The sequence below is a fragment of the Nitrososphaera sp. genome (assembly GCA_039938515.1).
Taxonomy (GTDB): Archaea; Thermoproteota; Nitrososphaeria; order Nitrososphaerales; family Nitrososphaeraceae; genus Nitrososphaera.
In genome coordinates, this window is the sequence record JBDUUL010000001.1 from 55,632 (window position 1) to 168,170 (window position 112,539).

The 112,539-nt window shown below is 49.5% G+C and carries 128 protein-coding genes and 4 tRNA genes (1 of these 132 cut by a window edge); 61 read left to right on the top strand and 71 right to left on the bottom strand.

The window, feature by feature from the left end:
- Nucleotides 1-392 precede the first annotated feature (392 nt).
- The 5 genes from ABI361_00330 to ABI361_00350 are packed head-to-tail and all read right to left on the bottom strand — an operon-like array spanning nt 393 to nt 1,684.
- Nucleotides 393-755, bottom strand: a complete 363-nt coding sequence (locus ABI361_00330; GenBank protein MEO9319098.1) for a hypothetical protein — start codon at nt 753-755, stop codon at nt 393-395.
- On the bottom strand, nt 752-961 hold the full coding sequence (locus ABI361_00335) for a hypothetical protein (GenBank protein ID MEO9319099.1): 210 nt from the start codon (nt 959-961) through the stop codon (nt 752-754). The genes ABI361_00330 and ABI361_00335 overlap by 4 nt, the downstream gene beginning before the upstream one ends.
- A gap of 2 nt (nt 962-963) precedes the next feature.
- A complete protein-coding gene (locus ABI361_00340) occupies nt 964-1,269 on the bottom strand; it encodes a hypothetical protein (GenBank protein MEO9319100.1) in 306 nt (101 codons plus the stop codon).
- On the bottom strand, nt 1,266-1,475 hold the full coding sequence (locus ABI361_00345) for a hypothetical protein (GenBank protein ID MEO9319101.1): 210 nt from the start codon (nt 1,473-1,475) through the stop codon (nt 1,266-1,268). Before ABI361_00345 ends, ABI361_00340 begins: the two co-directional genes overlap by 4 nt.
- Nucleotides 1,475-1,684 carry a hypothetical protein gene (locus tag ABI361_00350; GenBank protein MEO9319102.1) on the bottom strand — a complete coding sequence of 70 codons (210 nt, stop codon included), beginning with the start codon at nt 1,682-1,684 and terminating at the stop codon, nt 1,475-1,477. Before ABI361_00350 ends, ABI361_00345 begins: the two co-directional genes overlap by 1 nt.
- A 491-nt stretch (nt 1,685-2,175) precedes the next feature.
- On the opposite strand from ABI361_00350, the gene ABI361_00355 reads away from it, so the two are divergent.
- Nucleotides 2,176-3,138, top strand: coding sequence for a Shedu anti-phage system protein SduA domain-containing protein (locus tag ABI361_00355; protein MEO9319103.1), 963 nt, complete (start codon nt 2,176-2,178; stop codon nt 3,136-3,138).
- Nucleotides 3,139-3,416: 278 nt separating this feature from the next.
- Here the strand turns inward: ABI361_00355 and ABI361_00360 are convergent, their stop codons facing one another.
- The 12 genes from ABI361_00360 to ABI361_00415 form a co-directional block, all read right to left on the bottom strand.
- A complete protein-coding gene (locus ABI361_00360) occupies nt 3,417-3,899 on the bottom strand; it encodes a hypothetical protein (GenBank protein MEO9319104.1) in 483 nt (160 codons plus the stop codon).
- A gap of 260 nt (nt 3,900-4,159) precedes the next feature.
- Nucleotides 4,160-4,528, bottom strand: a complete 369-nt coding sequence (locus tag ABI361_00365) for a hypothetical protein (protein MEO9319105.1) — start codon at nt 4,526-4,528, stop codon at nt 4,160-4,162.
- A 34-nt stretch (nt 4,529-4,562) separates the two neighbouring features.
- Nucleotides 4,563-6,050 carry a hypothetical protein gene (locus tag ABI361_00370; protein MEO9319106.1) on the bottom strand — a complete coding sequence of 496 codons (1,488 nt, stop codon included), beginning with the start codon at nt 6,048-6,050 and terminating at the stop codon, nt 4,563-4,565.
- A 6-nt stretch (nt 6,051-6,056) separates the two neighbouring features.
- On the bottom strand, nt 6,057-6,443 hold the full coding sequence (locus ABI361_00375; GenBank protein MEO9319107.1) for a hypothetical protein: 387 nt from the start codon (nt 6,441-6,443) through the stop codon (nt 6,057-6,059).
- Nucleotides 6,443-6,622 (bottom strand): hypothetical protein, encoded by a 180-nt coding sequence (locus ABI361_00380; GenBank protein ID MEO9319108.1) that lies wholly within the window; start codon nt 6,620-6,622, stop codon nt 6,443-6,445. Before ABI361_00380 ends, ABI361_00375 begins: the two co-directional genes overlap by 1 nt.
- Before the next feature lie 59 nt (nt 6,623-6,681).
- Nucleotides 6,682-7,368 (bottom strand): hypothetical protein, encoded by a 687-nt coding sequence (locus tag ABI361_00385; GenBank protein ID MEO9319109.1) that lies wholly within the window; start codon nt 7,366-7,368, stop codon nt 6,682-6,684.
- On the bottom strand, nt 7,368-8,285 hold the full coding sequence (locus ABI361_00390; GenBank protein ID MEO9319110.1) for a hypothetical protein: 918 nt from the start codon (nt 8,283-8,285) through the stop codon (nt 7,368-7,370). The genes ABI361_00385 and ABI361_00390 overlap by 1 nt, the downstream gene beginning before the upstream one ends.
- A 56-nt stretch (nt 8,286-8,341) precedes the next feature.
- Complete coding sequence (locus ABI361_00395; GenBank protein MEO9319111.1) at nt 8,342-8,863, bottom strand: hypothetical protein; 522 nt, start codon at nt 8,861-8,863, stop codon at nt 8,342-8,344.
- A 76-nt stretch (nt 8,864-8,939) separates the two neighbouring features.
- Nucleotides 8,940-9,389, bottom strand: coding sequence for a hypothetical protein (locus ABI361_00400; protein MEO9319112.1), 450 nt, complete (start codon nt 9,387-9,389; stop codon nt 8,940-8,942).
- A 407-nt stretch (nt 9,390-9,796) separates the two neighbouring features.
- Nucleotides 9,797-11,131 (bottom strand): phage/plasmid primase, P4 family, encoded by a 1,335-nt coding sequence (locus tag ABI361_00405; GenBank protein ID MEO9319113.1) that lies wholly within the window; start codon nt 11,129-11,131, stop codon nt 9,797-9,799.
- Complete coding sequence (locus ABI361_00410; GenBank protein MEO9319114.1) at nt 11,128-11,466, bottom strand: hypothetical protein; 339 nt, start codon at nt 11,464-11,466, stop codon at nt 11,128-11,130. Before ABI361_00410 ends, ABI361_00405 begins: the two co-directional genes overlap by 4 nt.
- Complete coding sequence (locus ABI361_00415; GenBank protein MEO9319115.1) at nt 11,463-11,699, bottom strand: hypothetical protein; 237 nt, start codon at nt 11,697-11,699, stop codon at nt 11,463-11,465. The genes ABI361_00410 and ABI361_00415 overlap by 4 nt, the downstream gene beginning before the upstream one ends.
- A 338-nt stretch (nt 11,700-12,037) precedes the next feature.
- Between ABI361_00415 and ABI361_00420 the strand changes: the two genes are divergently transcribed.
- Nucleotides 12,038-12,973 carry a helix-turn-helix domain-containing protein gene (locus ABI361_00420; protein ID MEO9319116.1) on the top strand — a complete coding sequence of 312 codons (936 nt, stop codon included), beginning with the start codon at nt 12,038-12,040 and terminating at the stop codon, nt 12,971-12,973.
- Here the strand turns inward: ABI361_00420 and ABI361_00425 are convergent.
- Nucleotides 12,946-14,229, bottom strand: coding sequence for a tyrosine-type recombinase/integrase (locus tag ABI361_00425; GenBank protein ID MEO9319117.1), 1,284 nt, complete (start codon nt 14,227-14,229; stop codon nt 12,946-12,948). The two genes, ABI361_00420 and ABI361_00425, sit on opposite strands and share 28 nt — an antisense overlap.
- A 169-nt stretch (nt 14,230-14,398) precedes the next feature.
- Here ABI361_00425 and ABI361_00430 point away from each other — a divergent pair, with 169 nt between their 5' ends.
- Both ABI361_00430 and ABI361_00435 read left to right on the top strand, forming a co-directional pair.
- Nucleotides 14,399-14,692: a hypothetical protein gene (locus ABI361_00430; GenBank protein ID MEO9319118.1), complete on the top strand. Its 294-nt coding sequence runs from the start codon at nt 14,399-14,401 to the stop codon at nt 14,690-14,692.
- Between the two features lie 55 nt (nt 14,693-14,747).
- Nucleotides 14,748-15,080, top strand: coding sequence for an iron-sulfur cluster assembly protein (locus tag ABI361_00435; GenBank protein ID MEO9319119.1), 333 nt, complete (start codon nt 14,748-14,750; stop codon nt 15,078-15,080).
- Between the two features lie 15 nt (nt 15,081-15,095).
- Here ABI361_00435 and ABI361_00440 read toward each other — a convergent pair whose 3' ends face one another.
- The 5 genes from ABI361_00440 to ABI361_00460 all read right to left on the bottom strand — a co-directional run bounded on the left by ABI361_00440 (nt 15,096) and on the right by ABI361_00460 (nt 18,846).
- Entirely contained in the window at nt 15,096-15,962 is an 867-nt protein-coding gene (locus ABI361_00440; GenBank protein MEO9319120.1) for a succinate dehydrogenase iron-sulfur subunit, read from the bottom strand.
- Nucleotides 15,963-15,964: 2 nt separating this feature from the next.
- The gene (locus ABI361_00445; protein MEO9319121.1) at nt 15,965-16,312 is read right to left on the bottom strand and encodes a succinate dehydrogenase; all 348 of its coding nucleotides are present in this window, start codon (nt 16,310-16,312) and stop codon (nt 15,965-15,967) included.
- Between the two features lie 3 nt (nt 16,313-16,315).
- The gene (locus ABI361_00450) at nt 16,316-16,759 is read right to left on the bottom strand and encodes a succinate dehydrogenase (protein MEO9319122.1); all 444 of its coding nucleotides are present in this window, start codon (nt 16,757-16,759) and stop codon (nt 16,316-16,318) included.
- Nucleotides 16,760-16,763: 4 nt separating this feature from the next.
- Nucleotides 16,764-18,479, bottom strand: a complete 1,716-nt coding sequence (locus ABI361_00455; protein MEO9319123.1) for a succinate dehydrogenase/fumarate reductase flavoprotein subunit — start codon at nt 18,477-18,479, stop codon at nt 16,764-16,766.
- Between the two features lie 139 nt (nt 18,480-18,618).
- Nucleotides 18,619-18,846, bottom strand: coding sequence for a hypothetical protein (locus ABI361_00460; protein ID MEO9319124.1), 228 nt, complete (start codon nt 18,844-18,846; stop codon nt 18,619-18,621).
- A gap of 696 nt (nt 18,847-19,542) precedes the next feature.
- On the opposite strand from ABI361_00460, the gene ABI361_00465 reads away from it, so the two are divergent.
- From ABI361_00465 to ABI361_00475, 3 genes are all read left to right on the top strand, one after another.
- Nucleotides 19,543-19,923, top strand: coding sequence for a hypothetical protein (locus ABI361_00465; GenBank protein ID MEO9319125.1), 381 nt, complete (start codon nt 19,543-19,545; stop codon nt 19,921-19,923).
- 180 nt (nt 19,924-20,103) lie between these two features.
- Nucleotides 20,104-20,292: a hypothetical protein gene (locus ABI361_00470; protein MEO9319126.1), complete on the top strand. Its 189-nt coding sequence runs from the start codon at nt 20,104-20,106 to the stop codon at nt 20,290-20,292.
- 81 nt (nt 20,293-20,373) lie between these two features.
- Complete coding sequence (locus tag ABI361_00475; protein ID MEO9319127.1) at nt 20,374-20,655, top strand: hypothetical protein; 282 nt, start codon at nt 20,374-20,376, stop codon at nt 20,653-20,655.
- On the opposite strand, the gene hisS is transcribed toward ABI361_00475, so the two are convergent.
- Nucleotides 20,652-21,941, bottom strand: coding sequence for a histidine--tRNA ligase (hisS, locus tag ABI361_00480; protein MEO9319128.1), 1,290 nt, complete (start codon nt 21,939-21,941; stop codon nt 20,652-20,654). The genes ABI361_00475 and hisS overlap by 4 nt on opposite strands.
- Before the next feature lie 101 nt (nt 21,942-22,042).
- Here hisS and ABI361_00485 point away from each other — a divergent pair, with 101 nt between their 5' ends.
- The 5 genes from ABI361_00485 (at nt 22,043) to ABI361_00505 (ending at nt 24,520) form a co-directional block, all read left to right on the top strand.
- Complete coding sequence (locus ABI361_00485; GenBank protein ID MEO9319129.1) at nt 22,043-22,450, top strand: archease; 408 nt, start codon at nt 22,043-22,045, stop codon at nt 22,448-22,450.
- A gap of 77 nt (nt 22,451-22,527) precedes the next feature.
- Complete coding sequence (gene dps, locus ABI361_00490; GenBank protein ID MEO9319130.1) at nt 22,528-23,118, top strand: DNA protection during starvation protein; 591 nt, start codon at nt 22,528-22,530, stop codon at nt 23,116-23,118.
- Nucleotides 23,119-23,219: 101 nt separating this feature from the next.
- Nucleotides 23,220-23,588 (top strand): Rieske 2Fe-2S domain-containing protein, encoded by a 369-nt coding sequence (locus ABI361_00495; GenBank protein ID MEO9319131.1) that lies wholly within the window; start codon nt 23,220-23,222, stop codon nt 23,586-23,588.
- 30 nt (nt 23,589-23,618) lie between these two features.
- Nucleotides 23,619-23,891 carry a hypothetical protein gene (locus ABI361_00500; GenBank protein ID MEO9319132.1) on the top strand — a complete coding sequence of 91 codons (273 nt, stop codon included), beginning with the start codon at nt 23,619-23,621 and terminating at the stop codon, nt 23,889-23,891.
- A 479-nt stretch (nt 23,892-24,370) separates the two neighbouring features.
- On the top strand, nt 24,371-24,520 hold the full coding sequence (locus ABI361_00505) for a hypothetical protein (protein MEO9319133.1): 150 nt from the start codon (nt 24,371-24,373) through the stop codon (nt 24,518-24,520).
- A 220-nt stretch (nt 24,521-24,740) separates the two neighbouring features.
- Here the strand turns inward: ABI361_00505 and ABI361_00510 are convergent, their stop codons facing one another.
- From ABI361_00510 to ABI361_00530, 5 genes are all read right to left on the bottom strand, one after another.
- Entirely contained in the window at nt 24,741-25,145 is a 405-nt protein-coding gene (locus ABI361_00510; GenBank protein MEO9319134.1) for a carboxymuconolactone decarboxylase family protein, read from the bottom strand.
- A 756-nt stretch (nt 25,146-25,901) separates the two neighbouring features.
- Nucleotides 25,902-26,933 (bottom strand): flap endonuclease-1, encoded by a 1,032-nt coding sequence (gene fen / locus ABI361_00515; protein MEO9319135.1) that lies wholly within the window; start codon nt 26,931-26,933, stop codon nt 25,902-25,904.
- Between the two features lie 41 nt (nt 26,934-26,974).
- Nucleotides 26,975-27,712 (bottom strand): hypothetical protein, encoded by a 738-nt coding sequence (locus tag ABI361_00520; protein MEO9319136.1) that lies wholly within the window; start codon nt 27,710-27,712, stop codon nt 26,975-26,977.
- Nucleotides 27,713-27,783: 71 nt separating this feature from the next.
- On the bottom strand, nt 27,784-28,119 hold the full coding sequence (locus ABI361_00525) for a hypothetical protein (protein MEO9319137.1): 336 nt from the start codon (nt 28,117-28,119) through the stop codon (nt 27,784-27,786).
- 6 nt (nt 28,120-28,125) lie between these two features.
- A complete protein-coding gene (locus ABI361_00530; protein ID MEO9319138.1) occupies nt 28,126-28,410 on the bottom strand; it encodes a hypothetical protein in 285 nt (94 codons plus the stop codon).
- Nucleotides 28,411-28,530: 120 nt separating this feature from the next.
- On the opposite strand from ABI361_00530, the gene ABI361_00535 reads away from it, so the two are divergent.
- Nucleotides 28,531-28,761: a hypothetical protein gene (locus tag ABI361_00535; protein ID MEO9319139.1), complete on the top strand. Its 231-nt coding sequence runs from the start codon at nt 28,531-28,533 to the stop codon at nt 28,759-28,761.
- On the opposite strand, the gene ABI361_00540 is transcribed toward ABI361_00535, so the two are convergent.
- The gene (locus ABI361_00540) at nt 28,758-29,141 is read right to left on the bottom strand and encodes a Mov34/MPN/PAD-1 family protein (GenBank protein ID MEO9319140.1); all 384 of its coding nucleotides are present in this window, start codon (nt 29,139-29,141) and stop codon (nt 28,758-28,760) included. The two genes, ABI361_00535 and ABI361_00540, sit on opposite strands and share 4 nt — an antisense overlap.
- Before the next feature lie 228 nt (nt 29,142-29,369).
- Between ABI361_00540 and ABI361_00545 the strand changes: the two genes are divergently transcribed.
- On the top strand, nt 29,370-29,654 hold the full coding sequence (locus ABI361_00545) for a PqqD family protein (GenBank protein ID MEO9319141.1): 285 nt from the start codon (nt 29,370-29,372) through the stop codon (nt 29,652-29,654).
- A gap of 7 nt (nt 29,655-29,661) precedes the next feature.
- On the opposite strand, the gene ABI361_00550 is transcribed toward ABI361_00545, so the two are convergent.
- Nucleotides 29,662-30,105, bottom strand: coding sequence for a hypothetical protein (locus ABI361_00550; protein ID MEO9319142.1), 444 nt, complete (start codon nt 30,103-30,105; stop codon nt 29,662-29,664).
- A gap of 89 nt (nt 30,106-30,194) precedes the next feature.
- Here ABI361_00550 and ABI361_00555 point away from each other — a divergent pair.
- A tRNA-Ser gene (locus ABI361_00555) sits at nt 30,195-30,319 on the top strand.
- A gap of 136 nt (nt 30,320-30,455) precedes the next feature.
- Here ABI361_00555 and trxB read toward each other — a convergent pair.
- From trxB to ABI361_00580, 5 genes are all read right to left on the bottom strand, one after another.
- Nucleotides 30,456-31,418 (bottom strand): thioredoxin-disulfide reductase, encoded by a 963-nt coding sequence (trxB, locus tag ABI361_00560; protein ID MEO9319143.1) that lies wholly within the window; start codon nt 31,416-31,418, stop codon nt 30,456-30,458.
- A gap of 131 nt (nt 31,419-31,549) precedes the next feature.
- Entirely contained in the window at nt 31,550-32,308 is a 759-nt protein-coding gene (locus tag ABI361_00565; GenBank protein MEO9319144.1) for a DUF6775 family putative metallopeptidase, read from the bottom strand.
- Between the two features lie 71 nt (nt 32,309-32,379).
- A complete protein-coding gene (locus ABI361_00570; protein ID MEO9319145.1) occupies nt 32,380-33,192 on the bottom strand; it encodes a sulfide-dependent adenosine diphosphate thiazole synthase in 813 nt (270 codons plus the stop codon).
- A 49-nt stretch (nt 33,193-33,241) separates the two neighbouring features.
- Nucleotides 33,242-34,258, bottom strand: a complete 1,017-nt coding sequence (locus ABI361_00575) for a hypothetical protein (GenBank protein MEO9319146.1) — start codon at nt 34,256-34,258, stop codon at nt 33,242-33,244.
- Nucleotides 34,259-34,352: 94 nt separating this feature from the next.
- The gene (locus tag ABI361_00580; GenBank protein ID MEO9319147.1) at nt 34,353-35,480 is read right to left on the bottom strand and encodes a tetratricopeptide repeat protein; all 1,128 of its coding nucleotides are present in this window, start codon (nt 35,478-35,480) and stop codon (nt 34,353-34,355) included.
- A 96-nt stretch (nt 35,481-35,576) separates the two neighbouring features.
- On the opposite strand from ABI361_00580, the gene ABI361_00585 reads away from it, so the two are divergent.
- The 8 genes from ABI361_00585 (at nt 35,577) to ABI361_00620 (ending at nt 44,711) form a co-directional block, all read left to right on the top strand.
- Nucleotides 35,577-35,891, top strand: a complete 315-nt coding sequence (locus ABI361_00585; GenBank protein MEO9319148.1) for a hypothetical protein — start codon at nt 35,577-35,579, stop codon at nt 35,889-35,891.
- Nucleotides 35,892-35,973: 82 nt separating this feature from the next.
- Nucleotides 35,974-38,508: a hypothetical protein gene (locus ABI361_00590; protein ID MEO9319149.1), complete on the top strand. Its 2,535-nt coding sequence runs from the start codon at nt 35,974-35,976 to the stop codon at nt 38,506-38,508.
- 108 nt (nt 38,509-38,616) lie between these two features.
- Nucleotides 38,617-39,408, top strand: coding sequence for an isopentenyl phosphate kinase (locus ABI361_00595; GenBank protein ID MEO9319150.1), 792 nt, complete (start codon nt 38,617-38,619; stop codon nt 39,406-39,408).
- A 48-nt stretch (nt 39,409-39,456) separates the two neighbouring features.
- Nucleotides 39,457-40,512, top strand: a complete 1,056-nt coding sequence (gene fni, locus ABI361_00600; GenBank protein ID MEO9319151.1) for a type 2 isopentenyl-diphosphate Delta-isomerase — start codon at nt 39,457-39,459, stop codon at nt 40,510-40,512.
- Complete coding sequence (locus tag ABI361_00605) at nt 40,509-41,516, top strand: polyprenyl synthetase family protein (protein MEO9319152.1); 1,008 nt, start codon at nt 40,509-40,511, stop codon at nt 41,514-41,516. The genes fni and ABI361_00605 overlap by 4 nt, the downstream gene beginning before the upstream one ends.
- 5 nt (nt 41,517-41,521) lie before the next feature.
- Nucleotides 41,522-43,264 carry a glutamate--tRNA ligase gene (locus tag ABI361_00610; GenBank protein MEO9319153.1) on the top strand — a complete coding sequence of 581 codons (1,743 nt, stop codon included), beginning with the start codon at nt 41,522-41,524 and terminating at the stop codon, nt 43,262-43,264.
- 32 nt (nt 43,265-43,296) lie between these two features.
- On the top strand, nt 43,297-44,166 hold the full coding sequence (locus ABI361_00615) for a fumarylacetoacetate hydrolase family protein (protein MEO9319154.1): 870 nt from the start codon (nt 43,297-43,299) through the stop codon (nt 44,164-44,166).
- Between the two features lie 38 nt (nt 44,167-44,204).
- Nucleotides 44,205-44,711 carry a hypothetical protein gene (locus ABI361_00620; GenBank protein MEO9319155.1) on the top strand — a complete coding sequence of 169 codons (507 nt, stop codon included), beginning with the start codon at nt 44,205-44,207 and terminating at the stop codon, nt 44,709-44,711.
- Here ABI361_00620 and ABI361_00625 read toward each other — a convergent pair.
- Nucleotides 44,698-45,009: a hypothetical protein gene (locus ABI361_00625; protein ID MEO9319156.1), complete on the bottom strand. Its 312-nt coding sequence runs from the start codon at nt 45,007-45,009 to the stop codon at nt 44,698-44,700. The genes ABI361_00620 and ABI361_00625 overlap by 14 nt on opposite strands.
- 127 nt (nt 45,010-45,136) lie before the next feature.
- Here ABI361_00625 and ABI361_00630 point away from each other — a divergent pair, with 127 nt between their 5' ends.
- The 4 genes from ABI361_00630 (at nt 45,137) to ABI361_00645 (ending at nt 47,201) form a co-directional block, all read left to right on the top strand.
- The gene (locus tag ABI361_00630) at nt 45,137-45,352 is read left to right on the top strand and encodes a hypothetical protein (protein MEO9319157.1); all 216 of its coding nucleotides are present in this window, start codon (nt 45,137-45,139) and stop codon (nt 45,350-45,352) included.
- A 160-nt stretch (nt 45,353-45,512) separates the two neighbouring features.
- Nucleotides 45,513-45,761: a hypothetical protein gene (locus tag ABI361_00635; GenBank protein MEO9319158.1), complete on the top strand. Its 249-nt coding sequence runs from the start codon at nt 45,513-45,515 to the stop codon at nt 45,759-45,761.
- 187 nt (nt 45,762-45,948) lie between these two features.
- Nucleotides 45,949-46,791: a ferredoxin--NADP reductase gene (locus ABI361_00640; protein MEO9319159.1), complete on the top strand. Its 843-nt coding sequence runs from the start codon at nt 45,949-45,951 to the stop codon at nt 46,789-46,791.
- A 74-nt stretch (nt 46,792-46,865) separates the two neighbouring features.
- The gene (locus tag ABI361_00645; protein MEO9319160.1) at nt 46,866-47,201 is read left to right on the top strand and encodes a hypothetical protein; all 336 of its coding nucleotides are present in this window, start codon (nt 46,866-46,868) and stop codon (nt 47,199-47,201) included.
- Here the strand turns inward: ABI361_00645 and ABI361_00650 are convergent, their stop codons facing one another.
- A complete protein-coding gene (locus ABI361_00650) occupies nt 47,202-48,734 on the bottom strand; it encodes a radical SAM protein (GenBank protein ID MEO9319161.1) in 1,533 nt (510 codons plus the stop codon).
- A gap of 124 nt (nt 48,735-48,858) precedes the next feature.
- Nucleotides 48,859-49,278: an NUDIX domain-containing protein gene (locus ABI361_00655; protein ID MEO9319162.1), complete on the bottom strand. Its 420-nt coding sequence runs from the start codon at nt 49,276-49,278 to the stop codon at nt 48,859-48,861.
- A gap of 97 nt (nt 49,279-49,375) precedes the next feature.
- Here ABI361_00655 and ABI361_00660 point away from each other — a divergent pair.
- Nucleotides 49,376-49,449, top strand: a tRNA-Ala gene (locus tag ABI361_00660).
- A 367-nt stretch (nt 49,450-49,816) separates the two neighbouring features.
- Here ABI361_00660 and ABI361_00665 read toward each other — a convergent pair.
- The 4 genes from ABI361_00665 to ABI361_00680 form a co-directional block, all read right to left on the bottom strand.
- Entirely contained in the window at nt 49,817-50,281 is a 465-nt protein-coding gene (locus ABI361_00665; GenBank protein MEO9319163.1) for a response regulator, read from the bottom strand.
- Nucleotides 50,282-50,619: 338 nt separating this feature from the next.
- Nucleotides 50,620-51,123 (bottom strand): hypothetical protein, encoded by a 504-nt coding sequence (locus tag ABI361_00670; protein MEO9319164.1) that lies wholly within the window; start codon nt 51,121-51,123, stop codon nt 50,620-50,622.
- Nucleotides 51,120-51,719: a hypothetical protein gene (locus tag ABI361_00675; GenBank protein MEO9319165.1), complete on the bottom strand. Its 600-nt coding sequence runs from the start codon at nt 51,717-51,719 to the stop codon at nt 51,120-51,122. The genes ABI361_00670 and ABI361_00675 overlap by 4 nt, the downstream gene beginning before the upstream one ends.
- A gap of 131 nt (nt 51,720-51,850) precedes the next feature.
- The gene (locus ABI361_00680; GenBank protein MEO9319166.1) at nt 51,851-52,525 is read right to left on the bottom strand and encodes a class I SAM-dependent methyltransferase; all 675 of its coding nucleotides are present in this window, start codon (nt 52,523-52,525) and stop codon (nt 51,851-51,853) included.
- A 90-nt stretch (nt 52,526-52,615) separates the two neighbouring features.
- Here ABI361_00680 and ABI361_00685 point away from each other — a divergent pair, with 90 nt between their 5' ends.
- Nucleotides 52,616-53,326 (top strand): hypothetical protein, encoded by a 711-nt coding sequence (locus tag ABI361_00685; protein MEO9319167.1) that lies wholly within the window; start codon nt 52,616-52,618, stop codon nt 53,324-53,326.
- Here the strand turns inward: ABI361_00685 and ABI361_00690 are convergent.
- Nucleotides 53,323-53,718: a hypothetical protein gene (locus ABI361_00690; protein MEO9319168.1), complete on the bottom strand. Its 396-nt coding sequence runs from the start codon at nt 53,716-53,718 to the stop codon at nt 53,323-53,325. The two genes, ABI361_00685 and ABI361_00690, sit on opposite strands and share 4 nt — an antisense overlap.
- A gap of 159 nt (nt 53,719-53,877) precedes the next feature.
- Here ABI361_00690 and ABI361_00695 point away from each other — a divergent pair, with 159 nt between their 5' ends.
- From ABI361_00695 to ABI361_00710, 4 genes are all read left to right on the top strand, one after another.
- Entirely contained in the window at nt 53,878-54,888 is a 1,011-nt protein-coding gene (locus tag ABI361_00695) for a hypothetical protein (GenBank protein ID MEO9319169.1), read from the top strand.
- A gap of 125 nt (nt 54,889-55,013) precedes the next feature.
- Nucleotides 55,014-55,208: a hypothetical protein gene (locus ABI361_00700; GenBank protein MEO9319170.1), complete on the top strand. Its 195-nt coding sequence runs from the start codon at nt 55,014-55,016 to the stop codon at nt 55,206-55,208.
- A 245-nt stretch (nt 55,209-55,453) separates the two neighbouring features.
- Nucleotides 55,454-56,599, top strand: coding sequence for a DUF1512 domain-containing protein (locus ABI361_00705; GenBank protein ID MEO9319171.1), 1,146 nt, complete (start codon nt 55,454-55,456; stop codon nt 56,597-56,599).
- Nucleotides 56,600-56,619: 20 nt separating this feature from the next.
- Nucleotides 56,620-56,826 carry a hypothetical protein gene (locus ABI361_00710; protein ID MEO9319172.1) on the top strand — a complete coding sequence of 69 codons (207 nt, stop codon included), beginning with the start codon at nt 56,620-56,622 and terminating at the stop codon, nt 56,824-56,826.
- On the opposite strand, the gene map is transcribed toward ABI361_00710, so the two are convergent.
- Entirely contained in the window at nt 56,820-57,737 is a 918-nt protein-coding gene (gene map, locus ABI361_00715) for a type II methionyl aminopeptidase (GenBank protein ID MEO9319173.1), read from the bottom strand. The two genes, ABI361_00710 and map, sit on opposite strands and share 7 nt — an antisense overlap.
- Nucleotides 57,738-57,943: 206 nt before the next feature.
- Between map and ABI361_00720 the strand changes: the two genes are divergently transcribed.
- Nucleotides 57,944-58,114: a hypothetical protein gene (locus ABI361_00720; protein MEO9319174.1), complete on the top strand. Its 171-nt coding sequence runs from the start codon at nt 57,944-57,946 to the stop codon at nt 58,112-58,114.
- Nucleotides 58,115-58,138: 24 nt separating this feature from the next.
- Here the strand turns inward: ABI361_00720 and ABI361_00725 are convergent, their stop codons facing one another.
- Entirely contained in the window at nt 58,139-58,843 is a 705-nt protein-coding gene (locus ABI361_00725) for a hypothetical protein (GenBank protein ID MEO9319175.1), read from the bottom strand.
- Between the two features lie 80 nt (nt 58,844-58,923).
- Here ABI361_00725 and ABI361_00730 point away from each other — a divergent pair, with 80 nt between their 5' ends.
- Complete coding sequence (locus tag ABI361_00730) at nt 58,924-60,753, top strand: PINc/VapC family ATPase (GenBank protein ID MEO9319176.1); 1,830 nt, start codon at nt 58,924-58,926, stop codon at nt 60,751-60,753.
- 7 nt (nt 60,754-60,760) lie between these two features.
- Nucleotides 60,761-61,606, top strand: a complete 846-nt coding sequence (locus tag ABI361_00735; GenBank protein MEO9319177.1) for a sulfurtransferase — start codon at nt 60,761-60,763, stop codon at nt 61,604-61,606.
- Between the two features lie 307 nt (nt 61,607-61,913).
- Here the strand turns inward: ABI361_00735 and ABI361_00740 are convergent, their stop codons facing one another.
- The 4 genes from ABI361_00740 to ABI361_00755 are packed head-to-tail and all read right to left on the bottom strand — an operon-like array spanning nt 61,914 to nt 64,706.
- On the bottom strand, nt 61,914-62,855 hold the full coding sequence (locus ABI361_00740; protein MEO9319178.1) for an SIS domain-containing protein: 942 nt from the start codon (nt 62,853-62,855) through the stop codon (nt 61,914-61,916).
- 36 nt (nt 62,856-62,891) lie between these two features.
- Entirely contained in the window at nt 62,892-63,152 is a 261-nt protein-coding gene (locus ABI361_00745; GenBank protein ID MEO9319179.1) for an Lrp/AsnC ligand binding domain-containing protein, read from the bottom strand.
- Nucleotides 63,153-63,200: 48 nt separating this feature from the next.
- Nucleotides 63,201-64,178 (bottom strand): class I SAM-dependent methyltransferase, encoded by a 978-nt coding sequence (locus tag ABI361_00750; protein MEO9319180.1) that lies wholly within the window; start codon nt 64,176-64,178, stop codon nt 63,201-63,203.
- 39 nt (nt 64,179-64,217) lie between these two features.
- Entirely contained in the window at nt 64,218-64,706 is a 489-nt protein-coding gene (locus tag ABI361_00755; GenBank protein MEO9319181.1) for a hypothetical protein, read from the bottom strand.
- 108 nt (nt 64,707-64,814) lie between these two features.
- Here ABI361_00755 and ABI361_00760 point away from each other — a divergent pair, with 108 nt between their 5' ends.
- From ABI361_00760 to ABI361_00785, 6 genes are all read left to right on the top strand, one after another.
- A complete protein-coding gene (locus tag ABI361_00760) occupies nt 64,815-65,141 on the top strand; it encodes a DNA-binding protein (GenBank protein ID MEO9319182.1) in 327 nt (108 codons plus the stop codon).
- Between the two features lie 92 nt (nt 65,142-65,233).
- The gene (locus ABI361_00765) at nt 65,234-65,851 is read left to right on the top strand and encodes a hypothetical protein (GenBank protein ID MEO9319183.1); all 618 of its coding nucleotides are present in this window, start codon (nt 65,234-65,236) and stop codon (nt 65,849-65,851) included.
- Nucleotides 65,852-65,905: 54 nt separating this feature from the next.
- Entirely contained in the window at nt 65,906-66,823 is a 918-nt protein-coding gene (locus tag ABI361_00770; protein MEO9319184.1) for a branched-chain amino acid transaminase, read from the top strand.
- Nucleotides 66,817-67,782 carry a Gfo/Idh/MocA family oxidoreductase gene (locus ABI361_00775; protein MEO9319185.1) on the top strand — a complete coding sequence of 322 codons (966 nt, stop codon included), beginning with the start codon at nt 66,817-66,819 and terminating at the stop codon, nt 67,780-67,782. Before ABI361_00770 ends, ABI361_00775 begins: the two co-directional genes overlap by 7 nt.
- A gap of 6 nt (nt 67,783-67,788) precedes the next feature.
- Nucleotides 67,789-68,058 (top strand): Trm112 family protein, encoded by a 270-nt coding sequence (locus ABI361_00780; GenBank protein MEO9319186.1) that lies wholly within the window; start codon nt 67,789-67,791, stop codon nt 68,056-68,058.
- Nucleotides 68,059-68,622: an acyltransferase gene (locus ABI361_00785; GenBank protein ID MEO9319187.1), complete on the top strand. Its 564-nt coding sequence runs from the start codon at nt 68,059-68,061 to the stop codon at nt 68,620-68,622. It abuts the gene before it with no gap.
- Here the strand turns inward: ABI361_00785 and ABI361_00790 are convergent.
- The 3 genes from ABI361_00790 to ABI361_00800 form a co-directional block, all read right to left on the bottom strand.
- Nucleotides 68,619-69,683 (bottom strand): D-glycerate dehydrogenase, encoded by a 1,065-nt coding sequence (locus ABI361_00790; GenBank protein MEO9319188.1) that lies wholly within the window; start codon nt 69,681-69,683, stop codon nt 68,619-68,621. The two genes, ABI361_00785 and ABI361_00790, sit on opposite strands and share 4 nt — an antisense overlap.
- 115 nt (nt 69,684-69,798) lie before the next feature.
- Nucleotides 69,799-69,895, bottom strand: a tRNA-Gln gene (locus ABI361_00795).
- Nucleotides 69,896-69,953: 58 nt separating this feature from the next.
- Nucleotides 69,954-71,096: a DUF354 domain-containing protein gene (locus ABI361_00800; GenBank protein ID MEO9319189.1), complete on the bottom strand. Its 1,143-nt coding sequence runs from the start codon at nt 71,094-71,096 to the stop codon at nt 69,954-69,956.
- 24 nt (nt 71,097-71,120) lie between these two features.
- Between ABI361_00800 and ABI361_00805 the strand changes: the two genes are divergently transcribed.
- Both ABI361_00805 and cutA read left to right on the top strand, forming a co-directional pair.
- Nucleotides 71,121-72,338, top strand: a complete 1,218-nt coding sequence (locus tag ABI361_00805; GenBank protein MEO9319190.1) for a hypothetical protein — start codon at nt 71,121-71,123, stop codon at nt 72,336-72,338.
- On the top strand, nt 72,317-72,730 hold the full coding sequence (cutA, locus tag ABI361_00810; GenBank protein MEO9319191.1) for a divalent-cation tolerance protein CutA: 414 nt from the start codon (nt 72,317-72,319) through the stop codon (nt 72,728-72,730). Before ABI361_00805 ends, cutA begins: the two co-directional genes overlap by 22 nt.
- Here the strand turns inward: cutA and ABI361_00815 are convergent.
- The 4 genes from ABI361_00815 to ABI361_00830 all read right to left on the bottom strand — a co-directional run bounded on the left by ABI361_00815 (nt 72,686) and on the right by ABI361_00830 (nt 75,727).
- Nucleotides 72,686-73,756 (bottom strand): mRNA surveillance protein Pelota, encoded by a 1,071-nt coding sequence (locus ABI361_00815; GenBank protein MEO9319192.1) that lies wholly within the window; start codon nt 73,754-73,756, stop codon nt 72,686-72,688. The genes cutA and ABI361_00815 overlap by 45 nt on opposite strands.
- The gene (locus tag ABI361_00820) at nt 73,753-74,217 is read right to left on the bottom strand and encodes a hypothetical protein (GenBank protein MEO9319193.1); all 465 of its coding nucleotides are present in this window, start codon (nt 74,215-74,217) and stop codon (nt 73,753-73,755) included. The genes ABI361_00815 and ABI361_00820 overlap by 4 nt, the downstream gene beginning before the upstream one ends.
- Nucleotides 74,218-74,376: 159 nt before the next feature.
- The gene (locus tag ABI361_00825) at nt 74,377-74,760 is read right to left on the bottom strand and encodes a metal-dependent transcriptional regulator (protein MEO9319194.1); all 384 of its coding nucleotides are present in this window, start codon (nt 74,758-74,760) and stop codon (nt 74,377-74,379) included.
- A 145-nt stretch (nt 74,761-74,905) separates the two neighbouring features.
- Complete coding sequence (locus tag ABI361_00830; protein MEO9319195.1) at nt 74,906-75,727, bottom strand: helix-turn-helix domain-containing protein; 822 nt, start codon at nt 75,725-75,727, stop codon at nt 74,906-74,908.
- Between the two features lie 171 nt (nt 75,728-75,898).
- On the opposite strand from ABI361_00830, the gene tes reads away from it, so the two are divergent.
- Together tes and ABI361_00840 are read left to right on the top strand one after the other, a co-directional pair.
- Complete coding sequence (gene tes, locus ABI361_00835; protein ID MEO9319196.1) at nt 75,899-77,602, top strand: tetraether lipid synthase Tes; 1,704 nt, start codon at nt 75,899-75,901, stop codon at nt 77,600-77,602.
- 127 nt (nt 77,603-77,729) lie between these two features.
- The gene (locus ABI361_00840; GenBank protein MEO9319197.1) at nt 77,730-79,175 is read left to right on the top strand and encodes a hypothetical protein; all 1,446 of its coding nucleotides are present in this window, start codon (nt 77,730-77,732) and stop codon (nt 79,173-79,175) included.
- Here ABI361_00840 and psmB read toward each other — a convergent pair.
- On the bottom strand, nt 79,172-79,801 hold the full coding sequence (gene psmB / locus ABI361_00845) for an archaeal proteasome endopeptidase complex subunit beta (protein MEO9319198.1): 630 nt from the start codon (nt 79,799-79,801) through the stop codon (nt 79,172-79,174). The two genes, ABI361_00840 and psmB, sit on opposite strands and share 4 nt — an antisense overlap.
- A 127-nt stretch (nt 79,802-79,928) precedes the next feature.
- On the opposite strand from psmB, the gene leuC reads away from it, so the two are divergent.
- From leuC to ABI361_00865, 4 genes are read left to right on the top strand one after another with little or no spacing between them, the layout of a single operon-like run.
- The gene (gene leuC / locus ABI361_00850; protein ID MEO9319199.1) at nt 79,929-81,350 is read left to right on the top strand and encodes a 3-isopropylmalate dehydratase large subunit; all 1,422 of its coding nucleotides are present in this window, start codon (nt 79,929-79,931) and stop codon (nt 81,348-81,350) included.
- Between the two features lies 1 nt (nt 81,351).
- A complete protein-coding gene (leuD, locus tag ABI361_00855; protein MEO9319200.1) occupies nt 81,352-81,951 on the top strand; it encodes a 3-isopropylmalate dehydratase small subunit in 600 nt (199 codons plus the stop codon).
- A gap of 52 nt (nt 81,952-82,003) precedes the next feature.
- A complete protein-coding gene (locus ABI361_00860; protein MEO9319201.1) occupies nt 82,004-83,380 on the top strand; it encodes a hypothetical protein in 1,377 nt (458 codons plus the stop codon).
- The gene (locus ABI361_00865; GenBank protein ID MEO9319202.1) at nt 83,377-83,757 is read left to right on the top strand and encodes a hypothetical protein; all 381 of its coding nucleotides are present in this window, start codon (nt 83,377-83,379) and stop codon (nt 83,755-83,757) included. Before ABI361_00860 ends, ABI361_00865 begins: the two co-directional genes overlap by 4 nt.
- Here ABI361_00865 and ABI361_00870 read toward each other — a convergent pair.
- The 5 genes from ABI361_00870 to ABI361_00890 all read right to left on the bottom strand — a co-directional run bounded on the left by ABI361_00870 (nt 83,743) and on the right by ABI361_00890 (nt 86,769).
- A complete protein-coding gene (locus tag ABI361_00870) occupies nt 83,743-84,324 on the bottom strand; it encodes a hypothetical protein (GenBank protein ID MEO9319203.1) in 582 nt (193 codons plus the stop codon). The two genes, ABI361_00865 and ABI361_00870, sit on opposite strands and share 15 nt — an antisense overlap.
- Before the next feature lie 785 nt (nt 84,325-85,109).
- A tRNA-Pro gene (locus ABI361_00875) sits at nt 85,110-85,183 on the bottom strand.
- A 91-nt stretch (nt 85,184-85,274) separates the two neighbouring features.
- Entirely contained in the window at nt 85,275-85,544 is a 270-nt protein-coding gene (locus ABI361_00880; GenBank protein MEO9319204.1) for a hypothetical protein, read from the bottom strand.
- Nucleotides 85,545-85,624: 80 nt separating this feature from the next.
- Nucleotides 85,625-86,440 carry a hypothetical protein gene (locus ABI361_00885; protein MEO9319205.1) on the bottom strand — a complete coding sequence of 272 codons (816 nt, stop codon included), beginning with the start codon at nt 86,438-86,440 and terminating at the stop codon, nt 85,625-85,627.
- On the bottom strand, nt 86,437-86,769 hold the full coding sequence (locus tag ABI361_00890; protein MEO9319206.1) for a hypothetical protein: 333 nt from the start codon (nt 86,767-86,769) through the stop codon (nt 86,437-86,439). The genes ABI361_00885 and ABI361_00890 overlap by 4 nt, the downstream gene beginning before the upstream one ends.
- 252 nt (nt 86,770-87,021) lie before the next feature.
- Between ABI361_00890 and ABI361_00895 the strand changes: the two genes are divergently transcribed.
- Complete coding sequence (locus ABI361_00895; protein ID MEO9319207.1) at nt 87,022-88,110, top strand: PAS domain-containing sensor histidine kinase; 1,089 nt, start codon at nt 87,022-87,024, stop codon at nt 88,108-88,110.
- A gap of 21 nt (nt 88,111-88,131) precedes the next feature.
- On the opposite strand, the gene ABI361_00900 is transcribed toward ABI361_00895, so the two are convergent.
- Nucleotides 88,132-88,659, bottom strand: a complete 528-nt coding sequence (locus ABI361_00900) for a response regulator (protein ID MEO9319208.1) — start codon at nt 88,657-88,659, stop codon at nt 88,132-88,134.
- A gap of 142 nt (nt 88,660-88,801) precedes the next feature.
- On the opposite strand from ABI361_00900, the gene ABI361_00905 reads away from it, so the two are divergent.
- A complete protein-coding gene (locus ABI361_00905) occupies nt 88,802-89,071 on the top strand; it encodes a hypothetical protein (GenBank protein MEO9319209.1) in 270 nt (89 codons plus the stop codon).
- Between the two features lie 10 nt (nt 89,072-89,081).
- On the opposite strand, the gene ABI361_00910 is transcribed toward ABI361_00905, so the two are convergent.
- The 3 genes from ABI361_00910 to ABI361_00920 form a co-directional block, all read right to left on the bottom strand.
- On the bottom strand, nt 89,082-90,020 hold the full coding sequence (locus ABI361_00910) for a hypothetical protein (GenBank protein MEO9319210.1): 939 nt from the start codon (nt 90,018-90,020) through the stop codon (nt 89,082-89,084).
- A gap of 253 nt (nt 90,021-90,273) precedes the next feature.
- Nucleotides 90,274-91,134 carry a helix-turn-helix domain-containing protein gene (locus ABI361_00915; protein ID MEO9319211.1) on the bottom strand — a complete coding sequence of 287 codons (861 nt, stop codon included), beginning with the start codon at nt 91,132-91,134 and terminating at the stop codon, nt 90,274-90,276.
- Nucleotides 91,135-91,736: 602 nt separating this feature from the next.
- The gene (locus tag ABI361_00920; protein ID MEO9319212.1) at nt 91,737-92,132 is read right to left on the bottom strand and encodes a hypothetical protein; all 396 of its coding nucleotides are present in this window, start codon (nt 92,130-92,132) and stop codon (nt 91,737-91,739) included.
- A 216-nt stretch (nt 92,133-92,348) separates the two neighbouring features.
- On the opposite strand from ABI361_00920, the gene ABI361_00925 reads away from it, so the two are divergent.
- The 5 genes from ABI361_00925 (at nt 92,349) to ABI361_00945 (ending at nt 103,143) form a co-directional block, all read left to right on the top strand.
- The gene (locus ABI361_00925) at nt 92,349-92,543 is read left to right on the top strand and encodes a hypothetical protein (protein MEO9319213.1); all 195 of its coding nucleotides are present in this window, start codon (nt 92,349-92,351) and stop codon (nt 92,541-92,543) included.
- Nucleotides 92,544-92,934: 391 nt separating this feature from the next.
- A complete protein-coding gene (locus ABI361_00930; GenBank protein MEO9319214.1) occupies nt 92,935-93,162 on the top strand; it encodes a hypothetical protein in 228 nt (75 codons plus the stop codon).
- Between the two features lie 243 nt (nt 93,163-93,405).
- Complete coding sequence (locus ABI361_00935; GenBank protein MEO9319215.1) at nt 93,406-97,758, top strand: hypothetical protein; 4,353 nt, start codon at nt 93,406-93,408, stop codon at nt 97,756-97,758.
- Nucleotides 97,755-98,903, top strand: coding sequence for a YncE family protein (locus ABI361_00940; GenBank protein ID MEO9319216.1), 1,149 nt, complete (start codon nt 97,755-97,757; stop codon nt 98,901-98,903). Before ABI361_00935 ends, ABI361_00940 begins: the two co-directional genes overlap by 4 nt.
- Nucleotides 98,904-99,888: 985 nt before the next feature.
- Nucleotides 99,889-103,143: a hypothetical protein gene (locus ABI361_00945; GenBank protein MEO9319217.1), complete on the top strand. Its 3,255-nt coding sequence runs from the start codon at nt 99,889-99,891 to the stop codon at nt 103,141-103,143.
- A gap of 109 nt (nt 103,144-103,252) precedes the next feature.
- On the opposite strand, the gene ABI361_00950 is transcribed toward ABI361_00945, so the two are convergent.
- Complete coding sequence (locus ABI361_00950; protein MEO9319218.1) at nt 103,253-104,761, bottom strand: CAP domain-containing protein; 1,509 nt, start codon at nt 104,759-104,761, stop codon at nt 103,253-103,255.
- 255 nt (nt 104,762-105,016) lie between these two features.
- Between ABI361_00950 and ABI361_00955 the strand changes: the two genes are divergently transcribed.
- Entirely contained in the window at nt 105,017-105,613 is a 597-nt protein-coding gene (locus ABI361_00955) for a restriction endonuclease (GenBank protein ID MEO9319219.1), read from the top strand.
- Nucleotides 105,614-105,628: 15 nt separating this feature from the next.
- Here ABI361_00955 and ABI361_00960 read toward each other — a convergent pair whose 3' ends face one another.
- Nucleotides 105,629-106,336 (bottom strand): hypothetical protein, encoded by a 708-nt coding sequence (locus ABI361_00960; protein ID MEO9319220.1) that lies wholly within the window; start codon nt 106,334-106,336, stop codon nt 105,629-105,631.
- Nucleotides 106,337-106,577: 241 nt separating this feature from the next.
- Here ABI361_00960 and ABI361_00965 point away from each other — a divergent pair, with 241 nt between their 5' ends.
- The 3 genes from ABI361_00965 to ABI361_00975 all read left to right on the top strand — a co-directional run bounded on the left by ABI361_00965 (nt 106,578) and on the right by ABI361_00975 (nt 109,350).
- Nucleotides 106,578-107,957, top strand: coding sequence for a CAP domain-containing protein (locus ABI361_00965; GenBank protein MEO9319221.1), 1,380 nt, complete (start codon nt 106,578-106,580; stop codon nt 107,955-107,957).
- Nucleotides 107,958-108,121: 164 nt separating this feature from the next.
- Entirely contained in the window at nt 108,122-108,802 is a 681-nt protein-coding gene (locus tag ABI361_00970; protein MEO9319222.1) for a uracil-DNA glycosylase family protein, read from the top strand.
- A gap of 404 nt (nt 108,803-109,206) precedes the next feature.
- On the top strand, nt 109,207-109,350 hold the full coding sequence (locus ABI361_00975) for a hypothetical protein (GenBank protein MEO9319223.1): 144 nt from the start codon (nt 109,207-109,209) through the stop codon (nt 109,348-109,350).
- Between the two features lie 42 nt (nt 109,351-109,392).
- On the opposite strand, the gene ABI361_00980 is transcribed toward ABI361_00975, so the two are convergent.
- Together ABI361_00980 and ABI361_00985 are read right to left on the bottom strand one after the other, a co-directional pair.
- The gene (locus ABI361_00980) at nt 109,393-111,339 is read right to left on the bottom strand and encodes a plastocyanin/azurin family copper-binding protein (GenBank protein MEO9319224.1); all 1,947 of its coding nucleotides are present in this window, start codon (nt 111,337-111,339) and stop codon (nt 109,393-109,395) included.
- Nucleotides 111,340-111,560: 221 nt separating this feature from the next.
- Nucleotides 111,561-112,539: the 3' portion of a plastocyanin/azurin family copper-binding protein gene (locus ABI361_00985; GenBank protein MEO9319225.1), read on the bottom strand. The gene runs 2,174 nt beyond the window's last position; only the last 979 of its 3,153 coding nucleotides appear in the window; its start codon lies beyond the right edge, outside the window — the gene reads right to left on this strand; the stop codon is at nt 111,561-111,563.

Sequence of the window (112,539 nt, forward strand, 5' to 3'; positions counted from 1 at the left end):
ACTGTGCCCCTGCTTCTTTTAATCGAAAAGGCGGGCACGTGGTCCTGAATTACAGGAGTCGGACCCCTTATGGCAAGTTACCATGCCATTGGACCGTTACCCGCCTTTTGTCGTGTCGAAACTCTCCACTAACAGCGAGAATGCGGCTATGAAGAGCAGCAACACTACCGCCTTCTTGGTATTTCTGAGCTATCGTATAGTACTCTGTTGGCGCTTTATCATGACTGAATAATTTGCAATCGAGCCACGCCGGAGCATCTGATTGCAGCAAGGGCACCTGTTAGATTTAGGCAGCCAGAAACACTCGCACCTTGAGCAGTAGGCAAAGCCGCGGCTGTAAGTGCCGCCGCGGATGCCTTCTCTAGAGCATAGATTGCAGCAGGTCATTTCTCCTAGACTCTGAAATCAAAGTTAGCCTCGCCAAAGCCGCGCTGTGTATGCCTGCATGCAGGATGTACATGCCATGATCCTGTTATGGAACCGTTGCTGAACGGTACAAGCGTACCTTCCTTGCCAAGGCACACCATGCACATTTTCGAACCCTTCGTGCCCTTTGGCGGCCAGTTGAGCTTTGCCATCGCTTCAGCAAACGGCTCGTCTCTGGGCGAAAAGATGGTTTCAAGGTCGCATCTTAGCATTGACAGAAGCGATTCCGTAGCATACGTGCCAACGTCCTGCTTGTTGTGCTGTGCCAGGTGCTTTAGGACTTCGTACTGGCCGCTTGTCAGCTCGATAAATGCAACAATGCGCTTCATTCCTTCTTGCCCTCTTCGAGCTTGGCCAGCAATTCTTTGCGCTCGGTGTGTCCGTACTTGAAGGTAAGGTCAATGTTTGACTCCAGGCATGAAATGACATCGCCCTGCACATACTCGGAATGGTCCATGCATTCCACCTGGCAGATGCGATTCATGACTTCAAACTGTGCATCTGTCAGCTCTATCATGGCGATTATGCGCTTCAAGGTCAATCCTCTCCCAGCTCGCAGGCGTGGATGTTGTGGCCCTCAATCATTGATTTTGCCAGCAGCTCGCCAAGCCTCTTGTTGTCGACCTTGAGCCAGTACCTTGCTACTTCCTTCATGCAAAACGTGACGTACTGAGAGAAGTCCTCAAAGTCAAGCTCCCTTGCCATCTGCTCATGGAACGCGTGAAGTCTTGAAGGCAGTACAAGGCCGTTTTTCAGGTGTGCCCGTACGACCATTGGGATATAATCCGGCTTGCCTAATTCGAACTCAAAGCCAGGTTTGCCGAGGACCTCTTTTTCAGTCAAGCTGCAGCGCCTCCCTTGCTTTCAATCGGTGCTACAGTCAGACCTTGACTTTCCAGCTCCTTTGCTATCCTGTCGTAGAGCTCGACTGATTCTTTCAGGGCTGTCTCTTTGTCGTTAGAATAGACATGGACCGTATGCCTCGCGCCTTTGGCGGACCTCTCTATCTTCACCGAATACTGGAATAGCGGAGCCTGCTCGTCGGACACTATAGCTCAACTCCATACTTGGCCCACAGCTCAGGGTCGGCGCCGGCGTCTTCGAACTTGTACGTTCGAAAGCAGACTGCCAGTGCTGTCCAGTCGACCCATACCTGCTCGCATCTTTTCTGATAGTACTGTCCTGAAAGGAAGGTCTCCATCTCGGCGGCTGTCCGAAATTCTCGTATGTTGATGTTGCTTTTTGCAAAGGATGACATTTGCATGGTGTATTGTTGTAATGTTGTAGGTTATAAGTCTTGTTGTAGTGTTGTCAATACAACAAGCTATAAAGACAAGATTTTATAAATCGTCGCTATGTCAGAGCTCGATGCCATGCCAGACGATCTTGTTCAAACTTCTTTGAGGATGCCTAAGGAGCTCTTGAAAGACTTGAAGCGGATTGCTCTCGATAGTGATAAGTCCCTCCAAGACCTTATAGTCGAGTGTCTTTCTGACTTTGTGAAAAAGAAGTCTAAATAGAAGATTTAGAACCACTGTTTTCGGGGCTTGAAAGGAGATTTTGGTCACATCTAGTCATTCGGCAGAATTTGCACCAAAATTCAAGCTGTTCCTTGAAACTTATCTCGAGAAGATTGCGAATCTATGTACACAAGTGCCGAGTGATATCAGGGAACAGGTATTGCCCGAGTACATGCGGATTGTCATGGGGCGAAAATACAAGAGCTTCATTTATCCTGACAGGTTTGACATGTTAGGATTTGAAATTATCCGACCTCTGACGTACAAATCCGAGATAAAAATAGAGCCGATGTTATGGAAGGTCGAGCAAAAGATCTTTGGATTCTATGATATCGACAATCTTCAAAATCACTGGGTTATTTTGGAGGCCATTCTAGATGCGACTTTCACGAATGTTACCTTCGTAGGACCGCCGCCTTCTGGACCGGTGCAAATCCAATTTAGCAGTGCACGATTTACAGATTGTAAGGTCCGCTGGAACGCCTCATCTTCAAATCCGTTCTTCAAAGAAATCCCGTTTGCTTGGGTCATTCATTATTCAATCATTCGCTTTGCCAATCCAATTCTGCATGCGGAAAATGACTTTTACTATGCGCTTTTGCGTGCATTCGGAAAACAGGTCATGCGAGATGAAGGACGAGATATACTATCAGGCGTCACCAAGGATTCCTTGGCAAAGTTCTATCAAAAACTGCTTAAACAGATAGAATCAGAATATTCACAGAAAATTCAACTCACAACAACCGACGAAGAGGTCTTCCAAACTATGCTAAACAAATACTCGTTTATCTTGGAACCATCAGCCCGGTCAATAGAAATCAAACTAGGATTAACCGGTGGCACTCAAAAAACTGATTATGTCATAACCATGCAGGATGAAAGCATAGTATTCGTGGAACTTGAACGACCGCATGATAAGCTTTTCGTAGATGGTCAACCATCCGCACGGTTGAAGCATGCGCGAGACAGTCAAGTCGCACAATGGAAACGACTTATTCCAAAAATGGAGAGATTTAAGGGCAAACAAGTTCGGTTCTTAATTGTAATAGGGCTGGCATCTAGACTCAGCGCTGAGGAAAAAAGACTGCTGGAAGAGGCAAACAGACTGAGCTCTGATACTAAAATTGTGACATACGATATGTTACTCGACAACATTGGCAAAATGCAGTTGAAACTCAACCAGCTATTCTAATTAGCTCTAGTCGTTGGCTCTGACGAGATAGTCTTTAACATTCGAGTCGTTCAGGGCAAGGAAATACGTGTGAGGTTCTGCAATGCCTGCGGCTCGTTTGACAGGCTTTAGACACCAAGAAAAAGCATTAGAATCTCGAGCTTTACGCCTTTTAATGTGCCAGAACTGATAAATTTCAAGCAAGGTGACCTATTCTTTGAGCCCAGGCTTTCCCACATTTCGAGAAGGGAGAAAAAAAATGGGAGAAATTCTCACCCTTCATTCCGGCCGATGAGTGCCTACAGAATTTCCCCGCCCGAACCGCCAGTCTGTCCTCCACCTTGTGATCCACAATTCAAATTTACGCTGAGATTTCCGATTTGTGGTGCTGTCGTTGAATTTGGAGCGATAACTACGTTAACAGTGGTCGGGCAGGTACCTCCGCCAGGCCCTCCTCCATTTCCACCCCCCTTTCCGCCGCCCTTTCCACCATCTCCTCCTTCAATTATGCCATCAACAACTTTCTTAGCTAACGCCCACAATTTTGCGAAATCAAAGCCGTCGAAAATAGATTCGGCGATACCACTCACAGTGATAGTGGTCAGTCCGCCGCGTGGCCCTACTATTCTCTTAATGACGGCATTTTCACGATCGGTTCTAATGACTGCAAGAACTTCGCCCGACGTAGTCACGAATGGTTTTGAGATTGAGATAACCGAGCCTATTTCCGCCGATTCGAACTGGATTCTGTTTACGGTTTTTTCTACAAGTGATGTTTCCATCAAATACTGTTGCTTTGAGAAATAATTAAGAAATCTCCAAATTCTTGATATAATAGTGATGTCAGTTTGTCTGTCCGCTAAATCGAATAACTTCTCGTTCAGATGGTGCTCTCTTTTTTCAACGATACCTAGACGTGGTCTTCAGATAGCAGGCTCCCTATCGCGTTCTGTGCCATCCTGCAGCGCAGTTTTTCCCGGTTTTTGTTGCTAGCTCGCGCCCGTAGTCTGCGCGCTTGACTGCGTGCTGTACAGCGTGCGTGCTATCTCGGTGAAACATATGTGTCGTCGTCAGTCAGTGAAAAATTAATGATAGCATGCACCAACGAGTGATACTCTGTTAACTTCATATCATCGATTTCTTCCTGTGTCAATCTCATACACCTCCTAAGTATGAGGGTCCCGAGAGCATCCGTCTCATTGTTGATTTTGTTCATTCTCTCTAGGATTTCATCCATTTGTGTTTTGTTTAAAAGGGGGTCTTCTTGCGCTAGCTTGGCATGCGTATGCTTGAGATTTGACCACTCGGCTATCTTTGACTTCATGTTCAGGGCCTCTTCCTTATCCAATTTCTCGTAGAGTGGCAACGACTTGTTGCGGTGTTCATTATTGATGAACCAAGGCCCGTTCAAACCTCGTCGAGAAAAATAAATCAGACCGTCCTATTTATCCCAACAGTCCAGTAAAGCCCCGTTTGCGTGCCTCGTTCTTCATGTGCGCATCAACCGCGTTCATTAGTGCCTGTGTAGTCCAGATGCTACCTGATACCTGGAAGTAGTAGTTATGAACTGCTCCCCCTCCTCCACGCCGTGTTTGTGCCACTGTGGAAATATCAACAGCCTCGCCCGCATGAGCCTGGAATATCGTATCTCGCCCGAGAACGCCTGAAAAACCCGTTGCTGCCGAGATAAGCGGTATAGACGGGATCGGAATTGTCACATGGGCAAAGTCCTTCAGGCCAAGTACCGCGCCCGGACCGGCATTAATGGAATCAATAATGCCATTTACACCATCAATCATGCGATTGATAAAGTCCTCCATGCCTTTCACAATGGCCTGAATAGCAGTATTGGCAACCTTTGCCATGTTATTCCAAAAGTCCGTAAATCCTTTGTGTATGTCATCCCAGATTGGCGCTATCGCCTGTTTGATCCAGACAAATGCATCGTAGATTTGCTTGCGAAATACCAGAATTGCAACTGTGGCGACTGCTATCGCTGTACCAATCAATGCAATTTTTGCAATCTCGGGAAACTCTAATGCAATGCCTGTACCGATTAATGCAACTCCACCAATCGCTTTCAGCTTGTCGGTCAAGTCGTCAGACTTGCCAATCATTGCATCAATGCCGCCCGTTCCAAGCAATGCCGCACCTCCGGCAATGGCAGCCATTCCGCCGAGTGCTTTAGCCGTAGATCCTCCGCCAAGGCTTTCAAAGCCCTTGACTATTGTACCAAAGAAGCCGCCGATCTTTGCAACAGCAGTACCATCGGTGAAAATGGAGAATGCCGTTTTTAGTTTGCCGCCTAAAGTTGAAGCATCGGTTCCAAGGTTTGACAGAGTTGTTAGGACGTCGCCTCCGTTCTTTTTCCATGTGGCATAAGCGGTGTAAATCTTGACTGCTTCACCAATCACTATCACGCTACTCGCGGCTGCAGTTGCAGCTGTTGAGATTATCTGAGTCTGTTGGTCTTTGATTGCCTGAGTTATCTGATTCTCGATATCACGCTCTTTTGTTTTATCAAGTGGTACTGCTTCGGGATTGTTCTTGGCGTCTAGCAGTTCCTGCTTTTTGGCTTCGACAAGCTTTTCCCGCAATTGAGCGACTTTGTCAGACTGGCCCATCATGACCAGGTTGGCTAGGTTGATGGCATTTACGACTGCCAGAGTTGCCCTAGCTGCACTGCCAAACGTCTGCATCGCATTTGTAAGGTTCAAGAGCGCTGGATGCTGAGCAAGCATTATCTGAGTATTGGCTCGATGTTCATTGACTAAAAGCCGGGCATCGCGGGCAGTCGAGCGAGTAGTCTCCGCGTTTTGAAGTTGAGCTGTGGAAACTCCGAGCATTGCCGCACGTACGTCTAAGAGCGACTGCTTTGTCTCGTCTGCGCCTTCCTCTCGGATGCGTATTCCAACGTTGGCAGTAGTTGACATTTCCGGCTATTGAGCGCCTTGCTCAAACTGCTCTTGCGTTATCTGGTTTGTTATTCCCTGAGCTCCAGGCCCGCGAAAGATGTAAAACTGCGTTGCCTTGGTGAAATGCTTTCTTAACTTGTCAAGGTTGGCCTTGGTAAACTCGTGCTCTGCGGTTGTGGGCCACTTTCTAGAGTTTCCTACTTCGCTTAGATAGGTGCTGATAGCCCTGCCTGAGCTGAGGCTGCTGTGGCGCATCTCGTTCCACTGTATGTACTGCTTGTTGTTTTCTTCATACCGGTAGATGGCCTCAATCTGCCTTGTTACAGGCGCTCTCTTTACGCGCCTGTCTTCAAACTCTTCCAAAGGCATGTGCAGCGGAGCTTCTTCGTCAGGGTCTGCGAACTGGACCATTACTGATGGAACGCTCCTTCTATGTTCTCGACCTTGCCGCTAGGCCATCTTACAGACATTTTCGATGTTGCCCGCATGATAGAATCCTGCGCGTTTTTGGCCTGATTCTTGGTGTCATTCTGGAACAGGTTGTACGTGTTGTTACTGATTGCGACGTTCTTTTTGTCCTGGCTAGACATTCTAGCGCTACTGCACGCGGCAGATAGTTAAGATAGACCTAAAACCGGTTTTAGGTTTTCTAGTCGCTCTTTTGGCCGGGATAGTACACAGCTGAGCCTAGCGTTATGGTGCGGTTTGGAATGTCGCTTGCGGGAATGCCAAAGCGATAATTGCCCTCGTCGTATGCGTCGTACTTTCTCGAATAGACCATGCCAACGTTTCGGTTGCCGCGCATTGTGAACTTTAGGCATCCATGTACCGACAATTCCCAGGCTATGGCAAGGTCGTTATGCTTGCCTGCAGGATGGTCAAAGGACGTCTTGCCTGTTTTTGTTACGACAATCTGCTCCTGCTTTAGCTGCTGTACAAGCTCCATGACATAGCGGCCCGCGGTCGGGTCTGATATCTTGGACGGATTGGGGAACTTGTAGCCCTGCTTTATGACAGATAAGCCATCTTCCTTTAACATCGTCTTGCTGGCCGTAGTGAATTGTACGAGCTCAACCTTGGACTTGCCGTATACCTTTAGCAGCAGGTCCGAGAACGTCCTTTCATTCGAATAGTCAATGACGATGTAGTAAGGCGGATAGCGTCGAAACATGTCATTGACGATATAGTCATAGAGCCGGTCAAATGACGTATGGTTCAGCTGGTTTAGTGCCTTGAGCTTTGGTACCTTGGATTCTCCCTCTGGCAGCTGGTGCACCACAATGCCAAAATAGTCTGATTTGCTTGCAGGGTCGAGGCCGTAGACATACCTAGCCATTAGAGGGTAACCTCGGTTGTGTCTTCTGTATCGTATTCAAAGAGATCACTGTCATACCAGGCATTGCCTGAACTTGTAAAGTCGCATTCATAGTAATGCGCGTACAGCGGGCCTAGCCTGGCCTTTTCATTAGCAAGAAATTCCCTGCTGATTATGCCATGCTTGACGCCTTCAGACGCGGGAATCATGAACAGTTTGAACTGGCCTGTCTTTGGCTCTCCGGAGTAGGATTGAGCCATCTCGTAAATAGGTCCGAAGGCAGGGCCCGGAATTGTCTCGATAATCATCGTTCCGTTAGTGTTTGCAAGCCTTGTTATGGCTACATTCAAGGATTCTGAATAATCGCCGATTGTGGCTGTAATGTCTGAAACGTGTATGTGCTTGATGTTCGGCCACGACTCGAGCGAGCCTGAATTGTCAGCACCTAACGCAATTATTCGACTGGGAGAGCTCTCGTCTTCCGGATTTCTAATGTAGATAACTGCTGTCTTGGTCTTTTCATCGCGCATTATCGACCGTATAGAGTCGGAATCGTCAAGTTCAGCAGGCTTGTCTATTAGCCATTTTGCATATTTCTTTGACCGGAGAATCATCCTTCTAAGATTGCGAAGGTGCTCTTTTGCAAGGTCTTTAGTCTGTGATATGACCAAAGTGTCAAAGCCTCGCGTACTCATTGGATGGCTCGAAGGCAGTACTGCGAGCTGGAAATCCATTAGCAAGGTTGACGTTGTTAGCCCTATCTTATGAGACTTGATTACAAGGATTCTCTTGTACTTGAATAGAGCGTGCCATGTCTCATACTGGAATGGAGCCAGGCTGAGGACTGGCTTTCTTGTTTCGGGATGCCTGAGATAGCCAAAGTCTCGATAGAATGCTTCAGGCTCTAGCGGGATATTGTCGTTTAGCTGTATGGACATACTAGCGTCTAAATCCGATAATGCCTGTGAAATGCCGCGTCCTAAAGCCGAAGGCATCAGTGACCGACTCCTGAAGCGTCGGCAACTGCAGGATTGCCTTGTTCATCAGAGCCTGGAGAGGACGTCTCTCCGCTCTTTTCCGACGGCGATTCAGTTGTTTGATGTAGAAGTTGCTCCTTTAATCTGCCTACTGTTTTAAGCACCTTTGATATCAACGACGGGTCGCCCAATACTGCCTGCTTCTTCATAATAGCGTCTGAAACAACGCCAAGCGCCTGGATGCGGATTCTTGGATCATGCTTATCGCTCAGGGCAAAGGACCATGCTTCTCGGATAACAGCATCAAGTCCGACGATTGACTTTTCATGCTCCAGCGGAAGGACGTTTTCAATATAACCGGCTATTCCCTCCTTGGCACGTCGCCTCAGATGCTTGAAATCTTTGCTGATTGTCGACTTGTCCAGCTTTAGGAACTGTGCTATCTCGTTTTGGTTAAGACCTTTGGATGATAGCTCGATTTCCTTGTTATACCGCCATTCTATCAGCTCGCGTCTGGTCTGTTTCCCTGATTCGCTCAAATGTTGACAATCTCCGAGTTCAGGCATTGAGACAGTTGATTTTTACTACCTAGTCCTCTGCCTTGAAAGGCTGCTTTCAAATGTACATCGCCTTTCTGCTTGGCTGCAGCTTCGGGTTAGCGTCCTGTGTACCTGCCTCTTCATGAATATCTGAAGGCTTTGGGCTGGCTGATGCCTGAGTTTCTATTTTTTCAGCTGCTATGCTAGCCAGCAGTTTCAAGGACGCTGCAATCTGCTCCAGCTCGGGCCTGCCAAGTTGCAGAAGGCTAGACTTTGAAGGTGTCTTGAGCTTGGAAACCATCTTTAGAATGTCGGATATCAGGTTTGTCGCCTCGAGATCCGATATTGCGGCCTGCAGCTGCTCAATCTGGACGTCTTTTTCTTTCAACAGTCTGTCATACTTTGCCGTAAGCTCTTGCAGCTGCTTTAGTTTCGCGTCCAGGTCTGAAATCTGAGTCTCGGTTTCTTGTGCCTTGGGCTCTTCTGTGCTAGCTGTGAAACGCTTTCCCGCCTTCTTTCTTACCAAGTCTTTTGCCTCCCGTACTGATAAACAGCATGTCCTTGATGGTAGTGAGTGCGAGCAACTTGCCAAGAGCCTTTGCCCTGAAAGACAGCGCCGCATGAACAATAATACAATGCAGCTAGTGCCCGCTTGGTGTTGCGCTTGGCGTTTATTTGCTCTCGGTTCTTGTAATAGTGTCTGATTGACCATTGCCTCTGCTTCAGGGTTTTTGCGTCTGGGAGGCTATCGACATGATCTATCGGAAGTAATACGCTCAATCCTGAAATCTCCTTTTGAATCGACAGCCGGCGCACCTGCATTCCGTAAATGTTTGAACTAGATGTTGCTGGCAGCTATGGTAACCATGGTAATCCCAAGATGTGCTTTCACTCGTTACCGGGGTTACCAGGGTTGAAATGCTAAACTGCATTCTACAAAAGCACCCCATTGGATTCTCTAGCGTCTGCCTTGAGCTTGATGCCGACATAGTATGTGTCCCGCTGCTTGTTTTTCATCCGCCGTTCGTTGATTATTCCAAATTCATGTAGGCTGCTTCCGAACGTGTTTAATGGCAGCTTCCTTAACCTGTGTTTCTCGCAATATTCCGCATAAGCCGTGTAGATTCTATCTGTGGTGGAAATGCAATCTCTGTCGTTTAGGTCAATTATGCATTCATCATCGACAAACCGCTTGACATGATTGGCCCTGTATTGGTACTCCTGCCGTATCTTCTCGACCGACTCTTCTGGAAACTTGCCTACCTTTCGGAGTAGTTTCCATCCTGCAAGTGCCAAATTCAGAAGACCTGACAGCTCTTCCTCGGATGTCAGTTCTGCCAATAGGTTTGTTTTGACATCGAAAGTCCGGTCAAATGGTAGTACTACCAGCCTTCGATAGTAGGCATAACCATCCTGAGTATCGGGTGGATTGTTTGCAGCAAAGACCATCTTTGCAAAGTTGCTAAACTGGAAACGCTCGCCGTACTTCTTCTGCGCTGACATTATATCGCCAGATGTCAGCATCTTGAACGGCCCCGTTTCCGGCAGCCTGTCGCTTTTCAGGTCTGCAAAGACATTGACGTATTTGTTATGGAGTTCAGCAGCTGCAAACCTATCCGATACCAGGCTGTGAAGGCTTTCGGAGCTGCAGTTAGCAAGGCCGAAGAACGCCTTTATGACATTGATCAGGGTGGTTTTGCCGTTGCTACCGCTGCCAATGAGCAAGAATGCCTTCTCATATTCTACGCCTCGGTGCAGCATGTAGCCGAACATCATTACTGCTGTCGGCACCTTTTCGCGCTCTAGAACGTCATTCAGGAACCTGCCGATTCGGACACACCTGGCCTTTGGGTTGAATCTCGCAGGAATTTGGCTCATTGAAAGGTAGGCCGGATCGTGTTCCCGCAGCTTGCCGGTATTGATGTCAAGCAGGCCGTTCTTGACGTTTAGAAGGTCAATTTCTGTGTCAAACTCCGAGCGGTCGACTACATTTCGATATCGGATATGTTCGATGACCTCGACCCTGTCGCGGTTCTTCAAGCGGTAACCTAGCCTTTTGACAATATACTCGTGAATCTCTGATTCCGCACCTTCCATGTAAATGCCATTTTTGTAATATCGGAGCTCTAGGTTATCCCGGATTGTTACGAAACTGTACTTTTGCATCAGCTCTTCGGCTATGGTGGCAATCAGGCTGTCTTTGCTCTCAATCTCCGCAGGTGGCCCCTTTGAGTCAGGACCGTAAGTTCCTGCTAGGCTAGATGTCATGCCGTGAGCTCCACCCTGAAATACTTCCTGTACCGCTTGACGCTCATCGCATAGTAGTACAGGTCTGAATCTTCTAGCAGCCTGGTAAGAACTTCAGAAAGGACGTATTTCCTGGCAGCGATGCTCTGCTGATATAATTTATCTTCAAGATATTCACCCAGGTCCTTGGCAGCTATGGTAAATTTCGGAAGCTCGCCTAGACACAGAGGTATCAGCCGCAAGAGCCTGGCGGCCTGTTGCTGGTATTGCGGCAACAGTGACAGCCGGAGGTACAGCTCATCGATGAGAAATTCCATCGTGTACGGCGAGCGTTCGATTTGAAGGATGGCGGTCAAAAACAGAGCGCCTCCGGGTCGGGGAGTTCATCCAGCTCGCGCCGGACGACTGGAAACATTTTCGGCCGTTTTTGCTTCTGCGGTAGGACTTTAACGCCAAGCCGCAACCCGATGCCATGAACCACCAGCCTCGAATTTGCATCCGCTATCAACCGGGCAATTTCCGCGATGAGGGGGACCGTCTCAAAATCGTTAACTTTATCAGATGATGCCGCATATTCTCTGTTAGTCATAATCCGTTTTCTCTTTTTTTTCTGTCAGCGGCCTTCCTCAGCGTGACAATGACAGACACAGCGAATTGTATGTCTCAATGTAGAATTGTAATAGATCCGTGAACATGCATCGCAGCCAAGTGGGCACTCCGCGATTTCAAGTTCTGGCAGCGTTACGGATGGTCTGCTTACCGACAATCGGCGGTTCTCCTGATAAGCTCTTGAACAATCTGGTCGAAAGTCTGGTCCTTGCTTCCCAGCTTTGCCAGATTGTCTCTTGTTTGTCTCTTGAGAACTATAGTAGTTCTCTCACCAAAACCTTTTAGATTTGGCATATCAAACATAGCGACAGCCCCAAAGTGATTGGAGAAAACCCGCACGATTGGCCGTCAGAAAAAGACAAGCGGGAGCTGTCAAAATGCGGCGGGAGCTTTGGAAGTCTTGCCTTAGTGCCTTCTGCGGCCGAAAGTCGGAAGAAACATACGTTAAGGAAAATAGGTCAAACTCTACTCATCTATGGTCAACTCAACACACAAGCATTGAAGGAAAAGTCGGGCCTATCTTCGAATGCTATTAACCGCGGGCTTAAGCAAATGCGAGACATGGGTCTTGTAGAAATTCAGCGGAGACCCTATAATGCGAACAATGAGAAAATATATAGCCTCAAAAAGGAGCGCGCTACATTCTACGTTTACTATCTATATAATTACAAGCGGATGAACGATGAAGCGAAGAAAAATAGTTATGACCATTATTGGGCCAAGCTAAGAATAACAAACCTTTCAGGTGTTGAGGACGATGGCCTACTGTTTTTCAGTCGAGAAGAATGCATCCGGCATTTTGGTCCAAGTTTTGCCGAACCTAGACTGATACGCTCAGGGAGTATACTGAAGGATGATTTCATTAGTGTCCCAATGAGGAAAATTCGGGCTACTTTGAATAACTCCCAAATTAAGAATATTGAGAACGAAATAATTGACCGTGCGCATAAGCGGTGGATTTGTACTGAATGCACCGAGCGAATCACTTCAAAATTAGAGATAGAATTACAGGTGGCAAAAAGAGCGAGCGATGAGAGGCGGCTAATCCGACGAAAAATATTGCTTGTTTTGACGGATATCGTAGGTCTTGAAGATAATATGTTGGAATGTCAAACCTGTCACCACCAGTGGCCAAGTACCGAACAGCCAAAGGTGATATTGGAGAGAAGATTTGAGAACGGCCAGCCGAAACTACTAAAGAAGAGAAAAAGCAGGTTAGGTACTGCTCAAATGCGCTCTGACTTTGGCTTGTAAACTCCTTTTTGAATCCAATCTCTTGCGGCCTCCGTCAATTTTCTCTGTCGTTCGACCTCGTTAGGAGTTGCTAGAATTTCAAGCAAAGTTCCGAGCTGATGTTGCAACTCGATATTGCGTTCTCTTTCCTGCTCAACTTGGCTCTGTATGTCCGCGCCTCTGGCCTCTAGGCTTGAAACGTCCAAGTAAGTCAAAAAAGGCTCTATCTTTCTAAAAATCACAAGCTTTTCCTTTTCAGACGTTCTCCAGTATGTACTAGAAGCGTGGCCTATGAAATATTCACCAAAATCTTGGTATCCGAGGTTTGAAATCGTGGTCTTTACGAACCTGCGAAATGAGTGCAGGGTTATTGCCCGCCTTTTGCTGTCTCCAAGCTGCTTGACCTTCCCGATGTCCTCAAGCATCCATGCGAAGTTTTCCCGCATCTTGTCATAGATATGCTTAGGCTCAGGATTGGTGCCGTCCGCGTGCCACATTCCGAATACGACATCTTCCGGATTAGCCCTGGGCGTTACAAAGTGCTGGCTTTCATTTCCGTCAGAATCGGTCAGTGTGGACCTGTGAGCCTTGTATTTTATTTTGAGCCAGAGCCTTAACTGAGTTGCTAATTCAGAAGTCAGATAGCAGGTGCGCTTTACCTTGGTCTTGGTTGATTCCGAGCGGAATATGACTACCGGGTCTTTTTCGTCGAGTCTAAGGTCTTGGATCCTTATGCTGCTAGCTTCATAGGCTCGCGCCCCGGTGGCCGCAAGGAACATCAAAAAAGTCTTGAGCCTGGCGTCCTTGCAGGAGTTGAGTATTTCGATAACGTCGTGCTTGTCTATGGCGTCAAGGTCTGGCATCTCCTTTCTCGGCAGGGCGACAAACTCCTTAAAGTCCTCAAGGTCAATGGCGATGCCGCAAAAGCGCATGAATTTCCTAGTTACTACCGTGATTAGCCTAATCGTGTTACCTGAGACCTGGTCGCCCCTTTCGTTCTTTAGATATGCAGCAAGGTCTGCAAGAACATCGTACGGGTTATGCTTGGCCTGCTTGATTTCGTCTATAAACGCATCAAGGTCTGAAACGCTGTATTTTGTAAATGCAAAGCTTGCAAAGTTCATGAGGTAAGACCTGTACGTCGTTGCGCTGTTTTCGTTAGTGACTGCTTTTCGTGCTACGTACTTTTGAACATACTTGCTCCGGTTAAACCGCTCGACCGCGTCTTTTCCGTAGATTTTGACTTGCACCTGCTGGCCGAACGCTCGAACAACCATAACCATTATTCAAAGCGCTATCTTAAAAGCTTAGCGTTTTAAGCGCCTACCGTGTTTGTATTATTTTAGTTTTAACCAGTGGCGCAAGCTAATTCCGTCGTGTTGTTTTGTTAGCTTCGTTGAGCTGACGGCAAATTATATCATAAGGGGCAGAATGGCCTGACTAAGAATGGCGACAGCGCTAACCGAGCCGCGGAGACTGGTAGAATACCCAGATGACTTGAGAGATTGCCGGAGCGTCAGATATCAGGAGAGAGACCTCCTCTATTACGTGGTCAAGACACCTCATGCAGAGCAGCATGCCGCTGCCCTGGTCGTCCTTGGCTATAAAATCGGGGAAAAGACGGACGTCGTTATAAAGGACCTTATCGAGACGATCGATGCAGGCGAGCAAGCCTCGGCCCGACGCAGGATTATCGAGGCCCTTCACCTCGACGGCAAGGCGTGCGTGCTTTTCATTTAGCGGGCACGCCGTCGGATGCAATGGTTAAATAGAGTACTTGAGAACTTTGTCTATTATGAGCACCCAAGAGCAGGAATTGCAGCAGATCCGTCGCAAGATCTTTGACGAGCTAACAAAGATCGTCGACCCGGAAATCGGTGTCTCTATCATGGAGCTGGAACTGGTTGACAAAGTTGACATCAATAATGACAAGGTAAATGTCGACCTTCACCTGACAAGCCCTTTTTGTCCTGCCGTTTTTGGATTCAAGATTGCCCAAGACGTGAGGGACAACATTTACAGATTGCCCAAGATCTCGGAAGTCAAAGTCAACGTCAGCAATCACTTCATGGCTGACGCGATTAACAAGCAAGTAAACGAAAGCAAGTATCCGACAAAAACACAGTAGGTCTGCTGCCTGCTGTTAGAGCAGGTCAAGTGTTTTCCTTTTCTTCTCGGCGACCCTATTTTCATTCTTAGAGAATCCTAGCAGGTGTCCTCTCAAAAGCTGGATCCCAAGCGCCGGATCCACGCCCTTGGGGCATACGGAACTGCATGATCCCGCGAAATGACATCGCCAGATACCGTGGCGGTCGTCTAGAACGTTTAGCCTGCTTTTTGTGTCCGCGTCCCTCGTATCCGCCGTGTAGCGGTACGCTTGGGCCAGCGCCTGAGGGCCGGGGAACTTGGTGTCGGTTGCAACTGTAGGGCACGCCGAATAACACAAACCGCATTTTATGCAGTATGAAAACTGAAGATACTTGTCGACGTCTTCCGGCGTCTGGATATTCTCAGTGTATGTCTCACCCTCCGCCCCCTGCCCTGAATTCGCCGGGGCTACGGGGTCGTCTCCTAGTATGTAGGGCTTGACATCGTGATGGTGCTTGAAGAACTGCGTAAAGTCAGTGACAAGGTCGCGGATGTGCGGAAAGTTGGAAAGCGGCTCAATGGTTATCGAGCTCCCCGAAAGTTCCGAAACCTTGGTGTAGCATGCAAGTCGTGGAATTCCATTTATCTTCATCCCGCATGAGCCGCACGACGCCATCCTGCAGGAGTACCTTATCCCAATGCTCGAATCCTTGTATGACTTGGCATAGAGAAGTGCATCAAGCACCGTAGTCCAGCGCTGGACCGGGACTTCAATGGTGTCAAAGTGCGCATGCTCTGATGTCTTTCTGTTTGCCCTAAAAACGCGCAGCGTGACGGAGGATCGCAGGGTTTCCTTTTCCTGCTTGTGAGCCTTTTCGGTGTGCTTTGCATCTGACTGTTCCGCGACTTTAACCTGTTCCATTTTTATTGCATCCCAAGACCGTTTGCCACCAAGATTGTTCTGGTGCCGAAGCCAATAATGCCCATCGCTCCTGCTATAGTACCGGCCGTTACCGCATCCTCCCAATGCTTGTTTTGCCTGAGCTCAAGGAGTATGATCCGCAGCCCGTTGAAACCGTGTATTGCGATCAGCACGAGAATTGATTCTAACAGTATGGCGTAAGGCATGTTGCTGTAGTTTGCTATAACGTTATTGTAACCGAGGCTAAGTCCAAATGGCATTATAAGCCTCATCATGATGTGCACTGCTACCACAAACAGTGCCGCAATTCCCGTTATGTAGTGTATTTTCATTATCTGGCTCTCTCTCACAGCCTAATCCTCCCCGAACAGCACCATGGCCCCGTAGAGCATTGCAACGGCAGCAAGTATCAGCGCAACCCAGATCCCCGATCTCTGCCTGTAATTCAGCGAAACAGCGTCATAGGGATAATCCGGCCGTCCCGGCTTACCGAGGCCCTTTCCACCATGGGCGAAAATCAACCTGATTCCGTTGACCGAGTGGTAAGTGCTCATGCCGATTACCAGAATGAGGATCATGTGCCCAAGCGGCGTCTGGGTCAGCGACAGCATGGCCTGCCATGCATCCGGTCCGCGGGTCAATGAGCTTGTCTCATAAATATGACCGATAAAATATCCGAGCAGGCCGACGCCGGTAAGCCTCTGCAGCCAGTAGGATATCCTCTCCCAGCCGTATCGCGACGGATTCAACCATGCCCTGAGCCCTTCCCTGTTATTGCGGTCTTCAAGTGATGTCATTTTATCAATATTTCCTCTCAACTGGGGCGTACCGCGTAAAGGTCACCGGGTGCCATGCCATCTTGGGCCCGTCTTCATTGCCTGCATAATATGCAAGCGTGTGGCGCAGAAAGTTCGCATCGTCACGATAAGGATAGTCGGTCCTCGAATGTGCTCCGCGAGACTCTTTGCGGTTAAGCGCGCCTATCAGCACAACTTCGGCTGTTCTGAGCATTGAATCTATCTCCATAACGTTGACAAAGTTCGTGTTGTATTCTTTTGCCTTGTCGTCTACATGTTTCCATGCGGATGCCTTTAGTGCCCTCACTTTCTTCAGGGCCTCGGCTAGACCCTGCTCATTTCTGAAAACATATGCCTTGTCGTCCATGGTGTCGGTCAGCTGCTTGCGCACCTCGTACGGGTTTACACCGCCTGACCCCCTAAAAACGCCATCGTAGATTCGCTTCTCTTCTTCTATCACCTGCTGCTCAGGAACCGAGCCCTTTTTGCCAGCCAGAGCGTAATTCGCCGCAAGTTCTCCCGTAATCTTTCCCCATACGATGCACTCTGATGTCGAGTTGGCTCCAAGCCTATTCGCCCCGTGGGTGCTGTTGCAAGCCGCCTCGCCAGCAGTCCACAGTCCTTCAAGTTCAGTCGCGCCATCGACGTTCGCGTGGATTCCGCCCATCATGTAATGACAGACCGGACGAACCTCGATTGGCTCGTCGATAATGTCAATGCCAGAAAACTTTATTCCGATTTCCCGAATTCCTGACAGTACCTCTTTGATTCGATCAGCGCCAAGGTGGGTGAGGTCAAGCTTGAGGCATTCTGCCCCGGTTTCGTGTTTGAATCCCCTCCCTTCCTGGATTTCCTTAATCATTGACCTTGACACTACGTCTCTCGGAGCAAGCTCGAGCTTGCCTGGCGCATATTTTTGCATGAAACGCTCACCCTTGTTGTTCACAAGGTACCCACCTTCTCCCCTAGCTCCTTCCGTGATTAGTATGCCGGAAGGCAGGATTCCGGTGGGATGAAACTGGACAAACTCCATATCCTTCAGAGCAAGCCCAGCGCGAAAGGCCATATCCAGACCATCCGGGGTCGAGGAATATGCATAAGTTGAGAAGCTGAAAATCCTGCCAGCGCCGCCTGTGCAGATGATGCCCGCCGGAGCACTTATGACGGTAAATGCTCCCGACTTCATTTCTATTGCAGTGAGGCCCTGAAACCTGTTGCCGTCCTTGAGAATTGAGGTACAGAACCATTCGTTGTAGAATTGAATATTATCGTATTTCTGGCAGGTGTCGTAGAGCGTCTGCATCTCGTAAAATCCGACCTTGTCCTGCGCAAAAGTTGCCCTGGGAAAGGAATATCCTCCGAACTTGCGCTGCGCGATTCCGCCATCCTTGCGTCTGGACCACGGCATGCCCCAGTGGTCCAACTGAAATATTTCGCGCGGCATGTTGTTTACTAGGCGTTCGGCCACGTCCTGATCGGCCAAAAAGTCGCTCCCCTTTATCGTGTCGTAGATATGAGATTCCCTGTTGTCCCCTTCGTCTTCATAAATGACTGCAGCCGTGCCGCCCTCAGCCGAAACTGAGTGCGAGCGCATTACCTGCACTTTTGAGATAACAGCGATGCTAAGCTTGCTGTCGACAGACGCCGCTGCAATTGCCGCTCGCAGGCCTGCAAGACCTGAGCCTACAATTACAATATCATGAGAAATGGCATCCGCCAACGGATAGTATCCCAATCGACTTGAACTTCGGTTGTCATAAATATCTTTGTCGATTGGTTAGTATTTTCACATTTCAATGCGAAAATATTAGCATTGGGCGTAAATGAATAAGATAGCCCCCTGCTCGGGTAAACGCTTTCTAGATCTTTGGGTCTCCTTCTTCGCTGTCGAGAAATTTGTTCTTGAATTCCCTGTAGACCTTTTGCAGAAAGTCGGCGCGTTCATGGTAGACAGAGTGGTAAACGTCTCCCGACTGCCGCTTGCCGTCATATTCTGCCTTCTTCCACAGTGCTTCGAGTGCGCTGTCTGTCTCCTCAAGCCTGTATCGCAATTGTGAAATCTTTTCCGGGACCATGCTCCTATTCATGTTCAAACTTGGGCATGATCCGTATTTATCCGACTGTATGTTAGATTTTGGAAAAAACGGAATGGGGGCTGTTTAATGCCCGTTTTTTCGACAGGCGCCTAAAAGATAAACACCAAACTGTAAAGAAGTAATTCTTTCCTGACTACTTTGCATTGACCGCGCACAACCTGAACGGACGTGATAATGCGAGCTCGATAGTTCGCAAAGTCTAGAGCCAGCGAGATTTGAGACCACCCGGTGATTTCAGATCGAGGGTGGCTTGCATTTTTGGAGCTTACTCATGCGTCAAGAATGCTGGCTGCCGAAGATAGCGAATTAAAGGGCCGCATAAAGGGGGTTTGAGATTGACCCGAAAAAAAGTAATCTCGCAGTCTGGACAGCCCGCGAATGGCGGTTGGCGTGCGGACTTGAATCTCCGCATGACCCCCCGATTTCAATTGAATAGCGCGGTGAACTGCTACGTGGCAGACCTGACCAACGGCACGCATCCGCATCAGACAAAAACCAACGGGTTGGCGGAGAAGAGGGGGCAGTCAAGTGCGGGGTCTTGTGAACAGAATTCTGGTTCGGATAATTCCCATAGGAATTTGATTTGAATGCAGCAGACTTCGAAAAGTAAGGAACTATATACTGAACGTTGTACTAGCAATTACAACACCAAAAACCTTATAATTTGAATGACAAAGAACGCGTATATTGTTCGGACCCATCGCTGACGTTCTCGTTCAGGCCTTTGGCCTTACCCAGACATGGATTAACAATTATCTTGTAAGTCCGTTTATCACTTTTACGAGAGGTTTCGAATTTGCTATCGTATTTGCCGCTGCGGTGCTGTTTTGCGCGATCAGCGTCTTTCTCTTGCTCCGTCAGGCAAAGCGGCTGCCAACGGCTTATCGCATAGATGTTACCGACCTGTTTGACCAGCAGACTTCGATTGACGGACTGCGCATTTTCTTTTCAACACACGATGCCGCGGAAAGCTACGCCAGAATGTATAGGCAGAACTTTGGCACGCAGTACAACTTTCGCGTAGTCGGCCTGAAAAGCCCGCACAGTAGAAGCGAGCTCCGACACTAGTTCTGAAAAGTACCATACTTTCAAGATCTGGCATCGCATAGCGCCGAATGCTGATTGAATCCGCCCGATTCGTGAAACATCAGGCCAGGCTCTTCCTTGAGATAAAAGCGAAAGCAGCCTCCATTTGTCAGGCTGACATTATATTCCCGTGAGGCGAAACTTGACCTGTGGACATGAGTAATGCAAACCCTTTCAGCAATGGCTTTGCCTGTAATAAACGTCTTAGGAACTTCAGGCTATCCTGCATTACACACATTTCTATCACAAATGCTTGACAGGTCTCACAGGTTCTCGCTGTTTCGAAGCAGGAAGTCGCTGTTCCTCATGTTAGCCGCGGTAGCCGCAGAAGTCCTTGAAGAACTAGTTTAAGGCGGCTCCGGAGCCTTTTTGTTTTGTTTGCCCTTCGCATTTCCGAACGTTAATAGCGGTTGATTCTCGCTTGCCATCTAGTTGTCAGTGGATCTGAGCAGATTCGTTTCCGACTCGCCAACGTTCAGAGCGTTCTTGGCTCCAAACACCTCCGATAACGATATCGTCGACCGAAGCAGGTCGCTCTTGGAAAAGTGCGGCATCCCGTCTGACCGAATTGAAGTAAACTATGACATTCAGTTGCTCGAGCCCGGCGATATTTATGCCAGCTTTGACCCGCCGGATCTTGTAGTCAGGCTGGTCTATGAAAAGAAGAAGAGTGGCCTTGTCAAAATGAAAAGCATCGCCATGATGAAGCTCTAAGGATTGAGCGATTGCCTTACTGCTTCCACTATGTCATTGAGCTTGTGCTGACTTTCGTTACCTGTCTTCATGTTGCGGAGGGTAAACTTCCCACTCTGCAATTCGCTTTCCGCCAGGATTATGACGGCGTCCGCGTCCTTAGCTGACGCATCCTCAAGCTGCTTTCTGAGGTTTTTCTTCATCATGTCATAGTCGGTTGCTATATTCTGCCCGCGTAACTTTGAAGCAACTTCCAACGCAGTGTGCCGCGCCGATTCGGCCGCTGATGCAACGTATACGAGCTTTTTCTTTTGAGAAGGCAACAAGCTTTTGCTTTGAAGCGATAACACAATTCGCTCAATCCCACCCGCAGCGCCAGTGGCTCCAATTTCGCTTCTTCCAAACGCGGAAGTGAGAGAGTCATACCTTCCGCCGCCGACAAGTGCACCCGCGCCGGGGTCCGCCAGGTCAAAGACCTCAAACACTGTACCCGAGTAATAGTCCAAGCCCCTAACTACTCCAAGGTCAATGACTACGTTTTCGACGCCTCTGGAATTCAGGGATGCCATGAGATCTGTCAGAAACGGCCAGCTTGCGAGACTAGAAATGTTCGGCTGTCCCGCGAGCAGGTCCTGGGCGCTGCCCTTATGAGAGCAGATATCCAGTAGGTCCAGGAGCTTATCTGGTTGCACTTTGCCTTCATACTCCTTGATGATCGCTTCTCTGCCTTTTTTTGGCAGTTTGTCCACTGCCCTGAACATTTCGCCAATCTCCCGTTCGTCGCTAGCACTCAAATTTGTGCGGATAAACTCCTCCAGAAGTCGGCGGTCATTAACATGAATTTTTACCTTCAGGCCAAGCGTCTGGAAAAATCGCGCAACAAACGCGATCACCTCTGCATCAGACTCGACGCTAAAAGGGCCGTACACTTCAATGTCCCACTGGTGAAAGTACCTGTACCTGCCTGCCTGGGGCTCGTCGTAGCGCCAAACACCTGCAAATGATGCGAGCTTTAGGGGGAACTTCAGGTCCCTCCTGCTTGCAACGTAACGGGTAAGCCCAATTGTCAGGTCAAAGCGAAGAGCGACCTTGCGATCGCCCTTGTCCATGAAAGAATACGTTTCGTTTGAAATAGCGGCGCCACTTTTGGCTTCCATAGTTGCCAGCAGCTCAACCGGTGTTGGTTCCATGATCTGAAAGTTAAACGCCTCAGCGGTTTGGAGAAACTTTTCCTTTACGTAATTTATAGATGCAAAATCTCCCGGCTCGAGGTCGCGCATGCCTCTTGGAAGGTCAAGCTTTACCACTACGCTTGTACGCGTTTTGCCAGCGCATTTAGATTTTGCGCTCTGAGTTATAAGAGACTTGCACAGGTCAATATTGCGGATTGGCCGGCGGATACAGATTCTTGGACCATATGACAGATGCCGTCATTGAGGCCTATGGGCCAACCCTTAACGAGGCGTTTGAAAACGCAGCGCTTGCACTAAACGACACAATGGTTGACGTAACGACGGTGAAGCCCATAGCTACCTTGGAACTGTCGGTGCAGGCAGAAAGCCTTACTGAGCTTTTATTCGAGTGGCTCGACAAGGTCATGCTTGTTCTTCTCGTCGACAGATTCGTGATGTGTTTGTTCAAAGTCGAAATCGTGGAAAAGGACGGAAAGTACTCGCTCCACGGAAAGGTTTCAGGAGAGCCGCTTGACCTAGCCAGGCATCCTTACAAGGTCGAGATCAAGGCAGTGACCTACCACGAAATGTCTATTGACAGGAAAAAGGGCGAGACTACAGTTCGCTTTCTGCTAGATCTCTAGGAAAGAAACAGGCCTTTACGACGCCAGATATGTGGGCATAAAAACTTTTTATACTATTATCTAGGAGCAATTGCGTCATGAGTTCATCTCACGAGCCAATCAAGGTAGTAGCTATAGAAGCTTTGGAGAAGAGAGGAGTCGATGTCCAGAAACTAATCAAACTGCTCACAGCAGGGGTGGGCGCCGAATTCACCACGTACTACTACTATACCATTCTGAGGATGCATTGCACCGGCCTTGACGGCGAGGGCATAAAGGAAATCGTAGAAGACGCAAGAATAGAAGACAGAAACCACTTTGAGGCGATGGTTCCTCGCCTTTATGAGCTTGGCGGAAGCCTCCCGCGCGACATTCGCAAGTTTGCAGACCAGGCCGGGTGCCCGGACGCCTATTTGCCTGACAACTGGCAGGACCTGACTTCCATAATGAAGGTTCTGCTTGAAGCAGAGCAGTGCGCTATTCGCTCCTGGTCTGAGGTTTGTGATCTGACCGCAAGCGGCAAGGATCCGCGCACCTATGACATTGCCCAGAGGATCATGCAAGAGGAGGTAGAACACGAGGCTTGGTTTATTGAGCTGCTGTCAAAGAGACCTTCAGGCCACTTTAGACGCAAGTTCGCTGGCCAGTCTCCACACACAGGCGCTCAGGGCAACCTGATACACCTGTAGATTTTTCAGGTTCCTTTCCTTTTCTTTTTTTCACGTGTCAGCAAATACCGCTGGAAAGCATCAAATGTTTGGGAATGGTTTCTTGGCTCATGACTTTGACCATGATTTGCCAAAGTGAAGAACTTGCAGACGGTAAAATGAAAAAGTTTCAGATAGGCCAAGTTGAAGTTCTTGCCGGCAGGATTCACGGGAGGCTTTTTGCCTGCAACAATACATGTCCTCACAGGGGAGCGTCCCTGGCGCTTGGGCATATCGAAGGTGATAACGTTGTATGCTACATGCATGGATACGAGTATAACGTCTTTAACGGGCGTCTCGTCAAAATGAAGTCCTGGAAAAAGGAAGAGACGTGGATGGAGCAGAGCCCCGCTTGGCGACAGTCGGGCGACCTAGAGTCGTACGACATTATCGAGCAGGACGGCGCAGTGTACATCAGGCTTGACAATCAAGGCGCTCAGTTGAACAAATAATATTGAAGTCGGAGTAGATGAGTCGTGGTGGTGAAAAAGAGAAAGCCGGTCTTGCTTGTGGACGACACGCACGATTCGCAGGTTGCCAAGACGCTGCTGTCGGAGCAGCAAGTCGAGTTTGTCGAGTATCATATCCGAAAGTTTGAGGAGAGCTGCTGCGGCGAACTGCCGACCACGAAAGCCCCTTCCATCTTCGCCCCCGAGGGACTTTACAAGGGCCTTGATGGCGTTCGAGAATTCCTACAAGCGAAGAGGAATACCAATGAACGACAGGAAGTAGAAAGCGATAGCGCCTACTGGTAGGTTTACACTCGATGGTTCCCTAGAACCATTGTTTAGGATGGGAGCAAAAGTGGGGTTTCACCCAGTCATGACACTAGAGGACTTGAAGAAGGGCATTCAGAGCATTCCAAAGTAGGCTATAGCAAAAACCGGGATCGAGACACAGCGCATTTCTCAAAGATTCCAATATCGGAATCTGGCAAGCAGTTCTTCGGGCCGTACTGAAAGTGTCAGCAAAAACAACCGAGAGCGGTAGAATTGCCTAGTACTTTAAAACCTACTTTCGGTTTGCGGCTAACATGGAGCAATTTCAAAACCTTCTAGCAACTGCCGCCCTTTCGGCGCTTGGGACGTTGGTCCTAGCCCATGTAATTCGTATGTTCGTCTGAGCATACTTCGTTTTCTTTTTTTTCAAACCACTGCAGCCGCGGGCTTGCTTACTGCTCAGGCGAGGGCTGGCAACCAAACTGTGTATAAGCGACGGATGTGTATAGATCAGTATGTCATCTGCTGAATTTCCGCAACCCGAAATCGCATACAGTTGTGACAAATGCGGCGAGCTCTTTGATTCAGAGGTCGATGCCCAGAAGCACAACCAAAAGACACACACTGGCAAAGTGGAGAACAACGATTCTGACCGCGGTTTATGACGCCATTAACGGCCCACAAGCCAAACCATAACATCACACCAACAGGTTTAACTGGCATGCACCCGATGAGGTAGTGCACACCAATTTCGGGGCTAGGCTGCACCTGGCGGCATGAGTATGTCCGGCTTCGGTTCTTGAAAAGCTGGTTCCCCTGGCCCTTCTCAACGTTGGTGATACAAGGATAGAGGCGTCAGCCAAACCGGTCTTCCCAATCTGATCTTTATGTTGTCCTAGGCATTGCAGCCTGCTTTTTTGCGAAATGCTCGCCTATTGCCTGGAACTCTTTCATGAACGTAGCCATGTCGTAGTTCATGGTATGCAGAACAGAGCTCCAGAATGTGACTTGGCCTACTATCGCACCCAGCTCTGCCAGCTCCTCGTTTGTTGCACCATGCATTTGAGCGGCTCCTCGATGGAACGTCTCACAGTATGGGCACTTCAAAGTTGCCGCCACCGCCAAGCTGATTAGCTCTCTGTTCTTTGGCGAAATTTTCGACTGTCCCATCATGTACGTTTTCATGATAGGCCACATTTGCACTAGAACGTCTTGCGGCACGCCGTCAAAGAATCCGGGTACGCTGCCAAACGTGGTTTGTATCTCATTTATTGTTTCCTGATAATTCATCAGGTATCGATAAGGGGCGCTTCTAGTAAGCATGGTAGTTGCCGACAGGAGTGGTTCTAGCGTGGATGCAAAGACATTCTAGAATAAGGGGCTGTCCGGCGGTATCAACAAAACGGAGGCGCTAACTGACTTTGCCGACATCTTTGAATCAGGCAAAAGACTTTATCATGCAGCTAGTCGGCCAGGCCCAGAGCACCGCGATTAATTTGATAGCCCACATTACACTAGCCAATGAATTAGACTAGTGTATGCCCAAGCTGCAACGCAATAATTACTGTCAACTTCCCGGGCCAAAAGTGCGGCGACGGCATCGACTAGCGCTTTGGGTTTTCGCTCATCGGTTCTAGAACCCCTCCAGTATATCTAACTAATGCCTAAATACGAGATTTGTCAGTCTGAAGTATAGCGGCAGCCATTTCTATTAAGAGAAGCAGGGGCAAGTCCAAATGTCTGAACCACATCGAACCAACGCCCCTGCCTGCACGAATTAACGTGCAGGTTAGCTATCAAGAACCCATGTTAATAACCGTGAAGCGAAGCACTTGAGACAAACATTGGAAGTCCGCTTACTGCAATCTTGACGCTGAATATTGGCTAGTTGGCCTTGTTCGATAGGAATGCGTGCTCGAAATAAGCTTTAGTCGCCGGTTAAGATTAAAAGCACTGAATGACAGGAGTAAGCCTAAATAGAACTGTCCGAGATTTCCTGCACGGAAAAGAAAGACGCGTTGAATACGGAGACTATTTTGATGCTTCTCAAAACCATTGTTCAAGTGACTGGCTCTTGCTTTCCACGGCCTTGTGCAGTTTGTCCAGAGTTCCGGTGACCCTGTCGGCTGAGAAGCCCATCTCGACACACAAAAAATCAATCAGTTTTTCGCGGTTTGCCTGGCCGAACGCAATCGATATTGCATCTCGTGGCTGCTCGCTTTTTAGAAATATATCGCGGATTTCCTGATACGGCACCTTTTCCAGTTCATCCTTAATCTTTTCAATCGCCTCAAGGCGACCGTATTGCTTGACAAGTTTGAGCGCGGTCTTGGGGCCTATGCCCTGAAATCCTCCAGGGTTAAAGTCGGTGCCTATCAGAATACCCACGTCAACCAGCTGCTCGTGCGACAGGCCGACTTCATTTAGAACGTCGTCGTGCTCTATCAGTTCAGGCTCGACCTCTACGTATGAGCTCTTGTTGGGCACCTTGCGCCTGCCGCTGATTGCCAAATTCCTTACGAGCTTTTTGGCTCCAAAAAGGATAGAGTCGTAGTCCTGGCTGGCTGCGCAGTAGGCAGCCCCGTTTCTCGTCAGTTGCGCAGCGGCTGCCTCGCCATCCGCCGGTGCCTGAACCACCGGAATCCCGAGGAGTTCGCAGAGCCGTTTCGATTCCTCAACCATTCGCGCTGTCAGGATTGCAGTTCGCTTTCCATACTTTACTGCGTCTTCCTCTCTGCCTTCTTCTACCGCAAGCCTGTATTTTTCTGCCGCCTCCTGCTTCATCTTGCTTCGCCTCTGGATCTCATGCGTTTTAAGCTCGTGTGCTTGGCCGTCGAAAACGTACAGGGGCCTGATGCCCTCGACAAGCAGGTTAATGTTCCTGTAAAAAAGGCCGCTAAGGTGGCTTGTAACGTCACCTTTGCTGTTCGTCAAGAGTTCTCCCGTCGGCCCGCGAATAATGGACAGAAACTGGTAAATCGTGTTAAACGCGTCTATGGCAACTACCTTGTTTGTCAGATCAGCTAGCTTTATCGGTCTAACAGAGTCTCCTAGCAGCGGTTTTAGGTCAAGGCCCATGGAGCTGTTCTTGGGAGCCTCGAAAATTTCTGTCTTTGCGTTTACTTGGTGTAGTTTCGCAAGGTCTGCGCAAGCCACGAGACTTCCTCCGCCGATTTGGCAAGCCTCCCGAGCTTCACGCAGTCTCGGATGTCCTTTGACTTTAGCTTGTTCCATACCGCATCCGGCACCGCGGCGGCAACCTCCGGCGAAATTCCCTCTCGCTTGAGGATGTGCGCGCATACTTCCTGAAAACTTGCAAAAGAATACTGCCGGAAGTAAAGGACCACGAAGCGAGATAATAGCGGGGTAAGCATCCTATCGGTTCCATTGCTTGTCGCAAAGACCCATGTCTTTAGCTGAGTGTTTCTGGTCCTCTGGTACTTGGTTTCAGAAACTATGCCGGTTTCCATCAGGCTCAGAAGCGCAGTCTGGTCCTTCATCGGCATGTGCTCGATTTCATCCACGATAAGATATCGCGGTCTTTTATCGAAAAGATAGTCTATCATGCCTGACTTGGTGCTGTGGCTGCCAAGTGTAAAATACGATCGCTCCAGCTTCATGCATTCTAGCATGAACAAGGTCTTGGCCGATGCAGGCGGCCCGACCAGAAGTATGTGGACCGGTTTTTCGGAACCAAATGACATCTGAAAAAGACGTTTGACATCGTCATAGCCGATAATGCTATCAAAATCGACGTTCTTTTCCGAGCCGACCAGTGACGTGGTATTTTGGAACTCAGCCTGAACCTCTCCAGTTTCGACCTCTTCGACTCCCACCGGCAAATCATCGCGCGCCATACTCATAGCCCCTGTTCTGTTGATCGATACTGCCTTTACGGCTTCCTGATAAATCAACTGTGCAATCCGGTTTACTTTTCTAGACCTTGGTTGACTTGAAAGCCGCGAATTGCAGCGATGGTGTCACTCCCCAACTTGATGGTAAAAGCCGCGGCATCGTCCGAAGGTATTTTTGATAATTCTTCGAGGAATTTGGCCTTGTCCCTGGTCCGTTCGTACATTCCTCCAGATTCCTTTATGCAAAGCGGGAACTTTTGCATCTTGACCCCACTTGCCTGAAGGTGCCGGACGAAATTCCGATACATATCGGTGTCATACCATTCCCCGGAACGTTCCTCGCAGTACTTTATCCAGACATCGATGGAATTTTGAAATAGCGCCTGGGCGCGCAGCTGCTCTAGGGTCATGTTAGCCTAACCAAAGTCTGCACGTTTCATTTTGGAGCCGCATCTGGGACACGCGCCACCCCTATACTTGTGCCCACAGGCGATGCAAACGTAGTTAACGCCGCCCCCGAGCATCCCTCCAAACCCTCCGCCCCCGCCCATACCCATCTTGGCAAGAGCCCGTTTGCGCATATAATACGAAAGCCCGATGAAAATCCCAACGGCAGGTATGATGCCCCACCAGCCGAGGAAATAAGTTAGAACGAAGCTTATGGCAAGGGAGGCCATGATCCATACCAACTGCTGAGCCATCCAGTTCAAGAATACCATAACTGATCCCCTTGTTCTTTTATTAAGTTTTCCAGAATGGGGACCCTTAAAAGCGAATTTTGCTGTCACGCTAATTAACCGGTGGCTACAATCCTATAGGTATTGCAAAAGAACCCTGCTGTGGCCGCCCCGTCTCTGTTTCTCCTCTGCGAGTCATGCCGCTGGTGCGCCACGTTCTTTGACAAGACCCGCGCTTCAGACCGATGCCTAGAGTGCAAGGGCTCGTTTCTTTCCAGCTTCCCAGTGATGCCCGATGAGGCATTCATATTCAGCTACTCTGAGAAACACGGCGTCGAGCTTGACTTTGTCCCAAGAAAAAAAAGGTCCAGCTAGGACTGCTCAGCGGAGATTTTGACGTCAAGGGCACCGCCGTTTCTGTCATACGCCGCTATGTCTTTGTCCTCGTAGGGGAAGCAGATGATGACAGATACATATCCAAAAAAGTGATTCAGGTCTTCAGGGGACGGCTTGTTGGATGGTCCCGGATGAGAATGAGCCATTCCTATGTAAGAACCGTCTGAGGGCAGCTGGTAGACTGGAAAGCCCGAGTAGTATGGACCGCTTATAGCGAACGGCGGTATTACAAGGCCAGTTACAAGTATGCGATTTTTTTTCCCTTCAACCTTGCCCTGTAGTATTAGCACCGCTTCGTTTGGATGCTTTGTCTTTGAAATTGTAATAATGCCGTCCGCGGCAGTCCTACTTAAAATCACATCCCGGCCGCGTCTCTCCGCCGGCTGGTTCGAGCCTTGCAATCAACTAGCTCTTGGTGCCGTGATCAATTTTAACATTAAGCAAATTTTCATGCGGGCTTCGAGATAATCGCGCGAGAATTTTTGTCCTAGATTCTGCTTGACGCGTCTTCTAGGTCTAAATCATCTTACTGCAGATAGGGATAATAACCTGCCGTGCGCATAGCATTTGTAACCTGATGACAAAGAATGTTTCTGGCTAAAGACAGTCCAAAAATTATTCTCCGAAGGGGCAGCGTCGGGAACGACTCAGACGGAACGCCGTTGCTTATTAACCACCGTGGCGAGGCCTACCGGGTAAACGATACGGCGGTTTCATTGTGGAATATGTGTAACGGCATAACTTTTGATGATTTGTTTCATGAGGTTCTTAGAATTTCAAGCGGCGATCAGGAAGATGTTAGAAAGTCCCTCGGCAAGATGATTCAACAGCTCCGCAAGATCGCAGTAGTCGAGCTCAAGGAATTAAAATAAAAAACCCTCAGGTCTCTCGCAGGCCGCAAATTTCAAAAGCGAATGCAATATAGCCTGCAATTCTGCCGCCTCGCCTGTACGGGTAAAAGTTGGCGGTCTCTTTCGGCATCAATTCATGCTTTATCATCGCAGCCTCTTCCTTTGAAAGCGAAACCCTCGCGAGCCTTTCTTGCAGAACATTCGACCAAGGGAGCTGCGGAAGCGGATTTTTTATGTTTGCAATTATCGCAACGACTCTGTTTGGGTTCTGCCTGTCAAGCACAACCGAGTAAGAAACGTCCTCTTTGTCTCCAAAAGGGTCGTAGACACAGCAAGGGTCTATCTGAATATACTCCCTCAGCCTGTCCCGCAGCACATCGGCCAATGCTGATGCAGTGGCAAGGTCTGAAAGCGAGAGGGACCTGACCTCTTCTACTGTCGGGATTCTAACCGAGGTTGCCAGCATACTCATTGCCTTCAGGATGACTGCACCTGAATATAATTTTATTACAAATAAAAAACGCATAAATGACAAGGCGATAACAAGAGTCGCTGAAAAGGGCCGGGGTACCCAAGCTAGGTAAGTCAACTTGACCCTAATAGGGGTCAGCCTCGAGATCACATACTTTGACGTGCCAGCTGATGTCCTTCGGGACTCGAGGGTTCAAGTCCCTCTCCCGGCGCCATTTACAACTCGGGAAGAAACAAAATTATTCTTGAAACGCTTGATCTCTCCTGCAATGAAGAGTCTAGACGGAGCTGACCAAAATATGATGTACAGTCTTTCTCTGAGCACCGTATATGGTTTGCAGAGACAGGGAACTAGTGCCTGAGCTGTCTTTCCGAGAGCCATCTTTCTGCATCGATGGCAGACATGCACCCAAATCCCGCGGCTGTTATGGCCTGCCTGTACCTGTGATCGTGCACGTCGCCCGCAGCAAAAACTCCTTCCACGTTTGTCCTTGTATTGTTCTTGAGCACGATGTAGCCCTTGTCGTCTAGTTCTATCTGGCCCTTGAAAATCGAGGTGTTTGGCTCGTGACCTATGGCAACAAAGATTCCGCCGGCGTTCACAGTTCTTTCTTTGCCTGTCTTGATGTCCTTTATTAGCACGCTTGAAACCTTCGAGCTGCCTTTGATGTCGGTGATCGCGTTATTCCAGATAAATTCAATCTTGGGGTTCTCGAGGGCCTTTTCCTGAAGAATCTTGCTGGCCTTGAGCGTGTCTCGGCGGTGCACTACCTTGACAGACTTGCCGAACTTTGTAAGAAATGTCGCCTCTTCCATGGCAGTATCTCCGCCCCCGACCACGACAATGTCCTCACCTTTGAAAAAAGGGCCGTCGCAGGTGGCGCAGTATGATACGCCGCGCCCCCCAAACTGCTGCTCTGCAGCGATGCCCAGCTTTCTTGGCGAAGCGCCCGTACAAATAATGACAGCTTCGGAACTGTAGGTTTCAGAGTGAGTGGTGATTGTAAAGGGCCGCTTTTTGAAATCGACCTGAATGACCTCGTCGTCAACGATTGTCGTCCCAAACCGCTCGGCCTGCTGCCGCATATTCATCATAAGTTCAGGCCCAAAAATGCCGCTTGGAAAGCCTGGATAGTTTTCCACTTCACTAGTAGTCATCAATTGTCCGCCAGGCAGCGTCCCGGATATGATTAGCGTCGAGAGCTTTGCGCGTGAAGTGTAAACGCCTGCAGTGTACCCTGCCGGCCCGGAACCGATGATTAGCACGTCAAAATGCTTGCTGTCTTTGGCGCGATCTTGACCGTCTTCAGGCAAGTCCGTCCGGAAATGATCCGGCGCCGACTAATAATCCGATCGCCATCGTAATATTCCTGCATGCCCGCCACGCGCATTTTACTGATTACTACATAGCATAATGAAAAAAATCAGGCAACAAGACATAATGTTTACTGTTTTTCAAACAAAGCCGCAATGGCATTGTATGTCGCGAGCACGCCGGAGTGATACGTGCAGAGGGATTTGGATATAAGTTGAGCGTGAATCAGCTCCTCCTGCCAGTGAGCATTGAACAGCCTGCAGTTTGAATTTAAACAGAAAGGCTCGCCATCCAATAGGCTGTAAAAGACGGCCTGAAGAGCCATGCCTGCAGCCACTGCGTCAAGCCTCGAGTCACCAACAGACAGAAACCTGCCTCGGATTTTTCCTTCCGCGTCCTGCTGCGAGGAGCCTCGCAGCAGGTCAAAATAATATTCCCTTGGCCTGGCGGGTCCATCAATGATGCCCGGAATGGAGACAAGCGACGGGATAGAGCAGAGAACGCTTCGAGCGTGGTACCTATAGTCGTCTTCATCGAATGTGAGGACGAGCATGTCTGAAATAATTATGTGCAGGTGTTCGGGCGAGGGTTCGGAATCCGAGAGGAGGCTGCCCAGCGTCCTGAGCAGTTGCCATCCATCGTACATCTGGATGCCATGCTGCCCTGCTCTTTCTCGGGGTTGGCTCTCGAAGGGTTTTTTCGTATCGATTACTGCAGCGCGGTCCAGACAAGACTGCAAGTACGGACTCAGACTGTGCGAGCCCAATACCGCCGGCCGAATGTCTATTGGTGAGTATGGAAAATACCGTTCAAGTTCGGAAGCTACCTGATTGATTTCGACACCCGCACTCTCTGCTGCCCCGTAGAGGTGGATGAATTTGAAATTCAATGCCGATCATGCGGAGCTGGTCGAATCAGGGTTGCACAAAAAGTGAAGGGGTGAAAAGCTGGGCAGGATATCTATCTTGCCTTGAGCCTGGGCGGATTCGGCGTTTCCTTCAGTTTGCCAAGTGCGACTTCAGCTGCTCTCTTGCCCGACAGGAGCATAGAGCCAAACGTGGGTCCCATGCGGGGAAGGCCATGGGTCTCCGTCACCGACATTCCCGCAGCAATCAGCCCGGGGTAGACTTCGCCGGTATTGTTCACCACCGCGTCCTCGCCTCCCTCCACCCACATCGGGTCCATGCCCTTCCACTTCACGTAGCCTCTGTCCATCAGTCTTTTGACCGCGACTGAATCGTGCCCGGAAGCGTCAATAACAATCTTGCTTTCCAGTGCCACAGGGTCTACGCAAGTAATGTTTCTCGGCAGAGCCGAAACCGGCATCCAGTTGACGACAACGCCGGAAACCCTCTTGTTCTTGAGTACAAGATCGTCGAATTTTGTCAGTTGCAGGAATCGAACTCCTGCGTCGCATGCAGCCGCAATAAGTTTAGAACATGCGTGCGGACCCCATGTGGCATACAGCCCTTCAGAAATCTTTCTGTAAGGCACTCCAAGCTCATCCCAAATCTTGTGGGCTGGTGCTCGAACGGTAACCGGATTCATCATGTATCCTCCCACCCAGTAGCCGCCGCCAATGTAATTATTCTGTTCAACTATGAGCGTCTTTATTCCCGACTTTGCAAGATCTCTTCCCGCAGTCAGCCCGGCAGGACCCGCGCCGATAATTATAACGTCTGAATCCGTATACTCTGTCATTGTCTCATGAAACATGTCTGCAATGGTCCGCGTGATCTCCTTCTCGCTAACGTCGGCGAATATCTTTGTCATTGTAGGCAAATCACCGCGGCTACCTATTAATACATTGTCTAAGCGACGCTCAGCCGAAGGTCTTGATGAAATTTGAATAAGCGCGCCTGATGCCGCACTTGACAGGCGGGCTCTTGAAACCATAAGCGCTGATGCATTCAGAATCTTTTGCGTTCCCCTTGCTTGCAGCGGCGCGTACAACATCTAAAATTACGTTTCCTGCGTTAGGGCCGTCACTTGTCCGCAAAGTGAGATCCATGATAATCCTGCTTCCGAGAAATCCCTCGCTAGACATCCAGTAGTAACTGTTGCGTGAATCGCCGAGAAAGTCGGTATACTCGGTTGTGCCAGCGACGGATTCGAACTTGTACGGGGCCTCCATTCCTATAGAATCGGTCTTCATTTCACGCTTTTGCATTTTGATGTGCTCGTCCATGGTACGCTTTGTCTCCAAACTTCCACCCACGTCGAGCTGGTAGCTCTTTGTCACGTGGACTCCTCTTTCAACCATAAAGTCGATCATCGCCTTGTGAAAGGCGGTTCCGCCAAATTGGCTGAGCAGGTCGTCACCGGCTAAAACCAGTTTTTCCTTCCGGAACTGTTTTCGAAGAGACGGGTTCGAGGCTACGGATGCAGGCGTAGCATTCACAAATGAAGCGCCACTTTTCAGAGAAATCCTTGCATACTCTGAACTGGTCTTGTCCATGCCAGACGAAATGAGGCTGACTACAACGTCTGCTCCCGAGTCCTCTATCAGCTTTCCCATTTCCTTCGCACTAGCCGTTTTCACTTCAAGCTTTTGTGGAGCCTCTGTGTCGAAAACGTAGCCGGGGCTTATTTCAACCTTGGAGTCTTTCAATTCAAAGGATCTGTCAGGATATAACGCCCTGTGTGAAAGCGGTTTGCCGACCTTGGCCGGGTCGATGTCAAATGCGGCCACTACCTTCAAATCGGATGGCCGGAATCCGCCGATCTTCTCGTGCCAGAGACCTATCTTGTTTTTTGGGTTAGAGTAATAGGCCAGCCCCTGGATGAAGGTGCTGCCAACATTTCCGATTCCCACGACGGCCAGTCGGGCTTCGCGCATGCAGGTGCAGCATCAATGAAGTATAGATTTAATCGTTTAGAAGACAATGGAAAGAGCTGAATCTTCAACAATTCAAAAGGTGCGTGAAAAAGCGCTAAGGCTGGTCCTTTGGCGGGACCTTGCTTACCGCGTTGCCGCCGCGGACTTTTCCGTCAATCTTGTCGATAAGACCGAGAATCGCGCTCTTGTTTGCATTGAGGTATTCCTGGCCTCTGTCATTTAACCGGATCTTGTAGAGCCGGAGGTCGCGGTGCTCGTCAAAGAACTGCTCTACCATCGCACTGCCGTGTTTGGCGGGATTAACGAGCTCATCAAAGCAATCAAGGGTTGAAGCCAAATCTCCTCTGCTTACGGATTCTCTGGCCCGTCCCAGGACCTCGCTGATGTCTTTAAGCTGCTGCATTGGCGCTGAAATCTGTCTGCTGCTAAACAGACCGGTCCGCTTCGAAACCCCGACCTTTTCGGCAATTTCTTTGGTTAGCTCGTAATACTCGTCCTTACCCGTAAAGCCCTTCTTCTGGATTTTTCTTACCAACCCCTTCATGGCAAGGCGCATCAAGGCGTCTTCTATCTCTGCCTTGTCCATCCCAGTAACCCATACTATCTTGCCGACGTAATCGTAGCCCTGCCTGATTGATTCCAGTACAACGACCTCTATGATTCTCCTGAAACCCTCCTCCGCACGAGCGCTCTCAAAGTCGCGGTCCCGCACCGCCTTGCGCGCATTTTGAATGTCAATTTCAATAGAACGCTTCAGGGCATCTAGGCCTTCGTCAACCCTGCCATTGAGTGTCATATAACATGCCTTGTTGTACCAAGACATGCCGTCGTTTGGATTAATATCAGTGGCCTTATCGCAACACTCGATTGCCTTCTCGTAGTTCTTGAGCTTGTAATAAGCAAGTCCCTTGAGATTCCAAGCCTCAGCATTATTGACGTCTATTGCAATCGCCTTGTCGTATGCCGAGACTGCGACTGGATATTCACCCAGGTGAAAATGCGCATAGCCTTTCTTTATCCATGCGTCAACATAATTCGGATCCTGTCTAAGCGCCAGTTCGAAGCTGCGCACTGCGTCATGCATCTTCTCACTCGACATGTAATTTAGACCCTGCTTGTACAGGTCACGCTTTTGATAATCTGCTTCAGAATAATTCGACTCGAGCGAATCTTCGGAAGGTTGATCTGCCTTCTTGGCGTCCCTTCCAAACAACCTGCCCATTGCTCAAAAATTACCTTTCGGAAGATAAATAGATTATGTTGCCCGAAAATGCCACCATTTACAAGTCTTTTTTAACCGCCAGAGCAATCTTCAGGCATGGTCGGATCCGAAAACCAGCACGGAAACAACGTAGAGTTTAGAATTCTTGATTACACCGTTGACGGCAGCGACACGGTCTCCTTTGTGCTCGAGGATCGCACGGTGGTTAAGGTGAAAGTAGGGATCGAAAGGGTCGGCGTGGCGACTAATTACCGCAATCCAGACGGCTCTCCCCACTACGCAGTGAATACTTCGGTAAAGCTGTACATAATTCCGAGCGAGAGAAAGTTCACTATTCCAAAGTCTCAGATCCAGGGGCAAATCCCTGAAGCCCTTCCTGGGGGAAAAGAACCACCAAGCCACATAGCGTGAGCCAAAAGCAATTGTTGCTCTCTGTTATCTTCTAGAGCCGAACTGGTTTCCTTTTTTATCCAATACTAGCGCGCCCTTTGCAATGAAGATGCGGCTTTTCGCAAGTTTTCTTGCGGCCATAATCATTGCGTCTGGTATGTTGGGCGCGTTTTATTTTACCGGAGCCCACATATCTGCCGCACAAGTACAGCGGCCGGTCCTCACGGTATCGCCAAGGGTGGTACCGCCTGGAGCGACTATTCACGTCACCGGCAGCGGATTTGAGCAGCAGTCAAGCGTGAGCGTTTCCCTTGCAAAGGTTCTGTCAAACACGACTTTTGAATCTGGGAGCGCGTATCTTGTTCGGAGCCCCGCCGCCGCGGTTTCGCCAGGGGTTTTGCCAACGTCCCTACAGGCAAAATCGAGCGGAGGAATCTTGGGCAATGCGCTTAGTGCACTCTCGAATCTGTTTGGAGGGGCAGTACCCGGTACAAACAACAGTTCAACACCCGGCAGTATATCGAGTGGCAACACCTCCAGCACCACAGGCAGCACGTTCGCTGACAATTCCACGCTACCAGTAGCTTCGCAACATACCCTGTTTGTACTCCAAAGCCAGCCTGGTGCTTCAAGTAACGCCACACTATCCTGTCAAAATCAGACGGTCGTGCAAGTACCACTCAGTGCTTCCGGTGTCACGGTCGCCAACGTTCCATCCGGAACCCAAATCGATCAAAGCTGTTCAGTCACAATTGCGAGCACCTCGGGACCAGTTGGGCAGAATTCTACCTTTAGCAACGTAACTTCGCCACAAGCGGGAATCGCGCTCTTTAGCAAGGTCGTCAAATCAAACAGCCTCGGTGGATTTAGCGGCCAGGTGCGAATTCCGGCTGCAGCCGCGGGCGAGTTCGCGGTCCTGGCCCAAGGTACAGGGGATGCAAACGGATTTGCGATCGTAAATGTCCGGTCAGCAACAACCGCTACTCCACCTCCAGCTGTGACGCCACCAGCTAACCAGACTTCTAGTGCAAACCAGACGGCCTCCTCGAGTTCTAATTCTTCTAATGCCACGACAACTAGCACAAACACCACAAGTCCGGTCTCGCCTCCTGTGCAAAACAATAGCGCGCCCCCGACTACCCAATCTACACCTCCTGCCGCAACCTCAAACGCCGCAGGCAATTCGTCATCCGCAGCCAACTCCTCAAGCAGCGCCTCTTCAAGCTCGAACAGTTCCGCAAGTGCAAACGTCCAGGTATCTGAGAACGAGCTTCAACCAGGCTCACCTGTTGCAGTATCTGGCTCCGGGTTCAGGCCCCAGGTCCCTGTGCAGGTGTTTATCAACAATGTCCAGATAACGAACATCATCACCAACGTCCAGGGTTCTTTTGACACAGTCATCGTGGTTCCGACAACGGTTAATTCTGGCAGCGCAAACGTTGTCGTCAAGGCCCAGCAAACCAATATCTCAAAGCAGGTCACAATCGTGCAAGCACCACCATCTGGAACCGTCCAGCACACGTTAATCACGTTCAATGCTGTCCTTGCATCAAGCGGAACCCAAGCTCTCAGCGGCGCACCGGTTACGGTTCTTGACTCAAGCAACGGACACATTGTCAAGAAAGGCAAGACACCACTAGAGATCAACGACCTTCCAAAGGGAACCTACTCTGTGTTCTATTCTGACTTTGGAAGCTATTCGTTTGTCTCGGCGGCCCCTGGAAAATGGACTGCGACAAACAATGGCGGTGCCGGAATAATCGCGGTGTCCGGTTTCAAGGACATGACCATAACTGCAATGTACGCTAACAAGCCTGCCCCACCTCCTGCGCCATCACCAGTAAAGAGCAGCATGACGCTCGCAGCCCAGGACACCTCCGGAAATCCAATGCCGGGCATGTTCGTAACAGTCTATAGCTCAGATGCCAGCCAGATTGTGCAACAGGGCTACACCACGATGAAAGTAACCGGACTGCTTCCTGGAACATACCCTGTGTTCTTTGCGAACTTTGGATCGGCCGTGTTTGCAAGCGCATCTCCCGGTGCCTGGGTCCAGACTCCGTACGGTGGAGCAGGACTGGTAACTGTGCCCGACGATGGCCAGTCCCACGACATAGCAGTGACGACGGTGTACCAGGTAAGTCAGACCACCATTCAGGAACAGCCTTCAATACAGGCACCACTGGACCTCTCCGGAACCATCTACACTATCACGGCGAATACGACCCAGCCTTCCGGCCCGCAGGTGATCTCTGGAACTTTCCACCTCAAGGTGTCCAGTGACAACCCTGCCCAAGCATCACTGTCGGCATACATGGTCTCCGCTAACGACGATGCCAACCCTAATGTCTCAATCGACTCCCAAAGTAGCAGAGACCACCACACGCTCCAGATAGTTGACTTGAAGCCATCTGCAGCCGGAGCGATCGGCCCTAACGCCTACGCAATCGCCGGAACGGCAGACCTCCTGGTCGATGGAACCAAGTATGCAAGCAGCGAGAAAGTGCTAGTTACAGTGTCCGGAGGAGATGACCTGACTCCGACTAACGTGCAGATAATCTTCCAGGGCAAATCACCTGACTCTGCTGCAAACAGGTTAGACACTCTTTACGGGGCGGTAGACCTAGGACTAAAGTAAGAACTGACGCATAACTGGGCGTGCGACTGCGCCCACCTTCCTTTTCTTTGATTTTGTGTTAAAGAAACTTTAAATCATATTCAAAAAGAGTCTAAGCTGCGGCCTGTCATGCGCGGTCTTGCTCTGATAAAGCTCGGTGGCTCTATTGTAACCTTCAAAGAGCGAGCGGTAGCCGCTAACGAACATTCGATAGCCAAGATCTGCTTGGCGCTTAGCCAAATTACTAGCGGGGCTCATCGGCGTCCCCTTATCGTCGTTCACGGCGGGGGCTCTTTTGGACACTACTGGTCGGTTAGATACGATATGCATACAAAACCATCTGCCTACGATCCACTCGGAGTCGGAATAGTACACGACTCGATGGTCAGGCTAAACGAGATAATCATAAACAACATGCTCCAGAAAGGAATCCCTGCGTACTCGGTCCCGCCATCCGTCTTTACTCGTGCAAGGGTGCCAATTGCAGACCGCATCAAGGAGCTGGCGGCAATGACTGCCAGCGTCGTGCCCGTGACTTTTGGCGATGCAGTCTACACCGATGCGAAGAACTATAGCATCTTGTCCGGCGATTCCATCATGACGATTCTTGCAAAGGCACTCAGGCCGGAAAAAGTGATATTCGTGACAAATGTTGACGGAATTTACGAGGATCTGAAATCCGGCAAACTCGTGGAGGAGATAATCACGGGCAGCAAATCCTCGGACCGCGCAATAAACTTCTCAAACCTTTCTGGTGCCGATGTCACGGGGGGCATGCAGCGCAAGGTAACCGAGTCGCAGGAAATCGCATCACTTGGAATTGACGTTCACATCATCAACGGGCTTGAGCCCCAGAGAATTGTCGATGCCATCGAAGGAAAGAAGGTAGTTGGCACTATCGTCAGGCGAGGGAGCAGGTGAGAAGTTCTGCCCCCCGATACCTCGAACATTTCGGACGACATACGGATTATCAAGGAGCGAAAAAGGGACGGAATCGAGATCCCCCTGCACAAGGATGTCCAGTCAAAGGCGATTTCCACTTATCTTGAATGCGTCAGGCTGGTCCACAATGCCTTGCCGGAAATAGACCTCCAGGATGTAGAAACATCTGTGACGTTTCTTGGTCACCGGTTTTCTGCCCCGCTTGTAATAGACTCTATGACCGGGGGTACCGACGAGGCCACTGTCATAAATGGGAGGCTGGGCGAGTTGGCCCAAAAGGCCGGACTTGCCATGGGGCTTGGCAGCCAGCGCGCGGGGCTAAAGAGTGAGGAACTAGCCTCGACCTACTCGGTGGCCCGTAAGAATGCCCCGGACGCATTTCTAATCGCAAACATCGGCGGTGCCCAACTTGCAGCAGGGCTGGGCATAGATGAAGCCCGGAAAATCGTAAAAATGATTCGCGCAAACGCCCTTGTGGTGCACCTCAACCCTCTGCAGGAGCTCGTGCAGCCAGAGGGCGAACCGCGCTACAGGGGAGTGCTTGGAAAGATTTCCGAGCTTGTACGAGAAGCTGGCGTGCCCGTTATTGTCAAGGAAGTGGGCGCCGGGATATCCCGCGAGGTTGCTATAAAGCTGGAGATGGCCGGCGTCTCGGCGATAAATGTAGCCGGCGCTGGCGGCACCTCGTGGGCGGGCGTTGAGAAGGTCCGAGCAGATGCAGTAAACAATGAGCGCAAGTCACGTCTTGGAGGTCTGCTCTGGGACTGGGGCATCCCGACTGCGCTGAGCCTCATTGAGGCTCGCAGAGCGGTAAAGGTTCCGCTGATTGCGTCCGGCGGCCTGCGCAACGGTCTGGATGTGGCCAAGTGCGTCGCGCTCGGTGCCACGATGTGCGGAATGGCTCACCCATTCCTCTTGAGGGCTTCTCAATCGGGTGCAAGCCTCGAATCGTTTGCGCAAGAAGTTCTGGACGAGCTGCGCGGCATAATGTTTCTCGTGGGGGCCAGAAATGTTACTGAACTTCAGCGCTCAAGGTATATATTGACAGGTGCTCTAGCAGAGGAGATCAGCGTCCGTCCATGAGAACCAGCGGAATAAAGGGCGAAATGGAGGCGAGTGCTTCTACCGTTAGCGATTTTCTGTTGTCACAACTGGCCGGCAAGCCCAAGGAGCTCTACCAGGCGTCTGCTCACAACATAAAGAGCGGCGGAAAGCGGCTGCGCCCGTTTATGGTTATCAAAAGCTGCGAACTTCTGGGTGGTTCACTGAGTCGAGCACTTCCCGCCGCAGCTGCAATTGAGCTGGTTCACAATTTCACTTTGGTCCACGACGACATAATGGATAACGATGACGTGCGTCATAATTCTCCGACCGTTCACAAGTTCTACGGACTTCCGCTTGCCATACTTGCGGGCGATATCCTGTTTTCAAAGGCCTTTGAGATACTTGTCATTCACGGCAGGAAAAATGGCGTCGCCGCCGACCGGATTGGCGAGATGACCTCGAGGCTGGCGGTGGGTTGCACCGAGGTTTGCGAAGGCCAGGCGACCGACGTAGGTCTGGCATCGCAAGCCAAGTTTCCAACCGAAGCCGAATACATTAGCATGATAGGCAAAAAGACGGCGGCGCTCTTTGACGTCGCCTGCAGTCTGGGTGCATTGTCCTCGACATCGAACCTTGATCAGGACGTGCAAAATCTCTCTGCATTTGGAAGGCACATTGGAATTGCCTTCCAGCTGGTCGATGATCTAATTGGAGTAGTGGGCGACTCCAAACTGACAGGCAAGGCCGCCGGCAACGACATACGGGAGGGCAAGAAAACGTTTCCAATAGTGCTTTCGCTGCAAAAGGCAAAGGGCGACGACAAAGACAAGATCCTGAAGGTGCTAGGTTCGCATAGTGCATCGCCCATCGAAATTAACGACGCCGTGCGGGTCGTTTCAGACCTCGGGATCGAGAAAAAGGTCAGGGAAGAAGCCAAGAAGCACATGGCGCTGGCGCTAAAGTGCCTTGGCAGTTATGCACGCTCCGATGCGAGGGACTCGCTGGAACTTTCTGCCGAATTTGTTGTTGGCAGGAGCCTTTAAGTCGTATGTCTTCAGATGGCGAGCTCGGCCGCCTTCTTCTAGCAACTGCCCTGAAAAACGCCGTCGAGCACTCTGGCAAAGCACAGTTCGAAGCCGTAATGGCGAAGGTCATTGGTGCCCGACCTGATTTGCGCTCGACGATAAAATCGATTATTCCGGAAATTAGGGCCGTCGTTGAGAAGGTCAACTCGATGTCTCCCGGCGCGCAAAAGACCGAGCTAGAACAGTTGACACCTGCGGCAACAAATGCCTCGCAGCCAACACAAAAGAGCACAGAACCGCGTTCCCTTTCTCCGCTAAACGGCGCGGTAAGAGGACAGGTTGTTACCAGGTTCCCGCCAGAGCCCAACGGGTACCCTCACATCGGTCATGCTAAGGCTGCCATCATTGACGAAGAATATGCACGGATGTACGAGGGGCGACTTGTCCTGCGCTTTGACGATACCAACCCTGCCAAGGAAAAGTTGGAGTATTACGACGCCATCCGAGAGGGGCTTGATTGGCTTGGAGTAAAACCAGACGCCGTCAAGAACACCTCGGACGACATCCAGATACTTCAGAATCTTGGAAAAAAAATGGTCGAGGCCGGCGGGGCATACGTATGCACGTGCGACGTCGAGACTATTCACGCGCTTCGAGCCAAGGGGCTTGCCTGTCCCTGCCGCGATGACGAGTCGGCAAACCTTGAGAGGCTTGACATGATGTTTGGCGGTCGATATCAGCAAAACGATGCCATAATCCGGTTCAAAGGCAATATGGCAGACGATAATACTGCGATGCGAGACCCGACACTGTTTAGGATCATAGAGGGAAACCATCCCCTGCTCGGCGACAAGATTCGGGTCTGGCCTACCTATGATTTCGCCGCGCCGATTGAGGACAGTCTGGACGGGGTTACCCATGCAATGCGCACCAAAGAGTATGAGCTAAGGAACGAACTGTACTTTGCGATTCTAGATAGGCTATCGCTGCGAAAACCGCAAATGATCGAATTTTCGAGGCTGGAATTTGAGGGAGTGCCTGTTTCAAAGCGCAAGTTAAAACCACTCATCGAAAATGGCTCGGTCTCAGGGTGGGACGATCCTCGCCTTCCTACGCTTGCCGCATTCCGCAGACGCGGGTTCAGGCCCGAGGCCATCCGCAAGTTCGTTCTGTCGCTTGGGATAACGCTTGCCGAGACAAAACCGCCCTTCGAGGCACTCGAGGCATACAACCGAAAGTTAATTGACCCCGTCGCTCCGCGGCTCTTTTTCGTCGAAGACCCGATTCCCGTTGAAATAGAGGGTCTTGAACCGCGAAAGATAACGCTGAAAAATCATCCGACGGACGCCTCACTCGGGACGCGTGAATTGAACATCAGTTCTAACACGGTTTTCATTCAAAAGTCCGACGCAAGCCGACTTCGGGTGTCCGACGACGTACGTCTAATCGAACTCTGCAACATAAAAGTCACTGAAATCGAAGGGGGTAGTGGGGCTGTCAAGGCCACCGCTGCCACCTCTCAGGAAATCACGCAGGCCATGCCAAAAATACAGTGGGTAGCAAAGAATGATATACTTGATTTTGAAGTTCTTATGCCTAAGCCTCTGTATGCGGGTGAGGAGTACAACCCAAACAGCCTACAGGTTGCATCCGGATTCGCCGAGTCTTATGTTGCAAGCCTTGGAGTCGGATCGATCCTGCAGTTTGTAAGGTTTGGTTTCTGCAGAATCGACAGCAGAAACAGGGCAATCCTGACTCACAAATAGAATGGCCAGATGGCGGTCGGGTAAAGACAACATTGAAAATAGCAAGGATCAAGAGCAAAGATGTTAACGGGACTTATGCGCTGATATCGCCAGATGAAAAACACCTAGTTACACGTTCCGAGATCCAGACCCAGACAAGCATACCCATTCCTCTGAGCGTCAAGGAATTCATGTTCGGGGCATGGCTCGAAGAGGTCAAGAAAAACGAACACCGGCTAAAGTATGTTCATAAGATTCAGGATGTCGAGCTGCTTGCACCCATACCAAACCCTCCAAAGATAATCTGCCTTGCCTTCAATTATTACGATCACGCACGCGATGCAGGTCTTACGCCTTCTGATGAGCCGGTGATATTCATGAAGCCAAGGACAGCGCTGAATGAGCCGTACAGCGATGTCATCTGTCCGTCATTTGTTACCCGTCTGGACTATGAAGCGGAGATAGGCGTTATAATAGGCAAGCACACAAAAAAGATCTCCGAGGAGGATGCACTTTCTTCCGTCTTTGGATATATGGTGTTTCACGACGTCTCGGCACGCGACATCCAGTTCAAGGACAAGCAGTTTACCCGCGGGAAGGGAATCGACTCGTTTGCTCCATGCGGGCCATGGATTACGACCAGAGAGGAAGTGCCCGATCCACAGAACATAATGATTACAACAAAGGTTAACGGGGAGACAAGGCAAAACTCTTCTAGCTCGAACATGGTCATACCCATAAGGCGAATTATTTCTGCGCTGAGCGTCACGATGACGCTGGAGCCAGGCGACATTATCTCCACGGGCACGCCTGCAGGGGTTGCCATGTCCATGAAGGAACCGAGGTACCTGAAGGACGGCGACGTGGTCGAGATAACGATTGAGCGCCTTGGGACTATCCGGAACAGGATAGTGTTTCGGTAAGAATAAAGCAATCCGCGGATAATTGTACTGACAGCTCAATGGCCGGTCCAAAGCTGATGGCCGCGCGAACATTCTTTGCGCGCATGAACGAAGGGAGATCCTTGTGGCTTACTGATGCTGAGCTTTTAAAGGCCTGTGAGCAGTTCTTGGTCGAGGATGGATTTGAGAAGCTGGAACTTGAAAGGCAATTTGAGACTGAGCACAGCAGGTTTGTTTCGCCGGTCACCGGCATTCGAAATCTATCAGGCGGCGAGACTGAAATCCTTGCCACTTTTATCCGGCCCCGTATTGACAAGTATGAAGTATCGCTCCAGTCCTCAATCGAATCTGCGCTTTATTCAGTAGTGGACAACTATAGCGCCGAACTGGCGCTTGTGACGGACTCTCTTTCTTATACTGCAATTACTCGAAACCCGGAGCTGAACGTGGAATTTGAAAGCCTTATGGACGAAGGTCTGCTTTTGCTATTCCTGAACGGGCGTTCCGGGCACGCCAAGTTCGACGCGTTCAGCAAACTCACGTCTCCCGTGGCTATCGAGGATTAGGGCCGGCCGGCGCTCCTTCTTTGGCGTCGAGCTTTTTTCTGAGCGCCACGACCTCTTGCTCAAGAGACCTAGCATAGTATTCATACGACTCTGCCAGCTTTGCGCGGATATTTGCAAGCTGCATGGACAGGTTCAGGGCATCGAGGCAGGTCTCTAGGGAGCGCTCTGTTGCAAAGCTGTTCATTGCCTTTCCAAACTCGTCAAGAATCTTTCGCTGCTCGTTGCTCTGTTCGTTTATGGTCTGCGTCAGCTGGTCGACCTCAGAAGTGCCTTTCCTTCCTCTAGGCCACTGCACCATCTGAATACTTCACTGATCAAAACGGGATTAAAACCTGCCCATCGGGCACGGGAATGGCAAGCGAAAGACCCAAGACCCGTGACCTGGCGCGGCGGAGAAATATCGGAAACTGTAGAATTAATCCATATTGGTGCTGGATGGCGACAGGCGCGAAAGGGTGATTACTGCGATCATAATCGCTGGCTTGTTTGGCGGGCTGGTCGGCGGGCCTATAGCAAGCCTCTGGGATTATTACGCCCCGCCCGAACGCAGGTTCTACCTGTTCATAATACCCGAGTTTATCGGCTTTGGTTTTCTTTTCCTGATGGTCATTTACGGTCGGTCAAAGAAGTCAAAGACCTAGAGCACTATTCTGTCAGCGCGATTTGCTCTGACGTGGAGGCTGTTTAACGGGATTGGATGCACATTTGACGAACATCCACTCGTTCTGTTCCTTCGAACACGCTCGCGTTCCCGTTCTGAAACGCAGCTTTAGGCTACGGCAAACCCCAAGGACACCTGAAATGTCTCAAAATGTCGGAAAGCAAAAAACGAACATAGGTCGAAAGTCGAAGCTAGTCATCTCGACGGTTGCAGTGGCGGCACTGCTGTTCCTGGCGGTTGCGATTGCGAATGGAGGCCTAGGTTCAGCCCCTGGCGGCAAGTCTCCACCTGTGGACGGAGGGCAGACATCTCATCCTGCGATCAAGGGTCTCAGAGCTCTCGACAACGAGCACTGCGTCAACAAGCTTGGCGGACCTGCCCTATGCTAGAGAAGACCCTCTCCTTTCTTTTTTTCTGCCAAGCTGACGTTAGCCTTGGAAAGTGACGCGCCGTGCGCATTACTGGAAATGCGCACTTCTTTTCATTTATTTCATGAACAGGGCGGATTTATCCCACTACTTGAAGAGCAAGCAAGCAATCCTTTTATTTACCACGATCTGATTCTCAATTTCGTACATGGTCGTCGATAACAAAGGCAAGATTACGTACATTCAGATAATCAAGGAAGATCTCGCGGTTTTTCACGTGACGCCTGATTCAGGTCAAATCCCTGACTTCAAGGCGGGTCAGTTCGTAACGCTGGGCGCGTTTGTTCCTAGCGAAAAGAAGATTATCCGAAGGGCGTACTCGATAGCCTCGCCTCCGGAGCAGAAGAAGCGATTTGAACTCTACATCCGATGGGTTCGCAAGCCTCTCCCGGGTCGGCTTACCACCGAGCTTTTCAACAAGAAAGAAGGCGATGAAATTATTTGGGTAAAGCCGACAGGAATATTTACAATAAATGAAAAGATGCCCGACGGGCGTCCGGACAACCGCAGGCTGGTCCTCATCGGAGGTGGAACCGGGCTTGCACCCTTTATCTCTTACACCTTGCATCTAAAGGCCCAGAATTCAAAGCGCGAAATTGTGGTCCTTCATGGAGCCAGCTATGTCGACGAAATTGGATACAAGGATCTGCTAAAAGGCCTGGAAGAAGAAAGCCTCGACAAGGGCAAGGATGCCTGGAACTTTAGGTATCGCGCGAGCATCAGCAGGCCCCAGGAATGGTTCAATAGGTCATGGAGTGGTCAAACTGGGCGCGTAGAGTCGTTCCTCCGACCTGCAGCAGGAAAGGATATGTCGCCGCTTGAGGAACTTGTTGGCGAAAAGGTAACACCAGAAAACTCTTCGTTCTATATCTGTGGCTGGCAGGGGACTGTTGACGGCGTTCTTGAGCACCTTGTACCGAAAGGCTTCGTGACAGAGAGAAACAAGAGAAAGGACGGAAGCTTTGACGTCAAGTTTGAATCCTACGGCTAGTCGGCGACAAATCAGTCGGCCGACCCTTTTCATTTCTTAAATCCTTATATCACGTCTGACTATTGTTCTCATTAATGAAGTTTGAATTTGAAGAATTTGCGAGTGTCGAGGACGTTTTCCTTTACCTTGTTTCGGTCGCGCCATACATGAAACAGGTAATGCCTGTCAGTTCCTACAAAGGATACATTTTTTCCATCGTACCGCTCACCCCGCTTTCAGGTGACATTCTCATGATGATATACACACCGGGCAACCTTCAGCCCGGCCTTGTCGAATTCGACGTTTCTACCAAAAAGTTCCGCCCAGTTTCTGCTGTAGAGCGCGCGGATAGGAACTACTTTATCGTGCTCACGCCAAAAGTGGCCACATTGGCCGATACCGCCATTGCCGCGCTCAAGCAACAGGCCTAGCTAGAGTTTCGGCGGCAAGCTTGCCGTCACTGAACGCTTGCCCGAGTATCTTGCAACGATATCCTCCGGAACCTGTCCGTGGAAGAGCTCCTTTGACAAGCCCCGCAGGTACTTCATTATCGCCCAGGTGCCTGCCTTGATCAGCGCTGCCATAAAGATCTTCATGGCAGGCCCGTACGTCTTGTTCCTGATAATTATGGGTATAATGTCGTTAATCACCCGCAGGTTGTGCTCCCAGCATCTCCAGAACAGAGTGAATTGGGCCTCGTTAAGATTGCCAAAGTGCATTGAATTCTTTTCCGAAAAGTCTTGGTATAGGAGCGGCGCCACAAGCCCCCTCATGCCGGTCTGTCTAAAGTCTTCAATAAGGTCAATGGTGTACTGCGTCTCGTCGGGAGTCTCATCTGGCCATCCGATGATAAGCGTCAATGCGGGGAACCAATTGTTCTGATTCAGTATCTTGCAACCTTCTCTGACAACGGAGCCCCACTCTTCAGGCTGGAAAGGCTTTGTCTTTACTCCGAGATGTTTCTTGACCATTCTGGGAGCGACCGTCTCGACGCCCAAGTTAGTGGCGAGCCACCTTCCACCGGCGACGTTCATGCCGTTGATTTCAGACATCTTTCGAATCAAATCCGGTGAAGACGCCACTGCTGAGAGCGTCATATGTGTGGTTCCAACGAACCGTGCACCCGTGGACTTGAGCCCGCTCCAGAGATTAAGTATTGCATCAGCGTTTGGAACAAAGTCCTTGTTATCACATCCGTACAGCAGCATCTCGTCTGACTGAAGCCAAATGGAATCAAATCCATAGTCTAGGTTCATCTGGGCCTCCTTCTGGAGCCGCTCGAGTGGAAAGTCCTTCTTTGAGCGCTTGTTGACGTCGCAAAAGTCGCAGCCTCTGCCACATCCTCTCATCGCCTCAATAAGGGAGTTAACGGTAGGACCTTTCATGAGGGGGATGTTGTCAATGTTGCGGACAAAAGTGTGAAGCAGCTCGGGCGCCCCGCCTTCCTCCAGGTCTCTGAACAGATCCAGCGCCAATTCATCTGCCTCACCTATTACGACTGTGTCGATACCGTGAATTTTCATCCTGTCGGGTTTGGCCAGCTCCCACGAGCCATTGCCTCCCACGACTACCTTGAAGCCGTATTTCTTCTTGAGTTGGATGATTGAAGCGCACATTTTTTTGAATTTCATTGCAACGTACGAAAGTTTTTCCGGTGACATCGTGGTGGTAACGGGCGCCATACCTAGTGGATCCATGACATTGATGCCCACCACTTTGGTTTCCGGGCCGATGCACTTGGCTAGCATTTCCGGGTGGGCCAGGAATACCTCGTCGCGCTGGTACTCCTTCAGAAGAGCGGACTCGACACGACGGAGCCCACACTGCGCAACTTTGACCTCGCCGGTGCTCGCATCAGTCTCAACGCTTGGGCAGAAAAGTTTGTCAAAAACAAACTCGGGCACCAATTCATAGGGGCCACATGCTATAAACCCGTATAGAAAATTGCCCCTGTAATTTGTCATCAGGCTTCGGTCAGCTGTCAGGACGATCCGCTTGCCGCCAGATTCTACCATGATGTGCTAGCACTAATTCCTGTTTGGTAGGGTATAAAACCATTCCCTAAAATTTTCACGATGATTCGTGTTTTTAGTAAAGACCTCTTCTGTGTCCCTTTGTTAGGATTAGTTTTAGCTTGGCGTGATCGAGCATGTTGAGGGCATCTGACAAGGTTACCCAGCGATATTCCTCGTGCTCTTTGGATATTACAACGTCCTTCGTCGGTGTAGTGGCAAAGTAGAAGGTAACCTCCTTCTCTGACTTCATGCCATCTCCCTTGAAGTACGAGTATCTTATCTTGCCTACGTAGGATTTTATGTCGAGATTCGTGATTCCTGTCTCCTCTTGCACTTCTCTTACGAGAGTTTGAATCTCACTTTCGCCCTTTTCTTTATGACCTTGCGGGAACCCCCAGAAGCCCCTCCTGTTTCGCAGCAGAAGAAAATGTGCAGGCTCATCAAGGCTGGAATCTAACTTGACTACTGCACCAATCGACTGTTCTGCGACCACTTTACTATCTTTCAAGGTTTCTGAAATAGCGCAGAATAATATTGTTTTTGCCGTTTAAACCTATTAATATCGACAGGCAAGTTCACAAAGCAGCCTTGGGCCGGTCGTCTAGTCCGGTAGGATACGGCATTGGCATTGCTGAGGTCGTGGGTTCAAATCCCACCCGGTCCACTCTTGTCGTTTCGTAACTTAGCCTTGGCTGGTAAGGCAGCCGCTGCCCACATCCCCTTGAACGCTCGACTGCATTATTTCTGGCTATTACAGGGCCACGCGCCCTTACACGCTCGGCTAATGCCAGACTCTCGAGATTGCAGCGATCCAGGACTTTGTCATCAAATAACCAGTTCAGTCAGCTTGACCTGTGTCTACTGCGGCCTTTTTCAGAAAAAATAGGCTATCATAATTGAGTCCAATTTCGCGCACAAATTGCTTGTTTGTTTACCGATAGTTGGTCTCTGCGTCTGCCAAAGCCATTTTCAAAAGCCCTTCCAATCCCGCTGCTAGATCGAATCCCTCAGTTGGGAATCCGCGTCGGACGCTATTCAGTACATGGGATCATCTTCCCTCCATCCATATGGAGTCCTGAGGTGCCGGAAGGACTCGTCCCATCTGTCAAGTGTGATTGGATGTGAGTTGCAAGTCGGCCGATATCCATTGGCTTCTTCAAAAAGCAACGATCCTTCAGGCTGGGCAAGACCTTCTTTACTTCATTTGAATTAATCTGAAAACCCGTCAGAAAGCAAACCTGCATTTCCGGGTTTCTACCCCATAGTTCACGAGCCAGTTCAAATCCCGACATTTCTCTCATCCTCAAATCAACCAACGCGACCCGATATACACCCGGTTCAAATGCCGACAGCGATTCGCGCGGCGAATCAAATGCATCAACTACAAGCCCTCGCAGCTGGAGAGCAAGTTTCAATGAATACACCGTATCCCTGTCATTATCTACCACCATTACCTTTTTGCAGTTATTGGGAACGACTGGGTTAACATACGCCATATTGGGTAACGTTTAGCCCGTGCGTTCGTCGGTAATTAGGTTTGTGGTGGCTTGAACCATTCGAATTCAAACCGACAAGCAATCACATCGTAGTTCTAGCCTCGCTGCAGATATCCAGGGGCACAAAAGGTGTCTTGCGTTATCAGGTGGGGATACCGAACCATACGACCCGTTTGGACAATCAAGGTTGTCTTGTCGTTCGCTCGCCATCTGAAATGTTTGGTAGTAAATGCTATCGGCCTATCGCGATTAGCTTGGGAAGAAGCTTTGACGAAGGCCATTTCTTACGCAAAAGGGACCCAAGGGTAGCAATCGGCTGGAACTTACCGGTAGTTCGATTAGACCAATATCTTCTCTGAAATTCTGATTGCAACTTTGCCATTGTAATTTACGGTATACCTGCGGTAGGTCTGACCAGTTTTTGGGTCGCTAACTCGCTTTCTTATATCAATAAACGTCTCAAGCTTCATTTCGGCAATCAAACGGCCTAGGCCTCGCTTGCCATCTCTCAGCGACTCGCCAAGATTACTGGGGATCGCCGACAAGTCGATTATCGAGTTTGCGAGTATGTAGTGTGTTCCAGTGGAATGGCCTTTTAGCAATACTGTTCGTCTTAGCAGACCTTTGCTTTCCGACTGCTTCAATACAAGCACGTCTATCTTTTCGAACATTAGAATCTCTAAAACATCCTCAACCGTACCTCTCTGAGCCATCAAGAGCCGATTTAGCAGTGGTTTTGATAGTATACGCGTCCTGCGTTGCTTCTGGTCAACTGGGCTCCCCGTCGCAAGCGCGTTAGTTGCGCTGGACTTGCTCCTGCGGACATCCAACTGTGGGCTCACTGAGGCCAAACGCTCCGAAGTGCAAGGAAGGCAAGTGTAAAGGCGATAACCCCAAAGCTGAGAATCTTTAACCTAAGTTCCAGATGCCTTGCGTCACTATTGAGATCTTTTTCATTCCCGTGCCTCTTGAGCTCTTTGTAGCGCCTTGAAATACGAATGTGGTAATACGAGATGGCGGCGGCAAGGCCGGCAGCGATAATTGGCGTGCGCCAATCAGCCACTCCTGCAATTGCGGCCCCTGTGAGGAGCGGAAGCGCGCCCCACGAAATTGCAAACCAAAAATTGTTGTGAAAAGCCCCATTGAAAAGTTCAAAATTATATGCAAAGAGAAAGAACCCTTCTAGCAGGGCGAATAGACCCAGAAAGGGAACGTAGAATTCAATATAGTATATTCCAATGGCATAGGATATCGCAACCGGGACTAGGAGTAAGATTAGCAGTTCCCGGCGGGAAAAGTAGTTTGCCCACGGCTTTATGCGTCTTGACCCGATGGCGTCAGCCGCATGCGCGGACAACCCGAGACCGAGTAGAAAGATTACTGCAATCGCAGCTACTCTGTCCCAATGCACGGATGAGCCAAGAAGTGAACCGGTCACTGCAAAAGACACGCACATCCCCGTATAGGGCAAAAAAAGCATGCCTACTAATGCCCGGAACCGCGGAGAGCCGAAACGTGGAACAAACCATTCGCTCATGCGGTCTGCATCGGATGGCGACGCGTCGTGCATCATGGCTTCCTTCCAGATATTATGCACGATGTTCCGAATGTTAAGGGCAGAACGCTGATTTTCTCAAACCCGTTCGATTTGAGGGCCTGGACGGTCACTTCCTCCCAGGTCGATTGCTCGATTACCTGCCTGAGTTCGTTAAAGACAATCTGCCAAGAATGGGCGAACAGTCCTGCAAGCCGCAGAATTCCAAAATGCATTTTCCACAACAGTCTGATAGCGGCCACGCTCGGCATCGAAAAATCGTGAAATACGAGAAGCCCGCCAGGTTTGAGGACCCGGTACGATTCATTCACGACCTTTTCTGGATCGATGTATTTGGCAAGGTACGAGGAGACTACGGCGTCAAACAAGTCTTCGCGAAACGGGAGCGACTCGGCAGTGCCCTGAGCGGCCGGCACTCCTATTTTTCTCTCAAAAGCGAAGAGGAACTCCCTGGTCAAATCCAACCCTGCAAGCACTGAAATGTTCTCGTCGCGAAGATGCTGTGAAAGTATTCCAGTACCGCACGCAAGATCCAACACCGCGGACGATGTCCTACTCAGCACCGAAACCTGCTTTTTCCATTTGATATCCTGGTTCAGTGTCGCGCACTTTACCACAAAATCGTATGAGGTCGCAGTCTTGCTTGTAAAGAATCGCCTTGCAGTCCGGTAATCCGCATTCGCCGTCAACGACTTACTATCTCTATTCAGTCTATTATGCATTAGAATCTGCAGCCGCGTCCGGTGAGAGTTAAATGCCGAGGAGCCGCGTTATTGTTGTTGTACTTTATTAACTGGCAACGAACGGTGACGGTCGAGAGCAGGCAGGGGGAACAGGTGGTGATCAAGCGCACAAAGAACACCGCCAGATTTCATGAATTTCTGCTGGCCAGTGCCTTCGCGCTCCTATCTGTGTTCTTGTGCCGTCCTTCGAGGCCGCCCGATCTTGCAAATGTTGTCGATAATGAAGGGGCTGAGATGAGAGAATTCCTCGCAAGAATAGGGATACCGACGCCGAAGCTAGTTTTTGTTTCAAGGGAACTGCTGATAGAAGAGTACGTTGCAGGTGGAGACTTTATGAGATGGTTGATTTGCGGAAAAGGTGACGCCGCCCCGCTCTCGTTTGAGGTGGGAAGGCTTACTGGATTAATGCACAAATCCGGACTCGTGTTCAACGACAACAAGGCTCAGAACTATCTCGTTGGTGAAGGCAACAAAATCGTGCGCACAGACTTGGCATTCATAAAAAAGACCAATTCGCTTTTTTCAAGGAGCATGGACGTGGGTTCATTTCTGTCTAGCGTAATCGGGCATCAGCAGTATCGAGAAATCGAGGAGCGCTTTTTTAGCGGGTACAAGCAGGAAACCGGACTCGGGTTTCCCTACCTGTCAATAATTATTCGCAACATTCTCGCTCTGGGCATTTCGTCGGACATTATGGACGCTGCAAAGAATATGCTTAACAGCTCTGGGCATCTTCTCTCGGTCTAAATGGGCGGAAGCTCTGCTTTCTTGTCAAACCCGCCGGAACCAAACTTACAGTAAAAACACTGGTCTGACTGCATGTAGGTCAATTTCAGAATAGTGATTGCTCCAACTTTGAGCGCCAATTTGGTCATGAAACGGTATTTGAACGGCATTGAAGGTATCACTTCGTTAAAGTACACGTCGTAGTGATCGGGGCAGAACTTTAGGGTAATCTGTGCCTTCTGGCGATACTCCTGCTCAACGTTGTCGTTATTCTCGCTAATGGTCTTGGCGACGTTGATTTGTTCTCTAATGTATTCATGCTTGGGGCAGGGACAATCCTTTCCGCCTGGGTGCTTGTATGCAGGCGTATTCTTCCAATCAAAGTCAGGATAATTTCGTTCGAAATCGTCCATGCTAGGCGGCAATCTTATGCTTTCGTTAGCTTATAAACCTGTTTGATTAGGTAACGAAACCGGCCACTCTCAGGTCCTGAAATTTGGGAAGAAAACTTCTCGTACGGGGCTCGCATGAAAATAAATATATGGTTGAACCTGTAACAAGCCGTAAGCGACGTGGTGCGAGACCAGCATAGCGATAGCGGCGCCGCGGCTTTGACAACTGCTGCCGCTCCTTCTGCTAATAATAATTCCGGTAATTCCCACGACTCCGACCCGAATCTTAAGACTCTTCTGGACTTCAAGAAGAGCGTCCAGGAAGAGCAAAAGCTAGCGGATAAGCGAATCCAAGAAATCAATGCTAGTCTCGAAGCTGTAAAGAAACAAATCGACGAAGAACGAGCACAGCTTGACGATCTGCGGGCCCGACTGAAGCAGGTCAACGAAGAAAAAGACGTTGACTATCCAAAGTTTGTCGAATTGAGGATGAGTTTGGCCGATGCCAAAAGCCAGATGAAGACGCTGGACGACAAGGTTGGCGGGGCAGTCGCAGCCAAATCACGCAGGGACAGGCTAGACATTCAGAACCTGACGAAATCCTTGGAGCAAATCGAGAGAGACATTCAAACAAAAAAGCTTTCCAAGGACGAGGAGAGAAAACTCGTTACACGATCTAAGGAAATCGCAACCAAACTCCACACCTTGAAACTGATGCACAAAAAAGAGGATCACTATCGTTCTATATCCGCACAATACGATGGCCTCAAGGACAAGGTCCGGGACATTTTCAGAAGAAAAGAGGAGTATGGAAACAAGATAGGCAAACTGAAGGAGAGCCTATCGACTCTTGTGAACCAGAGAGAAAACCTTTACGAGGAAAGAAGAGGAGCCATTCATACCGTACGTGAGTCAACGGCAAAACTCGAGATGATAGACACACAGCTCAACGCTATCCACTACAAAAAGACCCGAATGCAGGCGGCCGAATACCGGCAGAGGCGGCAGAAAGAGACCGACGAGCGAAGGGTTGCAAGGCAGGAGGCAATGCAGGAACGCGCAAAGAGGGACAAAGAGTACATGGACAGGTGGAATACCCTCAAAGAGGCAGCGATGAAAAAGATGTCGAGTGGCGAAAAACTCACGTTCGATGAAATGAAGCTTATCTTTGGCGACAGCAGTTCGGAGTAATACCCACCCTTCTGTTCAGATAGCTTTTTCTGACGCTTTGCAATTCGGTAAACCATATGGAATCCGACAGAATTGATTACACCGGAAAGGTGTACGTCTATAGCAGCGGGTTCCCGAGCGAAGCAGTGGCAGCCGCTAGGGAGAAATTGGTCGAATACGGTGTGAAAGACGATGACATGGAGATTATCGAGGTCCCTGAAGGTGTTCCCGAGGGCTGCGTGATGGTGACTATTTGGCCCCACTACTTGTCGGTTTCACGGGTAAAAAGAGTCCGAGACGGGTCAATCTATGCCCCCCAGCTGTTTAACATCCAGTTGTGAGCACAACCGTTAAATCATTCTGAACACCTCATCTTGCCGTAAGTGGAGACTTTTTTCTGTAAGCGTGAAAGGCACGATGACTGTCCTGGTGAGTGGGCGGTAAACGAGGCTTGTGCTCCCAACCATGACTGCTCCTTTGACGTTCAGCTTGTCAAGTGCCAATGTGCCTGCCACAGTAAGCAGGCTGGTACAGGAAAACTTAATTGAGCATCCGGCTACCCGGAGCATTGCCTGCCGACTGCTAAATGGAATACATAGTTTCTCTCTTGCAACAACTAGGCCCTGGTCCGAACAGCCAATTTGACCCATCAAGCCCTTGGATGTACGTATACATCGTGTCGCTTGCCGTGATTCCAGTTTTCATGCTATATGGGCAGAAAATGCAGTCCAAAGTAATACTAAATGACGTTTCAAAATCGTTATTCAAGTTAAAGAAAATGAAAGAAGACGCCCGAGTCGAGGCGCTCGACTATGTGAGGAATTCCATCCGTCCTGCCTCTGACCCTTCAAAAAGCATCGACAAATTCCTGGAATACTTTACTATAATGCCCGTGGACATGGATCCAAATGGCCTCATGCGAAAGCTGGAGCACATCATGAGGACTAGGGACGATCGTATGCGTGCAGAAGTGCAAAAGTTATGCTCCGGCGCCAGCTCAGAACAGTTGAGCAGGGTGGAGAACATCCTCGAAGCGGCAACTGCTCTTAACATGATCTACAAAGTGGTCCGTCACTTTTACCTGATGGGCAAGAGGACCACAAGCATGTTTGTGCTCGTCCAGCTCCAGATGGCGATGCCTATCCTGCTGGAACAGGCCACCGCGCTCCAGAAGGCTATCGGCACATTTGAAAAGGGTCAGCCGATAGGCGATGGCATCGGGCCCATGGTCGTTGGTCAGATGATGCTGGGACGAGAGAAGAAGTTTGCGGCAAAGGAGACAGTATACTCGACTGTCGATCTCTATGGCCGCAAGCTCTACCTTTTGAAGGCGGAGGGCCCGTCAGGCTCCGTCGGTCGACCCGGAGAGGCGATAGTTCGGCTTGCCCGGGACCTGGGTATTCGTTTTAGCGCGGTTGTCATGATCGATGCAGCGCTCAAACTGGAGGGCGAGAAAACCGGTGAGGTGGCAGAAGGCATCGGTGCTGCAATTGGCGGCATTGGCGTGGAAAAATATCAGATCGAGGAGGTGACGACGCGGCTTGATATCCCTCTGTTTGCCATAGTCGTCAAGCAGTCGGTTGAAGATGCGATAACGCTAATGCGCAAGGAAATATTTGATTCATTGGGGCAAGTGACGGAAACTCTGAACAGCGTGATTCAGGAAAAGACCCAAGACGGGGATGCGGTGCTTGTGGTGGGCGTCGGCAACACAATGGGTGTAGGCCAGTAGGTCGGGGGACTGATTGGGAAATGCTCTTTGGAAAAAAGAAAGAGGATCCTCCGCGGGTTTACACAGAGGAGACCTGTGGCAAATGCGGAGAAAAGATACGGCGATCATTTCAAGAAGGCGACTTTGTGTTCAGGAAACTCGACGCGGAATGCTCCAAATGCTCGTCAACTGAGCTTATGATAACCGGGATTTACGGGGAATATCCCGCCAGGCACGACGATTATTGACTCTGTGAGCCCTGTCTGAGCTCCGTAATGACGTATGAACCAGACTCCGACGGGATGATGGTATGCTCTGCCTGGACGACGGGCTTGCCCTGCCCTTCAACCAGAATGGGGTAGGCATGGATGTTCCGCCGCTTCAGGAGCACGTCTATGAGCCTTCTCGTCCTGGATTCATCTTCGATATCAACAAGCCAGCGGAGCGCAAAGGGAAGCGTCTTGTACCTCTGCCAAATCTTGTTAAGCAGTTCGTCCGCGTCGGCTTCTTTGGACGGCTTGCGCGAGGTTATGCCAAAAATATTCTTGACCCTTCCGTCATAGACTACTCCCTGTCCTTCCTTTGTAGTCGCAAACGGCTCGATTGCGTAAGCCTCGTTGGCAAGCAGTGCAAATGAGGCTCCGATCGTTCTGATGTTAGGGATCGATTTTCCTGCGTGGACAGTATATTGCTGAAGCGAGTGGCCGCTAAGGTTCTGGATTGGCTTGAAACCCGACTTTGTTATGACGGATTCGATGACTCGTCCTAAGTCGCTTGACTTTGTATTTACGCGTGAAAGCCGCACCGCCTCTGCTAGAGCACTTTCTGCAGCCCTGACCATTGGCTCAAGCGCCGCATTATAGCAGACAGTGACTGCAGTGTCTGCGATGAATCCTTGGATGTGAACTCCGATATCGATTTTTAGTACGTCGCCCTCTTTAACTGTCGTCGTATCGTTTGGCTCGGCAGTATAGTGCGCGGCAATTTCATTCAGGCCCGCATTTACCGGAAAAGCGGGCTCACCGCCCATTTCCCTAATTTGCCTTTCAATAGAGTCGCAGATTTGGAAAAGCGTGGACCCGACATGATATTTCTTGCGCGCATCTTCGCGCACAGCTGCGGCTATCCTACCGGCGCAAATATAGTGGTCAAGACTCACTGGTGGACTATTGCCGGAGTTGGTATAAAGGTTCTACTCAGAGGCGCAGCATGCGTGGATCGATTGCATGCAGCAGCAAATCCGCGTGTCCAGAAGAATCCACCATGATTTTTGACTGGGACGAGCCACCCTAGTCGTTATAAGGCTGTGAACAGAAGGAAAGCTGCGATTCAGGTATGGGCCAGCACATCGAAGGAATTTTACAAATGATCGAGGAGATAAGAAGAGAAAGCAGGATCGACCGAAAAGTCGAGCTCTTGTTAAGACTAAATGCTAGCCTTCCAGAATCAATGCGGCTCGAAATTCCATCGCTTATCACAAACGACTATATCAATTTCGCCCTTTACAAAATCGAAGAGAGATTGCTCGTCGCTTAGATTTGCCGTGAAGACCGGCGGATTCTAGCTAAAGTTCTTCCCATAGACAGAGACGAGGGCGCCCAGCTCCAGGGTTGTGACCGGAAGTTCAGCATGCTCCTCCCAATAGTCAAAGACAGGCGACATCAAGAAACCCTTCTCGCTTGCGACGTGGCCAAGGCCGAGCACGTGTCCGAATTCGTGTCGGGCACTGTTCCGGAAGGCAAATGGCGGCAACTTTACGACAGTCTTGCCGTCGCCGTGAAGAACTACCGGAGAAAGATAGACGCTGATGTCCAGCAGTGTGTTATTCTGCCGTATTATCGTGTAAGCGCCTGTTTCTTGGGGGTAGCCGGGGAACTCTGTATAGCTTGCATAGATGTAGACTTTGACATCGCAGGACTTTTGTTCGCTGACTGTCTGGACGTGCCTTGCGTAGATTGACCAACTCTGGTTTTCACCTGTGTATTCCCTCAATGCTTGGCGCCAGGTCTGAACCTGGAGCTTTGTCCAGACATAGTATGAGTTCGGAACGGCAGCCTCCTTGAAGATGCATACGTCAATGTTGCCTTTGCCCCAGTGATGAGCTGTTACGGGGACGGATGACTCTGCAAAATCTGTCTGCTCAGAGTAATACTGGGCTGCAAACGCAGAACCGTTGGATACAAGAACAAGTGCAACCAGCAATGCGACCGGGGCTTTCGACCAGACCAGCCGGCCCAGGTGGGCGGGCAAAGTAGACTCTTTCATCAGAAAAGCATCAGTTCAGGTTGAATAGGCCGTAATGCAATAAATGCTTTTTAAAGTCATGATGCAAACAAGTTCTTGGATTGCATTACAAGAAGTACGTCCTTGACACTAGCGTGATAATCGATGGTGAAATTACGAAAATGCTAGAGTCGGGCGGTATCGGAGAACATAGCGAAATTGTCATACCGCTTGCCGTTCTGGACGAGCTCCAGTCACAAGCATCGACAAACAAGGAGCACGGGTTTGTGGGGCTTGACGAAATAAAAAAAATGAGAGAGCTTGCATCGGCGCGGAAGGTCACCCTTCGGTTTGTTGGTGAGCGACCGAGTATCGACGATATCCGGCTGGCAAAACACGGCCGTATTGACGCCATAATCAAGGACGTGGCGATGCAGGAATCAGCGACCCTGATTACTGCAGACTACGTCCAGGCGCTTGTGGCCGAAGCACAGGGCATCAGTGCGATGCATATCCGCCTGCCCACCAAAACAACCGACCTTGCCTTTGAGAAATATTTTGACAATGACACGATGAGCGTCCATCTGAAGGAGGGAGTAGTTCCTACCGCCAAGCGCGGCAAACCCGGCAAATTCGAGCTCGTGCGGATAGGAGAGGTCGCCTCGACGTACGGGGAGCTGACAAGGATTATCAAAGAAATTTCCGAGGCAAGCCGGGTTTCAGGGAAAGGGTCCGTTGAAATAAGCCGAAGCGGCGCGACGGTGATTCAGTTCGGGAATTTCCGAATTGCCATTACCCGCACCCCCTTTTCAGACGCGCTCGAAGTTACGATAGTTCGGCCGATTGTTCGGTTGCAGCTTGGGGACTATAATGTGAGCCAGAAGTTGATGGAACGTCTCTCGGGCAAGGCCGAAGGTGTCATTATAGCCGGTCCGCCGGGCTCCGGCAAAAGCACACTCGCAAGCTCTTTGGCAGAATTCTATTCGGGCAGGGGTAAAATCGTCAAGACATTCGAGTCTCCGCGCGACCTGCAGGTCCCTCGTGAAGTTACCCAATACGGGCCTCTGGAGGGGAGTTTTGAAAAAGCTGTCGACATTCTGCTTCTTGTGAGGCCAGATTACACAATCTTTGACGAGGTCCGGCGCAAGCAGGACTTTGAGGTCTTTGCGGATATGAGGCTTGCAGGGGTGGGGATGGTCGGCGTGGTGCACGCAAGCAGTCCACTTGACGCGGTTCAGCGGTTTATGGGAAGGGTTGAGCTTGGAATGATTCCCCACATACTTGACACGATTATTTTTGTAAAAGACGGAAGGATTGGCAAGGTGTTCGAGCTCACACTCACGGTCAAGGTGCCGTCTGGGATGACTGAAGCAGACCTGGCACGGCCGCTAGTCGAGGTCAAGGACTTTGAAACCGGGAAGGTCGAATACGAGATCTACACCTTTGGCGAAGAAAATGTTGTGGTGCCCACCGAAAATGTTGCAACTGGCACAAAGGATTCAGGGGGTGTCAAAAGGCTTGCTGAATCGCGGATTTTGGACTCTGTAAGACGATTCGATCCCCGCGCTGAAGTTAACATTCTTTCGGAAAACCGTGTTCAGGTCAAAGTGAGCAAGGAAGCTGCGCCTAGGATCATTGGCAGAGGCGGGGCGACCGTTTCCGAACTTGAGCAAGAACTCGGCGTCAAGATAGATGTCGAAACCAAGACCCCAGCTCTGGGGAAGGAGCTGGAGTTTGAGATCAGCGAGGCCGGCTCTTCAGTTACGGTACTGCTAAACGAAGAGTCAATTGGCCGGACCGTTGACATCTATATCGACGACGAATACGTCATGAGCAACCAGGTGGGCAAAAAGGCTCGAGTAAAGGTGGACAAGAGGTCGGAGGCGGGCAAAAAACTAGTAAACGCAGAGCTTTCCGGACAGGAAGTCAAGGTCTTTTTGAGCCGCCACTGAGCCGGACATGCGCGCCAAGATTCCCGCCGCCAAGGATCAATCAAGAATTGTCAGCCGTACATCGCTTTTTGAGGAGGCTTCCCACCTCTGCTCAATTCTGAGCGACCCTTCAATTCTAGTCGTGGATTGCCGCAGCTTTGCAGAATACTCGCAGTCGCACATACTCCATGCAGTAAATATAGACCTGATGCAGTTTCACTGGATCGATACCAGCGCCAGCGGCATAAGGGGATTTAACGCCCAGGCAATACGGCTTTTGTCAAATCTCGGAGTATCCGACGGTAAGAAGGTGATCTTTTATGACAATATTTCTGGCTCGGCCGCAGCTCGAGGGGTGTGGCTTTTGCTTTATTTCTCACATCAAAACGTGAGCATTCTTGACGGAGGATTCGATAGATGGAAGAAGCTGGGCTACCCTGTCGAGCGAACTACAAATCCATTCAAGCCTGCGCGGTTTAGGGGAAGGCCTGACAGGCGCCTTTTGACAACCAAAGCTGACCTGACAAGAATTATCAAGGACAAAACAGGCGTGGTGATTGATGCAAGATCAGCTCTTGAATACTCCGGCAAGGTAGTACGAGCTGCGAGGGCAGGTCACATACCCGGCGCGCTAAACATTGAATGGACCCGCAACCTTTCAGGCGGGAGTTTCAAGCATCTCGACAAGCTCGGGCGACTTTACTCCGCTATTCCAAAGAACACTCGGGTGGTTACATATTGCCAGGGTGGTTACCGTGCTGCAAACAGTTTTGTCGCGCTTCGAGAAATGGGCTACAGGGACGTAAGCATGTACCTTGGATCCTGGGGCGAATGGGGAAACGAGCTGAACTTGCCGACAAGTGGTGGGGCGTGACCTTTCGGATGACGGCTGAAGTGTTGGAAGAATGGCAAGTCGCGGAAAATGCGGACAAGGCAGAGGCGAATTCTCGGACTGGTTTTCTTCTAACAAAATATACTGTTAAATAATAGGCGCTGGAAAGCAAAATTCATGGCGGCTAAGAAGAAAGCAGCGACAAAGAAAAAACCAGCAAAAAAGTAAGCAAGTAAACTAGAGTGGCATCGCTGTTTTTTAAACTCGGTATGCCACCTTTCACATTTATTTCACCCAGAAAAGTTATGCACGTATTTTAACTCAAGTTCACGCAGATTCAGTTTCGTAATCAGTAAATCAAATCTGAACTTAGTCGCAGCATTTCTTTGTCTGACAAAAAGAAACACTCATCGATGCCCCTCTGCGTTGCCAGTTCAAGCACAACAAGCTGTGCCGTAAAGACTGCAATTAGGGCCGATTCAAGCGCATTGACCCCTGAACAGTCTGAAAAGACGGCTGACATGCCAATTTTCCTTAAGCGCTTTGATAGCCGATCCCCTTCCTTTGTGGTGTCAATGCAAATTACCGCATCATTGCTCTTGACACTGAACAGTGGCGCGTGGGTAAACTCTCTTGTATCGTAGGCAAAGGCCTTTTCGCCGAGAATCTCGTTTACCTTCAGAGCCCCGTACAAGGCAACAGGATATGTTATGGAATCGCCCAAGAAGTAGAAGCAACTCCATTCCTGTGAGCCCAGCAAATTTATGATCCGCCCTGCGCGCTTCTTCGCCTTGCCGAACAGCGCCTCTGGTATCGGAGGCAACGTTAGCGGCGCGCACAGGGCGGAACACTTTAGGAATGTGGTTAGAAAACTAAGCGTGCCGGCTGTGGGTACCTTCTGTCTGCCCTCAGTCTCCAACTCTATCGACCTGCCGCATGCTTTTGCAAGCGGGCTTGAGGGATCGGAAGTGACGGCTGTCACCTTGAATCCCTGCGACTTTAACATCTTGGCTGTCAGGATGTTGTCTTTGGTTTTTCCAGAAACCGATGCGATAAACACGGGGCTGCGCTTGTCAAGCGCCGCAGATTCGGCGAGCGTCATAGCCTGCGAGGGAACCAGAGCCTGGGAATGGCCCCCGCAAACGGCGACGGCCAGAAGACATGCTGCATATGAATCGCCAGAGCCAATGAAGACGGGATGCCTTGCGGGCTTTGGAAGCAGAATATTGCCAAGCCGCGCGGTTTGCGCAGCCATCTCGCTTTTGAGTGAGTTGATGGAGCCTGCGGCCACGCTTGAAGCCTAACTGACTGACAAACTAAGGCAAAGTCACTTGGACTTCGCGGCCTTTTCGCCCTGGCCTTCGATAACTATCATGGTGAGAGTTGACCTCACTTTGTCTATGCGGCGCACATGCCAGGTTATTGTCTCCCTCAATTTATCCATCGAGTCGGACCTTATTTTCGCAATGATATCGTACACGCCATAGACGCCGGAAACTTCAACAGCTTCTGGCAGCTTTTTCAACTCCTTGATTATCTCTTCTTCAGAGCCTAGGTCGCAGTTGATAAGGACGTACGCCGTGGGCATCAAACCAACTGGGATCTGTTATATTATTAAACGCATCGCCCTTGGCGGTCAAAACTTTTCCTTCGAAATTTTTCTGGCCCTTATGTAGTCGACAAAGTAAAACAGGTACGAACGTTCATTGATCTTTAGCACCCACGGGATAAAAGACTCTGTCTTGGACGTCTTTTCATAGATTTCAAAACCGTTGCGTTCAAGATATTCTCTGAATGTGCTGCCATCAAAGCCCTCCTTTGCATGCGGTTCCCTTCCGAAGTCATAGGGGTCAGCAATACCCGCATCGGAGTGTGGCTTTAGCATCCTGTGAATTGACGCAAGAAGCGACTTTACGTCTACGAGCTCGAGCAAGTTTATTGCCAGTACAAGGTCGAACTTTGACGGGAAGAAGGGCGGCAAGAGCGCGTCTGCCACGCAGAACTCCACATTGCCTCTCTGTGCCTCAAACATCTTCCTTCTTGCTTCCAGGATGAAGGAATAGGAGCTATCGATGCCTATGGCAAAGGCATACTTTTGCGAGAGCAAAAGAGTGCTGTAGCCCATTGAACACGCAAGGTCAAGAGCGATGCCGTCCATCCTCGGCGTGATTGAATGGATTACTCTGTTGTAGACTTCGTTGGGCTTGAGGTGCCATCTCAGGCTTTTCAAAAGCCTGTCCTCCTCTGAATGCTCGTACTGCACCCACCTGTATGGTTGAAACCAGCTGCCGCCCTCCTCGTACCTGTCGTTTGATACTTCACTTGATGCGACCTTAGATCCGCTGTCTCGCAAGAACTGCTTCATTTCAGGAGATTGGCATTCAAGGAGCCATCGGCCGTATGTGCGCGCTCTTCCCGACGCGTAATCCTGGAATTCCTTGACCATGATGGCAACGCCCGCGATAATGGGATATGCGCGGCCGCAATCGCCGCATCTGAGGAACCCTTCAATGCATTCGTTCGAGCCGCTCATGACCAGCGACTCAAGTGAAAGCCGGGGCTGCTTCTCCTGGTGATTTATGCATACGAGGTGATTTGCGAATTGTATTTTCATCTGTCTAGTTGTCTATGTCTTGCTGTACATATAAACAAACTAGAGCAGGCCGTCTTCGTGCAGCTGGTCCAGCAGCGGCCTGAGGAACTCCGCAATTTCTTTCTCTCCAAGGGCGAAACTTCCGGAAATCCCGATGGCGGTGGAAAGCATATTCCTGTCCTCCCGGGCCGTATGGGCCCCCGCACCAACGATTGAAAACTTGGTGGAATTTTTCTGTAGCCACGACAGCCAAGTTTGAGCCCTTTCTTGGCATGACTTTAGCGAACCGACCACGTCCTGGATGCCAAGGGCAGTTTCGCTGTCCAAGAGGTTAAGTCGCAGCATTGGAACAAGCAAAGTGCCTCCCTCCGTGAGCACTGCGTGCGATTTGTTCAATTCCTCAATCGCTTCGTCCTGCTGCTCCTCCGGCTCTATCTGTCCGTAATGGGGGAAAAAATACCCTGCGAGCTGCTTGTTCCAGTCGTAAACCTTGTACAGTGAGTTGTCATACTCCGTCTTCCATGCGGATTTGTCTTTTCGTCGCAGCACAGCAGCCAGCATGCATATGATTATTCCATATTTTACTTATCGCAGCATATTTTGCCGTGCTCTGGCGTGACCGTTCACTTAAAATTATCCTGCAGCGCACTCTGTCTAATGTCTGAAGCACAAACACCATCTCACACGCAGGAGACCCCACAGCGCCGGGAGGGTCCACACGACACAATCTACATCGGCAAAAAGCCACTAATGACCTATGTGACATCGACGCTCATACAGCTTGCAAACCAACCCACCGTCACAATTAAGGCAAGAGGGCTGAGCATAGGCAGAGCCGTAGACGTATCGCAGATTACTCTGAAGAGAATGGAAAGTGCCGGGTACAAGATTGGCGACGTAAGAATCGGCTCTGAAACCGTCCAGTCGGAAGACGGCCGGACAAGAAACGTTTCAACCATTGAAATCGAGATAAAGAGGGGCTAAGGCTTCTTCTTTACGCTTTTTCTTCCCCCAACAACACTCCGTTATTATTATTAGTACGTCGATTGCTCGCATAAACAGTCGCGAGCCTACCAATGAGCGATTTTGCGGCGCTGTACCTTGCCCATCTCAACCCCATGACGCTCGCGCACGAGACCATAATCGAGAAACTTCGTAAGGATTTCGTGGTGTACGTTTTTCCTGTGCGCTTTGTGAAGGACGGAAAGGAAGTCAACACCCGTTCTTTCCCTTTCAGTTATGAGCTCCGAAAAAGAATGGTCGAGTCAGTGTTTGGAAATTCGGTCCAGGTATTGCCCGATTACACATTTGAATCCCCATACTCGCAGTACCTGCCACCCCTGCTTTCAAGCCATTCATGGAAGCTCCGCAACAAGATTGCTTCAAAGGTAAAGGAGAAAAGGTTCGTATCCTACACCGGAGACAGGGTCGAACGGGCCATGTTGCGGGCCTATCGACTGCATCCTATGAAGGCAGACAGGCTAGATATTTCGGCCACCTCGGTTCGTGAACAGATGTACATGCAATGCCAGAATGGACAGGCTAACGGGGACTGGAGAAGCCTTGTTCCGCAAAGCGTTGCACAAGTGATAGATGAAAACTGGTCCGTGGTCGGCGCCTTTAGCAAAGAGCGGGACAGGACAAAGCGCGTTCTTGGTATGAAATTTCCAGTAGACGGGTACGACCGAAACTAATTTACCGTACTGATAGTAGACTTTTATAAGCCCCCGCCAAATTTGCCAAGAGGCATGAAAGACAAGGGGGGCGAGTTTGTCTGGTTTGACGGAAAACTCGTCAAGTGGCACGAGGCCACTGTCCCTGTGATGACACATGCGCTGCACTACGGAACGGCGGTGTTTGAGGGCATACGGGGATATGCCACTGAAAGCAACGTTTACGTATTCAGGTTGCTCGAGCACATTAAGAGGCTTCATCGCTCGGCTGCGGTCTATTCTTTTTCGCTTCCATTCTCCCCAAAGGAACTATCAGAGGCCGTCATTCAAATCCTCCGCGCAAACCAGACCAAGCAGTCCTGCTACATCCGCCCATTGACCTTTGTAGGGACCCACGGGATTGACCTCAACGTTACGGCCCGGTCGCCAACTCACACCGTTATCATTACGTTTCCATTTGCAAAGTATTTTCCCGCACAAGGCATCAGCGCATGCGTTTCTTCATGGCGCAGGATAAACGATGCCACTACTCCTCCGCTGGCCAAAGCAGCCGGCAACTATCTAAACTCAATCCTGGCGACCCAAGAGTGCAAGCGCAATGGTTATGACGAGTCGATCCTGCTCGATTTGGCTGGCAACGTGAGCGAGGCATCCGGAGAAAATGTCTTTCTTGTACGGGAAGGCAGAGTGTATACGCCATGTCTCTCCGACTCTGCACTAGAAGGTATCACGCGAAACACGGCGCTAACAATCCTAAAGGAAGAGGGTATTGAAGTAATAGAACGCCCGATCCCCCGGACGGAACTCTACATGGCCGATGAGATATTTCTCACGGGCACCGCAGCTGAAATCGTCCCTGTAAGAAGCATTGACGGACATACAATTGCAAATGGGGTGGAAGGCGTTGTAACAAAGACCGTCCGGCAGAAGTATGAAGACATTGTGCTCGGCAAGGAGAAGAAGAAAATGGATTGGCTGACAGCCGTTTGGTAGAAAAAAATGCAGGTAATGGCGCTGTACGCATCGCGGTAATTGGAGTCGGAGGCTGGGGAAAGAATCATGTGCGCGTACTCAACGAGCTCGGGGTTCTTGCCGCTGTCTGCGACCTTGACGCCTCACGATCAGCCGAGATGGGCAGGCGCTACAGCACCGCCAGCTACTCATCGCCGGACGAAATGTTCTCAAAGGAAAAACTTGACGGATGTCTGGTCTGTACACCAACCAAGACACATGCGTCGGTAGCAATGAAGGCAATGGAGCATGGGATAAACACCTTTGTCGAAAAGCCCTTATCGTTTTCTTCAAAAGAGTGCGAGCAAATGCTTGAGGCGTCGAAGAAGAACAACACTCTACTGACATCGGGTTACGTTGAACGCTTCAATCCTGCCATCACCGACACAAAAAAGCTAATCGAGGGTAAAATCTATGGCGAGCCAATCATGATAGAATATCACCGCGAAAACAGGATGCCCCTTCACATTAAAGACGTGGGAATCGTGTATGACACCTCAGTTCACGACATCGACTCTGCAATGTTCTTGTTCGGCGAGAGGCCGACCGTTGTTTTTGCCAGAGCGGGCAAGCGGGTACATGTTTACGAGGACTTTGCCACAATCATGCTGGGCTTTGAAAACCAAAAAGTAGCCGTCATTGCCTCAAACTGGCTTACGCCAAAGAAAGTCAGAACGTTTAGCGCGGTTTGCACGGACGGCATTATCACCGGCGATTTCATAACCCAGGAAGTCGTGATCGACCACAACGAAGCGACAATCACTCCTAGGCGGCAGTTTCAAGAACCGCTCACACTTGAACTCCGAAATTTTGTAGAGGCAATAGGGCATAAATCGAGGCTGCTTGTGACGGCCGAGGACGCGACCAATGTTACAAAAGTTGCAGAGGCCGCGCTACTTTCAAGCAACACCGGCTCGCCGGTGTATCTAGATTTGAAGTAATGTAAAATGAAGCGTTCGATGCTGGATATACTTGCATGTCCTATGGACAAGAAGTATCCTTTAGAGCTTCTCGAGATAGTCTCAGACGGGCAGGAAGTGCAGGACGGCGCTCTTTACTGCCCTCCTTGCGGAAGGTTCTATCCGATAATTGATGGCATTCCTATGCTGTTTCCCGACCACCTCCGTGACAGAACCAAGGATCTTGATTTTCTGGCGCAGCGCAGGGGCAAGCTTCCTGACAAAATTATAAAACAAGGATCACCGTGGCATCTCTGAATGAGTTCGAGCGGGCCGCAGGGCAAACAAGACACGAGCAGCCACGGTACAAAAGACGGCAGGGCGAACAACTATGTTCCGGCGCCGGGCGTGACGAACTTTGTTTCACCAAGCGCAAGGCTTGGCAAGAACGTCAAAATCTGGCACTTTGCATACGTTGGCAGTGATACGGAAATTGGTGACAACGTCTCCATCGGGTCGCTGACCCACATCGACTATAAAGTGAAAATCGGTGACAACACCAGAATCGAGGGCAGCGTATACATCCCGCCCTTGACTGTAATCGGAAAAAATGTGTTCATCGGCCCGGCAGCCGCATTTACCAACGACCCGTATCCCATGAGCCCAAAAATGATCGGAGTCACCGTTGAAGACGGGGCCATAATCGGCGGAAGGGCTGTATTTAGGCCTGGTGTCCGAGTCGGCCGGAATAGCGTCGTCGCAATGGCGTCCGTCGTCACCCGAGACGTCCCTCCAGATACAGTAGTAATGGGCCACCCGGCACGCCCGAAATACAGCAGGTCAGAGTACGACAAGAAGAAGAGGCAGTGGGAAGAGTCCTAGCCGCTGTCCCGATGCGCCTGCCTGCGCGTCAAAAGCTCGCGGTTAACTGTAAAAGCTGAATCTGGCAGTCCTCCGTCCAACACTTTCTCTATGCATGTGACCGCGACTTCGGCCATCCTTTCGCGGGTCTCAAATGTAGCGCTACCGATGTGTGGCAGGAGCGTCACGTTGTCTAGTTTGCAAAGCGAGCTTGAGCGGGGAAGCGGTTCTTTTCGATAGACATCAAGTCCCGCCCCTGCAATCATTCCTGACTTGAGAGCTCTTGCAAGTGCGGGCTCATCAATTAGCTGTCCTCTCGCAGTGTTGATAAGGTACGCCGATTTTTTCATCATTTTCAGTCTCGGCATATCAATCACAGGACTTGGCGGCCCTTTGCCATTAGCAACTCTGGCCTCGCCCTCTGAAGGTGGCGGAGCCGCCAAACTAGCGTGAATAGAGACAAAGTCGCTTTCTGAGAGCAACTCCTCGAGGGTAACATACCTCGCCCCTGTGGCCGCCTCTGCCTCCGGTTTTCTGTTCCTAGAAGTATAAAGCACCTTCATTGAAAACCCTCTAGCCCTACGTGCCACTGCACTACCGATCCTGCCAAGCCCGATTATTCCAAGCGTGCGACCAGAAACTGAACCGCCAAGAAGAAGGTCGGGCATCCAGCCAACGCGCCAGCGTCCTGACCTCGTTAGCCGGTCGCCTGAAACAATGTTTCTCGCTGCCGCAAGAATGAGGGCAAAAGTCAGATCGGCGGTAGCTTCCGCAAGCACGTCTGCAGTATAGGTGACAAGAATGCCGCGGCGAGTCGCTTCCTGTACGTCAATGTGATCAAAACCTGTACTGTAAGTACTGATTATCCTCAGACTTTGTCCCGCAGCATCCATTGCTTCGCTGTCCATCTTGTCGGATAGCATGCAAAGAACGGCGCTCTTGTCCTTGAGCGCTTTTAACAGTTCATTTCTTGATGGGGAGCCCGCGCCATCATGGAGGCGCGTCGGATATTTGGACTGCAGGCGAGACAGCCAGGGACCGGGAACTCTTCGTGTCACGTAGACTGATTCGCCATATTGCATGCACCATGTGGCGGGATAAGCAATCTTAATTTCTTTCTGGAAGTCGGCCAAGCGCGATTCCATCGCCTTCTGCTTGATTCGAATTAAGATCTGAGAAGTGGCAATTTGCAGAGATTGGTAGCCCGGCCCAGATTCGAACTGGGGTCAAGGGCTCCAAAGGCCCCTATGCTTGGCCACTACATTCGGCGGAAAATACGTTCCTCCACCGGGCTTCCGGGCGTGATCAGCACTTCACTGAGAATCCCTATTATAATTTATCTAACAGACAGGTCAAGCCAGTATCGCCTCGACAATCTTGTCAATGGGGTCGTCCATGGAATTTAGTATGCGCAAGGCCCTGCGCTTCTGCGCAGTGCGGAGTCTCTCGCTTGTGAGGAAACCCCTTACGATTGAAAGCAGCTGCGCCGGACTCGACGCACGCCGGGATAGCCCTATTCGCTCAAGGTAAGTCTCGACGTAGAACTTGTGAGGCGCGATAGAGATCGTTGGCTTGCCCAAGAGGGCGGCTTCTGTGGTCATGGTTCCCCCTGCGCCGATAAACACGTCCGAACTCTGAATAAGTCTGGTGCCGTCGATTACCTGGTCGGGGACTTCTGCCCTATCGCTGAACCGCTTTTTCATTTCTTCGATCTGGTCAGAATACCTGCAAAGAATAATGACCTTTGCAGAGCTGGAGAACTTGTCAACAAGTTTGTCGATCATGTTCACGTCAATAACCAACCTCCTGTCGTGGATGTACGCTGCTTTTGATTCTTCAAGCCTGACAAGGATTGTCTTTCTCGATGGTGCGGGCACATTGTCGCTGTCCGGGGTTTTTGGCTCTGGGTGCGCCTCCAGCCGCTCTGTCCTTTTAATCCACGCCGCTGGGTCCAGAGCGTGATAGCGCGTAATCTTCTTGCGATCTATGCCAAAAACCGTCCAGGAAGAATATGGTATGACCCACGGCGTGAGAAGCCTGCTCATAAAAGGTACGGTGAGCCTGCAAACGGCTTCCGCGTGTGGCGAGTCACTTATACCGATGTACTTGATACCAAGTCCAAATGCGACGCGGGCGCCTTCTGGCGACGAAAAGTTCACTGCCCGCTCGGGAGAAAAATTATTCACCGACTCTGCAAGCTCGTATGTCCTGCTGGCACTTGCGCGAAGCTTGGAGTAGCGGTCAGCCCCGCCGTGGCTGCCGATAATGGTCAGGTCAAGTTTCTTTATCTTTGCAAGCTCGACAGCCTCCCAGTACTGTCGAGACGTTACGAATACTTGATGGCCTGAACTTCTCAGCAATTTTATTGCAGGCTGAAAAAATAGCACCTGCTTGGGGGTCAATATGTCAAACCAGATACGCAAACAGGGTGTGATATCATTCTGCCATTGGAAAAACCTTTTCTTTAACCTTAATTGTAGATTATCGGTGGGCATGCGCGGAGGATTATCCAAGCTAACTTGAGCTCCGGTCAGGCGCCCGCATCGGTCTCGGTGGCAGTTTATGGCCTCAGCACGGAAGGCTACAAACTTGCTTCTGCTATGGCGATCAGGGGTAACAAAGTCTCTCTCATTGACGAGTCAGTCAGGATGGCGATCGCGCTCAAGCCCGACATCGCAAGGGCGTATCCGAACGTCAGCGCCCTTCGGGAGGACGAGCCGCTGCTCGACCTCGAGCCAGTGGATACCGCTGTGAGCAATGCCGCATACGTTTTCTTTGCGCCGCGGATTCGAAAAACTGGACCTGACTCGAAGGCAGACGTTTCGTCAAAGCTCAAGGATGCTGTCAAGTCGCTCAAGAAGGGTTCATCGGTGCTCTATCTGGTTCCAACTGGCATCGGGGGGAACAATGAGAACATGCAGCTTATCGAGCACATTACGGGGCTATCGGTGTCCGATGGCAAGGATGTCTCCTATTACTACATGCCCGCAGGAGTATCGGGAGGGCTAGGCAGCTCGGAGACCTGGATAGGTTCGGTAAAGTCCAAACAGGACAGCATGCTTGCAAGGATGCTCCATGACCCTGACATCAGGAGGCGAATTTCGTTCCTGGATCTCAGTTCAACTGAACTCTCACACGCAATCCGGGTCCTGAGCCATTATACTGGGATGGCCAGCGTTTTTGAGGTATGCAAGAAGGTAGCTCCCGACTATGCAGCGGGAGGCACCATCCAAGCCTCTTATGGCGACATTTACATCGACGACGTGGCCAGCGGGTTGTACGACCTGCGCGCCATAGGCTCCTCCCTCGACAGCGGCGAGCCGCTAATGTATCTGGTAAACGGCAGCATTAGGGGAGTAGACCGGTACCAGAAGCATCTTATCGACCAGATACGGCTGACTCTTCGGCAGCGGGAGCTGAAGGCGAGCAAGACCCGGGTTTCCTTAGCATGGACGCTTGACAGAAATGAGATGAGGGGCGACAAGATGGACCTGCTCTCTAGCATAGAGAACAAGATCAAGGACCATATTGGCGACGTAGAAAGGCATCAGTACACGCCTGCCCCTTCATTTGGAGGCTCGCAGAGCTCTTCAAAGTTTGACATGTACCACAGCGACAAGACCACGCTTGTTCTGGCGTGCTCTAAATCCGACTATGAAAGAGTTTCTTCGGGACCCAAAAGCGAGGAAGTGATAATTATGAAGGCCAATCCCCTATGCCAGTCCGTAAACGCTTAAGCACGCGCGGAAAACGATCGAAGGCAGCCGGCACGAGGAGGCAGGATGCCGGTGTCGCAGTGATACTCTCGACGTTTGCAAGCGAAGAGGCGGCCTGTGCCGCCGCGCACGCCGTAATTAATCTCCGCCTCTGTGCGTGCGTCAACCTGCTGAATGTTCGCTCAATCTACAGGTGGAAGGGTCAGATCTGCGACGAGAGGGAAGTAGCGGCCTTTTTCAAGACTTCTTCCGACCGCGCAGATGTCCTGAGGGCCGCACTTCTCGAAATGCACCCGTACGAAGTGCCGGAGGTGCTTGAGCTTAGAACAGAATCTTCCTCTAAAGCCTACCTTGAGTGGGTAATAGAGTCATCTGATGGCATAGCGCAGCAGGGCGACAATTCCGCCCAGTGACGACACGCGCAGCCCAATGTCGGTCGACGAATCAACCGCGTACGTCTTTGCGGCCTGACCCTCTATCTTGTTTAGAAGACTTACCACCTGCTCCTCGTCCGCTCCTCTGAACACCGAGTCCGAAAAGACGACGGCTTCGATTGCCTTTGCCTCTGCTGCATTGGAAACCTCTTGTATGCCCATCGCGAACCGCGGTTCACCCTTTTGAACCAGTAGCATTACCTTGTCCAGAAGTGCAGAAACGCCTGCAAGCTTGCTATCGTTCATGGCCTCCGACATTGCGCTCGAGCGCAGGAATACGAAAATCCCGTCCTCTCCTGCCACGTCGACGCCCTCAACCACTTTGAGCGTTGCCTTTTTTTCTTTGAATTCTTCCCTGCCTGCCAGGAAATTGTAAAGCCTGCGCCGTGTTTCCCCGGGACCAAAAATTATGACCGTGTCGCCCTCGACCAGCAACGTGGAAATCGTCTTTGCCACCTCTGCGAAAAAAGAATCCAAGGATACGACCTTTGTCTGGTAGCGCTTGCCGCTCTGGCCGGAGTATATGTTGGGGACAACCTTTACGTGGGTCCCTGAAACTCGCCCCACGGCTGCTTCCTGCGTATCTATTGCGACGAGCACAAACCCGGCGCCGCTTCCAGACCCCTTGAGCATCTTGATTTCGACGTCGCTCCAGCGCTTTTCCTTCTCTATGGTTACAGGCTCGCCTGCCAGAATTGTCAGGGCATGGTGCGAGCCTCTTGTCACAAGCTCGTTGTCCGTGTCGGTAATCGTGCCTGCAATCCTCAACCGGTCGACGGTCGAGTCAAGCTCTACCCGCTCAACACGAACCCTAATACGAACATGCACCCTTTCTCCACGGTCGGGGCGGCCGTATTCCTTTTCCTGCTTTAGCAGTCTTGTTGTATCTGCAATGACATAGTCGCCGGCGCGGACAACCCTCCTGAGCGTAAATAAATCGTCAGAATCGCCGGGCACCACGAAGAGCGCATTGCTTGAAGTGCCCCCCGTGGGCTTTACGATCATGATATGGGCTTTTCTTGATTGTGCAGTGCAGAGGCATTTGCGTGCCCTGAATCATTCTCGGCTTCAGAACCCTGAGGCTGAACGGACTTGAGGTATTCGTCGACCCATTCCTGCGTCAGCACGCCGGATTCTACAAGGTTGACAAGCGCATTAGGCGACGCGGTCCCCTGCACCTTTCCGGAGCGCTTGCGCGTCTGTCTCCACTTTAGCTGGGTGTTTCCGCTTTTTGACGAATAAATTATGCCAAGAATCTCCTTCGCGTTTACAAACGTCATTTCCCTTATACGCTTGAGTGTGACCTTGTCCGCAGCCTCGATATAGATTGCGCCTGGTCCTTCCTCGCGCTCTGGAAAGACTTCAAAGTCCCTTAGGTAGCTTTCAGGTATAAATGACCTGCAAGTGCTGATTATGATAAATTTTCTAAAGCTCTCAAGTGACGCAGTAGTTTCTATTTCCACCATGTCAATTATGTGATTCATGTAGCCATTTATCAAGCTTGTCAGAAGATTTGAAAAAAGTGGACAAACTCCTTACTCAAGATCTTCCTCACAGATCAGAAGGGCTAGTCATGTCATTGGTTGTCCACACCGGAGCGTACCCGGGCGAGAATAAGACCTTTTTTATGGACAGCAGGCTCCCCTTGGGACATCATGACCGTGGGGACACGTCAGCGGATGACGGAGGAGCGTGCACAAAGCGTCTGTAAATATGTCTTTCATGTGATGCTCTATTCCGCACACCATCTCCTCGTCTATATCTATGTGCAGCGCGTCTTTCATGAGCACTTCAAGGAGTCGGGTGTTTCTCATCATCTGCCTCCCTATATTATCGCCCTGCTCAGTAAGGTCTACGCTTCCCCGCTTGTAAACGACAAGGCCAATCGAGTTGAGCTTGCGCAGCATCTGTACTACGGAAGGTTGTGTAACGTTTAGTAGCTTTGCGATGGAACTTACCTTCACTGTCTCGCCTTTTTCGCGGATGCACCAAATTGCCTTCAGGTACATCTCGACGTGTTCAGACTCGGCCGTGCCGACAAAAAGCTCTTCGTCGTACTTTGCCTTCGGGTTCTTTCTGTCCTTGCTAACAGCCGAGCTCTCCAAGGATAAAACCGAATTGCCCCTCGAATGCTATTAACCTTGTGCGAATCTGCTAGACCTGCAAATTGCGCTTCTTGGGGCTGCCAGAGCCCGCGGGTTCCTGGTCCTGGTTGACCGTGTCGTTCCAGAGGTATTGAAAGTATCCCTTGGCAAACCCTGCAAGGCCCGAATGGTCTGCCCAGATAGCAATCGGGTCCACCTCGCTCGTGCTGTCTGGAGCGTTTTCGCCAAGCAGGATAACGACGTGCTTGCCGTCGCCGATTACCCCCCCTCCAAAAAGACCGTCACGCAATCGCACCTCTGAGAACCTAGAGAGTGCCTTTATTGTATCTGGATTCATTTTCGCAGATACCAGAATCCTTATGCGTATCCCGCGCTCGTGCATGGAGCGGAGGATCGGCTGGAGCGGCTTTGTGAAATTCTCGGCCACCTGGGGTAGGGCAACCAGCAGTTCCTGCTGGCTGTTCTGAATGACTTCATTCACTTTTGCTGCGATGTTAAAGACACCCCTGGCGACCCAGATTTCAGGCCTCTCTTTGATGCCGCTCTTGGTGTAGATAGGCATGAGCTCATTTACAATACTCACCTGGCTCTCGCGAAAGCTCGTCTCAATTTTGGACTTTGTAACTTCAAGCGCGCTAGAAGGCGACTTGGGAAAAAACTGTTGCGGACGCGAGCTATCTGATTCCAGCCAGCCTTTCTCTTCAAGCGTGTTGAGTACCTCGTAAATTTTCGAATAGGGCACTCCGGACTTTTTGCTGATGTCCGAAGCAGTCATAGCGCCCGCCTCAAGAAGCGAAACATAAACCCTGATTTCATAGCCCGTAAGGCCCAGATGTTCCATAGCCTTGCGCGATTTTTCGCTTATGCTCAAAATCACTTACCCTCTGCTCATGCTCTATATATCTACACTGAAAGGACGAGTATAAGGCAATCGACGACTAAGAGGATATGTCTGCTATCCATCTATTTACCTTTCACCGTAGTATTGGGTTAGGGTATCTTTAAATACAAAATGGAAATTCTGTCCGGTTAAGGTAGAATAATGGATCTAATTCAGATTTCGAACACATCCAACAAGAGCATTGCTGCGCGTCGAACTATAAGATTTACGCAAAGCATCTGCCCTGACTGTAACATGATTTTGGATGCTGAGGTTTTCGAGAGGGATGGAAAAGTGTTTATGACAAAGACCTGCCCGTCCCACGGCGAATGTGAGGAGCTTTACTTTGGTTCCTACGAAATGTACAAGAAATTTAGCACTTACTGGATGGATGGCAAGGGCGCCCAGGCACCCAATGTCATGATTGACAAATGTTCGTGCCCGAACAACTGTGGTCTCTGCACGAACCATCTTTCTCACTCCGGCCTTTCAAACATGATCATCACAAATCGCTGCGATCTCACATGCTGGTACTGCTTCTTTTACGTAAAGAAGGGGCTTGAGGGCGCTTACCTTTACGAGCCTAATACTGAACAGGTCAGGGCCATGATGAAAACCCTGAAAGCAGAGAAGCCGATAGCAGGAAACTCAATTCAGATAACCGGAGGCGAGCCAATGCTGCGCGACGACATAACCGACATGATCAAGATCATGAAGGAAGAAGGCGTCGACCACGTCCAGCTCAATACAAACGGAATAAAACTGGCCATGTCTCCCGAGACAATGCGTCAGGTGAGAATGGCAGGTGTCAACAATCTGTACCTGTCGTTTGACGGCGTGACTCCGAGGACGAATCCGAAGAACCATTGGGAAATTCCATACACGCTGGAGTCAGCCCGGAAATGCGGCATGACCGTGGTGTTTGTCCCCACAGTAATCAAGTCGATTAATGACCACGAACTTGGCGGTATCATTCGTTTTGCACAAAAGAACTTGGATGTTGTGCACGCCGTGAACTTCCAGCCGGTATCGCTCACTGGCAGAATGGGCAAGAAAGAACGCGAGAAGTACCGCATCACAATCCCTGATTGCATAGAGCGCATCGAGGAGCAATCCAACGGCGAGATTTCAAAGGACTCTTGGTTCCCGGTGCCTTCCTGCATGCCAATGACTAACATCATTGAAGCATTCAGCAAGAAGCCCAAGTACGAGCTTTCAATTCACTTTGCCTGTGGTGCAGGAACTTATGTCTTTGAAGACATGGACACAAAGAAACTCATCCCGCTGACATCGTTTGTGGACATCAAGGGAGTGCTCGAATACTTTGAAGAAAAGGCCGATGACATCAAATCGGGTGCCAACAGGTATTGGACTATGCTTGAGGTTGTCAGAAAGCTCAAGCAATTCGTCAACAAGGAAAAGCAGCCCCGAGGTCTTGACTTGGCCAAGATGTTCTCGAGCATCCTGCTCAAGCGGAACTTTGACTCTGTGGGCTCTTGGCACGTGCGCTCTCTGTTCTTGGGCATGATGCACTTCCAAGACAAGTACAATGAAGACCTGGAAAGGCTGCAGCGCTGCGACATCCACTACCTGACGCCGGACCTGAGAATCATCCCATTCTGCGCATTCAATGTCATTCCCGAGTGGTACCGAGACCGAATCCAAAAGAAGTTCAGTATACCGGTTGAAGACTGGGAAAAGGCTCACAACCAGACACTTGAGGCTGGGCTGTACCGCGGATTGATGCGTCGGGGCAAGCCCGAAGCCCAGATGGGCTGCGCCATGTCAGAGATGCACAAGGCGGCTGCAGAAGCGGCAGACGAGCACAAGGGCATCGAACTGCGCAACAACATGGCCGGCGCCTAAGCTGGTCAACGGCTTCCCTCTACTATTTTGTTAATTTTTGCTCTTTTTGAAAAGCAATAATTGCACGACTAGGAATTGTATATCTTGCGATCAGCTTAAATTCAAAATGCCAGCTTTTTTTCAATAGATGAAGCTCGAGCAATGGTGCAGGCTTGATGAGAGCATTTACGTGGCAGAGTCCGAGGAGCGGTACCTGCAGTATTCCGGACTTGGCGGGTCGGAGTCTGTAATCAAAAAGCTAGCGGAAATCAAGTCTGCAAACGCTGAATTGTTCTTGGAATCCTTCCAGGAGCCAAGAGAACTCTACCTGTTAGCAATAGAGAATATCGCCGATGCCCGGACCAAGAAACTGGAGCTGGAGCTGTACAACCTGCGGAACAAAAAGATTTCAATGAAGGGTATCTCGTTCAGGAATTCTCCTCTGAACTGGAGCAGCTGGAGGCAGTTTAACAGCACCCAAAAGGACTCGAGGGTTCGTAAAAGGGTCTTTGACGAGTTTATCCGGAAAACCCGGTTCATCTCCCCCACAGTGCAAAAGCGGTTTGAGCAGATCGCTGCAAGCTATGAGGCTTCCTCCAAGGGGCGCATTTCTCCGCTGGAAGGCTACCTTCAAAACGAAAAAATCGGCCTTGCCGAGCTCACAGCGCTTGTAAAATCAATGGCAAATCGTGCACGCAAGCCCTTTCAGGAGATGCTTGAAGATAGTGGAAGGAGCGTACTCGGACGACAAGCAGAGTATTATGACGACTTTTACTTTTTCCGCAACAGGGTCTTCAAAGAGTTTGAAGGAGCATTTGCAGGAATAAACCCTGTCGCCCTCGTAAAGCGAGTTCTGTCAAAAATGGATCTCGATTTGTCGCGGGTGCAATTTGATTCCCAAGACCGCAAAGACAAGTATCCTTCTCCAGTATGCTTTTTCATTCATATCCCAACCGATATCCGGGTCCTTTTCAAATCCGAGAGTCCATATTTTGACCTTCAGGGATGCTTTCATGAAACAGGCCATGCAATGCACGCAAGCGCAATCTCCGGCTCGCTTGAATACTGGAACCGATACGGCTTTTCGATGGGCGTTGCAGAAGTGTTCTCAATATTTCTCGAACGGCTCACAAAGAACGGGCGCTTCCTGTCTTCGATCGGAATAACAGACCAAAAGACTCTTGACGGTCTTCACGAGCGAAACCGCTTCATGGATCTCTTTTTTGTGACGTTTTATGCCGCCAACTCTATGATGAAGACAGAGTACTGGAGGAAAAACCTGTCCATCGAAGAAGCAAACGACTGTTATGCCAAGTACTACCAAAGGTATGTCGGGTTTGAAATGCCGGGGCAGTACTGGTTGCTCCACCACATCCTGCCAGACGCGGTAATGTATGTTCCCAGCTACTTGCTGGCGGCCGTCCGCGCGGCAGAGCTGGAATCGCGGATGCGAGACCGGTTCGGAGAATTATGGTGGGACGAAAGGAAGGCCGGGCAATACCTTCGTGAGATTATGAGTGCCGGTGCGCAGATCAACCTATCAGAATTTTCCAGACTTGATGCTGATATTTTTATGAGGGAGGCCGGAGCCTAGAAAACTACGCCCACGGCGGCCTTTTGTTCCTTGGACAACTCTCGATAGCCATTCTTGTCGATAATTACCACGTTGATGTTGTCTCCGGTGCCCGCATTTCGCCTTATTGCAGCTGCTATCGCCTGCATAGCGGTCTTGTAGCCCTCGTTTACGCCCATGCCTTCGCGGTATTCTGATTCCAGGTAACCGTAGGCGACAGGCGAGCCGCTGCCGGTGGAGATGAACTTTTCAGTGGTCATCGACCCAAAGAGGTCAATGTTGTAAATGTTCGGGCCCTCTTTTTCGGTATAGCCTGCCATGATAATCTGAACGTAGTATGGAAAGTATCTGTTGTTGAACAGTATGTTTGAACAGAGCCTTGCGGCTGACTTGACTGGCATCAATTCGTTGTTCTGCATCCGGTAAATGTTAGAGTTGTATCGCATCGTATCAACTAGGTTTTGCGCGTCAGCAACTCCGCCGGCAATAGTCATGGCCAAGTGCCTGTCCACCTTTTGGATTTTCATAACATGCCTATCTGCGATGAAAAGTCCTGCACTCGCTCGTGTATCCGCTGCCAGCACGACGCCGTCCTTGCATATCAGGGCGCAAGTCGTGGTGCCCTTCTTTATCTGATCTGCAATCATTGCTGGATAACGATCATCATGGGGTTGCATTTGGTACAGGCAAACGTGAGAGCTGACCTGATTTAAAACTATCTACCTGTTTCTTTTATATTGCTCTCTGCCCAACTGAGTGCAGCAGACAGGTTTATTGACGCAAAAGACGCTTTTTGAGAAAATTTGGGAATCGCATGAGGTATATTCAGACCATCCGCCCAGCGGGCCGTCCCTAATTTACATAGACCGGCATCTCGTCCACGAGGTCACCTCACCTCAGGCGTTTGACGGACTCCGGGCTGCAGGAAGAAAAGTGCGGCGAGCTGATCTTACGTTTGCGACGATGGACCACAACGTGCCAACCGCCGACAGGTCTCTTCCTATCGTAGACCAAACTTCTGCGATTCAAGTTCAGACGCTTGCAAATAACTGTAGGGAATTTGGAATAAGGCTTTACGACATGCACAGTCCCGACCAGGGAATAGTACATGTCATAGGACCTGAACTCGGTCTAACGCTCCCGGGGACAACCATCGTATGCGGCGACAGCCATACATCAACACACGGCGCATTCGGCGCATTTGCGCTGGGCATTGGAACAAGCGAGGTCGAGCACGTGCTTGCAACGCAGTGTCTATGGCTGGACAAGCCAAAGACGCTCGCCATTAATGTCGAGGGACACAGGGTAAACAGCCACGCCGTTACCGCAAAGGACATGATTTTGCACATCATTCGGCAGATCGGAACGTCAGGGGGCTCTGGCTACGTGATAGAGTACCGGGGAGAGGCAATTTCAGCGCTTTCGATGGAGGCGCGGATGACAATCTGTAACATGTCAATCGAAGCAGGGGCCAGAGCAGGCATGGTGTCTCCGGATGCCACCACTGTTGACTATATTCGTGGAAGAAGATATGCTCCAAAGGGCGAGCAGTTCGAGCAGATGGCACAACATTGGATGGACCTTCGAACCGACGCAGGCGCGGGCTTTGACAAAACGATTTCCTTCGACGCCTCCAGACTCGCTCCGCAGGTGAGCTGGGGCACGAATCCGGCAATGGTTGCAGACGTTACCGAGGTTGTGCCGGAGCCCGACGATTTTGCAAGGGGTAACGAGAACGAGAGCAAGGCTGCAAAGCGCGCTCTTCAATACATGGATCTCAAACCTGGAACTCCGATTGTCGACATCAAGCTTGACCGGGTTTTCATCGGGTCGTGTACCAACTCCCGCCTTGAGGACCTTACCGAAGCCGCGGCCATCCTTAAGGGAAGAAAAGTTTCAAAGAACGTGCGTGCTATGGTGGTTCCTGGCTCTCAGGGTGTCAAATTGGCTGCAGAGCGACTCGGGCTTGACAGCGTCTTTAAGGACGCCGGTTTTGAATGGAGGGAATCTGGGTGCAGCATGTGCCTCGGGATGAACCCGGACATTCTTGCGCCGGGAGAGCGGTGCGCCAGCACTTCGAACCGCAATTTCGAGGGAAGGCAGGGTGCCGGGGGCCGCACCCACCTAGTCAGTCCGGTCATGGCAGCAGCTGCTGCAGTTGCCGGCCACTTTGTGGATGTAAGGGAGTGGTTCTAGTTTGGAGCCGTTCAATATTCTGACAAACAGGGCGGTGCCTCTTGACCGGGCAAACGTCGACACAGACCAGATAGTGCCGAAACAGTTTCTGAAGCAGGTTGGCAAGACTGGATTTGGAAATTATCTGTTCTATGACTGGCGCTTTGATTCCCAGGGCAAAGCGCGCGAGGACTTTGTACTGAACTTTCCATCTTACAGGGGTAGAAAGATACTGCTCACTCGGGAAAATTTTGGAATAGGCAGCTCACGCGAACACGCGGTGTGGGCGCTTTACGACTTTGGCTTCAGGGCTGTTATCGCTCCTTCTTTTGCTGACATATTCTATGCCAACTGCTTCAAGTCAGGGTTGCTGCCTGTCAGGTTGGCAGCACGCGAAGTGGACTTGCTCTTTGACGGCGACTGCGAGATCGTAATCGATCTGCCAAATCAGGAGGTATCGGCCTGTGGGAAAAAGTTTGTCTTTGAAGTCGATTCCTTTAGAAAGAACCTGTTGCTAGAAGGCACCGATACTATCGGGCTTACTCTAAAACAAGAGAGTAAAATATCGGCTTACGAGTCCTCAGACACCCTCTTTAAGCCCGGTCCCGCTCCGGTCGCCTGACAGAAGAACATTTATCCTGATCTTAAGGTAACCGCGGCGGCAGCTGTATAGTTTGGCCGGCATTGTTGCTGTTAGCCTGAAGAGCGAGGGCAAGCCTTCAGCCCGTAATGCGGTTTACTACCTCGTTCACGCAATGAGGATGCTCCAGCACCGGGGAAAGGCATACTGGAAGATAATGGCTGGCGGTCACTCTGCTTCCGCCGAGGGTTCGCTCCCACACGATGATGTCGTGCTGCGCATAACTCACCGTGAAAAGCTCGGCGGCACGGCTGGGCTGGGCTACTTGTCAAAAAAATCCCCTCCGTTTCCAAGCATGCAGAGCAATCAGGTAGCCTTCGATGGATTCCTGGTAGACACTGAAAAACTCCACCTCCACCCCTATGTAGGCATCTCTCGGGACTCTGATTCATTGGCAAAGGTGTGTCATATTTTCAGTCAGCTTGTAGACAGAAATGCCGAACGTGCAGCCGAGTTTCTCGACAGGCATCTTAGGGGAAATCTTGCGCTAAAAACCGATGACACAATCTATGCATACCGGGACAGCACCGGCTTTAAGCCGCTCGTCGTCGCTTCGAACAAGGAGAAAACGCTTAGCATAGTGGCCTCGGAGAATTCGTTGAGCACGTCGCTTCTGGATCTGGACTTTTCAGACGTGCGTCCGGGTCAGCTGGTCAGGCTCGCAAGGGGAATGGAAACCGAGGTTCTTGCCAGCGCCTCGAGCCCGAGGCTGATGATGGATCCTTTTGAGTTCATTCGAGAGTCCAGCGTCGTAGCTACTGTCAACGGAAAGAGCATCTACCAGATTCGCAAGAACATCGGAAGGCAGCAGGCGCAGAGCCTGGATCTCCAGCTGGGCGAGCTTGACTGTGCTTACGCCGAGCCGGATTACACCCGGCCAATGGCACTGGGATTTGGGCTGCAGTACAGGCAGAGCCATCCCGCATTCGAGATTACGGAAGGCGTTATCAAAGATCGGTATGACGACTCGGACCACATGATCGACTTTTCCGAGGAAGTAAGCAAGAACAAGCTCCTCAGCACCAAGATGTCGCTGAAGTTTGTAATGCAGTCCTCGACTCGGGGCAAGAGGGTGGCGACAATCCAGGGTACAATCCAGACCGGGTCGACTACCCGGGAGACCATCCAGTATTTGAGGAGGGCCGGCGCGAGCAGGGTCGACGTGATAGTAAGTTACGTCCCGACAGTCGACGGCCGGCAGGTGGGCCTTTACACTCAAAATCGCGAACTTGTAGCAAACAAGTACGTCGGAGAAGTGAGCAGCATCAACGAACTAAACGAGAACGTGTCAAAGGAAATCGGCTGCGACTCTGTTTGCTACAACTCGCCTGCCATTCTCGCCAAGGGGATAGGCGTGCCAGAGAACAACCTCTGGTTTCCAGAATGGGTCAGGTTCTTGGACTACAAATGAAGATTAGCGACATAGATCCGGCAAGACTGCAAAAGCCTGCCGTCGACAGTCAAATAATCTTCGAGGGTTCTCTCGCAAGCCAGGGTTTTGTTGTCCGCCGCATTGAACTCAGACGATACTCTGAAACGAATCACACTGCCGGCAGTTCTGATTTGGACAGGAGCAAGGAACAATCACTGCTTATCGCGCTTGTGGAGATGGACAAGGGTTCAGTCGAAATGAAATATCTCGAAGCGCCGGGAGGCCGCGAAGTCCTCGAATCTGCTGCCGAATTCCTGCTCAAGTACGCAGGAATAAGCTCCCTTGTAAACCGCGCAATCCTGGAATACCTGGCACATGATAGTGACGATGCCCCAGTCAGTTCACAGCAATTCTAGCGCTTCAGAAAGACTCTTGACCCTGGGTGACCATTCAAAGTCTTCATTCCAAGGTTGGTCAAAAAGGATTCCAGATTTTGGTCCCGCGATGTCGACGAGGTTCGCCGGCGCGTCGTCGATTAGCACGTCGAAGGGATAGTCTGCCTTTGGAACGCCGTCGTAGATGAAGATTAGTTCGTCCGCGTACACGTCGTGGTAGTCCAGCCACTCCGCCACGAAGGGCACTGTGGGCCTTTCCCGCTTGGTAATAATGGACACTCTTAGTCCCCGAACGTTCAAATTTTTCGTGAGCATGCCGATGTCTGGCTCGGTTGGAGGAATTTCCTTCCATCTATGCCTCCACACGTACGAAAAGTGTTCATGAACTTCTTCCGGTGCTATAGGCAGCACCGTGGGTATATCCCAGCGGATAATGTCGGATTTTGAAATGTTCGTTCCCCTTCGCTTGTTGTATTCCTGCACCCAGACCTGCATTACGTCAGCAAGCACCGAATCGACGTCGATGGCGACTGTCCGGACCGGCCTTGTCGAAAGGTACGGACGTGAAGTAGCAGAAGATTGCGCCATGAAGTTCGGTACGAAACCTTGAGTTCCTGTCTCTATTTATAGGGTGCAGAAACCGTGCCAGGCGCACCACACGACCAGGAAACCGTCCTTCGGTTGATCGCGCCCGAATCTATTTGCGTCATATCTTAAGGGAAAGGCTTTCGAAAAGGGCCAAGGGGTCGCAGTACTTATCAATACGTTTTGTATCGCGATTGTCAAAAACGGGCTTAACTATGCGCTATGGTACCGCATCTACCATGTCAACCCAAAATGCAATCGATATACGTTTTCAGTGCAAACTGTGCCGGGCAGTTTATGATTCTTTTGGCGATTTTGCCAAACACGCAGCGTTGACCGGTCACGACGTGTTTGTATCTAAGGAAGACTAGTGGTCGTTCGGCAGACCCTTGGGTGCACTGACACACGGCGTCATTGAAGTTAAACTGCATGGCATATTGGTGCAATTTTGAATAACTGTATCGGCCGAGTTGATTCATATTTTCACCTCAGAACGAGGCTGAGAAGTGCCCCTGCGATAAATGCAGACATGAACTTAGGATTGACTGTATTAATGCGGGCTGCTAATGCCGCGACCCAGACTGAGACTTTTCGATTCTGACGCGGCCAAGTGCCGAACGTTATTGGCGTATTTAGCAATAGAAAGAGAACTGCCATCGCTCTAGACGCAGTGGCTTATGAAAACCAACGCATGATTCGCAGGCGAGGTGCTGGTCAAAGAGGCAGGGAAAAAGTTGCCTAACCTGCAACACCTTGAAGACAGAATGAAAAATTTATAGAAAAGCAGATGGGGCCGGCCGGATTCGAACCAGCGACCTCCAGCGCCCGAGGCTGGCATCCTACCATGCTAGACAACGGCCCCTGAAACAGTTAACAGCTTTATTCGAGGTATTATATCCTATCCTAATCACTGCCGGTAGACTGCAATCATACAGGTATGGGTCAAATGCTGCCTAAAGCCTCAGATCTCTTAAACCCAATATTCTGCGATTTCTGTTATAATTCGACTCAAACTCGTCGACTTGGCTGCTTCTTGTGGCATTCAGAGTCATTTTCATTTCGACCCTGTACTCTGAGCCAAGCGCGTCATCAGAGTCTGCTAGCGTCGCGTCTCGGACAAGCACCTTTCTGGCCAGATCCTCGATTCTTTCTCCGCACTGCCTCGCGTACTCTTTTATAACAGCCATCTCTTTGTCGGAGACAGCGATTCGAATTTCCGGCAATTGGCAGGCCTGCTCATGATTGTACCTTCGGCGGTTAAGCACTCGCATGTAGTTGTTCCCAACATTGCCTTGATGCTGGTCTAGTTCTTTATTACCAGTCTTCTTGCGGAGATGAAGAATCTGAGATACCAGACCAGTCCAGCGGCGAACGCCAAGTATGCAGCGTTGTAGGTCATTGTCACAAACGTTGTGTCGCCTTGGAATCCAGTCAGCTGGACAAAGCCAAGCATACTGTCAGCGATTCCGAGAATTATCCATGCGATAAATATCCAAGGTATTGAAGTCAGCTTGCCGCGGCCCGAATTGAGCACTATTACTATCGCCGGAATGAAAAGTATGGCATCAAGCACGGGATATGCAATGCTAATTGCAATTACCGTCGGAGTGGCTGTCGGGTCGCTTGCCGAAGATGAAATGATGTTGCTGACATAATAGTAGCACATGATGGCCATGCCTATACTCACTATTGCTATCTTGTACCTCTTTACTCCCTTGCCGAAAAATTTCGACAGCGCGAACAGATGATATCCAAAGCCCCCGTAAGCGGCAAGCCAGAAGGCGTCGGCTATCGAGGGGAAAGGTGCCTTCTCTCCAATTACTATCTCAGTATATGCCCAAATTGACTCAGCGCAGACCCAGAGAAGCAGCCCCGCTGCAAGGCCCACATAGGCTCTTCCAAAAAGCCCTCTTACGCCTTGCGACGATACCACCTTGACTGAAAGAACCCCTGCGGTCGTAATAGTTGCGACCCGTGTGATGTCGCCTAGATTTGAACTGTATGATGCCCCAATAGCTGAGAGCATTACGATGCTGACTGCGCCAATTGCGCCCAAAAGTACGATTAAGAGCAATTTTCGCTCCCGTTTCAGGTCGACTACTACAGGGTTGTTTGTCATGCGACGGTGTCGCCTCCCAGAATCCTCATTATTCGCTTAATCCTTTCCAGCGCCGATATCCCGTTTTGCTTTGGGAGTCTTAACCCGCTCAGCTTTTCGAACCTATCAGCCGCATCTTCTAGAATCATTTCCGAACCCGGGCCGACCAGGCCCGCCAGTTCTGTTGAAAAATTATCAATATCCCAGTCGCTCATTGACGTAAAGACGCCCTTGTTACTCATGTGCCAGTTTATCGTTCTCTCAATGCTCTGTCCTAGGCCTCCTAGGGAGCTGTCTATAGCCTGCTTGAGAAGCGTCAACGTTTTTTTTCGATCTTTGTCATCTAGCATGATTTTCTTGGCACATTCCTAGTTTGGAGCGTGAACAGTCTGTTCCCAAAATCGGATTTATTTCTGCGGATGTAAGCAGGTCTACACCGGATCACCAAATTACGCACAACGGCTTCATATCGTCCACCGTGTGTTCAAAGTACCATTAGTGATGATTCATGGCTATATTCAGCCCGGCGATTGTGACCTTGGGAAACACGCATATCCTTATGGATTCAGTGACGAGCGTCTCATAACGGAGATCCCGGAAATTTGGTAATTGAGCCCTTGTCAAGAAGTGGCGGCCGCATCTCGTCATTGGAAATCCCCGTCGCCTGGTGCAGATTGGATGCTCGGGGTTCGATTGTTGACCTTAACTCAATGTTCATGTCGCTTTTTGAACGCGGTGGGACGGAACTAAGAGGACAGAGCTTTGAGACTTTATGTGCAGACGATGAGACCTCCTTCAAAAGTTTCATCAGGAACTTCCCAAATTGTGGCGCTCTGTCTTTCAGGGCATGGCTAAAGCGCTCCGAGGAAATCAAATTTCCGGCGATAATTCATGCCGTTGGGGAAAACCACGGCGACGAAAAGCCGGAAATAAGTCTGGTCGTGTTGGATGACTCATTTAACTACGCTGCCCGGGAGAGAGCGAAATATGAAAACGAGAATTCCCGGCAGAAAGAACAATTGAAAAATGAGTTTATCGCAATCGCGTCTCATGAACTGCGGACTCCGATTCAACCCATACTTGGCTTTGCCCTTCTGGCAAAAAGGGGCAAAATACCTCAGGAGCAGGCCTGGGATGGTGTCCTCAAGGAAGCCCGCAGGCTTCAGCAGCTTGCCAATGACATTCTCGATGTCAGCCGCATCGAGGCCAATCAGATTTCGTACAAGATGGAACCGCTTCGAATTAACGACCTAGTTCAAAACATTGTTGATTCGGCAAGAACCGACTTGAAAAAGGACCTGTCGTTCGAGCTTTCCTTTGAGAAAGCAGACCAGGAAATAGTCGCAGACAGGTCGCGCATAACACAGGTAATCTCAAACCTTGTAAATAATTCAATCAAATTCACCTCAAGCGGTGCGCTCAGGGTTTCATCTAGGCTCTTGGCGTCCGACGGACCGCTCGAAATCAGGGTCAGAGATTCAGGACCCGGAATACCTGTCGAGATGCTCCCAAGGTTATTTACAAAGTTTGCCACAAAGGATCACGGGGAGGCCGTTTCTAATTCGGGCACCGGCCTCGGGCTTTTCATTTGCGAGTCAATAGTTACGGCGCACAAGGGATCTATTGAGGCAAGAAACGTGCCGGAAGGCGGGGCTGAGTTCATTATAACGCTTCCACTAAAGCAAAAGTAGGTCCGCTCGGAACGGACTCTTTTATCGCGGAAGCGCTCTGCCCTTTTGGATTTTGCGCAGCCCTTCTAACAGATCCCTGATTTCTCTGTGACTTGGATTCAGATCTTTGATGGCCTTTACATTGGCGTTTATTGCTTCTAGGCCCTGCCAGATGGATTTATCTTCGACCAAGTCTGCAAGAGTATCAAGCTCGAACGGCTTCTGGATAAGCTCAACTACCTGCTGAAGAGTCCGGACGGAATCAGCCAGAGTTTCAAGCACATACGCGGAAGCAAACAGAATCCTCTGCTTGGGCTGAACTGCCAAAATTTCTTCGGCCACTTTCATGCCGTCCCTCTTTGGCATCCTGTAATCAAGTATGATTGCATCAAAGGGCGCCCTAAGAGGCGAATAACTCTCCGTGGCCTGAACCTTGTCAAGTTCTGAATAGAATGCCTTTAGGCACTGGTTACCGTCATGGGTAACTATAACCTCGTGATTTCGCTCGGTCAAGACAGATTCATACTGGGAAGCTATCTCAACCTCGTCCTCAGCCACTAGGATTCTCATTATAAACCACCGGTACAGACACCGGGTATACCATAACCTGTGGTACGTAATTGAAATAACACACGAGCATTAATTGACTGTGCGTACTCAGAATCTACTAGGAAATTTTATGCCATCACGGCACCAAGACTCTCCGGAAATAATGCAGAGGGCGCTGCAGAAAACCCTGTCGTTACTTGGCGAACCCTCGAGGGATGCTGTACTATCATACCTTCAGAAATACCACAATATATCCTTCGACAATACGTCTACATTTACCCAGGAAAAGCTCGGCTCTGCTTTGGACACGATATTTGGAAGTGGTCAGCAGGTGCTGATGCGAAGATTCGAAGATGAAGTGAGAAAGGCCCGTCTTTCAACTATTAGAAAGGAGCCTGACCGGGAAATCACTAAAGGAAATTCTACCGTTTAGGGGTTGCGAGCTAGACCTCGTGGGTTAACACAATCGCCTTTGCCTGCATCGCTTGGCTGATTTTCTGGAAATAATATGCCGAGAGAACCTTTAGGAACCGATACTCCCTAGGTACTGCTATTGCGTCAATGTTCCTCTTGTAGCCTTCTGCAACCTGCATCACAATGTCGGAAGCATTGGAGTCGAGTATTCTTTCTTCTGCTTGGTCCGTGTCTAACTTGCGCAACTCTGCGAATGGCAAAAAGCTGCTGGCCGCCATTATGAACACGTTAGGCATCCTGTCTGAAAGGTCTTCGGCGATATCGTCCAGGTCGTCATAAATGTCCTGAAGCGCCTGGTTGTAATGAAGGATGGTTGTAACGTTATTGTCATAATTGGGCAACTTGCCCTCAAGGACTGCGGCGTAAATGTGACGAGCGTCAGAGGATTTGAACAGGTTGTGATGAGCTATTTCCGCCTTCGAGAAAACCGTCCCACGCAGCATTCTTTTGCGGATGATCTGCTCGAACTGCCAAAAAGGAGTGAATTGTCGAATAGCACAAGGGAGAGAGTAACCGAGGTAGTTGCCCGCTTCCTTTTTGGCATTTGCCAGCATCTGCCGCGAGTACACGGCATAGTCGGAATTGCCTGTTTCGTAGTATCTGTCGGCGAACAGTATGTACCTGACTAGATACTTGACGATACGGTAAACTGAAACGGAATCTTCCATGCTCAGGCCGGAAGAAAAAGCTGCGAAGTAATAGGTCGAGAGGTCGCCTGCCTTCAGATCCAGTGACCTAAGACGGTTTGACGGCGGCGGGTCAATCAGTGCCAAAAGAGCCGTAATGGCCTCAAGCTCGTCCCCAAGCTTTCTGTCATCAGCCAGCAGCAGGTTTGACTTTGAGAGCAACGCGTCCCGGAGTGTCCGATCGGTGGGCTGCTTGATACCCGAATTAAGGAACGATTGCATGAATTTGACATCGGGTATTATGGGTGGTACTACTTTAACCTTTATCTCGGCATACAAGATATGCATTAGCTCAGTGCAGCACTATGAGAAAACTGACTTGGAAATTGGTAACGATTTTCGTGAAATCAAGAGAAATTTCACTGCTTAAATATCAATCTCACGAAATTGGAAAAAACATCATGCTGCCGTCATTATGCGTGGAACAATAAAAGAAGAAAAGGAACGTTCTGGCTAGTTGGTTCCGCGCTTCCTTCTAGGCAATCTTTTGGTAAAGGTACTCGAGGGTCGATACCATTACTTCGTTGTTGGTGTATATTCCCGAGATTTCCCTGCCCGAAGAGTTGCTCCTGTCGATGATAAAGACAAGCTTGTTGCCGTCGACTATCATAAAGCTTGCAGGAGACGGATTTCTGATCGTCTCGACGTCTAGGCTCGATACGCCTGATTCGACGTCCTCATCGTCGGAGGGAGCGGTTCCAGACGTCTTCAGTTTCACCGTGCAGCCGGCCTTTGCGCTGGACGCAATCTTTTCAATCAAACCCTCATGGTAGAACTTGGCGAGCATGCGGTCGGTGAGGAAGACGTTGAGCGATTTGAGCGGCTGATCAAGTGTCTTTGAGACCTTTGTGAATACAATGTTCTCGCCGCTTAAGACCTGGTAACTGTCCTCACTTCCGCTTGTGACGTTCTTGGCAATCTGTTCAAGTTTGCTCTGACAGTCGTGTTTCTTCTCGGACACTTCCTTGAGTGCATTTGCTTTCGCCTGGACCAGATAATCTACGGTCTCCTCATAAGAAAGCGAGTAGTACTTTTGGGGCTTGCTAAAGGTCGAAAAAACGATACCTTTTGAGAGCAGGAGCGAAATGTAATGGTAAGTGTCTGTTCTCTGGATTTTGGTGTGCTTGGAAATCTCACTTGCTGTGCTGCTCCCTGACGACATAAGGAAGAGCAAGATCTTGGACTCGTTGGAGCTGAGGTCGAGTTTTTTCAGTTCAGCGGCAAGCTCGCCCTCAAGGCGTAGCCGCATACTCTCGATGGATGTGAGTTCAGCGCCGTCCGTGTAGTTCGCTACTGTTACCTGATTCTGTGTCATGTTTCCGATTTTGGGCATCATTCTTCGCCTGTAAGGCTCCATAGTTTTCTGTCTAGTTCAACAGTTTTTTGTAAGGTTTCCAGACATACAACTTAGCAAAATCGGCAAGAGTCGTCTCTCATGACACCCCTAGCGCTTGAGAGCCTTCGAGCCGGTTGTCACAGGATATCGCAGGACCCGATGCATGAAAGTAGCGCTAAACCTTGCCAGGTGAGTAATTCTCAATTGAGCCGCGCGTTATACGAGCGTTGTCAAAACATGCCCTTGCAAGTTCTCGCCGCTCGGCGTTATCTTGCCCGTATCAAAAGTGGATAGATTAGTAAAATCAAAGTCCTATACTACGTCAGTCATTGACGTGACGCGGTCTCCCAGGGCAGTCACGAGTTGCTGGCAACGCTAGCATTCGGAGGCCCCTCTCCGATGTTTCACGCTTTGGCGTTTTCCGTATCCGCGACGAATGCGGGGGCTCCTAGAATCATTGGCAAATAGTTTCTGCGAGAGCACGCGGGTTCCCCTCAAACTATCCTGCAGCATTTAGCACGAATTCCTGATGTTCAACAGCTGTTGCGAAAGCAAGTCGGGATGTCCTTCAATGCGATATATACGCATTCACGGCATGAAGACTATTTGCTGTCGTTGATAAGTTGAAAAATCTCTTTCGTCAGGTCCGCGTATTCATAGTCACTGGCTACCTTGCCTTCAACTGCCAGCGCCAGTGTAACTTCGGGACTCAGTGGAACGACCATCACGCTTAGCATACGGTGCTGGACGAACAGAACCTCGACCTCGCCAAAGATGTCTGAATTCCTTTTTGAAATGTTGACGATCAATTCGGCCTGAAGTATGAGTTCGGTCAGCTTGCTTTTCTCCGGCATCGGCATTCCGGGGCGAGCTGCAGCTGCAAGAAGGCTGCCTTTTCGGACAATTATGGCCCCTGCTATCTTCTTGTGTGCCATGGATACGGCTTTTGCAAGATCATAGTAGTTTATCCCAATGTCTCTCTTGCTTTCGCCCTCCATATTTGCTCTTGGGGGTTGACTTTCCATGAACTGCTATTTCAGCCAAAAAATCTGACAAGGGCTGCGATATGAAGCGCTGTATGAAGCTGGGCATACCTACATCACCTTATATTACAAAACCGGACACTCGATTCGACCGTGAAATCCTCAGTCTCAATGGCAAATGTAAACGATCCCAGTGTACTTTGCCATACACTGCACTCAACGATCAAAGTTTTGAATCCCATAGGGGAAGAACTCATCATGACCATGATGGAGCGGTTATGCGGCGTTAGATGCGCGCAGGATTCAAGCTCGACTTTTGAGGAGATCAAATCCGCACTTGCTGTAGTGCTCGGCGCGGAGGCCGCCGACGTTGTAATAAGGGAGTGGACGGCGCGAATTGAGGAACTTGCGCCCGTGATATCGTAAGCAGATCCAAAAGTGAATACGCAAAAACAGCATTCTAGAATTATGAAGTAGGATCAGCGCATTTAATGCGAACTCGTCCGACTAACCTCTGGAGCGCCCCCGTTAGGGGAACCTTTTATGCGGGTCAGTTTAGTCGCTGGCTTGACTCTGTAGGGCTTGCGGATGCAAATAATCCTGCACCGGCACGGACACTGTTTTACGACCATACCGGCAAGAGAACGCGGGCCCAGAGGGATACGGGAAAATTTTGGGATATAATCGCGGTCCTAAATTGCAAAGCATAGAAAAAACGGATCATTAAAAGGCCGCAGATCTTTCTGGCTTTGCAGAAGCCTCGTCATTAGCTACATGAGAGCTGTCAACCAATTAAATTTTATCAAAAAATAAGGAATTGACGACGCCGGACAATCTTCTCCGCCATTTGAAGAAGATGAATATACAATTCCCTAATGCCAGCACGCAAATACCGGACATTCGTGTCTTCGGTACAGCATTCTTTCCCGGAGGAGCAGGACTATGGGCAATCAACAAGAACGGAAATCCTTGGAAGATGGTCATTTCTACTGGCAAAGTCATGATTCTTGGGAATAACTTTGGTTCGGAAAGCTTTGTTAAGTAATGCAATTTAGCGGGCGATTTGTTTAACAAAAAGGCTTTTTTTAACAAAATGGAAAATCGAAAGATTCTACCAAAATCGTCGGATTAAAGTGCGGCGGGAGAAAATTCGCTGCTGCTTGTTGGCGTACATTGGTCCATAATTTAGAGAACTTCAAGAAACGACCAAATCGCTAAAAGCCGACTTGTTAGCGAACAATGTACTAAAACTAATTACTTATATATTTCCTGCCTTTTTTGGTGCACGTTGACAAAAGGGTCCCCAATCAATACGACTGGTAACAGAATTAGCCGAAGCAAGATATCGGCTGTTATATTTATCGTATTGATGCTTTCTTCTGCGATAATCCTATTAAATGGCTCTCGCAATCCTAATGCGCTAGCAACAAATGCTGCAGACCATGCGTTAATAGTCCCAGAACCATTGGCGCCAACAAGTACTAGTATCAGCAAGAACCTTACGTTCCCTTCCACTATCTTGTTTGGTTCGCCACGGCTTAACGTAACATCGACAAACACGTTCTATCCTGATGGGCAGGCGTCAATCGGAGACGCAAATGGCAACCTACTTACTCTGGTGCCAAAAATTCTCACTGGCAACAATGTTTCAAATGGAAATTGGCAACTTCTCGCTAATTCGACAGTGATAGATCAGCGTTTTGTTTCACCGACAATATCTCTTGATATGATATGGAAGACCCGGACCGATTCTGGTTATGCTAATGGTTACAAGCTCACTATCCAAGGCCGTGCCATAAACCCGTCAGAAATTGATTTTAGTGTGGTTGATAATAGCACTCTGTCGCTCCTTAAAAGCAACAATCATGCGGTCCAGCTTTCCTCCGATGCTAGCCGCATCATAATCGGACAACGCGCGGGCGACAACTCTACAAACACGGTGGGTGGAGTAGGCTTTGACTGGTCTGATGCAATTTCATACAAACCTATCTTTCAGTCAAATACTTTGAGGTTCAATGTGGCTTCTGACTTCAGCATCGATCCGTATACCGTCGTCACGACAACAGACAAGGCGTATGATGAATTTGGTCAACAACATCGGATTATTGTAGCAAACGATGGGGGCTGGTGGCTCTTTTATGGTGAAAGTACCTCACTAAAGTACGCAGTAAGCATTAATCATGGAAAGAATTGGACAACCTTTGCACCAGCTCTTGATACGCAAATCAATCAAAACAACTTGGACGTTGACTATATCAAAACAGGCACTTACGCTAACCGATTGCAGATAGTATTTGGAAGTAACGGCAATGGCCACATCATACACTATTACGGAATACCTGTTGGAAATACAATAACCTGGAGCTCAAGACACGATCTGGGTGAATGTGGGGCCGTAAATACAAACACCTACTACCCATCGGTTTTGGTTACAGGAAATAGTAGCGTCAGTGTAGTTTATGGATATATTTACAACTCTAATGCATTCTGTGAAGTTACCTCAAATGACGGTGGAAGCACTTTCGGCTCAACTGTAACTCTTAGCGCCAGACCCGGAGGGGCAGACAAATTCATGAATTTACACGCTCTAAATTCATCAAATGCAGATGAAATGATTGTCGAGACCAACGCCAACGAATATGGCAGTCTCTTTTCTCTAAAACGCATAAGCGGCGTCTGGGATTCCTCTCGGACTACCATTACAACAGACAAGCTCTCAAGTCCAATAGACAACTTTGATTCAGACTATGATTCTTCGCACAGGGTCCATTTGGCTTACATCAAGAATGACAACACCCTCCAATACCGTAAGTACTCTGGCGGTGCATGGTCAAATGCGACTCAGCTTGATTCTGCTCAGGTCAGCGGTCCGATCTCCACTATGGTGGATCCCAGCCAAAACGTCTTCGTATTTTACAACAAATCAAATGCAGTAAACTATGTTGAATCATCGAACGGCGGCAATACCTGGACCTCACCTCAGGCATTCACTACACACGGGGCCTCACCCTATGGCATTGAAACGCCGCATAGGGCCTTTAACTCTGGGCTTTCATCGTTTATCCCTGTAATTTACGTCAATGGCACCTCCAGCCCGTACAAGATTTGGTCATCAACTTTTGTTATCCCTACAACTGCTTCGTCAGACTCTCGTCTCGATTCAAGCGGTGAACAGCGCACGAGCTACTTTGATGGCACATACAACTGGATTTTCTACTATAATGGAACCAACATCTACTACAAGTATACTTCAGATGGAGGCATTACCTGGGGTACGCCGGTATCTAGCGGAACAGGCGCGTTAGCATCAAATTCTTACTTTACGGTATATGGCGAAGGTAGCAAAATAATGATTGCGTATTCAAGCTCAACAAACGTCCTTACGAGGAACGGTACAATTAGCGGTACCTCTATTTCATGGTCCACTGCCAGAAGTGCGTTAGCAGTAACCGGAACAAACGCAGGTCAGCAGTTCTACCCTTCCATTGAAAAAGTGAACTCCACTTACTATCTTGGTTTCAACGTAATGACGAGCAGTAATAATTCTGCCTTAGTTAGATCGTCTACCTCACTCGGAGGAGCCTGGTCACCCAGCGTAACCTTGTATAGCGGGCTAACAAACCCGGCAACAATTGGCCTATCAAAATATGGTACATCTCCTGGGACCAAGCTGTTTGTGCTGTATGCTCGATACAACGAATCTGATTTTGCATACAGGACATTGACAAGCGCTTGGTCATCCACTTTGCACACCAGCGGCGCAGGCTTGTTTGTCAATCAATCAAAGACGAGTATATTTAGTGTAACAAGCAACGGCACATGCGTAATCGGTGGATATATCGGGAAAAATGCCGGTGGCAGTCTAGCATCGTTTACATTTTGCGGCAGTTCATTCACTTATCCAGCTACTCACGTTCCGGGAAAAGTTCTGTATCCAACAATATCGGCGATTGGAAAGTATGCCTACCTGAGCTTTGTAACTAATAATACGATTTATCAAACCACATTTGTTCTGAACAATTGGAGCAGTTACAATCAACCATTCGGGAATTTTCTAACTAGTTCAACTTATTTACATGAACCAGAATATGGTAGCATTACTCATTGGGTTTACTCTGAACCGATTGTTTGGAGGGAAACCACCACTAGTCCATCGTCAATCTACCTCATTGCAAGTAACGTGGGATTCAAACCTTCGGGGATCCCGATACTCAGCTGTTCTAGCCGCGGAGGAAATACTTCTGGGGACTCGATATGTGATTACTGGAAGAGCGGAAGCGGCTTAAACATCAACTACAATGGAAGCACTTACTCCTATCCCTGTGATACTGTTTGTCCAGTATACAATCATAAGGACATTTACGTTGAGGCTGATTATACAACCGGTTTCAAGCCTTACTTCAATACAACGTCTGGCAAGTACACCGGGATGGAAGATGTCAGGACCGCTTTTGCCAATTCTCCAGTGACTAACCCTGATGGCCTGACAGGCGTAAATCTGCACTATAATGTTGGTGAAGACAGCGGTGCCCACTACTATCTTAACCTTAGCCCTACAACCTTCTACGACATCAAGACAAACTTCTTCGGGACATCGGCGGAGAGGCAATACAGCCAGAACGCGATAATGGAGAGTAGCTACCTGACCGCCAAGTGGCAAATATTTCATTATGCTGTATTTGGCGAGAGACAAAGTGGAATGAATATCAATGCCACCGGTATAGCAGATATTAATGGAAACGATATTCTGATAACTTTGGCCGCATTTACTAACCCGCCTGCTTCCGTGTCAGATGAAGAAGGTACGTTCATGCATGAGTTGGGCCACAATCTGGGGTTGAATCATGGTGGTCCTACTGATGGCACAAACTGCAAGCCGAACTATCTCAGCGTCATGAATTATTTCTTCTCGACTATAAGGATCGTTTCCGACAGGCCGTTGGATTATTCGCGCTCGATACTAACGTCTCTGAATGAATCAAACCTGAGTGAACCCGCGGGTGTAAGCACATCTACGCCGCCGGGGCTCCAAACTGCTTTTGGAAATAATATAACAAACGCCTCAATTGACTTAGGAAGTACGGGTGGTGTTCCAGTTGATTGGAATAGGCACGGCGGACCGGTGGACACACACGTAGTTGAAAACATCAATAATGCGGGCGGCGATTCCTTCTGCAATAACACTCTGTTTACCGTACTCACAGGAGCGAACGATTGGTCCAACTTGAAATATGACTTCAGGGACAGCGTATCTGGATACTTTAGCAACGGTGAAGCAGATCCTGGAACACTACCACATGAACTGGACGCATCCGCATTAAAGCGGGTAGAGGCCGGAATGGTACTTTCAATTGATAACGCAGTCCAATCATCTGGAGACTCAAACTTCACCAATATGATGTCAGCCAAAGCATCCAAGCTATATTTCCACAGCTCGTTTGCGACGGCCAAATCACTTATGGAAAAGGGGGACGTATACGGTGCGCTACAGATACTATTGGAGGTGAGGACAAAGATTGTCGGCGATTCAGGTGGGGACAACCATGGCGTTCTGTTGGTTAACAACCAGACACAACATAGGATATTATTCCTATTGGACAATAGGATCGCAGCATTAAAGAGCGAATTGAACCTCGCATGAGCATCTCAAAGAAGCGGTTATGTGCAATATTTATGATGGGCTCCGCCGCCCTTTTTCTTCAGCTGGGTATTCTTCAACATGTCAGTGCGGAGGCGGTAACCTCTAATCCGTTCCGTGTTGGAGTACATCCATTCGATGTAGCCATTAATAACAACACTCACAAGGTCTTTGTTTCGGATTTGCAAGGGTATTCCGTATTTGTCTTTGATGATTCGGCCCAAAGAGTCATTGGTAATATCTCTTTACTTGATGTCAGTCCCGAATTGAAGTTTGATTACGAACCAACGTATTTGGCTGTGGACCCTACCACAAATAGGCTCTATGTAACTTATGAATGCGATTGCCATCCGAGTTATATCTCAGTAATAGATGGGGCAACTTACAAAGTCGTTGACAAGATCACAATTCCTAATCTGCCAACGGGCATCGCGCTTAACCACTTGACGAACAAGATCTATATCACTTATGGCAACAACGAGACTACTGTCTTAGATGGTGCCACGCAAAAGATCATCTCAAACATTACAACTCAAGTTCCGATTTCCAAAGTAGCAGTGGATATGAAGACTAACCGAATCTATCTCGGAACAAGCTCATCCGGCGAGGTGCTGATTGCTGATGGCAATTCCGACAGCGTGATCGGAACAATCCCGCTGCATGTTGGAGCAAGAATAGCCGATTTGGCAGTCAATGAAAAATCCAATCTGGTCTATGCTCTAAGCACCTCCACGAGTGCTGGATCTGGCGACCTGCCTGTTCCCTCAGCAACTTTGAGTATTGTAGACGGTCAAAGCAACACAGTCATTGGCAAGAGCATTCCGATAGGCTCATCGGGCGGAATTGCGATTGACGAAGCGCATAATCGGACATTTATTAGCCAAAATTACGGAAATTCTATCTTTACAGTGAATCAATCAGACAACATGACAACTTTCTCAAACCTAATGGTTGGTGAGAAGTATTATCCAAATCGGTTGGCTTTTAGTGGCGATTCAGGCCACCTTTATGCAGTAACTACAGGCACATACGTTATGCTATCAATTGGGTCACAAGAGCTTCCGACCCCAGAGTTCTCATCATCAACCTCTTTCATTGTAGCTGGAGTTGCAGTTACCCTGATTGTCCTTTTGCGAAAGCGACTTTAAACACTATTGTATAATTTTGCACGTACGCTCAGGTGCTATCTTCCGGCGCAGTTAAAGTTAGCATCAATGCCAAGTTCGTGAATTTCTTGTATTACAACACAAAGATTGTGGCATAGAATCTTCGAGCACCTCGTTTAGCTGAGCAACTCTGTCCTTGCTCCTAACGTTGTCCTTGAACTTGGACTTTATCATGTGAAATACCGTTTCGCAATTGGAACGCTGATGATAGTGTTTCATGAACTCTTCTTGGTTTAACATAAAATAATGGTACATCTTGCGCCAGGCTTGAGAACCATTGGCGTTCTGTACCGCGTTCTTTTTGAATGGAATGAAAGGTGTGGCACCTAAGGAGTCTACAAAGCGATAGTTGGCTCTGCTCGAATATGCCATATCTTCCAGTACTTCTAAAACGTCAAAGCTCGGCCGTTTTCTCTAAGTGTCAAACAACTATTTAATCAACTGGCGCCAGATTTCAAATTACCGGCTATTCCTGACGTATATTGTTTTATAACACCTTGCAGGCTGCTGGACTAATTTGTCAGCGTTAGGTAGGATACCCTCCAGCCGAGGTTCTAAGCTTCGCCTTGTTTCAATTACCTGTATGGCGGTTCTGCTTCTTGCTGTGTTATTGCCTACCTTGAGCCACTCCAACTTACCTCGCGCCTCTGCTCTCGTTCTGACTCCAAGTGTTAATCGGCCAAGCAGCAGTTCTTTGAGCTCTGTACAATTCAATTCAATTGATTCGATGACGCACGGTACTGCAAGTCCGACTCACATCATAATTTTACAGGATTCGCAATCGTGCAGTATTATTAGTGGCAATTGGAGTGAAACGGGCAATCTGTGCAATCTTACCGAGCCATCTGCGATTAATTCAACGACAGAGATTGATGTGATAAATGGTGTAACGCTGCAGACTAGTATTTCTGACACTATTGGTCAGCTAAATAACACTGGCAAAATTGTAGTTTTAAAAGGAGGCATTTTGAACAACTTTGGGCTTGACCATCTTTACAATTATGGAAATATTACTATTGAACATGGGGGTGCTTTGTATAATTATGGTTCCACGATAATCAACACAAACGGAGCCTTTGTACAAAATGGAGGCGAAATTGAGAATCAAGGCGGAACAATACTCAATGATGCGGCTTCATCTTTTACGATAACTGCTGGAGGTGATTTGTACTTCAACAGAGGAAGCAGCTTCAGTAATTTTGGAATACTGGTCGATAATGGAAGCTGGGAGGTTACGGGTGGGATTTATAATAATGCTACGGGCGAGATAATCAACAATGCCGTCTTGTCGTTGGATGGCGAATTTGGAGCGCCAGACATACATTTTACAAATTATGGACAGGTTCTGAATAGCGCCGGCGCAAATCTCACATTGTACAATGGAGCAGGCTTGGCAAACTATGGGCTAGTTTCAAACGCTGGAAATCTTGCGTATTTCGGCGGGACCGTTGCAAATCAGCCGTCCGGTGTGATAAACAACCTCATCACCGGGCTTGTTGACCCAAGTTTCTTAAATAATTCCGGAATAATTAACAACTATGGTAGTTTTGAATCTTCAACAAGTGCATCAGTCACAAACGCTGGCACTATTACCGATTTCTGCAATGCAGTATTTAACACCAATCCGCCGAATACGTATTCTGGCACTCCAATAGTAACTATACCGTGTTCCGCCTTCCCAATCACTTGGATGTCAGACACTACTGCATCAGGTGGCACGTCAGTCTACGCCAAAAAGCAAATGAGCACAGAATTTGTCAGTATTACGTCAGCATTGAAAGGCCGGCAGATAGACTCTATGTCTCTTCAACTTGATAGGGTCGGTCACCCAACGGGTGCTGTCCAAGTCGGCGTTTTTGCACCTGACTTGTCTCTTAAGCAGCTCTTCGGTTCAATTGATGCTTCAAGCCTGAGCACTACGTATACAAATTATGCCTTCCAGCTCCCGAATAACCAGCTATACACAATCCAGTCCGGCGATTATATCGGCGTAAAGTTTGCAGGCGGCGATTCTTCAAACTATGTGATGGTCATGCGTGACTGGTCGAATAAATTTGACGGCACGAACTCGTTCAGGGCATGGTACAATACTACATGGTGGAATTATCTGGGCGACGACCTTGACATGGTGCTCAAACAAACACATCCTGTCCTCAAAGCGCCTGAAGCAATATCAATAACTTCAACGAGCAACCTCTCTCCAAGATGGGGCGTTGACACCGTGTCAATATCTGGCACAACCACCAACAGCGTCAGCAGCGACTCGGTGTCTGTTAATTGGGGCGATGGCTCAACTACATCGGGCATTGCAATATCTTCAGGTACTTGGACTTCGCCCACACATACCTATTCTGCTTCAGCAGTTGGTAGCAGGACAATTGCAGCAACGTTGGGCAATAGTAGTATGTCCGTCAAGGCGACTAGCAATTCCGTTTCAGTCACTGTTCAAAGACACGCCACATCCGCCTCCCTTGTTCTTTCCTCGACAACTATTCCAGCAGGCAGTACCATAACAGCGTCAGGAATCTTGGTTGACAGCGATGCGGCAAATGCCAAGATTTCTGGAAGCTCGATCACATTTACAGGCACTGGTGCAGTAAACCTCGCTAGCACGATAACAAATGGTACTGGTGGCTACTCGTCTGCTGGACCTTCTCCTAATACGGTTGCGAACGGCTGGACGGTACAAGCACACTATGCAGGCAATGCAAGTTATGCTCCAACAGACAGCCCGGCTGTAAGTTATACCACAAGCGCCATTGGCTTGTCGTACCCAATTACACAAATGTCTGACACCACTGCTTCAGGTGGCACTTCGGTTTATTCTGCAAAGCAGGCAGATATGGAGCTCGTTACCAACACGTCTGCTCTCGTAGGCAAGCCGATTGACTTGATAACGATGCGCATGGCAAAATCTGGAAGTCCAACTGGAATACTACAGGTAGGTGTATTTTCAAAGAATTTGGCGGTCAAGACGTTGTTCGGGACTCTGAATGCTTCTGCGATTACAGGCACTTACAGCAATTACACCTTCCAGCTCTCAAATAACCAATTATACACAATTCAATCAGGTGACTACATCGGAGTAAAGTACACCGGCGGTAACTCTTTGAACTATATTCTCGTGATGCGCGACTGGCTAAACAAATTTGATGGTACAAACTCATTCAGATCTTGGTATAACACCACGTGGTGGAATTATACTGGAGATGATCTGTATATGACTCTGAAACAGACGCATCCAGCATCGCTTTATCCCTTAACTGTCATGGACGATCAGGCTGCATCTGGAACAACGCCTGTATACTTTGGACACCATTTGGATGCAGAATCCTTTACAGGTGCTTCAGTTGCGGTTAACAAAAAGATAGACACCATTACGCTGCAGCTTGCTAAAACAGGTAATGTGCAGGGGCCTGTGGCCATAGGAATATTCCATCGGAATTTATCCACTTACAAGGCGTATTACAACGGCACATGGAATTACAACTCACAACCAAATGCCCTAATTGACCTGAGCATGGTCTTGGAAAATTCGCAGTTGCGGTCATCGCACGAGTCAGTTGTGATGTATGAACCAACGTCATATCAACCCGTATCCGTGTACTCTGCAAAGTCAGTAGAGGCGGAATATATCACAAATACGTCCTCTATTGTCAACAAGCAAATTGACACCATTACGCTGCAGCTTTCAAAGGTGAACAATCCTACCGGAACATTTCAAATCGGGGTATTCAATCCAGACACCTCTGTAAAGCAGCTATTCGGCACCATGAATGCGTCGGCGCTGACGTCGACATCAACAAGTTATCCTTTTCAGCTTCCCAGCAAACTGTTGTACACGATACAATCCGGGGACTATATTGGAATTAGATTTACGGGCGGTGATGCCAGCAACTACATCTTGGTAATGACGGATTTTGAGCATAGAGACGGAAAAGACCTGCAGCTCTTCGGATCCATAGACACCTCAGAGCTGACCTCCACTCCAACCAAGTATTCATTTCAACTACCCAACAATGCACTATATACAATTCAGGCAGGGGATTGGATAGGCGTCAAGTACAATGGCGGCGACGCTAGCAATTACATATCTGTCATGAGAGATGCGACAAACAAATTCGATGGAACTAATGCTGAGAGGGTGATATACGGTCTCCAGTATATAGTCTACATGCAAGGTGATGACTTGACAATGACCCTGCAGCAAACCCACGGCTAAGACTTCCTTTCTTTTTATTATTGGAGCATGCAGGTCGACCATTCATCAAATTTCTCGAAATTATAGGTGACTTAGGGCGTCAAAAATTGTGCAAAGCGGGCACTATGCATTAACCAGAAATGAGGATGGTATACGATACTGCAGGCACTAGGTCTTGATTGCTCTCGCTATTTGAGAGATAGACCATCAGAGTATATGCCCCACGCCCTTTTTCCGCCTCTGCAGCACCCATGTTAAACTTGACGCTAAATGTCGAGCCGTCATCGCTCCAGTTAGATGCCTCAATGATGGGATGGCTCAAGTCTTGTTGGTATTCGTAGCCCGGCGGTGCCGGCTTGACCACTGAGCGCAACTGCTCCCCGCCGTCGTACGATGTTCTCTTGGCATTAGCAAGGTAAACATCGTGAGTAGGAAACGGGTCATAGTTTACGGTTATAGCCTTGATTGAATAGCCTGATGCTACTGGCAGATACTTGCCAGTTAATGAAATTGAATTGCCATTTGTTGTAATTGGCATGCTCAGCGAGACATAGTCGTTTTCAAAATTCTGCACCATAACTACTCCAAGATTGTTGTGAGCAATGCCAATGCTCACGCTTGTATGGTGTGCATCAAGAATGTTGTTCCTGTGTCCATTGTTACAGCACTGAAGATCGCCATTTACCATTCCATCCTCCTCGTTGCTAACTGCAGTCTGGACGTCAGTGGCACTCAATGGAATTGACTGAGCGGCTGAAAAGCAACAAGTCAGTGCGACATTCTGTTCGACATAATCTTTGCCGCCATACCTAGTAAATGACATGTACGGTTTTTCTCCGCTGGTCATCCAATGTGAAATTTGCATTGTGCTGGCAATGTCTTCCGCCTGAGCTTGTGCAGCACCATTAGTGCTCAAGGTCACGGGCGCAAGACCTGCACTTGCCCTGTCTTTATTGATTAGGTCCAGCGCAGTTTGCTTCAATACGTCAAGGGAAGGCGGCTGGGATGCGGGAGGAGTGGGAGTCACAGGTGCAGCATATGAAAATATCTGAACCTGCTCAATGTCCGTTTCATTTCCTGCTTTGACTTCAAGCTGGTAGGTGTTGCCGGCGTCAATTGACTTGATTTTTCCTATGTTCAATACGTAAACTAGTCTCGTGCTGCTGGGCTCAATTGAAATCGAGCCCTGCTGCAGGTGGACATCGCCTGAGCCAAGTTGCAAGCCGTATGAGGGAGCAAAGTCAGGCTGCAGGACGGTATTTGATGCGGCTACGCAACCGCTGCATGAATACCAGTCGGTAGACGGTGAGTCAATACCGCGCAGCGATATTGACTTTATCTCTGCTGCCATGTTCCCAGTGTTAGTAATCACGATTGCTCCAGTCGCAGATCCATTAGATGCAGCCCAAGCGCTAGCCTCCGTGACTCTTATGAAAATGTATTTTTGGACAGGCGGAGCCACTTCGGGCTGCGGCGTTATTTCGGCTGGCTGAGAATTGAGAGGCGGGCTTGGCGCAGTGCCTTGGTCACTTGAAACAGATGTCGAAGCGACGTTTCCAATTCGGGCTGGAATCGATGCAAGCCTGTCTAGCGAGGGCAAAGTGTGACCAGTTACAAAGTACATCGAGGTACCAACCACTGCGACAAAAGCTACTATGACAGTACCTACGGTACCAACACCACGGCGATTATAGAACAGAAACGCTCAGATAGGTAATTTTTCGCAGTCATGTTAGCTTGTGTACGACTTTTCGGCGCACACAAAGGAATCGCCTGTAATCCTGCTAACTTGGTCTTATACATCGGCAATTAACTATCTTGCAACGAGATCCGACGTGCGTGGTAACTGAGACAACACCTGACAATATTATAGAATCGAAATTAGACGGTAATTGTGTCTTATGAGGAAGGCAAGATCGGAGACGAATCTGGAGAGTGGTTCGAGCGATACGTTCAATCGATCTTCAGATATGCGGGATTCAGGACAGAGCGGCGTAAACGGTTTTTTCACACTGTAAAGCACGAGATTGATGTTTGGGCAGAATCTGAATTTGCCATAGTCGCAGTAGAATGTAAGGACTGGAGCAATTTGCGCCCTGAAAATATCAAAAGCCAGATGGATGGGTTTATTCACAAAGTCAGAGTCCTTAATGCATCTGCTGGCGTTTTTGCCATTAACTTGCCCGGCAGGGAGGTGTATGGCAGACATAGAGAGTACTTAAAAGAAAATGGTCTGACTTTGTGGGACGGAACTGACGTCCAGAAATGGCACGAGGACATGGAGCGGTACAGTCAGGATCGCTATCAAAGAGAACTTTGCGATGCTCTGGGCATTGAAATCTATGCACAAACAAATGCAGAAAAGTCGTTCAAGGTTCTAAAGGCGTTTGGCAAAGCAGCCCTCAAAGGCGCGGTACAGGTTGGCAAGAGCATGCTCGAGGAGGAAAAGCCGCGGAAGCGGAGGCGAACTGCCCGAAGTAGACGGTATTGAGCCCATGGCTGTTCGTTATTGCTGTTCTTGCTGGAGCAATGCCCCCAGACAAATCCCAAATATCTCCACAGCTCCAGACTGCATGATAAAGAAATACCCTTTCTCTCTGCCTTCCTTGTACACCTCTAGGGCATTTTCTGAGCAGCGGTAGAACTGAATTTTGTCAAGCGGAATTGACAGAGGTTTGTTGCCGCTGGTTGGAACAAGGAAAAGCCTCTGATTTGTAATTATCAACACACCTGCGGATGTTTGTACTAGCTGGTTTTCTTTGACAATGTGACCCCGATGAGTGCCTACTCTATATGAAACGCCCTTCATTATGCGAATGCTGACTCCTTGCGATCCGCCTTGGTAGCCTAAACTTACCACTCTATCTTCTCTCAGTACAGCAGCCGAACCATAGTGAACAAGTTCGCCCTTTTTGAAAATAAGAGGTACGTCAAGTTGAAGCTTTGGCACAGGTAGTTGATTGGTTTTCTTTATGTGACTGACATAATAGTATGGCAATACATTTTCCTCATATCCAACGTCATTGCGTGATAGACCAAAACCCTTCTGAATACGGTCTAGCATTAGCATTTGATCTTCGCTGAGCTCCCCACCTTCATTGATTAGGTCTTGGTACAGCTGCAGGTACAATTTTGATAATGGGACTGTGCCGTAAACTCGCAACTTTGCAAGCTCGGTGTCAGCAAGACTCGAGAGAGTGCTTACTGCCTTCATCTTTTGTCGCCATTCAGCATAGTAGGGCTTGCAATCATTGCAAAGCTCGCCCCTATTGAACATGGAAAGATTGGCATTGCACATTTGGCAATTATTGCCCAAAGACAAAGCAACTGCAATTTGGCTTTTAGATAAGTTTTTTCGATGATCTTAACTGAGGCTAAATTCTGAGTTATGCGGTTTTAGTCAGCAACGCCGATATGCATAATACATTGCCTACCGGTAGCTGGCAAGGCGTTTAATGTTCGGCAAAAAGCTGGCATTTGCGATATTTTTGTCAGCCTCGCTTATTGCGCTGCCGCTTGGCACGCTTTCAGCTGCAGCAAATAACAACGCTGCTCACTTTATGGTACTGCGAGGCACTCCCGTTGTGCTGTATGCATCAGTCCAGAATGACAATAATTCTCCGCGGCCGTTTGTAGCAATAATTGAGGTGCTGGATTCTAACGGAGTCGTCGACTCAATTCAGTTAAAAGACGACATTCTATCAGCTAATGACCATAAGACTGTCCAGAGCACATGGCTGGCAGACACAACTGGTAACTATTCAGTGATATCATTTGTAGTTGACAGCCTCAACAAGCCTCGCATACTATCCCAGCCTCAGACCACTTTCGTAAGCGTAGTGGAGATTCCAACGGTTTCCTTGACAATTGACAAGAGTATAGGGAACCAAACCGCCCAGCCGTCACAAGATACTGAGTATCATCCACAGGCTGCTGCCAACAATACGCAGAACAGCCTGAGTGCTGCACACAAACCGTCACTAGACGAGCTTCTGCAATATGCGCTCAAGGCAATCAATCATGATAGGGAAAAGTACGGCTTGTCTGATGTGAGGTTAAGTTCAAACCAAGCGGCTCAGGCTCATGCTCAGGACATGTATAACAATTGGTACCCAACTCACTGGACTTCAGACGGAATGAAGCCATACATGCGATATACGGCCTATGGCGGCAATGGCTATGTGGTCCAAAATGTTGCTGCCGGCCCATCATACGACAATGCCACAATAGCTCAATGCAAGAGTGATCCTTCAGAATGCTATACGGTCGACCCGTACAAGGAGATTGACCATGCAGAATATGCAATGATGTACAATGACTCTGCCTGCTGCGAGGACGGCCACAGAGACAACATACTTGACAAGTACCATACAGATGTTAGCATAGGCATCATCTACGACGACTACTACTTTGCAATAGTGCAGAATTTTGAGAACAACTACATTCAGTATGACAAGCCCATAACTAAGGATAATAGAACGCTCGAGTTTTCGGGGAAGATCTTGTCTAGTACTCCAACCAGTGGAGGCGTACTAGCCGACGTCGAAATTAACTATGATGACGTACCCACTCACGCAGTTTACCTTGCAGACAGGGATCGCACCTCTTATGACGAAGGCACCTTTATCGGCGGAGTAAGCCCCGACAGTTCGTACTACGTTGACGCAAAGACTATTCTGGCGTCAAGGTGGGATGCTACAACTGGCTCAATTGACCTGTCATTTGACCTCTCTCCAATCCTTGACAAGAAGGGCGTCTATACCGTCTATGTTTACCTTGAAGACAGAAATGGTAATCAGTTTCCTGTTACCTCACATTCCATTTTCAACAGCTAGGAAACAGCCATTTCTCAGCGACATCGCCCCGTTGTAGAGCTTTATGGTGTCAGTGGTCTCTGCCTCGTTTGAAAAAATGTGCTTTGATTCTATCGAAGTGATTATCTGATAAGAGAAATTGAAAGTGATGAAAGTTTTTATTGTAACCGAATGTATCGGCAGAGATGCCGTTACCGCTTGAGCTGCGCTCTCTCTTGCTCCCAATTCTAAACGGTATTGAAAGCGGCAAGTGCTTATGCGATAGCTACTCCGACCCAAACAACGGTTGGATTCCTAGGATTATGACTGGCGCTAGGAAGGGCATGGATAATGTCAAACTGATTGTAGTTGGCAAGAATCCCGGTCATCCAGTTAGCGAAGAAGCTATGCTATATCGTCAAGCCTTGTCTACTGCTCAGTCCAAAGAACAACAAAGGGAGCTTCTGTTTGATGCTATGGTTAGCTGGGGGGAGAGATGTCATCTCACATACATTCAGGGCAGAAAGGGCACCTATCACAAACAGTTAATGAGGTTCTTGCGAGACGTGCTAGATACTAACGACAATGAGGAAGTTTTGGATACCGTCTACTTTACTGAGGCAATGAAGTGTTCAACTCCCAATGATTTACAGGCAAGGCTTGAATCAAAGACTGTCCGGCTCTGCATGACTAACTGGTTGGCAAAAGAATTTGCAATCCTCCCCAAAGTCCCTATACTTGCCTTGGGTAGAGAGGCCGACTGTTTCCTGCGCAAGATGTTTCCAGAAATGAATAGCAGAGTCGTCTACTTGTCTCATCCGAGTTGGCCGTTTAAGAATTATGAACTCGCAAAGCAGAATGTCCAATCTCAGCTGAAGCCCATCTAAATCCAAAATATCCAAGCAACTCGAGATTGAGCTTGAGAGGTTTCGTTTCTCCCGCCTGTATCCACTGCCAACCCCCGACCGTTAACAGATTTTCCAACCTCCGTCAAGTTATCAGAACCCTCGATAGTGGTTGTTAAAGTAAATGCGGGGACGATTTGGCTCGAGGTCTTTTTGAACACTCTGTACATTTGCAGGCCATGGCTCTAGTTCTTGCTCGCTGTTCCGAGAAGGATAGAGGAGTCGCTTGCCTAGAATCTTCACGGTGGGGAATATTCAGCCTGTCCGACGGCTGCCTTTGATGTGGAGTATTTTGGGAGTACAAGGCCACTACCCAAGCCTTCGGCCAAAGAAATTGTACATTTTGTTCGTAGGTCTTTATTAGCAAGTCTTAGGCTATCCCGGCCATGACTCGCCAGAAATGCAAGTGTCCTGATTGGGTCTTGCCAAAGGTCGAGGACTTTCTCTTGCTAGGCATAGTCGCAACCTTGGCGGGTTCTGCGATCTATGACCTTTTTGTCCGCAAGCTACTCCCTCTCCAGACAACATGAACCATCCGTGAAAGTACAGGCTGTGACTTTCTGCAACAGCTGTTAGGTGACATGGAGGCTTCTAGCAGGAGAGCTGCTGGGTGCATACAATGCGTCTCCAGCATATCTTGCTGTAATGCTGTAAGTACCGACTGATGTTGGTGCCAAGATATTGCTAACTGAATAGGCTCCCGTAGAAGACGTTACAGCGTTTGGAAGAGCAATCGGCAATGTCGCTGTAAATGATATGGTCTTGCTTGACAACACGGTATTGGTAACGGTATCTCTTAGCACTCCCCTGACATTGTAGTGACCGGTTGCATGGGCTACAGAATTGGGCTGGACTGTCAAAGTCAGAGCTGTAGCGTGTGCAACTGTCCTGTATGTCCTTGTCTGCGAGTTGGCAGAGTTGTACAGAGAATCGCCCACAAATTGTGCCTGAACCGTCCAGCCGTTACTTACGCTGGAAGCTGCAATGCCCACACCTCTCGCAATCCCGGTGGTTGAAGTGGCAGTGTCAGACACCGAAATTACTCCCGTGCCCGTAAAGTGTATCAGTCTTCCGGAGATTACGGAATTAGTATCAAGATCAGTTAGCCTTGCTGGAAATGATGTGGCTCTGCCCCACGGTATGGCATTTCCTATGGAGCCAAGAGCCAGCGCAGTGTTGTGCTTTCTTGTATCAAATGATAGAGCGCTGCTATCAGACGCTGGAGCGCCCGAGTCCCCCTTAAAATGGGCTTGAATAATCCAACCAGAAGCAATCTTGCTTGGAGCAGAGATTACGGCGTTGAAGCCGCCAGTTGAATTGGTAGTTGTTGTTGCAGCATATATGACGTTTACTGCTCCAAAAATAAACGGGTGCATTCCGTCATAGTATGGATAGTAACCAGCCTGATTAAACGTAAAGTTGAAAGATTGACCCGGGTTTAGGATGTCTGACTCAAACCTTCCATTTGAGCTTCTGGTCGTATGGTTCCCTGAAACAACCCAATGCTCTGCAGTGTCGTCATTCGTCCATATTACGCGCTCGCCTGCAGGTATCAGTACATTTGTGGGATTGAAACTTGCACTCCCTATAGACACGGTAAGTGATGGCTGATTAGGAAATGAGCCGTCAAAGCCAATGGTCTTGCCTGCAAGTCCAGTTCCGTTACTGTCGAGAAGTCTTCCGGATACAACCATGTTCACGCCCCATGGCACCGGCGAAGATGGCGACAGCGATTTTATTGACAAAGTAGTCGGATGGCACGTGTTAATGACTGGATTGCCAGTCACGGTTCCAATATTGTCAAAGACTCCGCTACAGTTGTCCTGAATTATTCCCAGATTATTGATGGTTCTGCCGTTGCTAAGTTTGCCCGTATTGCTTATGAGGCTGCCGTTCTGATTGTAAAAAGTACCAGTGTTATTGAAAAGCCCTTGTGCATTATTGTTTATCGTTCCGTAGTTGTAAAATCCCGGAAAGTAATTGATTGCCGTAAATGTACCGTTGTTGTTTATGGTCGCTCCGTTCTCATTGGCGAAATAATAGTCAGTCTCGAAAGAACTGCCATTGAGGTTATCAATAGTGTCATAATTGTAAAGATGGGTTAAACAGCAGGCAAGAATAGTTGACCCCTTCTCATTCAAAATTGTGCCATGATTGTAAATTTCACCGCCATCACACAAAATGCCGTCGCAACCTAAGTAAATGCCACCGAAATTGTCAACTGTTCCGGAATTATTGAGGTACGAATCATCTAATTGCTCGCTGGTTTCATTATCGAAGGCTAAAAAAACGGCAGACCCGGATGGCTTGACTAAGAGGGTAACTCCTGAATCGACCTGCAAAATGCCTCCCAAGTAAAACACAGAGAGAGTGCAGGTACTCGTGCTAGAATTCCATACGGCTCCGATTGCTTCGCAGCCGCCATTTGAGTCTCCGACCTTTAACTCTGCCGAAATGGCTGCTGCCCAAGCGGGACGAGTCGGCACAAAAAGGATGGGCGGTGCAACGAGTGTAAACATACTGACAAAAATCAGAATATGCCTGCGATTTATTCGGGGAGTCAATCTAGCAAACTGACTTTAAGGGTTGCTTATTAGTATACAATATCCGCTCTTGTTGACCTGTTACAGCGTTACTCGGGCATACTCGGTAGCACTGGAATACATTCGCTAACAGTTTGCCAATCTCTGCGGGTAGCCTAACTGACTGGATGCGAATGCAGAGTAATCTGCGACGGTTGCTACGTAACGGTCAGTAATCTCGCAGGGGAGTTACTCGGTGCATATAGTGTTTCTCCGGAATACCTTGCAGTGATGCTGTACGTTCCTGCAGCCGGTGGTGCAACCAGATTTGAAATGGCATATGTTCCAGTCGTGCTTGTTGTAGTGCTTGAAATTACTATTGGCGTTGTTGCTGTAAAGGTAATTGTCCTGCTTGTAAGAATAGTGTTGGTGACACTATCACGTAGTACCCCTCGTACGCTGTAAAGCCCCGTGCCATGTACGACAGATGTCGGCTGGATTGTCAAGGATAGAGAGGTGGCGTGAGTTGTGGTTCTGTACGTCCTTGTGAGCGAGCTGGCAGTATTGTACAGCGAGTCTCCTGTAAATTGAGCTTGCACGGACCATCCAGTACCAATGCTGGATGGAGCAGTACCTGCACCGGTAGCTAATCCGCTGGTTGATGTTGTGGCGTCAGCAGTCGATACAACCCCGCTTCCAAAATAGTGAACCAATCTTCCAGATACAGCGGAACTAGACTTGTCGAGGTCAGTCAGTGTTGCCGGGAATGACGTCGGTCTCCCCCAAGGAACGGAGGTTCGTATAGTACCAAGTGTAAGGGCAGTGTTGTGCTTTCTTGTATCAAACGTCTGAACTTGCCCTGCCGTTCCAGCGTTGGACGAGTCGCCGTCAAAGTGTGCCTGAAGAGTCCAGCTAGTGTTCACAGTATTGGGCGCAGCCAGTGAAATGCTGAAACTGCCTGTTGAAGTAGTGGTAGTTGTTGCGGCATGAGAGACGTGAACCAATCCTTGCATGGTGGGATGCAACTGGCAGTAGTAGGCATAGTCGCCTATTTGGCGGAACGTAAAGCTAAATGAGTTTCCCGGAATCAAAACCTTGGAGTCGAATATGCCGTCAGGTGTACCGGTCGACCCGTTGCCAGAAGTGACTGTATGAATTGCCGCATCTGCGTTAGTCCATACAACGCTGTCTCCTACC

Excerpts from the sequence above, each read along its gene's own strand:
- ABI361_00940 (MEO9319216.1), top strand. The coding sequence starts at position 97,755 with ATGAGCATCTCAAAGAAGCGGTTATGTGCAATATTTATGATGGGCTCC.
- ABI361_00415 (MEO9319115.1), bottom strand. The coding sequence starts at position 11,699 with ATGACTAACAGAGAATATGCGGCATCATCTGATAAAGTTAACGATTTT.
- ABI361_00430 (MEO9319118.1), top strand. The coding sequence starts at position 14,399 with ATGGCGACAGCGCTAACCGAGCCGCGGAGACTGGTAGAATACCCAGAT.
- ABI361_00780 (MEO9319186.1), top strand. The coding sequence starts at position 67,789 with ATGAAGCGTTCGATGCTGGATATACTTGCATGTCCTATGGACAAGAAG.
- ABI361_00360 (MEO9319104.1), bottom strand. The coding sequence starts at position 3,899 with ATGGAAACATCACTTGTAGAAAAAACCGTAAACAGAATCCAGTTCGAA.
- ABI361_00865 (MEO9319202.1), top strand. The coding sequence starts at position 83,377 with ATGAAGATTAGCGACATAGATCCGGCAAGACTGCAAAAGCCTGCCGTC.
- ABI361_00550 (MEO9319142.1), bottom strand. The coding sequence starts at position 30,105 with ATGAGTATGCTGGCAACCTCGGTTAGAATCCCGACAGTAGAAGAGGTC.
- ABI361_00520 (MEO9319136.1), bottom strand. The coding sequence starts at position 27,712 with ATGGCGCGCGATGATTTGCCGGTGGGAGTCGAAGAGGTCGAAACTGGA.
- ABI361_00380 (MEO9319108.1), bottom strand. The coding sequence starts at position 6,622 with ATGTCTAGCCAGGACAAAAAGAACGTCGCAATCAGTAACAACACGTAC.
- ABI361_00405 (MEO9319113.1), bottom strand. The coding sequence starts at position 11,131 with ATGACATCTAGCCTAGCAGGAACTTACGGTCCTGACTCAAAGGGGCCA.
- psmB (MEO9319198.1), bottom strand. The coding sequence starts at position 79,801 with ATGATTGCAGATCAGATAAAGAAGGGCACCACGACTTGCGCCCTGATA.
- ABI361_00640 (MEO9319159.1), top strand. The coding sequence starts at position 45,949 with ATGGTCGTCGATAACAAAGGCAAGATTACGTACATTCAGATAATCAAG.
- ABI361_00595 (MEO9319150.1), top strand. The coding sequence starts at position 38,617 with ATGCGCGGTCTTGCTCTGATAAAGCTCGGTGGCTCTATTGTAACCTTC.
- ABI361_00390 (MEO9319110.1), bottom strand. The coding sequence starts at position 8,285 with ATGTCCATACAGCTAAACGACAATATCCCGCTAGAGCCTGAAGCATTC.
- ABI361_00720 (MEO9319174.1), top strand. The coding sequence starts at position 57,944 with ATGATCGAGGAGATAAGAAGAGAAAGCAGGATCGACCGAAAAGTCGAG.
- ABI361_00840 (MEO9319197.1), top strand. The coding sequence starts at position 77,730 with ATGAAGCTCGAGCAATGGTGCAGGCTTGATGAGAGCATTTACGTGGCA.
- ABI361_00970 (MEO9319222.1), top strand. The coding sequence starts at position 108,122 with ATGCCGTTACCGCTTGAGCTGCGCTCTCTCTTGCTCCCAATTCTAAAC.
- ABI361_00355 (MEO9319103.1), top strand. The coding sequence starts at position 2,176 with ATGTTAGGATTTGAAATTATCCGACCTCTGACGTACAAATCCGAGATA.
- ABI361_00530 (MEO9319138.1), bottom strand. The coding sequence starts at position 28,410 with ATGGCTCAGCAGTTGGTATGGATCATGGCCTCCCTTGCCATAAGCTTC.
- ABI361_00385 (MEO9319109.1), bottom strand. The coding sequence starts at position 7,368 with ATGGCTAGGTATGTCTACGGCCTCGACCCTGCAAGCAAATCAGACTAT.
- ABI361_00585 (MEO9319148.1), top strand. The coding sequence starts at position 35,577 with ATGGTCGGATCCGAAAACCAGCACGGAAACAACGTAGAGTTTAGAATT.
- ABI361_00590 (MEO9319149.1), top strand. The coding sequence starts at position 35,974 with ATGAAGATGCGGCTTTTCGCAAGTTTTCTTGCGGCCATAATCATTGCG.
- ABI361_00965 (MEO9319221.1), top strand. The coding sequence starts at position 106,578 with ATGTTCGGCAAAAAGCTGGCATTTGCGATATTTTTGTCAGCCTCGCTT.
- ABI361_00785 (MEO9319187.1), top strand. The coding sequence starts at position 68,059 with ATGAGTTCGAGCGGGCCGCAGGGCAAACAAGACACGAGCAGCCACGGT.
- ABI361_00750 (MEO9319180.1), bottom strand. The coding sequence starts at position 64,178 with ATGAAAATACAATTCGCAAATCACCTCGTATGCATAAATCACCAGGAG.
- ABI361_00770 (MEO9319184.1), top strand. The coding sequence starts at position 65,906 with ATGAAAGACAAGGGGGGCGAGTTTGTCTGGTTTGACGGAAAACTCGTC.
- ABI361_00870 (MEO9319203.1), bottom strand. The coding sequence starts at position 84,324 with ATGGCGCAATCTTCTGCTACTTCACGTCCGTACCTTTCGACAAGGCCG.
- ABI361_00525 (MEO9319137.1), bottom strand. The coding sequence starts at position 28,119 with ATGACCCTAGAGCAGCTGCGCGCCCAGGCGCTATTTCAAAATTCCATC.
- ABI361_00790 (MEO9319188.1), bottom strand. The coding sequence starts at position 69,683 with ATGCAATATGGCGAATCAGTCTACGTGACACGAAGAGTTCCCGGTCCC.
- ABI361_00575 (MEO9319146.1), bottom strand. The coding sequence starts at position 34,258 with ATGCGCGAAGCCCGACTGGCCGTCGTGGGAATCGGAAATGTTGGCAGC.
- ABI361_00580 (MEO9319147.1), bottom strand. The coding sequence starts at position 35,480 with ATGGGCAGGTTGTTTGGAAGGGACGCCAAGAAGGCAGATCAACCTTCC.
- ABI361_00370 (MEO9319106.1), bottom strand. The coding sequence starts at position 6,050 with ATGTCAACTACTGCCAACGTTGGAATACGCATCCGAGAGGAAGGCGCA.
- ABI361_00570 (MEO9319145.1), bottom strand. The coding sequence starts at position 33,192 with ATGACAAAGATATTCGCCGACGTTAGCGAGAAGGAGATCACGCGGACC.
- ABI361_00905 (MEO9319209.1), top strand. The coding sequence starts at position 88,802 with ATGCAGAGGGCGCTGCAGAAAACCCTGTCGTTACTTGGCGAACCCTCG.
- ABI361_00505 (MEO9319133.1), top strand. The coding sequence starts at position 24,371 with ATGTCATCTGCTGAATTTCCGCAACCCGAAATCGCATACAGTTGTGAC.
- ABI361_00495 (MEO9319131.1), top strand. The coding sequence starts at position 23,220 with ATGATTTGCCAAAGTGAAGAACTTGCAGACGGTAAAATGAAAAAGTTT.
- ABI361_00825 (MEO9319194.1), bottom strand. The coding sequence starts at position 74,760 with ATGTACCTGAAGGCAATTTGGTGCATCCGCGAAAAAGGCGAGACAGTG.
- ABI361_00920 (MEO9319212.1), bottom strand. The coding sequence starts at position 92,132 with ATGGAGGGCGAAAGCAAGAGAGACATTGGGATAAACTACTATGATCTT.
- ABI361_00460 (MEO9319124.1), bottom strand. The coding sequence starts at position 18,846 with ATGAATAGGAGCATGGTCCCGGAAAAGATTTCACAATTGCGATACAGG.
- ABI361_00545 (MEO9319141.1), top strand. The coding sequence starts at position 29,370 with ATGTTTCTGGCTAAAGACAGTCCAAAAATTATTCTCCGAAGGGGCAGC.
- ABI361_00980 (MEO9319224.1), bottom strand. The coding sequence starts at position 111,339 with ATGTTTACACTCGTTGCACCGCCCATCCTTTTTGTGCCGACTCGTCCC.
- ABI361_00635 (MEO9319158.1), top strand. The coding sequence starts at position 45,513 with ATGTCTCAAAATGTCGGAAAGCAAAAAACGAACATAGGTCGAAAGTCG.
- ABI361_00705 (MEO9319171.1), top strand. The coding sequence starts at position 55,454 with ATGGAATACATAGTTTCTCTCTTGCAACAACTAGGCCCTGGTCCGAAC.
- ABI361_00620 (MEO9319155.1), top strand. The coding sequence starts at position 44,205 with ATGGCCGGTCCAAAGCTGATGGCCGCGCGAACATTCTTTGCGCGCATG.
- ABI361_00800 (MEO9319189.1), bottom strand. The coding sequence starts at position 71,096 with ATGCCCACCGATAATCTACAATTAAGGTTAAAGAAAAGGTTTTTCCAA.
- ABI361_00435 (MEO9319119.1), top strand. The coding sequence starts at position 14,748 with ATGAGCACCCAAGAGCAGGAATTGCAGCAGATCCGTCGCAAGATCTTT.
- ABI361_00425 (MEO9319117.1), bottom strand. The coding sequence starts at position 14,229 with ATGGTTGTTCGAGCGTTCGGCCAGCAGGTGCAAGTCAAAATCTACGGA.
- ABI361_00665 (MEO9319163.1), bottom strand. The coding sequence starts at position 50,281 with ATGGCGTATGTTAACCCAGTCGTTCCCAATAACTGCAAAAAGGTAATG.
- ABI361_00510 (MEO9319134.1), bottom strand. The coding sequence starts at position 25,145 with ATGAATTATCAGGAAACAATAAATGAGATACAAACCACGTTTGGCAGC.
- ABI361_00375 (MEO9319107.1), bottom strand. The coding sequence starts at position 6,443 with ATGGTCCAGTTCGCAGACCCTGACGAAGAAGCTCCGCTGCACATGCCT.
- tes (MEO9319196.1), top strand. The coding sequence starts at position 75,899 with ATGGATCTAATTCAGATTTCGAACACATCCAACAAGAGCATTGCTGCG.
- ABI361_00650 (MEO9319161.1), bottom strand. The coding sequence starts at position 48,734 with ATGACAAATTACAGGGGCAATTTTCTATACGGGTTTATAGCATGTGGC.
- ABI361_00330 (MEO9319098.1), bottom strand. The coding sequence starts at position 755 with ATGAAGCGCATTGTTGCATTTATCGAGCTGACAAGCGGCCAGTACGAA.
- ABI361_00645 (MEO9319160.1), top strand. The coding sequence starts at position 46,866 with ATGAAGTTTGAATTTGAAGAATTTGCGAGTGTCGAGGACGTTTTCCTT.
- ABI361_00975 (MEO9319223.1), top strand. The coding sequence starts at position 109,207 with ATGACTCGCCAGAAATGCAAGTGTCCTGATTGGGTCTTGCCAAAGGTC.
- ABI361_00610 (MEO9319153.1), top strand. The coding sequence starts at position 41,522 with ATGTCTTCAGATGGCGAGCTCGGCCGCCTTCTTCTAGCAACTGCCCTG.
- fen (MEO9319135.1), bottom strand. The coding sequence starts at position 26,933 with ATGGGCCTTGACCTAAAACCGCTGCTAGGAGACTCTGTTAGACCGATA.
- ABI361_00820 (MEO9319193.1), bottom strand. The coding sequence starts at position 74,217 with ATGGTGGAAATAGAAACTACTGCGTCACTTGAGAGCTTTAGAAAATTT.
- ABI361_00885 (MEO9319205.1), bottom strand. The coding sequence starts at position 86,440 with ATGACAAACAACCCTGTAGTAGTCGACCTGAAACGGGAGCGAAAATTG.
- ABI361_00760 (MEO9319182.1), top strand. The coding sequence starts at position 64,815 with ATGTCTGAAGCACAAACACCATCTCACACGCAGGAGACCCCACAGCGC.
- dps (MEO9319130.1), top strand. The coding sequence starts at position 22,528 with ATGAGTTCATCTCACGAGCCAATCAAGGTAGTAGCTATAGAAGCTTTG.
- ABI361_00960 (MEO9319220.1), bottom strand. The coding sequence starts at position 106,336 with ATGAAGGCAGTAAGCACTCTCTCGAGTCTTGCTGACACCGAGCTTGCA.
- ABI361_00690 (MEO9319168.1), bottom strand. The coding sequence starts at position 53,718 with ATGGACGATTTCGAACGAAATTATCCTGACTTTGATTGGAAGAATACG.
- ABI361_00890 (MEO9319206.1), bottom strand. The coding sequence starts at position 86,769 with ATGCTAGATGACAAAGATCGAAAAAAAACGTTGACGCTTCTCAAGCAG.
- ABI361_00625 (MEO9319156.1), bottom strand. The coding sequence starts at position 45,009 with ATGGTGCAGTGGCCTAGAGGAAGGAAAGGCACTTCTGAGGTCGACCAG.
- ABI361_00450 (MEO9319122.1), bottom strand. The coding sequence starts at position 16,759 with ATGACATCACTTGAAGACCGCAATAACAGGGAAGGGCTCAGGGCATGG.
- ABI361_00605 (MEO9319152.1), top strand. The coding sequence starts at position 40,509 with ATGAGAACCAGCGGAATAAAGGGCGAAATGGAGGCGAGTGCTTCTACC.
- ABI361_00350 (MEO9319102.1), bottom strand. The coding sequence starts at position 1,684 with ATGTCATCCTTTGCAAAAAGCAACATCAACATACGAGAATTTCGGACA.
- ABI361_00915 (MEO9319211.1), bottom strand. The coding sequence starts at position 91,134 with ATGATGCCCAAAATCGGAAACATGACACAGAATCAGGTAACAGTAGCG.
- ABI361_00745 (MEO9319179.1), bottom strand. The coding sequence starts at position 63,152 with ATGCCCACGGCGTACGTCCTTATCAACTGCGACCTAGGCTCTGAAGAA.
- ABI361_00710 (MEO9319172.1), top strand. The coding sequence starts at position 56,620 with ATGCTCTTTGGAAAAAAGAAAGAGGATCCTCCGCGGGTTTACACAGAG.
- ABI361_00440 (MEO9319120.1), bottom strand. The coding sequence starts at position 15,962 with ATGGAACAGGTTAAAGTCGCGGAACAGTCAGATGCAAAGCACACCGAA.
- ABI361_00910 (MEO9319210.1), bottom strand. The coding sequence starts at position 90,020 with ATGCAATCGTTCCTTAATTCGGGTATCAAGCAGCCCACCGATCGGACA.
- ABI361_00815 (MEO9319192.1), bottom strand. The coding sequence starts at position 73,756 with ATGATCGTAAAGCCCACGGGGGGCACTTCAAGCAATGCGCTCTTCGTG.
- ABI361_00725 (MEO9319175.1), bottom strand. The coding sequence starts at position 58,843 with ATGAAAGAGTCTACTTTGCCCGCCCACCTGGGCCGGCTGGTCTGGTCG.
- cutA (MEO9319191.1), top strand. The coding sequence starts at position 72,317 with ATGCCAGTCCGTAAACGCTTAAGCACGCGCGGAAAACGATCGAAGGCA.
- ABI361_00470 (MEO9319126.1), top strand. The coding sequence starts at position 20,104 with ATGCAAACCCTTTCAGCAATGGCTTTGCCTGTAATAAACGTCTTAGGA.
- ABI361_00735 (MEO9319177.1), top strand. The coding sequence starts at position 60,761 with ATGCGCGCCAAGATTCCCGCCGCCAAGGATCAATCAAGAATTGTCAGC.
- ABI361_00765 (MEO9319183.1), top strand. The coding sequence starts at position 65,234 with ATGAGCGATTTTGCGGCGCTGTACCTTGCCCATCTCAACCCCATGACG.
- ABI361_00900 (MEO9319208.1), bottom strand. The coding sequence starts at position 88,659 with ATGAGAATCCTAGTGGCTGAGGACGAGGTTGAGATAGCTTCCCAGTAT.